We start from the raw sequence: 114628 nt of genomic DNA on the forward strand, positions 1-114628 counted from the left end.
ACCTGGGCCGCAATGACTCGCAGGTGAAGCTGCGCGGCTTCCGCATCGAGCTGGGCGAAGTCGAGGCCGCCCTCGCCTCCCACCCCTCCCTCGCACAGGCCGTCGCCCTCGTCCGCGAGGACCGCCCCGGCGACAGGCGCCTCGTCGCCTACCTCATCGCTCGGCCCGGTCAGGCGGTTCCGGCGGACGAAGCCCTGCGCGCGCATCTGAAGCAGGGGCTGCCGGAGTACATGGTGCCGCAGCACTTCGTGGCCCTGCCCGCGCTGCCGCTCACGCCGAACGGCAAGGTGGACCGCAAGGCCCTGCCGTCACCGCAGGTGGAGTCGCAGGAGGACGCCTACGTCGCGCCTCGCGACGAGACGGAGCAGAAGCTCGCGGCCATCTTCGCGGACGTGCTGGGGCTGCGCCGGGTGAGCGTCACGGCGGACTTCTTCCGCCTGGGCGGCCACTCGCTGCTCGCGTCGCAGGCCCTCACGCGCGCGAGCCGCGACCTGGACGTCAGCCTCACGCTGCGCCGGATGTTCGAGGCCCCCACCGTGGAGAAGCTGGCCCGGCTGGTGCGCGGCGCTGACGGGGCCGCGAGCCCCGCGCAGCGCATCTCGCCCCGTGCGGGCACCGCGCCCGCGCCGCTGTCCCTCATGCAGCAGCGGCTGTGGTTCCTGGAGCAGCTCAACCCGGGCACGGCCGTCTACAACCTGCCCTCCGCGTTCCGCCTCCACGGCGCGCTGGACGTGGGCGCGCTGCGCTTCAGCTTCAACAAGCTGCTGGAGCGCCAGGCGTCGCTGCGCACCTTCGTGCGGTGGGACGAGGGCACGCCGGTGCAGCACGTGGCCCCGTCCCTGACGGTGGAGCTGGAGCCGGTGGACCTGGAGCCCGTCCCCGCGCACCAGCGCGAGGAGGACCTGCTGCGCCGCCTCCAGGCGCTGGCGGACGAGTCCATCCCCATCACCGCGCCGCCGCTGTTCCGGCTGACGCTGTACCGGCTGGGCGCCGCCGAGCACGTCCTCTTCTTCATGCCCCATCACCTCATCTGGGATGGGTGGTCGTTCGACGTGTTCCTGCGCGACCTGGACATCATCTACTCCGCGCTCACGCAGGGACAGGAGCCCAAGCTCCCCACGCTGCCCATCCAGTACGCGGACTTCACCGAGTGGCACCGCAGCTGGCTCCAGGGCGAGGAGTTGGAGCGGCAGGCGCGCTACTGGAAGGAGAAGCTCTCCGGGAGCCTGCCCGCGCTGGAGCTGCCCACGGACAAGCCGCGTCCCGCGCAGATGAGCCTCAAGGGCGGCACCGAGCCCTTCGTCCTCACCGGCGCGGAGGTGGACGCCCTCACGAAGCTGGGCCGCGAGTCCAACGCCACGCTCTACATGGTGCTGCTCACGGCGTTCAAGACGCTGCTGCACCGCTACAGCGGCCAGGAGGACTTGGTCGTGGGAACCCCCATCCGGGGCCGCTCGCATCCGGAGGTCGAGGACCTGCTGGGCTTCTTCGTCAACACGCTCGTGCTGCGCACGCAGCTGTCGCCGGAGCTCACGTTCCGGCAGCTGCTGGAGCGCGTGCGCACCACGTGCATGGAGGCGTTCGGCCACCAGGACATGCCCATCGAGCTGCTGATGCAGCAGCTGGGTGTGCAGCGCGACCTGAGCCGCACGCCGCTGTTCCAGACGTTCTTCACCTTCCAGGACGTGCGCAACCGCGGCTCCAGCCTGGGGAGCCTCACCTACGGCCAGGTGCACGTGCACGCGCACGCGACGCCGCTGGACCTGAGCTTCTGGGTGAAGGAGACGGCGAACGGCATCGTCGGCGGCATGGACTACAACACCGACCTGTTCGAGCGGGACACCGTCGTCCGCATGCTCGATCAGATCCGCACCCTGCTGCGCGCCGCGGTGTCCGACGCGGAGGTGCCGGTGTCGCGCCTGCCGCTGCTGCCGGACGCGGAGAAGCAGCGCGTGCTGGTGGACTGGAATGCCACGGAGCGGCCGTTCGACCGCGAGGCCTTCGTCCACACCCTCGTGGCCGCGCAGGCCCGGGCCACCCCCGACGCGGTGGCGCTGCGCTCCGGCGCCGTGACGCTCACGTACCGTCAGCTCCTTCAGCGCAGCCACCAGGTGGCGCATGGCCTGAAGCAGCAGGGCGTCACCGCCGGCAGCCTCGTGGGCCTCTTCACCGAGCGCGGCGTGGACATGGTGGTGGGCCTGCTGGGCATCCTCGAAGCAGGCGCCGGCTACGTCCCGCTCGACCCCGGCTTCCCACCCGAGCGGCTGGCCTTCATGGTCGAGGACGCGAAGCTCTCCACCATCCTCACCCAGCGCGCGCTCCAGGGCACCCTGCCCTCCACCACGGCGAAGGCCCTCTTCGTCGAGGACACCACGTCCCAGGCGGACACGGCCCCCGAGGTCTCCGGCGTCACGCCCGAAGCCGTGGCGTACGTCATCTACACGTCGGGCTCGACGGGCAAGCCCAAGGGCGTGCGCGTGCCACACCGCGCGGTGGTGAACTTCCTCGGCTCCATGCAGGAGGCCCCGGGCCTGGGCGCCCAGGACGTCCTGCTCGCCGTCACCACGCTCTCCTTCGACATCGCCGTCCTGGAGTTGCTGCTGCCTCTCTCCACAGGCGCCCAGGTGGTGCTCGCCTCCCGCGACACCGCCTCGGACGGGGCCCTGCTCAAGGCCTCCCTCGACGCCAACGCCGTCACCGTCATGCAGGCCACTCCCTCCTCCTGGCGCCTGCTGCTGGAGGCCGGCTGGCAGCCCCGCCCAGGCTTCAAGGCCCTCTGCGGCGGCGAGGCCCTCCCTCGCGAGCTGGCCGAAGCCCTCCTCTCCCGCGTCTCCAGCCTCTGGAACATGTACGGCCCCACGGAGACCACCGTCTGGTCCACCACCTGGCGCGTCCAGCCTCCCCTCTCCTCCATCCGCATCGGCCGCCCCATCGCCAACACCCAGCTCTACCTCCTCGACTCGCACCTCGCACCCGTCCCCGTGGGCGTCGCTGGCGAGCTCTTCATCGGCGGCGACGGCGTGACGCTGGGCTACCTCCACCGCCCCGAGCTGACCCAGGAGCGCTTCCTCCCCAATCCCTTCCGCCCTGGCGAGCGCATGTACCGCACCGGCGATCTGGCCCGGTGGCTCGCCGACGGCACCGTGGAGTACCTGGGCCGCAATGACTCGCAGGTGAAGCTGCGCGGCTTCCGCATCGAGCTGGGCGAAGTCGAGGCCGCCCTCGCCTCCCACCCCTCCCTCGCACAGGCCGTCGCCCTCGTCCGCGAGGACCGCCCAGGTGACAGGCGCCTCGTCGCCTACCTCGTGACGAAGCCGGGACAGGCCTACACGGACACGGAGCTGCGCAAGCACCTGCGCTCGCAGCTGCCGCAGTACATGGTGCCGCAGCACTTCGTGGAGCTGGAGGCGCTGCCGCTGACGCCGAACGGCAAGGTGGACCGCAAGGCCCTGCCGCCTCCGGCGGGCACCTCGCGCCCGGTCGAGGACGCCTTCGTCGCGCCGCGCACGCCGACGGAGCAGCACCTGGCGCGCATCTGGCGGGAGGTGCTGGGCATCGCGCAGGTGGGCGTGCACGACAACTTCTTCAACATCGGCGGGCACTCGCTCCTGTCCTTCCAGGTGGTGATGCGCGTCAAGAAGGAGCTGAGCCAGGAGCTGCACCCGCGCACGCTCCTGCTCAACACGCTGGAGCAGGTGGCCTCGCAGCTCGCGCCCGCGGCGCCAGCGCCCACGGCCGCAGCCCCCACGGCGCAGCCCGTCACGCAACCCAAGCCTGCCACGCAGGAGACTTCTGTTCCCCTGGCGCAACGCTTGTTCAATAAGCTGAAGGGGAAACTGCCGGGGCGCTCGGACTGAGCGGCCCCTCAAGGAAGATGATCAGACCGTGACGCCTTGTTTCTTTGGCACCTCCGAGCGACAACTCTTCGGCATGCACCACCCCGCTCAGGGCTCGGAGCGGGCCACCGGAGTGGTGCTCTGCTATCCCGCCGCCCAGGAGTACATGCTGACGCACTGGGCCTTCCGGAAGCTGGCCGGGATGCTCGCGCGAGAGGGCTTCCACGTCTTCCGCTTCGACTACTACGGCACGGGAGACTCGGCGGGAGAGGTCCACGAGGGCCGCGTGGCCACGTGGGTCCAGGACATCCGCCACGCCGCCAATGAATTGCAGGACGTGACGGGCGTGCAGCGCGTGGCGCTCGTGGGCTTCCGGCTGGGCGCGGCGCTCGCGGTGCGCGCGGCCATGGAGGGACTGTCCACCGCCGCGCTCGTGCTCTGGGAGCCGCTGGTGGAGGGCGAGGCCTGGCTGCGGGAGCTGGAGCTGCTCCAGCAGCGCCGGGCCGCCCGCACCCTCTTTCCCCAGCCCGAGAGCCCGCTGGAGGTGCGTCAGGAGCTGCTCGGCTTCGCGTTCCCCCGTGCCTTGCGCGACGACATCCTCGCGCTGGACCTGGCCGCGCTGCCCGCGTGGCCCGCGACGCGCACGCACCTGGTGGCCGGCGCGCGAAAGCCCGAGTACGAGCGCCTCCAGGCGCACCTGGAGAGGACGGGCCTGCCCTTCCAGCACCACCTGGTGCCCGAGGAGGGCGCGGGCGGCCAGGAGTCCGCGCTCCTGTCCAACCGCATCCTCCAGACCATCACCACGCTCCTGAAGGAGGCCGCGTGATGCGCGAGCGCATCTGTACCTTCGGCCCCGAGCAGAGCCTCGTGGGCATCCTCACGGAACCCGACCCGGCGAAGGCCCTGCCGGAGGCGCCCGCGGTGGTGCTGTCCAACGTGGGCCTCAACCACCACGTGGGCCCGTACCGGCTGTGGGTGGAGCTGGCGCGGCAGCTGGCGGAGCGCGGCTTCAGCACGCTGCGCTTCGACCTGTCCGGCCTGGGCGACAGCCGTCCCCGCCGCGAGGGCGGTTCGGACGAGTTCCAGCGCGCCCGCGAGGAGACGCGCGCGGCGCTCGACTACCTGGAGCAGAAGAAGGGCCAGAAGCGCTTCGTGCTCATCGGCCTGTGCTCCGGCGTGGACAGCGCGCACGCGGTGACGGTGGCGGATCCGCGCGTGGTGGGCGCGGCCTTCATCGACGGGTACACGTACCGGACGGTGGGCTATCACCTGCGCTTCCACCTGCGCTACCTGAGCCCCCGCCGGTGGACGCGCTTCCTGCGCAAGCGCAAGCTGCCCCCCCAGCTGCGCGAGGCCGGCGAGGCCGACGAGGTCTACACGCGCGAGTACCCCGACCGCGAGCAGCTGACGCAGGACTACAGGCACCTGCTGGAGCGAGGGGTCAACCTGTGCTTCGTGTTCTCCGGAGGCATGGGGCTGTCCTTCAACCACGAGGGCCAGTTCTACGAGATGCTCTCGCCGCTGAAGCTGGAGGGCCGCGTCACCTACGCCTTCTATCCGCGCGCGGATCACCTCTTCTCCGTGCCCGAGGACCGCGCGGAGCTGCTGCGCAAGCTCACCGCCTGGGCCGTGGGCACGGTGCCGCCGCGCGCCCTGGCGGGCTGAAGGCCGCCTGCCCACCCCACGAGCGGGGACACGGCGCAGGGCCGGGTGTGCGCCAGGCGCTTGTTTCCCACCCGACGGTCGCCACCTTCGAAGCACCCACGTTCTTCGAAGGAGCGCCACCGATGAAGCTCCCCCTGATGGCAGCACTGGCAGCACTCGCCCTCTCCAGCCAGGCGTTCGCGCAGGGCCATGCCGACCACGAGACGCCGCCCCTGCAGGAGCCGTCCACCGACGCGCCCCAGGACAGCGCGGAGCGCTGGGACAAGGCCACGGGTGGCTCGGGCTCCGTGAATGAGGGCCTCCCGCCGGCGGACGAGGCCACGGACGACGCCGTGGCGCCGGGGCACGTCGACGAAGGCGTCGGCGGCTCCGGCTCGACCGAGCAGGGCACCCATAGCACGGACGGGAGCTCGGCCGCCGCGAAGCCGCGCGCGCCGAACTCCGGCACCCCGGGCAACAAGGGGGCGAAGATGGAGGTGACGCCGCCAGCCTGGGAGCGGAACAAGCAGATGGGCAGCTCCGCGAGCCCCACCACGGGCACGCCGCCCGTGGAAGGCAGCGCCGGCAACTGACGATGACGGCTCGCGGCCTTGAGCAGGCCTTGCATTGCCAGACGTCATCTACCCCTTGTGGGTGAGAGACCCCCGGGCCTCCCAACCGGTAAATCCTTGCACGGACCGGTTGGACGGAGGCCTGTCGGATGAATCTCACCTCGCAAGAACAGGCGCTCCTGCTCGAGTTGACCCAGGCCCTCTCCAGCTCACTGGATTTGACGGAGGTCCTGGCCCGCTCGCAGGGCATCCTCACGCAACTGCTGCCGTGTGACTACGCGGCGCTGTGCGTGTCGAGGCCGGAGCGCCCTGGGGACTATGAATGGCTGGGATTGGGGGCGCCGGGCATCCTCTTGACCCACTACCCAGAGCTGGCCGCGGTGGACTCCGGACCCGAGCAGGGAGCGCCGCCAGCGGACATACCCTTGCGCGCCTCGAACGCGCGGGCGCGCAATGAATTGAAGCGCAGCCTGCTCTACCTGCGCTGCAGGGAGATGGGGCTGCCCCTGGAGCAGGTGATGGCGGTGCTCCTGGACCTACGACAGGGCTGGCACGGCAGCCTGGCCGTGTACCGCGAGCACACCCAGCCCTTCTCCGAGCGGGAGCAGGCCCTCCTCGAGGACCTGAAGCCCTACCTGGCGAACACGGTGCGCAACTGCCGCCTGTTCGGGCACGAGGCGATGCGAGGGGACCTGCTGGATGCCCTCTTCCGCCACCAGGGCGCCGAGTACGTCGTGATGGACCCTCCGGAGCACGAGAAGCTGCGGACGCCGGGAGCGACGGAGCTCTTGCGTCGCTGGTACCCGGAGGAGCTGAAGGCGGACGACTCGCGGCTGCCCCAGGAGCTGCGCGAGCACCTGGAGCGCCTTCAGGTGCTGGGACCGAAGCGGGCCCAGGGCGTGGACACGTGGACGCGCGCGGGAGGCAAGCACGACCTGAAGGTCACGTGCGTGCAGCTGCCCGAGCACCGCGGCAGCCGGCCCTGGGTGCTGGTGTTGCAGGAGTGCTCGCGGGCCATCCCACTGCCGGAGCCGTGGCGCCAGCGGCTCTCCCAGCGCGAGGTGGAGGTGGTCCAGGGGGTCCTCAGCAACTGGACGAACGAGGCCATCGCCGAGGACCTGGGCCTGTCGCTCAACACGGTGAAGACGCACCTGCGCAACATCTTCCCCAAGCTGGGCATCGAGAGCCGCACGGACCTCCTCTACCAGGCCGCCTGGAAGCAGAAGGCGCGGTGACGGGGTCCGCGAGCCCGTCGCTCAGGGCTCCCGGAAGAACCTGGGGAACAGGATGCGCGTGGTGCGGGCGGAGTGGAGCAGCGCGGCCTGCTCCTCCGGCGACGTGACCGCGCGCAGGGCGGACTCCAGGTCGGCCACGTGGTCGCCGTCCGCGGCGCCGTGGCCCTTGAGGAAGAGGACGGCCTTGTGGATGTGGGGGATGCCGCTCTCGGCGATGAGCCGCTCCACCGAGCCCGGGGCCCGCTTCACGGAGAGGTACTCCAGCACATAGGCCGTGCCCAGGAACGCGGCGGGCACGCCCGCCTGCGTGGTGAAGCGGTTCCACTCCACGTAGGCGCGCACGGCGGGCCGGATGGGCGCGCGCTCCACCCGCTCCTGCGTCCAGCCCAGGGCCTCCAGGTCCTTGAGCAACCACTGTTCATGGCCCTGCTCCTCCCACGCCTTCTGGAACAGCAGCTCGGCGAGCGCGGGGTTGCGGCCCTCGCGGTGCATGCGCTCGCCGGACTCGGTGAAGAACTGCGTGCTCCAGCGCACGTACTGGTACGACTGGACGAGGTAGTGGACGTAGTCATCCTGGCGGATGCGCCCCTCGAAGAGGCGCCGGACGGCCGGCGTCGCATCCAGCTCATGCACGAGCATCCGCGCCTCGTGCCGCAGGGAGTCCAGCCAGTCCGTCTTCGTCTGCTCATGCTTGGGCTGCTTGCACATACACGTCTCCTGACAGGGGCCCGCGAAGGCCCGGTGGGTGCTGCGTGGCGGGTGAAGGCGCGAGGCGCGAGCCGGCCCGGGGTCAGGCGGCCTCAGCGTCCAGCGAAGCGAAGAGCCTCAAGGTGGCCGGGGGAATGGCCTCCAGCGCGGCGACGAGCGGCACGGTGAAGCGATTGAAGGTGGGGTCGAAGTGCGGCGGCGCGATGAAGCGCGCGCCCAGCTTCTCCGCGAACAGCGACACGATGCGCGGCATGCGCAGGGCCTTCAGGTGACCCTGGCGGGCCCGGGCGCGCTGCTCCGGGGTGAGGCGGGGCGCCAGGGGCTCCGCGGGCGGCGGAGGAAAGTCCCGGGTCCGTACGCGGAAGGCGTCGGTCACCCAGCCCCTGCGCGCGGCGGCCAGGTAGTACAGGTCCGCCTCCTCCTGTGAGTCCGTCTCCATGTTGGCCGCGGCGATCCAATGGGTGACGCCGCGCTCGAGGCTCGCGCGGTACAGGCCCGCCTGGAGCTTCAGCACCGCCTTGCGCGGGCTGCCCTGGATGGCGCAGTAGCGCGTGGTCTCCGCGAACACGCGGCCCGGGGCGACCAGCCGCGACAGGTCGAGCTTCTTCTCGATGTCCAGCCCCACCACCGTGTCCGCGAAGGCGGCGACCTCCGCGTTGGGCGTCAGCAGGCGGACCGTCGCCACCGGCTCCCCGGCCGCGTAGACGACGACGTGGGCGGTGGTGCGGAGCGTGTCGAAGCAGTCCGCCTCGCGCGGGGCCCGCGGCCGCTTGGGCCCCAGCATCCGCAGCTCCTCGCCGAAGACCTGGTAACGGACGCGGAGGGCGTCATCCAGCTCGCGCTGCGCAGTGGCGACGCGGCAACTCAATGAGGACATGGCGGGTCTCGCTTCCACGGTGCTGGCCAGACGGTGTGTCCGGCCCCGACCTTTCATTCGTCGCGGCTCGGCCGAGTGCGCGCATGGGTTGTCTTTTTTCGATGAGCCCGGCCCACCGCTCGCCACCCCTGGCCGCCCCACCCCGTGGCGCATGGCCCGCGTCCCCTGGCGGGACGCAAGTTGGACAGACGCTGGAGGAGGACGCCATGACCGAGCAGACGCCCGAGCCCTCGGGAATCCCTTCCGACCGTGAGCTGCGCAAGCTCAGTCCCTTCGAGCTGAAGGACGCGCTCCTCCAGGTCGCGGACGAAGCCGTGAAGACCCGCGAGGCGGTGATGCTCAACGCGGGCCGGGGCAACCCCAACTGGATCGCCGCCACGCCGCGCGAGGCGTTCTTCCTCCTGGGCCAGTTCGCGCTCGCGGAGAGCCGGCGCGCCTGGGATGTCCCCGCGGTGGGGCTCGCGGGCATGCCCCGGTCACCCGGGATTGCCCGGCGGCTGCACGACTTCCTCGACGCGAGCGACGACGAGCCCGCCGTGCGGTTGTTGCGCGGCGCGCTGACGTATGGGGAGCACACGCTCGGCTTCCATCCGGACCGGTTCGTCTGGGAGCTCGCGGACGCCGTCATCGGAGACAACTATCCGGTGCCGGACCGGATGCTCCCCCACGCCGAGCGCATCGTGCAGGAGTACCTGGCGCGAGAGCTGTTCGCGGGACGGGCGCCCTCCGGGCGCTTCGACCTCTTCGCGGTGGAGGGTGGCACCGCGGGCATCACCTATCTCTTCCAGTCGCTGAGGGCGAACGGCCTGCTGCGCAAGGGAGACACCATCGCGCTGGGCGCGCCCCTCTTCACGCCGTACCTGGAGATCCCCCATCTTGAGGAGCTCAGCCTGCGCACGGTGGACATCCTGCAGAGCGCCACCACGAAGGACGGCGACCACACCTGGCAGTACCCGGACGCGGAGCTGCGCAAGCTGGAGGACCCGCGCATCAAGGCCTTCTTCGTCGTCAACCCGTCCAACCCGGGCGCGGTGGCCATGCGCAAGGAATCCGTCCACAAGCTGGTGGAGCTGGTGCGCAAGCACCGGCCGGACCTGTTGATCATCACCGACGACGTCTACGGGACGTTCGTCAACGGCTTCCGTTCGCTGGCCGCGGAGCTGCCTCGAAACACGCTGCTGGTGTACTCGTACTCCAAGCACTTCGGCTGCACGGGCTGGCGGCTGGGCGTGGTGGCGCTCCACGAGGACAACATCCTGGACGCGCTGCTGGCGAAGCAGCCCACCTCCGAGCGCGCTCGGCTGGAGGCGCGGTATGGCGCCATCTCGTTGCATCCGGGGCGGCTGAAGTTCATCGACCGGATGGTGGCGGACAGCCGGGCCGTGGCGTTGAACCACACGGCGGGGCTGTCACCGCCGCAGCAGCTCCAGATGACGTTGTTCTCGCTGTTCACCTTGTTGGACAAGGACGACGGCTACAAGAAGGCCTGTCAGCGCATCTGCCAGGACCGGCTCCAGGACCTGTTCGAGGGCATGGGCCTCCCGCTGCGCGAGGATCCGCTGCGCACGGCCTATTACCAGACGCTCGACCTGGAGGCCTGGTGTCGCGAGCACATTGGCGAGGACTTCGTCCGCTTCGTCGAGGAGCACCACGATCCATTGGAGATCGTCTTCACGCTGGCGCGGCGCCACGGCGTGGTGCTGCTCAACGGCAGCGGCTTCGACGGACCTCCCTGGTCGGCCCGTGTGTCATTGGCGAACCTGGAGGATGACGCGTATCCACGGATTGGCCGGGATCTCCGGGATGAAGTCCGCCGAGCCATCGACGCGTGGAAGAAATCCCGAGCGGAGCCGCCTCCGCACGTGCAGTGAAACACGGGTCCTTTTCGATCCAGGGGGATCGCGAACGACTCACCGCCCTCAAAGACAGTACCACCTCCGAGGTAGAGACACCGATCCTCCTTGCCGCCAACCTCTCGGCTTGGACGGAGATGCTTCGCCGTCGAACTCTACAGGCCTGTAGCGAAAGTCCGGATGGACCGTAGCCAGCCTGAAAGTGGGCACGCATGTCAAAGAGGTGTGGGGGATGATCAGTCCATCGCAAGGACGTGACCTTCACGAACGGATCTTGAGCGGGGACAAGACTGCGTCCGTGGACGTCTTCCTGACGTTCATGGAGCCTCTGGTCCGGGCACTGAAGAGGAACCCGGGCTGCAACGAGGACGATGCCAACGACTCGGCCATCGACGCGGTGTACGCGTACCTCCATAAGCCCCAGAGGTACGACCCCCGCAAGAGCAGCCTGAGCACCTACCTGGGGCGAATTGCCCTGCGCAAGGCGCAGGATCGATACCGCGCCTCCACCTCCATGACGATCCGGAACAGGGATTTCGGGAGCGCTGTCGAAGTCTGGGCCCCAGCTCCGAACAAGGACATGGAGACCCGCGTGGAGGTGCATCTGATTCTGAAGAAGCTCGACCAGGCCGCTATTCCTGAAAAGGACCAGGCCTGTCTACGACTGATGCTCACCGGGGAGCGGTCCACGGACCGCCTGGCGGAGGTGCTGGAGTTGATGCACCTGCCCCAGCTCGAGCGCCGGCGAGAGGTGAAGCGAAACCAGGACCGCCTCAAGCAGGCGCTGAAGCGCCTCTTCGAGGAGGAACACGATGACGAATCCTGATTGGTTGAAGCGAGCGGCCGAGCGAAGCACGAGCGAGGCAGGAATGCTCGGTCAGGTGTTCAACGAGTACCGACAGATGGAGAAGCTCTCTGAGGACTCGCTGGTACAACGGCTGGGGTGTACGCCAGAAGTGCTCCAGTGGCTGTCCCTCTGCATGACACCAGAGGGGCCGGACTTCGAGGAGCAGGCCCGGGCCATCGCGGACCGTTTCGAGGTCGACCTCCAGAAGCTCGCGTACGTGCTCCGGCGCGTCCAGGTCCAACTGGCCCTGTCGAAGCCCACGCGGGTGCAGGGCGTCTCCATCCAGTTGGCGGCCCGGGACCGCGAAGACGAAGAGCTCTTCGAGGATGAATTCGAGTCATGAGCGAGCAATGGCTGGTGGAGGCCCTCGCGGCGAGCAGGCTCTCCTTCCCGCCGGGGTTCCCCCGCGACATCGCGGCGGTGGCCCCGCTGCGCCATCCGCTCGACCTCGTGGGGATGCCAGGCCTGGCGGTGGAGGGGGTGCGGCAATGGCTCATCCAACGCCACCTGCCGGCTGAGCTGAGGGGTACCGACCGCAGGCTCTATGGCTGCATGGTGGCACGGGCGGGGGCCGCAGCGCTGTTCTTCGACAGCGATGACTCCGAGGCGGAGCAGCGCTTCACCCTGGCCCACGAGGTCGCGCACTACGTGCTCGACCACCTGCTGCCCCGGGCGCGGGCCCTTGAATTCTTTGGAGAGGACATCCGGCCTGTCCTCGACGGCGAACGGGACCCGGAGCTGGACGAGTATATGGACTCGCGATTCAGCGACGTCCCCCTGGGCCTCCAGGTGCACCTGATGGACCGGGGGGCGAGGGGAGGCGCGGACTCGGGCTCGGTGATGGAGGCGGAGCAACAGGCGGACCGCTTGGCCCTGGAACTCCTCGCACCGGAAGAGATAGCGCGCGAGGAGCTGAACAAGGTGTCTGTCCTGGAAGGCCCCCGGCGACTGGAGACCCGGTTCGGGCTGCCGAAGTCGGCCTCACGGACCTACGCCCGGATGCTGCGCCAGCGCCCCCCTGCGCATGAACTCTCCCTGAGCGATTTCCTGGGTGATGAAGAAAGGTGAGCATGGCCGACGAAACACCCCCCGACGATGCCGTCTCCAACCTCCTGGGTGACAAGGAGTTCAGGTCCGCCTTCGGTGAAGACTTGGAGCAGACGCTGGACCTGGAAACGTGGCGTCCTGGCATAGACCCGAAGGAGATCATGCTCCGGTATCAACGGGAGATCTCCACCTCGGTCCAGCGGGAGGACCGCATGCGGGAGCTCATCCGCAAGGAGTTGCTCCCACAGATCGCGGGACGCAGGAATGGTCCCGCGGAGGCAGGCGTGTTCCAGACCCACCCGGAGGAATTGACCACCGTCCACGAAGGCCTGCTCTTTCCCGGGAACGTCATCGCCGTGCTCGGCACTGCGGTGTCCCATGAAAGTCTTCCCCTTAGCATCACCCAGATTGGGGTCGCGGCCGTCGGCTATCAGGGAAGCGCGGGGACCTTCTCCCAGCGCCTCTTCCGGAAGGACCTGGCGGCGAAGGACACCAATTCTTTGAAGGAAGCCGTCGACTACATCGCGAACCGCCACAATCCCAAGACCGTCAGCCACCGGGAGATCTTCTCCCGTCTCGCCCAGCGAGGCATCCGCACCTATGCTGAGCGGGCCGTCCTGGTAGACAAGGCGACGACGGAGTGGCGCATCGGGCATGGCAATCCGTTCGCGCATGAGCTGCTCACCGGATCGGGACATATCGGCCTGTTGAAGGCTTCGCTGACCCTGCTGGCTCGCCTCGTCCGGGAACAGCAGAAGTTCGTGTTCGTCTCCAGTGCGCAGATGGAGCGAGGGCTGATGACGCTGGGCCTCGCGCTCGATGCGGGCGAATACATCGTCTTCGAGAATCTGGATCGACCGAGCAGGCAGCTGTTCCAGTACTGGATGAAGACAGACCCACGCCTCCCGCTGGTGCAGAAGTTCGTCGAAATCTACTGCCCGAACGTGCTCCTGGGCGTCTTCCGGGTCTCGAGCCGCACAGCACCTCGCCTCTTCTACGCCCACCGCGAGCACGTCCACATGGCAGTCCGCGTGGCCATGGCGGACAGCATCATGCGCCTGGAGAAGAGCTACCCGCTCCTCCTGGACGTCGCGGAGCTCGCCTGCCGAAGCGTCTTCGGCGAGGACGGCTTCGAGGGGCTGGTGCAGGACGCCTACGCGCAGGCAGGAGCGCACCTCCAGTATCTGCTCGAGCGCGAATCACGTCGGTAACGGGGGAAAGACATACACTATGTCGAACAACGGCAAGACACCCAGTCCACCAAGCACCGCAGCTCTCAACGGCGCCCATCATCCCGCCCAATCCCCTGCGCCCAGGCCGCCCGGCAATGCCGTGAACCCGCAAACAGCCCGCCCGGGGACGCCGCCACCTGTCGCGAAGCCGGCAGCCTCCCCCGTCACCGCGGACGGCAGGCCCGTGCAGAAACAGGACGCGCCAAGGCCAATCATCAGCCAGACCCCCGCCAGGACGCTCAGTGAGCTGGCCGACATCAGCAACCGGGCCGGCCTGATGCCCCAACCCGACCCCGAGCTGGCGAACGCCGTGGGCTTCACGCACTTCGATACCTCGAACAGCGACGACAACATGCTCACGGTGTTGATGACCCGTGACGACCTGCACCGGTTGGCCTCCCAGACGCTCGTGCGGGTGAAGTCGCGCGCGGACAAGCGCGACTACCTGGGGGTCGTGGTCCGGGGCCCCTTCGCAGAGCCCAACGGCATCCCCGCGAACTCCACGATGGCCGTGGGGGTCATCACGCACGGCAAGAAGCTGACCTATACGTTCGAGTACCATGGCCGTGCCGAGATCGAGTTGTTGGGTCAGGAAGTGGGAGGCGTGCTGCAACCGCCTCGCTTCCGGCCCCGGCCCCAGAGCCCGGTCTTCGTGCTGAGCGAGGAGGAGAGCGCGAAGGTGCTGGGCGTGGGCGGTTTGATGAGCCTGGGCCGGGTCGTGGGGTATGAGCGCATGGAGGCGCGGCTGAATCCCCGCGACAAGGCCATCCTCCCCCGTCACACGGGCATCATCGGCACCACGGGCGGAGGCAAGTCCACGACCGTCGCGACGCTGCTCCACCGCGCCCAGCGCTCCGGCATCGCGACCATCGTCTTCGACGTGGAGGGTGAATACACCCACGTGGACCAGCCCACCGACCACGACGCGATGCGGGAGATGCTCAAGCGGCGGGGGCAGAAGGCCGAAGGCGTGGAGGACCTGCATATCCATCACCTCACGGGCCGGGACAGCCGCAATCCCAAGCATCCGCAGCGGCACGGCTTCTCGCTGAAGTTCTCCAGCCTGTCGCCCTATGCCATCTCGGAAATCCTGAGCATGTCGGACGCGCAGCATGAGCGGTTCCTGCGCGCCTTTGACGTCACCAAGCTGCTCCTGGAGGACTTCAAGATCTTCCCCAGGACCGAGGCCGAGAAGCAGCAGGTCCTGGAGGTGGACGAGCAGGACACCGGCTACCCACGGATGACCATCGACCACATCCTGGATGTCGTGAATGCCTATACATACAGCCTGGGCAGCGAGGGAAAGGCCAAGAAGGCCGCAAGCGGCGGGCGCAGGCGAGCAGCGGATCCAGAGCCGGAGGGCGAGGAGGAAGACGGCGCCGAGGAAGCATCCACCGTATCAAGGGGTCCGCCGCTCCTCAGTGAGTTCCGGGGCAAGCCGCACCTGGTGAAGGCGCGGATCATGGCACAGAAGAGCAGCAGCGAGCCGAGCTGGAGGACCCTGGGCAACAAGCTTCAGCTGCTGAAGCGACTGAAGGTCTTCGACGTCGAGAACACCGATGGCGTGGACTACGACTCCATGCTCCAGGCCGGGCGGGTGTCGGTCATCGACCTGTCGAATACGGACTCGCCGCAGCTGAACAACCTGGTCATCGCGGACATCCTGCGTGGACTCCAGGAGCACCAGGAGCAGCGCTACCAGGAGGCCGCCAAGCGGAACGCGCCCGTCACGCCGGTGCTCATCATCATCGAGGAGGCCCACGAGTTCCTATCCACCAGCCGCATCTCGCAGATGCCCGTGCTGTTCGAACAAGTGGCGCGCATCGCCAAGCGGGGCCGCAAGCGGTGGCTGGGGCTCGTCTTCGTCACGCAATTGCCGCAGCACCTCCCGCCCGAAGTGCTGGCCCTGCTCAACAACTTCATCATCCACAAAATCACGGATGGGGCCGTCATCAACCAGCTGAAGAAGAGCGTGGGCAGCATCGATGAGAGCCTGTGGAACCGGGTCTCCCGGCTCGCGCCAGGTCAAGCCCTGGTGTCCTTCAGCAATTTCACCCGGCCCCTGATGGTGGCCGTGGACCCCGCGCCCGTGAAGCGGCTGCTCGTCGACTAGCGTTGACTCAAAGTCCACGAACAGACGGAGGCAGGGGCGATATAGAGCCGGCTGTCATGCTCGGCTCCGCGCTCCTCGCCTCCGTCATCGTCGCCCAGGCTCCCGCGTCCCCCGCTTCACGTGCCGCGGAAGAACTGGGCCTGGGTCCTGTCCTCGACTCCGTCGTCCACCAGGGCGTCACCTACGCCGCGCTCGCACGGGGCGGCATCGCCGTACTCAAGCTGGAGGGCCCGGCCCCCCAGCTCGTGCGGCGCGTCGAAGAGGGCCGCCGCTTCGTGCGGCTCGTCGTCGTGGGACAGTCACTCCTCGCCATCGAGCAGCGCGAGGAGGCCCATGCGTTCTCGCTCGCCACGCCGGAGCAGCCCCAGCCGGACTCGCTCGCCGCCGCGCTGGGCTCCGCGCGCGACCTCACCGTCGTCACGCAGACGCCGCCGCCCCAGGCGCCACCGCCCGCGTCCGTCCCCTCCTCGGCCCGGGTCACCGTCACCGCCGTGCATGACGGCGACGTGATGCTCTCCAGAGGCGCGCAGGTCGGCCTGACGGAAGGCACCCGCGTCCGCGTGCGCACGCAGGACTCCCGCGAGGTGGTGCTGAAGGTCATCGAGTCGCGCGAGGACTCCGCCGTCGCCCGCCTGGGCCGCGGGGAGACCGTGCGCGTGGGGGACACCGCCGTCGTCACCGACGCCCCCGCCACCGCGCGCCTCTTCTTCCCCGAGCCCGGCGTGCCGCGCCTGCGCTACGGCTTCCACGCCCGCCCCTTCCTCGCGCTGGACGCGAGGACGCGCGCGGGCAGGTCCGCTCGCGCGGGCGGCCTGCTCCTGGATGCGTTCATCGCCTGGCGGCCGGGCGACCTGCCCCTGGTGCTGAGCGCCCAGCTGGATCCGGTGGGCTTCGGCCTGGGCACCGGCCTGCGCCATACGCCGGGCTCCGCCTATGTCGCCGTGGCCTACTCCACCGCGTTCCTGGAGGTCGGCCTCGGCGCGGGCGCGCTGTTCGGTCAGAAGGAGTGCAGCCCCCAGTTCGATTACGACCCCATCACCTACGAGCCCATCAATGCGCGGACCGTGTGTGACTCCAACGCGGGGCCGTCCTTCCAGCAGGTGCTGCGGCTCGGCGCGCTCGACGGGTTCCACCTCGCGTGGAACTCCGCCATCCTCTCGCGAGACAACCAGTTCCGCTTCGGCTCCGGGCGCGGCGAGGTCCAGGTGCCCCTCACGCCCAGCCTGTCCCTCTTCGGCGCGGGCGGCGGCTCGGCCAGCGGATGGAACTTCGGCGAGCTGGGCGTGCGCAGCTTCCTCAAGGGCACCGGCGGCTCCGGCACCACCGTGCTGTCCGCCAGCCTGGGCATCGTGTCGCTCTCCGACGGCACCGGCGAGGCCCTCACCGGCCCCTCCATCGCCATCGGCATCGAGCGCCGGCCCTGAGCGTCAGTAGCCGGAGACCGTGGACGCGGCGAACTCCTCCGGCACCATCGCGCCAGAGATGGGGAAGTCCTTCGGCGCCCGCTTCCACGCCTTCCCAGCCGCCGGGCATGCGGGCGCCCGCGAGAGCCCTCCCAGCCCCATGAACGTCAGCGACAGCAGGCCGAGCCCCACGGCCCCCGCGGCCAGCTCATCCACGAGGCCGGTCCGGCGAAGGCCGCCCACCCCCAGGAGCGGGAGCGCGGCGATGGGCGTGGCCACCCACCCCAACCACGTGCGCCAGTTCGCGCGAGCCTGTTGCCTCAGTGCGTCGATTGAAGCCATGGGGGCGTCCTTCCGAACAGGAGGGTTGTTCAGGAGGATGGGGGCGGCCCGCTGGCCGTGAAAGGCCCCCTCGCCGTGCTCGCCTGCCTCCTCACGGGCGAGGCTGGAGTGCTCGCGGGTCGCGAGCCTCCGTCGCGGCCCGAGGCCCGCTCGGGCCTCGCGTCAGGTGAAGCGGGACCGTGGCGCGCCCGGGTGTACCAGGGACACGGTCGGAGTCAGCCGCTCAGCGCCCGCACGCGCGCCGCGAGGCTCTGCGTGAAGAGCCGGTAGATGTGCAGCGAGGCCGCGTCGTGCGTGGCCAGGAAGTGCTGGAAGCTCTCGCGGGTGATGCGCAGCGCGCGCACCGCCGTCTTCGCGCGCACGTTCGCGGACACGGGGCCGTCCTGCACGAGCGAAATCTCCCCCAGGAACGAGCCCGGCCCCAGCGTGTTGAGGTGCCGCGCGTTCGGCTCGTTGCCGGAGAAGACGTCCACGGTGCCCTCCAGCAGCACGAGCAGCCCCGTGCCGGGCGCCCCCTTCTCCAGCAGCACCGTGCCCGGCGCGGCCGTCACGGGCCGCGCCAGCCGGTACAGGTCCTTCATGTCCTCCAGCGTCAGCTCGCCGAAGATGGGAATGGCCTTGAGGAAGCGGTACCCGCTGGCCTCCGGCGCGGCCGCCCCCGCGGCCAGCCGCGCGAGCAGCGCCTCCGCCTCCACGTCCAGGCCCATGCGCCGCAAGAGCCGCGCCTTCTCCGTCACCAGGATCGGATCCGCGCGCAGGTGCTCGGCGCTGCTGAGCGCGTCCGCCAGCACCGCGAGCGCCCGGTGGGTGAAGCCGCCGGCATCCAGCACCTTGCAGGTGCGCAGCACGGCCTCGACGTACCGAGGGTCCTCCGCGCGCACGCCGCCCAGGGCCTCGGCCTCCGCGTGGGCCTGGCCCAGCTCCTGGTAGAGGTCCGCGGCCTCGAAGGGGCGGCCCAGGCGGACCAGGCAGTGCGCCATGGGCTCACGGGCGCCGAGGCCCCGGTAGACCTCCAGCGCGCGCTCCAGCGCCCCACCCCGCTCGAAGGCCGCCGCGGCGCGCTCCACCTCACCCGCGCGCAGGTACGCCTCCGCGGCCGCCACGTGCTGACCGCCCTGGGCGTACAGGTCCGCCACCGACACGTCATCGCCGCTGCCATCCAGGAGCCGCGCCGCGCCCGTGAAGTCTCGCGCCCGCCGCAGCACGTCCACCAGCCAGTGGCGCTCCTTCACCGTCCCCTGCGCGGCCTCCTTGCGCAGGCGCTCGCGCTGCGCCGCGCCCAGCTCCTCGTAGAGCTGCGCCGCGCGCTCCGGCTCGCCTTGCGCCGCCAGGGACTGCACCACCTGGAGCGTCCCGCCCCGCACCGAACCGCCCCGACTGCTGCCCGCCGAATCGCCTGCCATGTCACATGTCCCTTCCAGGCCCGCCCCGTCGGGGCGGCGCGCCCGGTTCCGCCAGCGCCTGACAAACCAGGAACCCGGGCGTAAAGCCAGCCTTCACCCGCCTGCCCGTGGCCCTGGAGACACCGGGTCCGCTAGGGTCCCGGGCATGGTTGTTCCCGTCCCGGCCGGGGTGGATCCGGACCGTCTCCCCGGCCCTTCGCGCCCGCGCTCCTGGTACCTGGTGGCGCCGTCCGCGGCCTTGCGGCCCGGTCAGGCGATGGGCGTCCAGGTGGGGGGCCAGGAGGTGGTGGTCTTCCGGAGCCTGGCGGGCCGGGTCCATGCCCTGTCGGCGCACTGCCCCCACCTGGGGGCCCACCTGAAGCACGGCACCGTCCAGGGCGAGCTGCTGCGCTGCCCGCTGCACCACTGGAGCTTCGACGGCGGGGGCCGCTGCCGCGCCGTGCCCGGCCGGAGCGACGTGTCCTGCCTGCCAGGGCCCCGGGCATGGCCGGTGGAGGAGCGCTTCGGCGGCGTGCTCGTGTTCAACGGCCCCGAGGCGTTGTTTCCGCCACCCGACCTGGAGGGTGGGGACCACCGCTGGGACGTGGGACCTCCGGTGACGGTGGGCTGTCCCTGGCTGCCGCTCGCGGCGAACTCGTTCGACCTGGACCACCTGCGCACGGTGCACCACCGCGAGCTGTGGGACACGCCGGCCTGGGAGACGCCAGACCGGTACACGCTGCGGCTGCGCTACACGTCGCGCATCATCGGCACCGGCGCGAGCGACCGGCTGATGAAGGCGTTGTCGGGCAATCGCATCCGCGTGGAGCTCACGCTGCACGGGGGCACGTTGATGTCGGTGAAGAGCGACCTGGGGCGGGCGCGGGGGCTGCTGCTCGCGAGCATGACGCCGGTGGAGGAAGGGACGTCGGTGAGGCTCGCCGTCGCGGCGAGGCGCGGACGGATTCCGGGCGCGGCGGCGCTGGTGCTGGGGGTGTCGCGGTGGCTCTACACGTCGTTCCTGCGTCGGGACCTGTCCGTGCTGGACGGCATGCGCTTCAACGTCGCGACGGCGACGGCGGATCCGGTGATGCGCCAGCTGCTCGACTTCGCGGTGGGCCTGCCCGAGGACGGGGACGATGCGCGCCGGTGACGCTCCGCCGATCCCCGCCGCGCTCAACGCGGTGCTGCTCGCCGTGGCGATGGGCGCGGGCGCGCTGTGCCTGTGGACGGCGTCCCACGCGGAACACGTCTGGGTGCGGCTGGTGGCGGCGGGGGTGTTCTCCTACGTGAACAACACGGTGTTCTCGCTGCTGCACGAAGCGACGCACGGGGTGCTGCACCCGTCGCGGCGGCTCAACGACGGGTTGGGCCGCATCGCGGCGACGTTCTTCCCCACGTCGTTCACGTTGCAGCGCGCGTTCCACCTCACGCATCACCGGTACAACCGCACGGCGCGAGAGCAGTTCGACTACCTGCGTCCGGGCGACCACCGCCTCCTCAAGTATGCGCAGTGGTACGTCATCCTGACCGGCGTGTACTGGCTGTTCGTGCCGCTGGGAGCGCTGGTGTTCGCGCTCGCGCCGGGCCTGCTGAGGAGGCTGCGGGGGCCGGGCACGCGCTACGGGGAACAGACAGGCGCGGACGCGTACCTGGGGCGGTTGGAGGACGCGCCGGGGACGGCCATCCGGGCCGAGGTGCTGGGCATGATGGCGGTCCAGGCGGGGCTGGCGTACGCGCTGGACCTGACGCTCGTCGGCTGGGCGCTCTGCTACGCGGCGTTCGCGGTGAACTGGAGCTCGCTCCAGTACGCGGACCACGCGTGGTCGCCGCTGGACGTGCGCGAGGGCGCCTGGGACCTGAAGGTCGCGGCGCCGGTGCGCTGGGTGTTCCTCAACTACCACTACCACCGGGCGCACCACCGGCACCCGCAGGTGCCCTGGCTCTACCTGGGCCGCTACGTGGACGAAGCCGTGGAGCGGCCGTCCTTCCTGGGCATCTGGCTGTCGATGTGGCGAGGCCCCCGGCCGCTCCCGGAGCAGTCGAAGTGAGCATGCCCCCGGAGCAGGGAGCGCATGCCCAGGGCCCGCTCCTGGGCGTGCCCGCGCCAGGGGAGCTGAAGCGCACGGGCGCGCTGGCCTGCGGCTTCGCGCTGTTCTTCCTCGCGGCATACGGCGGCGCGAGCTGGGTGACGGGCTTCTATCCCGGTGGCCTGCGGGTGGACCTGCCCTTCGAACGGCACATCCCGTTCATGCCCGGCTGGGCCGCGGTCTACGTGAGCATGGACGTGCTGCTGCTGTTGTCCCTGTTCATCTTCCGGACGTGGAGACAGATGCTCCCGTTCGCGCTCGCGCTGTGCGCGGAGACAGCACTCGGAGCCCTCTGCTTCCTCGTCCTGCCGGTGGAGGTGGCGTGGCCGCAGCGCGCCGTCACCGGCGCCTGGGCCTCCGTCTTCCAGGCGGCGGACACGATGAACCTGGAGCGCAACTACCTGCCGTCGCTGCACGTCGCCTTCGCCTGCACGGCGGCGCTGGCCTACCGCGAGCGTTCAGGGCCGCTGGCCCGCACCGTGTTCACGGTGTGGACGCTGGCCATCGCGGCGTCCACGCTGCTCATCCACGAGCACCACCTGCTGGACGTGTTCGCGGGAGCGTTGCTCGCCTGGGGCACGTGGCGGGTCGTGGCGCCCCGGGTCCGGAGGGAGGCATTCCTCGAAGCCGTCCGAGTGGAAGCCCTCTGCGCGCGGGAGCTGTACCGCTTCGCGCGCAGGCACCCGCGGTACGGGCTCATCGCGCTCGTGCTGTATCAGCAGTCGCTGGGACGGTGGCGCAAGGCGAGAAGGGCGCGGGTGGGCTTCAGTTTCCTCCAGCTGGTGGACGACGTCCTGGATGGAGACCGCCCCGTCCAGGGAGAGCCGCTGGACGCCGTCGACGCGCTCCTGCGCACGCTGGAGACCGGAGCGCCGGTCCCCGCCACGGAGTTCCACGACACGGCCGCGGCGCTGGGGCAGACGCTGCTCACGGAGCTGACGGCCCCGGAGGTCCGCGAGCAGGTGTTCCAACTGGTGCGCACGATGCGTCGGGACCGCGAGCGGGTGCGCGACAGGCGCTGGTGGGACGCGACGGCGCTTCAGGCCCAGTTGGAGACCACCTTCCGGCTGTCCGTGGGCTTGATGCTGCACGTCGCGGACGCCCAGGTGCGCGCCGAGGACGCCCCTTCCCTGCTCGCGGCGTTGGGCTGGTGCTCCGTGATGCGCGACCTGCGCCAGGACCTGGCGCACGGCCTCTTCAACGTGCCCGAGGACATCGCCGCGGAGGTGCGCGCCCAGGGACAGGACCCCGTGGACTTCGACGCGCTGCTCGCGGCAGAGGCCGGACGGGCCTGGGTGCGCGGTGAATACCAACGGGCCCGCGCGCTGCTGGACCGCTCCGGGAAGGAGCTGGCCCAGCTGGAAGGCAGGCAGGGCGTCGCGTTGCTGCGCCTCTTCCACAGGTCGGTGGAGGCCTTCTGGGCCCGGAAGCTGCCGCGTCGCATGCCCTTCCTGCGCGAGGCGTCGGTGCTCGAAGTCTCCTGACAGCGACGCTCAGGTGGGTTGAGCGACGAGGTAGCCGCAGTGGTCAAACCACCCTGCGGCATCGCGTGGGGAGAGGGCGGAAAGTGCGAGCTCGATGCCCCGGCCGAGCGCGGTGCGTGAGCGCAGTCTCCACTTGCGCAGCAGCGCCTTCAGCTTGCTCCACGCGGGCTCGATGGGGCTGAAGGCGGGGCTGTAGGGGGGCAGGAAAACCACGCGGGCGCCGCGCGATTCGATGACGTCGATGAGGGCACGGCACCGATGCACCGCCAGGTTGTCCCAGACGACGACGTGTCCGGGTTGGAGCACGGGCACCAGACGCTCCAGGACAAACCGTCCCCAGACTTCGAGACTCGTCCCGCCTTCCACCTCCAGATGCGCGGTGATGCCTTGGAGCGTGAGCGCCCCAATGCCTGTCGTGACGCAGCCCCGATTGCGAGGGACGGCTTCGCCCACCAGGCGCTCGCCCCGGGGCGCGCGTCCATGCGTGCGCGTCATGTCCGTGCGACAGCCCGTCTCGTCCACCACGACCAGCGTGTTGGACGCCACCTGGCTCATGGCCAGCGCATACTCCCAGCGCAGCGCGTCTACGGCTTCGCTGTCGCCCTCCACGGCGTGCAGTGACTTTTTTTACGCGTCAGTCCCATGCGGTGCAGCACCCGATTCACGGTGGCGTGGCTGATGGAGCCGTCAGCCCGCTGAGAATACTGGCGGGCCAATTCTTCGTCCGTCGCGTCGGGGCGCTCCCGCACCAGGTGCCGAAGGAGCACTTCGCCCGCGGCATCCACCTTGCGCGGGGCGCCTCCCCCGTGCGGACGTGCATGCACACTCCCGCTCGCCTCGAAGCGGGCGATGTAGCGGCGCACCGTTGCGTATCCGAGCATGAAGCGGCGGGCGATGGCACTCTTGCCCTCTCCCTCCCGCCAGGCCGCGATGACGCGTTCTCGTAAGTCGAGCGAATGGGTGCCGGACATGGCAGCAGCCCTCCTCTCACCCTCAACACCCAGCGACTGCTCACTTCATTCAAGCGCCGCTGTGAGTCCTTCACCCGCGGTCATCCTCCATGCGCGTGGGGTGGGACCGCCATGGACGACGCGGCGCATGCGTTGACGTGAACCGGACGGAGGCATCTGCTGGACGCATGTCCGACTCCGCCTCTCCCCTTTCCGGCGCCCGGCCGGTGGATGTCTCCGAACGGCTGCCGCTCCTGGACGTGCTGCGCGGCTTCGCGTTGTGGGGCGTGTTCGTGTCGAACAGCTTCGCCTGGTTCAGCGGGCGGGTCCTCTTGCCGAAAGAGCAGGCCCAGGCGCTGGCGGCACCGCCCATGGAGGCGGCCGTCACGGCGCTCTACCACTTCTTCGTGAACCAGAAGTTCGTCACCCTCTTCGCCTTCCTCTTCGGGCTGGGGTTCTCCATCCAGTTGAAGCGCGCAGAGGGCCGAGGCGCCTCGGTCGTGCCGGTGTACTCACGGCGTCTGCTGGTGCTGCTGGGCATCGGGGTGCTGCATCTCACCGCGCTCTGGGCGGGAGACGTGCTCTCCACGTACGCGCTGTTGGGCTTCGCGCTGCTGCTCTTCCGGAGCTGTTCGGACCGGACGTTGCTGGTGTGGGTGGGTCTGTCGGTGGGGGTGGTGCCGCTGCTGGTGCCGGCGCTCCTGCACTTCGGTCCCATCCTGCTGCACGGCGCCCAGGCCGCGGCCGACGCCGCGAAGGCCACCGAGGCACTGGAGGCGCAGCATCGCGAGCAACTGCTGCTGGGGCTCTCGAGCGACTCGCTCTGGACGACGCAGGCCGCGAACGTGCACTTCCTCCAGTACATGCTGCCCACGCTGAAGCGGCTGCTGTGGATGATCTTCATCCTGGGCCGTTTCCTGCTGGGGCTGCTCGCGGGCCGGCACCTGTTGCTCCAGGACGTGGAGGGGCACCGCGCCTGGCACCGGAAGCTGCTGGGCTGGGGCCTGGTGTTCGGAGTGCTGGGAAATGGCTCGGGGGTGGTGGTGCAGCACCTGCGGCTCGCGGGAGTGCTGGACCCATCGAAGGCCCACTGGATGTTCACGCTGTCGGCCATCCAGGAGATGGGCTACCTGGGCCTCGCCGCGGCCTATGTGGCCGCCTTCGCCCTGCTCTTCCAACGGGAGCGCTGGCGCAGGTGGCTGGGCCTCCTGGCGCCCGTGGGGCGCATGGCGCTCACCAACTACCTGATGCAGACGGTGGTGAGCCTCTGGCTCTACGACGGTTGGGGGCTGGGGCTCATCGGCAGGTTGCCGCCATCGCGCTGCGTGGCGCTGACGCTGCTGGTGTTCGCGCTCCAGATTCCATTCAGCCAGGCGTGGCTGTCGCGCTTCCGCTTCGGTCCGGCGGAGTGGCTATGGCGCTCGCTCACCTACGGCCAGCGCCAGCCCATGCGGCATGTGCTCAAGCCGTCGCCGACCGGCGTCCCCGACGCCCGATGAAGAACCCCGCGCCCAGCGCGGCGACGGCGACGAGGGCCCCGAAGCCCAGAGCGGCGTTCTTCACCTTGGTGAGCAGGGGGTTGTCGAACACGTTGGTGGAGTAGTGGAACGCGGCGATGAGCCACTGGTCGCCCTCCTTCACCAGGGTGCAGGTCCACCGTCCATTGACGACGAGGTCCGTCCCGTCGTTGAGGATGTAGTGGTCCAGCGACGAGCCATACGCGACGCCCGTGTTGCCATACAGGCGCGTGAGCGCGTCCACATCGAACTTCGCGGTGACCTTCTTCACGACGCTGTTCGGGCCACCCAGCATCTCCGAGTAATACGCGCGAATGGCGTCCTTCCCCACGCGGACGTCGTTGTTCATGGTGGAGAACACGACGTCCGGGTGCAGGTGCGACAGCAACCGGTCCAGGTCCTGCTTGTTGAGCGCATCCTCCATGTCCTGCTTGATGGCGCGCAGCGCCTGATGCGTCGCCTCGTCGCCAGAGGCCACGGCCGCCGGAGCCACGGCGTCCTGAGCCCCCGACGTGAAGGGGACCGCGACGAACAGCAACGCCAGGAGACCAACGAACCGGGTGCGCACCATCGAAGCTCCATGAAGGAAGGAACGGCGCGCATCCTAAGCAGGTCGCCCGCGGTTCGTTAACAAACCCTGCAACCCCAAGTTCTCCATAAAGGCGCGCACAGCCCAGAGAGCAGCAACGTGAGCCGCGACGCCGCACAAGCATGGCCCCCAGTGCCACGCAAGGCCCCACCTGCCGGGCACGGTTGCCAAAAACCTGTCCGACAGTCGGACAGGTCCGAACCACACGACGCCTGAGCCCACGAACCTGTCCGACAGCCGTACCGATTTGCACCCCACGGCACCGGAGCCCGGGAACCTGTCCAACAGGCCGCCACCGCACGCCCCCCCGAACTCGCAACCTATCCGACAGCCGGACCGGTTCGCACCGCACGGCGCCCGAACCCGCGAACATGTCCAACTGTCCGCCATGTCCACACCACACGGCGCCCGAGTTCGCGAACATGTCCGACCGTCCGACAGGTTTGTGCCTCACGATGCCCGAGTTAGCAACGCGTCCGACTGTCCTACAGATCCGCGCCGCACGACGCCCGAACCCGCGAACATGTCCGACTGTCCTACAGGCCCGCGCCGCACGACGCCCGACCCCACGAACATGTCCGACTGTCCTACAGGTCCGCGCCGCACGACGCCCGAACCCACGAACATGTCCGACCGTCCAAGAGGTCCGCACCGCACGGTGCCCAAGCCCGCGAACATGTCTGACTGTCCGACAGGTCCGCGCCGCACGATGCCCAAGCCCGCGACGTGTCCGACTGTCCGGCTGGTTTGCGCCGCCCGGCGCCCGCGCCAATGAACGTGTCTGACTGTCGGACAACTTTTTCGCGGCCTGGGGCCAGGTCCGCGAACCTGGATGGCTCTTGGACAAGCCTACGCCAGACGGCCCCCTGAGCCGCGAACCGGCATGGCTGTCGGACCGCTCGGCTCCGTACGGGCGCTCAAGCTCGTGAACCGGTATGGCTGTCGGACAGGTTTTCGCAGCCTGCGTGCTGGGACCTCTGAATGTGTCCGACAGTCGGACAGGTTTTCCGAGCCCGCGCTCCGGGGCTGCGTGGGCCACGTGGGCGACACGGGTGGTGGGCAGTCTCATCCATGTCAGACCCCCGTGGTTGGATGACGATGCTGGGACGAAGAGGGGGATGGGGATGGGACGAGGTGGACTGGTGGCGTATGTGGAAGCGGAGATTGAGCGCAAGATCGCGCTGGGGCAGCTACACCCATCGGGGGAGTTCGCTTCGGAAGCGGAGCTGGCGCGCCGCTATCGGGTATGCCGGGGAACCATGCGCGAGGCGCTGCGACGGCTGGCGGCACGGGGCCTGGTGGTGCAGCGCCCCGGCCGCAGGACGCGCGCGGTGGCACTGGACGAATCCCTGACGCTGGAAAACCTGGGACTGGCGTTGCATGACGCATGCTCTCCGGACGCACGGTGGCTCCTGGAGGGCTACTTCAGCCTCCGGCGGCAGGTGCTGGTAGAGCTGCTGACCGACTGCTGCACACGGGCCTCCGAGAGGGACTTGAATCAGTTGGGGCAGCTCTGTTTCCAGCTTTGGGACGCGGCGCGCTGGGCGCCGGGAGAGCGGTGCGCCCAGGTGGAGTTCGAGTTGCTGCGGCTGGCGGCCCGGGTGGCTGAACGGCCCGGGCACGTGCTTCTGGTTCAGTCGCTGCAACGGGCCTTCCTGGGCGGCGCGACTCGGCTGCTGCCCCTCCTGGGGGGTGAAGGGCTGCGCCAGTGGGCGACCTGCGCGACCCAGGCCCTGAACGAGCGCGATGCGCAGGCGCTCCAGCACGAGCTGCCGGCGATGGTGAGGGCTTACGATGAGCGCTTGCTGAATGCCTTCGCTCCCACTTCCAGTGAGCCGGCCGCCCCTCTTCCCCAGGAGGAGCGCCTCGGTTCCCTGGCGACAGCTCCCAAGCAGGAGGGGGCCCCGGAGGAATGCCCTCGTGTGGAGGGGCGTGTCCTCGGAAGTCCGGCATCGGCCATCGACGCCGCGGAGATGACTGGGAGTGACTCATCCGCCCACGTGAATCCCTTGGCCGTAGAGCCCGGCGACACGCCTCTGATGACGTCAGCGACTCTGGGCCCCATCTCCGGTGATACCGGTGCGGAGTGCGCCAGCGGAGACGGGATGGGCGATCCCTTGGGCAACCTGTCTGACGAGCGGACACGTTGTGACTCGACCTTTCCAACGGGGCGTCCGAAGCCCGAGCCTCGACGCATCGGCGCGTGTGGACAACCGATTCGGATGGAGGAGGCCCACGACGCGCGATCCCACCCGCGTCCGTGTGAGCGGGGCTTCCACGCCAGTTCCATCCACCGGATTCTGGTGAACTGCTTGGACACCTTGCGCATTCAGCCAGCGCGTTTCATAAGGGCCAGACGCCTCCTCCAACCGCTCTCACGCGCGCTTCGACTCCGCTGAACCGCTCCCGAAGCTTCTGCCGGCTCGAGTCGTGCGCTCGCGTTCATCAACCCTATCCACCAGGCCCCGGCTCCCTCGAACGGGGTATGGACCCAGGCCCCCAGAAGGATTGGAGTTCTGGAAGCCGCCAGCCGGTCTCCACCGCTGGCCTGGCCCGGGACTCGACGCGATGCAGGGGGACACCACCGTGGACGCGAATCAATTGCTGGAGCTGGTCAAGCGCTATCAGGACTCCAGGTCCTTCATCACCAACGAAGAGACCGCCAAGCTGGCGCTGGTGGTCCCCTTCATCCGACTGCTGGGTTACGACCCCGGCCTCCCCCGGGAGGTGCGGCTCGAGTACACGGCGGACTTCGTCCAGGGGGACGGCAAGAAGCTCCCGGACCGGATGGACTTCGCCATCTTCGACCAGACGGGACAGAAGCCCCTCATCGTCATCGAGACCAAGCCCCTGGGCACCGACCTCAAGTCTCGCGCCCAGCAGCTGGCCCGCTACCTCTCCCAGCTCCCGGAGCTCCACTTCGGCATCATCACGGACGGGTGCCACTACCTGTTCTTCGGAGACCTGGAGAACCCCAACGTCATGGACCCGGAGCCCTTCTTCACGTTCTCCCTGGAGGACACGAAGTCGGACTGGGCCAAGGTCGCGAAGTTCCTGTCCAAGTTCAGCCGCGAATCCTTCAACGCCACGACGCTCATCACCGACGCGGAGAACAGCCGCTACCGCCAGGGGATGATCGACAAGCTCTCCGCCGCCCTGAGGTCCCCCGGCGACCACGAGGGCTTCCTCAAGTGGCTCACCGAGGACATCTACAAGGGGAAGCGGACGACCGCCGTCATGGAGCGCCTCGCGGAGGTCGCCAGGGAGGCCATCGAGCCCACCCTCCTCCGCGTCATGGGCGACGACTTCCTCGACAAGCTCAAGGAGCGCCTCCAGCGCCTGAACGAAGGCACCGAGGTCCCCGCCGCCGCCAAGGACGGCCCCAACGTGGTGAGGGCCGACAGCGCGAAGCCCTTCGAACCGGAGCCGCGCGCGCCGGGCGACGACAAGGGACGCGCCGTCATCGAGACCACCGAGGAGGAGCTGGCCTTCTTCGGCGTCATCCGGGACATCTGCGCCAAGAGCGGCCACGCGGCCGAGGACGTCCTCTACCGGGACACCTCGAACTACTTCAACGTGTCCTTCAAGAAGCCCACGAAGTGGTTCGCGCGGTTCTTCGGCAATGGCAAGCGCAAGTGCATCGCCACCTGGGTGCCCGTCGACGAAGCGAAGACCCTCGCCGCGGGGTTCGAGGTGGAAGCGTCCCCCTCGGCCTTCGGCGTGAGCCGCATCTACATCCAGACGGTCCCGGAGGTGTGGGCGCTCAAGGCACTCGTCGCCCGGAGCCTGGAGCTCTCCCTCACGGCCAAGGAGGAGGCGCCCACCGAGCCCCCGCGCGAGGAGGCCCGGGCCGCGCTCAAGGTGGTCGCCAGCCAGTAGCGGCCCCCCGCGCGCTCACATCGTCGGCCGGTACGGCTCCACCGAGAGCCCCTTGGACGCGAGGAACTCCGGGTTGAAGACCTTGGAGGCGTACCGGCTGCCGTGGTCGCACAGGAACGTGACGATGCGCAGGCCCTGCCCCTGGTGCCTGCGCGCCACATCCCAGGCCGCCACCACGTTCAGGGCCGAGGAGGTGCCCACCACCAGCGCGTCCTCGCGCGCCAGGTGGTAGAGCATCCGCAGCATGTCCTCGTCCTCCACGCGCATCGCTTCATCCACGCGCGCCTGCCGGAAGTTCTCCGTCAGCCGCATGATGCCAATGCCCTCCGTGATGGAGCTCCCGGCCGCCTCCAGCTTCCCCGTGCGCACCTGGCAGTAGAGCCCCGACCCCGGCGGATCCACCAACACCACGCGCAGCGCCGGGTTCTTCTCCTTCAGGTAGCGGCTCGTCCCGGACAGCGTGCCGCCGCTGCCCACCGACGCCACCAGCACGTCCACCTTCCCCTCCGCCTGCTCCCAGATCTCCGGCCCCGTCGTCTCGTAGTGGAAGTCGCCGTTCGCCGTGTTCTCGAACTGGTTCATCCACGCCCAGCCGTGCTCCTCCGCCAGCGCCCGCGCCTGGTGGAAGAAGTGCGAGGGATTGGAGAAGGGCACCGCCGGCACGCGACGCACCTGCACGCCCATCGCCTCCAGGTACTCGTACTTCTCTCGCGCCTGGTTGTCCGGCATCGTCACGACCACGCGGTAGCCCCGCTCGCGGCCCAGCAGCCCCAGCCCGATGCCCGTGTTGCCCGCGGTGCCCTCGACGATCGTGCCGCCCGGCTTCAGCTGCCCGGTGGCCTCCGCGCGCTGGATCATCCCCTTGGCGGCCCGGTCCTTGATGCTCCCGCCCGGGTTCATGAACTCCGCCTTGGCGACGATGTCACAGCCCGTCCGCCGGCTGAGCGAGCCGATGCGCAACAGCGGCGTGTCCCCCACCGCGTCCCAGAGTGAACCCATTCGTGGCGCCATGTCTGTCCCTCACCCGCTACAGCTTGCGCATCCGCACGCGGCGGACCTTGTGGTCACTGCCCTTCACCAGGATGAGCCGCGCCCGGGAGCGCGTGGGCGCGATGTTCTCCGCCAGGTTGGGCCCGTTGATCTCCGCCCACACCGACGCGGCCCGCGCGATGGCCTGCTCGCGCGTCAACTCGGAGAAGCGCCGGAAGAAGGAGCGCTCGTCGCGGAACGCCGTCTCCCACAGGCGCAGGAACCGCTCCACGTACCAGTGGCGGATGTCCGTCTCGGTCGCGTCCACGTAGATGGAGAAGTCGAAGAAGTCCGACAGGAACGTCTGCGGCAGCCGCCCGCCCTCCACCGGCCCCGTCTGCAGGACGTTGAGCCCCTCCAGGATGAGGATGTCCGGCTGCCGGACGGACTGCGCCTCCTCCGGCACGATGTCGTAGACGAGGTGCGAGTACACCGGCGCCGTCACCTCCTCGCGCCCCGCCTTCAGCTCCGCCAGGAAGCGCACCAGCGCGCGCCGGTCATAGCTCTCCGGGAAGCCCTTGCGGTTCATGATGCCCCGCTCGGTCAGCACCCGGTTGGGGTAGAGGAACCCGTCCGTCGTCACCAGCGCCACGCGCGGATGATCCGGCCAGCGCGCCAGGAGCGCCTGGAGGATGCGCGACGTGGTGCTCTTGCCCACCGCCACGCTCCCCGCGATGGCGATGATGAACGGCACCTTGCGCACCGAGTACCCCAGGAACGCCTGCTGCGCCGCCCACAGCGACTGCGCCGACGCCACCTGCAGGTGCAAGAGCCGCGACAACGGCAGGTAGACGTCCTCCACCTCCTGGAGGTCCAGCCGGTCCCCCAGGCCCCGCAGCTTCTCCACCTCGTCCGCCGTCAGCGTCAGCGGCGTGGCGGCCCGCAGCTCGCGCCACGCGGCGCGGTCCAGGTCGACGTACATCGAGGCGGCGCGGGGCTTGGTCACGGACATGCCGCCCAGCTTGAACCAGACCTCCCCATGTCCGGCAAGTGAAGGCGACAACAGGTCTTCCCCGCGATTCTTGACAGCAAGACATTCCCGTCGCCAACGTGCCCGCCTGCTTCCCGTCGCGCCCGGCGAGGCCGGGGGCACTCCGCCCTCCTGGAGTCCGTTCCCGGAGGTCCCGCGTGTCCACCGTCTCCGCCTCCGTCCTCCTCGCCGCCACGGGGCTGCTGCTCACCGCCCCTCACGCCCGGGCCCAGGCCGCCGAGCCCGCCCCGGCGCGCCCCGAGGCCGCGGAGCGCTCCGTCGTCCGGGTGTCGGAAGAAGGCTTCACGCTGTCGTCCGCGGACCAGGCCTTCGTGCTCAGGCTGCGCGGACAGCTCCAGGGCGACGGGCGCTTCTTCCTGGAGGACCCGGACCGCACGGGCACCAACACGTTCGTCATGCGCCGCGTGCGCCCCATCCTGGAGGGGACGCTCTTCGGCTTCATCGACCTGCGCCTCATGCCGGACTTCGGCGACGGCCAACCCATGCTCCAGGACGCGTTCATCGACTTCCGCCCGGGGGCATGGGTGCGCCTGCGCGCGGGCCGGTTCAAGACGCCGTTCGGCCTGGAGCTGCTCCAGTCCGACGTGGACAACCCCTTCATCGAGCGCTCGCTCACGGTGGACCTGGTCCCCAACCGCGACGAGGGCCTGGAGCTGCACGGCGAGGGCGAGGGCGGCCGGTGGCAGTACTCGCTGGCGGTGGTGAACGGCGACCCCGATGGCACGAGCGCCGACCTCAACGCCGACGACAGCTTCGACCTGGTCGCCCGCGTCTTCGCCCAGCCCTTCAAGGGCCGCGCGCCGGCCTTCCTCCAGGGGCTGGGCCTGGGCCTCGCGGTGACGCGCGGCCTCCAGTTCGGCACGGCCACCACCCCCGGGCTGGCGCCGTTCCGCAGCACCGGCCAGCAGCTCATCTTCAGCTACCTGGGCAACGCGGACACCAGGGAGACCGTCACCGCGCACGGCCAGCACCTGCGGCTCGCGCCCCAGGGCCACTTCTACCGGGGCCCCTTCGGCCTCCTCGCGGAGTACGTCCGCTCCGAACAAGTGGTGCGAAGCGGCGACGCGCGCGCGAGGCTGCGCCACCACGCCTGGCAGACGTCGGTGTCGTGGGTCTTTGGCGGAGAGGCCTCCTTCGAGGGCGCCCGGCCGACGAGGCCCTTCGACCCGAAGACGCTCGGGGGCGGCGCGCTGGAGGTGGCGGCGCGCTACCACGCGCTGGACCTGGACGCCGCCGCCTTCCCCCGCTTCGCCGACCCCGCCCGGTCCGTGAGCGCGGCGAGGGGCTTCGGCGTCGCCACCACCTTCGCCTTCAACCGGCATGTGCGCTTCGCCCTGAACTTCCACCGCACGAACTACGTGGGCGGCGCCACGGACGGCGACCGCGCCCCGGAGAACGTCCTCCTGTCCCGCTTCCAGCTCACGTTCTGAGCCCCCCGCGAGGCCGGAGCCCGCCGCTGACGCCGGGTGTCATCCGGCTTCGTCCGGGTGCGTCTTGAAGCGCCAGCGTCAGGTGCTCGACGCTCTCGCGACCCGCGACGGGTGGCCCTTGCCCGGGGGCCGCTCCCGCGGGCTCCCGCCGAGAGGACGCATGCCCGCGAACGCCTCCCCGCAGCGCCCGACGTCTGTCCGCTCCCCCTCCCTGCCGAAGGCGCTCGCGCGCGCCGCGCTGCTCGCCCTGCTGGGCCTGGGCGCGCCCGGGGCCGCGCAGCAGCCCCAGCCTCCCGTGACGGAGGAGGTGCCGCCCCCGGCGCAGCCGCCCCTGCCGGACCGCCGCGTCTTCTTCACCACGCTCAACGTCGTCCGCTACAACCCGCTGGGGCTCGAGTCGCAGAACCGGCTCGTCTACCAGAAGCGCCTCTTCGACAGCCCCTCCGTGCTCCTGCGCGACACGTACGCCAGCGCCGCCGCCAGCCTCAAGCTGAGCCCCGCCTTCTTCAAGCTGGGGCCCGTGGTGGAAGTGCAGCCCCTGGCGGTGCTCAACCTCCGCGCCGGCTACGAGTATGTCCAGTTCTTCGGGACCTTCGGCAGCATCCAGTCGTACCCGGACGCGTTCCAGCCCTACGACGACGACCTGCGCAGCGCGACCAACGACACCGCCTACGGCACCTCCGGGCACCACTTCTTCGTGGAGCCCATGCTCCAGGCGAAGGTGAAGTCCATCGCGCTGCGCACGAAGCTGGCCATCGAGTACTGGAACGTGTCGCTCCACGACGGCGGGACGCGCGGCACGTTCTACGACCCGACGCTGGACACGCTGGTGCCCGGCAAGGGCTGGGTGCTCGCCAACGACACGGACCTGCTCTGGCTGGGCGGGAAGTGGACGCTGGGCGCCCGGCTCTCCGCGGTGTGGCCCCGCTACGACGAGGACGCCACCGCGGTGGAGCCGCTGCCCGGACGCAAGCTGCCCACCAACCAGCACCTCCGCGTGGGGCCGCTGGTCGCGTATGCCTTCGACACGAGGCCCGGCGGGCTCATGAGCAAGCCCACCGTGCTGCTCATCGCCGGCTGGTACCTCAAGCACGAGAACCGCGTGAACGCCATGCCCTACCTGCTGGGCGGCTTCTCCTTCAGCACGGACCTGCTCTCCGGCCGCTGAGCCTCGCCTCGCGCGGGCCGTTCAGACTTGAACCCCGCTCCCCCGGGGGCAGTGTCCACGGGCCGGGCCCTGCCCTACCTCGTCATCGCTGTCTGGCTTTCCAGGCAGCAGGAGGACGAGGGTCCCATGCGGATGATGATGAGCGGGCAGAGGCTCCGGAGTGTCATGGCGGTGGTGGCGCTCACCGGGTGCGCTCCGTCGGAGATGACCGGGTCGCAATCGCAGACACCCACGCAGGAGGCAGGGCTCGCGGCGGGAGCCCCGCGCTGGGTGAAGTTCCCGGGCTCCAGCCGCCCCGACGCGGCCCACGCGGTGGCCTTCGACCGCGACGGCAACCTCGTGGCGCTGTTCCTCTATACGGGCAGCGTGGACCTGGGCGCGGGCCCGGTGGGCTCGGGGAACCCCGGCAGCAGCGGCTTCGCGGTGGCGAAGTACACGACGGGCGGCGCGCTGCTGTGGACCCGCGCCTACGAGGGCGTGCTCCCCCCGGGCGGACAGAACTTCGTCCACGCGGTGGCGCTCACGGTGGACCGGGGGCGCAACGTCCTCGTCGCGGGGACCTCGAATGAGTCCATCGACCTGGGCGCGGGGCTCCAGCCCCCGGGGGCCTTCCTGCTGAAGCTGCGCAAGACGGGGCAGTTCCAGTGGGCCCGGCACTTCATGGGCAACATCTCGCCCCGGGACCTGGTCACCGACTCCCAGGACGCCATCGCCATGACGGGCAGCGCCTTCGGCACGGTGGACTTCGGCCAGGGCTCCAACTCCTCGCAGGTGACGGACGTCCAGACCGCGTTCCTCACCCGGTTCAGCGCCGCCGGCGCGGCGCAGTGGACCCTTCGTGAGCAGTGGGACCTGAGCGCCGGGACCAGCGTCGCGGTGGATGAGGCGGATGCCTTCTACTTCGGCGGCATCCGCTACCCCGATCCGGAGCTGTGGAAGGTGAGCCCCACGGGCGCGGTGGAGTGGACGCGGCCGCTGGCGGGCGCGACGGGAGCCGCCCTGGGCGTCGCCGTCCACGGCAACCGCGTGGTGGCAGGCGGCCAGTTCAACGACCCCTTCACGTTCGCGGGGCAGGGCGTCCCGAATCCGTCCGCGGGCAACGGCGGCTTCCTCGTCGCGTGGACCCGCGCCGGCGAGCAGCGCTGGGCGCGGAGCTACCCGCAGGTCGTGAGCGCCGTCGCCATGGCCGAGGACGACAGCGTGGTGGTGGGCGGCCACTCCACGGCGCCCGACACGGGCCCCAGCTACACGCTGTTCACCGCGAGGCTGGAGCGCCTCCAGGGACAGCAGCAGTGGCGGAACACGTACACGTCGACCGGGCGCCCGACCTTCGCCGACGTGACCGTGAACAAGCAGGGCGAGTTCGCGGGAATCGGCTCCTTCTCCGGAGACCTGTGCCTGGGCCCGAGCTGCCACACCTCGCGAGGCTTCGACGACACCTTCCTCTTCAAGGCGTCGACGGCGCCCTGACGCTCAGCCGAAGCCCTGGGCGCGCAGCATCGCGCCCAGCGGCACGGAGCCCGCGCGGTACGCGTCGAACCACCGCGCGGCCTCCTCCGGCGTGGGCTGGGTCCAACGCCAGCCGCCGGGGCCGCCCCCCACCTCGCAGCGGATCAACGACGTGCGCACCTGCTCCGCGTTGGCGAACTCCAGCTGCTCCAGGAGCAGCGGGCTCTGGCTGGTGACGAAGGACTGCCGCGCGCCCATGTCCCGCACGCACGCTCGCACCAGGTCCGGATGCAGGCCGTCCGCCAGCTCGTCCGCGACCACGAAGCCCGGGTGCACGTCCAGGTAGTACAGGAAGGACAGGAGCCGCTTCTGGCCATGGCCCAGCTGCTCCTGCGACACCGGCGAGCCATCCGGGCGCGCGAACGCGAAGCGGAAGCCGCTGAAGCCCAGCCGGCCGCCCTGGGACAGCGGCGTCGTCTCCGTCACGTCCACCGTGAGCGTGCCGGAAGCAAACCCCGCCAGCGCCACGAAGCGCGCGAGGAAGCCCTGGGGCACCGCGTCGTGCCGGAGCAGCAGCGACGGGGGCGCGGGCTCGCGCTCCACCTGCGCTCGCAGCCAGCCCGGCATCCACGTGGGCAGCGCCATGAGGCCCAGGGGGAACAGCTCCTCTCCGCGCTGCTCCATCGCGTAGCGGATGGCGCCGATGCGCTCGAACATGCCCAGCGCCTCATCGAAGCGCGGCGGCGCCAGCAGGAACGTCTCCCGCAAGAGGTCCTTCAGCCGGTCCTTCACGCCGCGCTCCAGGTACTGCGCGGCCATGAAGAGCAGCGTCCACACGGAGCGGTCCAACACCGACCAGTGCATGCGCTTGGAGAAGCCCGCCGAGCCCGACACCTCGCACGCGAAGCCCGTGGCGCTGGCGCGCATGACGAGCCGCGCGTCCGCCGCCGCGTCCCACCGCACCGTCGCCACGATGGAGGGCATCAGCCCGTGCGCCAGCGCGCCCGGCGGGAGCGCCAACGCGTCCCCCGGCCCGCCCTCCCCCGCGGTGGCGGGCAGCGCCGCGGGCGGCTCGTTGCGCACGGCCACGTCCACCGTCAGCGCGTCGAAGCGCAGCGCGTAGTCCAGCGCGAAGGGCTCGCGCAGGAGCCCGGAGAAGTCCGAGCACAGCACCGAGGACACCAGCTCCAGCAGCGTCGTGCGCCCGCTGCCCGTCGCCCCCACCACCACGTTGAGCGCCGGGCCGAACGTCAGCGCCGTGTCCGGCGCGAGCCCGCGGTAGTGGTGGACGTGCAGGCGGGTCAGCTTCATGGCGTCCTGCCCTCCGCGGTGGACCGCGTCAGCGTAGGCCCTTGGCCAGCTGATGCGCGAGCCGGTGCAGCAGCTCCGTGTTCTCCACCTCCGCCGCCTCCAGCCTGGGGAGCTGCGCCTCCAGCGCCGCCACGTCCTTGCCCCGCGCGACGAGGTCCGCCGCGAACAGCCCCAGCCAGCGCCCCAGCTCCCGCGCCGTCAGCTCCAGGTGGAACTGGAAGCCATAGGACCGCCCCAGCCGGAAGGCCTGCTGCGTGTACCGGTCCGTGGACGCGAGCAGCGTCGCGCCGGGCACCGCCGTGTACGTGTCCCCGTGCCAGTGCGCCACCGGCGTGCGCGCCCTCGCCCCCGCCACCACCGGGTCCTTCAGCGCGTCCTGCGTCCAGCGCACCGGCCCCACGCCCACCTCGAAGCCGTTCTTCCCCGGCGACACCGTGGCCCCCGCCGCCGCGGCCAGCAGCTGCGCACCCAGGCACACGCCCACGCACGCGCGGTCGTTCGCCAGCCGCTCGCCCAGCAGGGCCCGCTCGTCGTGGAGGAACGGGTGCGCGTCCGCCTCGTACACGCCCATGCCCCCACCCATCACCACCACCAGCGGCGCGTCCACATCCTCACGCTTCACCGCCCGGAAGCGCCGCACCAGCGTGAACCCCGCCGCCTCCAGCGCGGGCCCCAGGAGGCCCGGCCCCTCGTGCTCCTCGTGCTCGACCACCACCGCGCGCATCGTCCGGCCCCCTTCCCTGTCTTCGTGGGTGTCGCAGGCAGTGCATGCCGCGCGAAGACTAACGCTCCCGGCCACGGCTGGCCGCGACGCGGCGTGAACCAGGATAACCAGCAGGAGTTTATTTCACAGTATTTCATGCCATCATCAGCGCGCCCGGTTTCCCCTATAAGCGTGCAGACCCGGGCATTCCCCCTGGGTGTTCCGTCGCGTCGTTTCCGAAAGGAAGTTCCTCGTGAGCAAGAGCCTTCGCGGTTTCAAGTGGCTGATGGGCACGGTGGTCGGCGTTTCCCTGCTGAGCGGTTGCGGCGCTCCTCCGGCGGAGGGTGAGGACACCCCGGCCGAGGCCGCCGAGCAGGCCCAGGGCGCCCTGACGGCGCAGGTGTCCGCGGGCAAGGCCTCCATGGCCGCCAGCGAGCGCGTGACGGTGGAGGTGACGCTGACGAACACCTCCTCCGCGCCGGTCAGCCTCTACAAGTGGGACGCGCCGGGAGAGGGCCTCACCGAGGGCCGCCTGTCGGTGTCGCGCGACGGCGAGCCCGTGGCGTACACCGGCCCGCACTACAAGCGCGTGATGGGCCGCGCCGAGGACCTCATCACCCTGGCCCCCGGCCAGAGCATCTCCGGCCCGGTCGTCGTGTCGGACGCGTATGACCTGTCCGTCTCCGGCACCTACACCCTCCGCTACGAGCTGGAGGCGCGCGCGGGCGTGACCGCGCTGTCCTCCAACGCGGTCAGCCTCTACATCGAGGGCCGCCGCGGCAACCTCGACGGCGCGCAGGCGATGGGCCTGGTGACGGCGCAGGGCCTGTCCTACTCCGGGGCCTGCACCAGCTCCGAGCAGACCACCATCACCAACGCGTACAACAGCGCGAAGACCTACGCCAACAACGCGTACACGTACCTGAGCGGCACGCCGTCCGCGACCAGCCGCTACACCACGTGGTTCGGCACCTACTCCAGCGCCAACTGGGGCACCATCAAGACGCACTTCAACAGCATCAAGAACGCGTTCGCGTCCGCCTCCGTCGTCGTGGACTGCAGCTGCAACGACAGCGGCACCTACGCGTACGTGTACCCGGGCTCGCCGTACAAGATCTACGTGTGCGGCGCCTTCTGGAGCGCCCCCAACACGGGCACGGACTCGCGCGCGGGCACGCTCATCCACGAGATGAGCCACTTCACCGTCGTGGCCGGCACGGACGACTGGGCCTACGGCCAGTCCGCCGCGAAGAGCCTGGCGAAGTCCAACCCCACGCGCGCACGCGACAACGCGGACAGCCACGAATACTTCGCGGAGAACAACCCCTCGCTGCCGTAAGGTGACGGCGGGCCGTTGACCAGGGGCGCGGGCCACTCGGGCTCGCGCCCCTCTTCATTTCGCCGCACGCAGACAAGGAGCGTCACGTGATGGGGCTGGGACGAAGGAACCTCGCATGGCTCGCGGCGCTGTCCGCCGCGGCCGGTGTCACCGCCTGTACCCCGAAGTCCGCGGAGCCGCCCGCGCAAGCGCAGGCCCCCGTCGCCGCGGCGCCCCCCGCCGAGGCGCCGCCTCCCGCCCCAACCCCTCCCGCCCCGGAGCCCGCCGCCGTGACGCCCCCCAAGCTGGAGTGCGCCCTCAGCGTCCCCCCGAAGGCGAGGCCCGGCGAGTCCGTGGAGGTCCACTTCAAGCTCACCAACCGCTCGGACACGCCCGTCTGGGTGCTCACGTGGCAGACGCCGCTGGAGGGCATCCTCGGCACCGTGTTCCAGGTCACCCGCGACGGCGAGGAGGTCCCGTACCAGGGCCCCATGGTGAAGCGCGCCGCCCCGTCCGCGGACAGCTACGCGGCCATCGCCCCGGGCGCGACGGTGGAGAACACCGTGGAGGTGACGCAGGCCTGGGACTTCAAGAAGCCGGGCACCTACCGCATCGCCTTCCGCGACACGCTGATGGACGTGGCCACGCACAAGGAGGACGTCCCCCGGCCCGGCGGCGAATACCGGCCCACCCCGGTGAGCTGCGCCCCCGTGGACGTGACGGTGGCCGCGCGCTGATGGGTGCCGTGAGGCCGTGGGAGGGGGCCTTCGGGATTTCCCTGGAACGCAGGGGGCGGGCAGGCACGGTCCCCCTCCTCAGCCGGGCCCGGGCGCGATACACCTGGGCCCATCATGGCGGACACCCCTTCGATGAACATCCCGACGGTCGACCTGTTGGACCTGGCGTCGGGTGAACCGGCGCGCCTCGAGCGCGCGGCGGCGGCCCTGCGCGAGGCCTTCGGCGTCTTCGGCCTCGTGTTCGTGAAGAACCACGGCGTGGACGCTCCGGCGCTGGAGCGCTTCTACGACGCGTTCTCCGCCTTCGTGGCCCGCCCGGACGCCCGGAAGCGCCCGCTGGGCCGCGCGGACCTCTGGTACCAGCGCGGCTGGACGCCGCCCAACACGGAGGTCGCCGTCGCCAGCAACGGGCAGCCGGACTTCAAGGAGTGCTACTTCGCGGCGCCCACGCCCACGGACCCGCAGTCCGCCATGGAGTTCCCGGAGCTGTACCCGGAGAACATCTGGCCGGACGACGCGCCGCCCTTCTTCCAGGAGGGCCTGCTCACGATGGGCACCGCGCTGCACGAGGCCGGCCTCAAGCTGCTGCGCGGCGCGGCCCTGGCGCTGAACCTGCCGGAGGCCACCTTCACCGGCGCGTGCGAGAAGGCCCCCCACGTCACGCGCGCGCTCCAGTACCTGCCCCTGGGCCCCACCCAGGTGAACACCGGCATCCTCTGGGGCGAGGAGCACACCGACTTCAACCTGCTCACGCTGCTGCCCGGGGGCCGGTTCCTGGACCCGGAGGGGCACCCCGCGCCGAAGCCGGATGACAAGAGCGGCCTGTACCTGCGCACGCGCGCCACGCCGGACGCGCCCAACGGCCACATGGTGCGCGGCACCGCGCCCGCGGGCTGCATCGTGGCGCAGGTGGGCCAGCAGTTGGAGATCCTCACGGGCGGCACGTTCCTCGCCACGCCGCACGTCATCACCGCGCCGGGCGTGCCGGGGTGGCAGCGCCAGTCCGCCGCGCACTTCATGCACGTGCACACCAGCCAGGTGCTCTTCCCGCTGCCCGGCTTCCGCACGCCGGAGGCGGTGGCCAACTACGCGCCGCCGGTGCTCGCGGGCACGTATGACATCAAGACGCTGGTGGACATCGGCCTCGCGCCGCCCGCCGCGCTCGACAAGCTGGGCTACCGCCACTACGACCGCCTGAACCGGATGCGCGCGACCTCATGAGCCGCGCCCGGGGCGCGCGCGCCCCTTGTCACTGGCGGAGGGGGACGGGCTGCGTTACAGCGCAGCCACCCCATGGCCATCCCCTCCACGCTCGCCACGTCCATCTTCCGTCACCGCGACTTCCGGCTGTATCAAATCGCCCGGCTGTGCGCGGTGCTCGCGGCGCAGATTGAATCGGTGGCCATCGGGTGGCAGGTCTACGAGCTCACCGGGAGCGCGCTCTCGCTGGGCTACACGGGCCTGTCCCAGGCCGCCCCCTTCCTCCTCTTCAGCCTGCTGGGTGGCCAGGTCGCGGACCGCTACGACCGACGCAGCATCCTCGCGCTGAGCCAGGGCGTGATGATGGTGTGCAGCCTGCTGCTCCTGTCCTTCACGCTGGGCCACTTCCAGGACGTCCGCTTCGTCTACGGCATCCTGGTGCTCTTCGGCACCGCGAGGGCCTTCTACGCGCCCGCCGGCTCCGCGCTCACGCCCTACCTGGTGCCGAAGGAGGAGCTGACGCGCGCCGTGGCGGTGAACTCCACCACGTGGCAGGCGGCCACCATCGCCGGCCCCGCCGTGGGCGGGACGCTCTACAGCTGGCTGGGCGGCAAGGGCGTCTACCTCACGTCCGCGTCGCTGTGCGCGCTCACCATCGTGTGGATCCTCTCGCTCAAGGTGCGCACCGGCAGCGCGTCGCGCGAGCCCATCTCCCTGAAGACGCTGGTCGCGGGCCTGCGCTTCGTGCGCCAGAAGCGGATGCTGCTCGGCAGCATCACCCTGGACCTCTTCGCGGTGCTCCTGGGCGGCGCGGTGGCGCTCTTGCCCATCTACGCGCGCGACGTGCTGCACACCGGCCCCCAGGGCCTGGGCCTCCTGCGCAGCGCTCCGGCCGCGGGCGCCGCGGTGGTGGCGGTGCTGCTCGCGTTCCGTCCGCTGGGCGGTCACGCGGGGTGGAAGATGTTCATCGCGGTGGCGGTGTTCGGCGCGGCCACGCTGGTGTTCGGCTTGAGCACCTCACTGCCCCTGTCGCTCGCGGCGCTCGCCATTGGCGGAGCAGCGGACATGGTGAGCGTGGTGGTGCGCCACACGCTGGAGCTGGTCTCCACGCCGGATGACATGCGCGGCCGCGTGAGCGCGGTGAACCTGATGTGCATCGGCGCGTCCAACGAGCTGGGCGAGTTCCGCGCGGGCTCGCTCGCCGAGGCCCTGGGCGCCGTGCACGCGGTGGTGATTGGCGCCGTGGGCACGCTCGTCGTCGTGGGCCTCTGGGCCTGGCTCTTCCCGGAGCTGCGCAACGTGGACCGGCTGGAGTCCGCCACCCACCGCCCGCCCCTGCCCGAACAGGACGCCACCGAGTCCGCGCCCTCCCTCTGAGGCCCCCCGGCCGCCGGGTGAAGACCGGGCCCCGCGCAGGGTTTGACGCCGGGTGAGGGGGCTGTTGCCTGGGCGGCCACCCGTGGCCCCGCCCTGTAGCCAGGAGGGCCACAGCCGGGGCCCGCCGGACCCCTCCGCCCGAGGGAGGTGGCCGCTGGTATGGTCCATGCTTGAACCCTCGTCCCATGGCGTACTACTTCCATGTGCTGGCACTCTGCGTGGGGGTTGCCCTGTGCTTCGTGTTGGGCCGGGCCCTCTTCGACCTGGACGAGCCCACCCCCACCCCGGCGCCCCGCTGCGCGCAAGCGGACTCCCGCCTGTCGAGGGCGGTCCGGGCGGACGCCGGCCCTCACTCCCGCAAGTAGGGCTCCACGAGGGGGGCGCCCCCGCGCGATGATGCGCGCCTGTTCGTGAGCGCGACCGGCCCCCTCCTCCTGATGCTGCTCTGGGCGGTGCTCCTCGTGGGGGTGCTGTCCATCGTCGTCTCCACGCTGCGCACCGGCGCGCCGCCCATGCCCAGCTCGCCCCGGGTGCGGCGGGCGCTGCTGGCCATGCTGCCGGAGGACACCCGGGGCACGGTGCTGGACCTGGGCTCGGGCTGGGGGGACGTGGCCTTCAACCTCGCGGACCACTGCCCCCAGGCGCGCATCGTCGCGTACGAGCTGTCCTGGCTGCCGTGGCTCTTCAGCCGGCTGCGCCAGCGGCTCTTCCCCCGCGAGAACCTCACGCTGAGACGCGGGGACTTCTTCGCCGCGTCCTTCCGGGACGCGACCTGCGTCGTCTGCTACCTGTCCCCGGGCATCATGACGCGCCTGGCGCCCCGCTTCGCGGCCGAGCTTCCGGCGGGCGCGCGCATCCTCAGCCACACGTTCGGGCTCCGGGGCTGGACGCCCGTGCGCGCCGTGCGGCTCCAGGACCTGTACCGCACGCCTGTCTACCTCTACGAAGTGCCGCCCTGCGCGCCGCCCGGTGAGTAGAGTCCGCCCGTCCACCCCTTCTCGAAGAGACCCGCCGCGATGAGTGACTTCCAGTTCCAGGACCTGCTGCCGCTTGGCAAGGACGAGACGCCCTACCGCCTCCTCACGAAGGACGGCGTCTCCACCTTCGAGGCCGCCGGCCGCACCTTCCTCCAGGTGGAGCCGGAGGCGCTCACGCGGCTCACGCGCGAGGCCATGCGGGACATCGCGCACCTGCTCCGGCCCGGTCACCTCCAGCAGCTCAACGACATCCTCAAGGACCCGGAGGCGTCGTCCAACGACCGCTTCGTGGCGCTGGAGCTGCTCAAGAACGCGAACATCGCGGCGGGCGGCGTGCTGCCCTCCTGCCAGGACACCGGCACCGCCATCGTGATGGGCAAGAAGGGCCAGTACGTCCTCACCCGCGGCGGCGACGAGGCGGCCATCTCGCGCGGCGTGTTCGACACGTACCTCACGGCCAACCTGCGCTACTCGCAGATGGCGCCGCTGGACATGTACAAGGAGGTCAACACGGGCAACAACCTGCCCGCGCAGATCGAGCTCTACGCGACCGACGGCGACGCCTACAAGTTCCTCTTCATGGCCAAGGGCGGCGGCTCCGCGAACAAGAGCTACCTCTTCCAGGAGACGAAGGCCGTCCTCAACCCGCAGAGCCTGCTCGCCTTCCTGGAGCAGAAGATCCGCTCGCTGGGCACCGCCGCGTGCCCGCCGTACCACCTGGCCATCGTGGTGGGCGGCACGTCCGCGGAGTTCGCGCTGAAGACGGCGAAGTACGCCTCCGCGCGCTACCTGGACACCCTGCCCACCAGCGGCAACGCGCTGGGCCGGGGCTTCCGCGACGTGGAGCTGGAGCAGGAGGTGCTCAAGCTCACGCAGCGCACCGGCATTGGCGCGCAGTTCGGCGGCAAGTACTTCTGCCACGACGTGCGCGTCATCCGCCTGCCGCGCCACGGCGCCTCGTGCCCGGTGGCCATCGCCGTGTCGTGCTCCGCGGACCGGCAGGCGCTGGGGAAGATCACCCGCGACGGCGTCTTCCTGGAGGCGCTGGAGACGGACCCCGCGAAGTACCTGCCGGAGACGACGGACGCGGACCTGTCCGGCGACGTGGTGAAGCTGGACCTGAACCGCCCCATGAGCGACCTGCGCGCGGAGCTGTCGCGCTACCCCATCAAGACGCGCCTGTCGCTGTCCGGCTCGCTGGTGGTGGCGCGCGACATCGCGCACGCGAAGCTCAAGGAGCGCCTGGACCGGGGCGAGGGCATGCCCCAGTACCTCAAGGACCACATGGTCTACTACGCGGGCCCGGCGAAGACGCCCGAGGGCTACGCGTCCGGCTCCTTCGGCCCCACCACCGCGGGCCGCATGGACGCGTACGTGGATCAGTTCCAGGCGGAGGGCGGCAGCTTCGTGATGCTCGCCAAGGGCAACCGCTCGCCGGCCGTCACGGAGGCCTGCAAGAAGCACGGCGGCTTCTACCTGGGCTCCATCGGCGGGCCGGCGGCGCGGCTCGCGCAGGACTGCATCAAGAAGGTGGAGGTGCTCGAGTACCCCGAGCTGGGCATGGAGGCCGTGTGGAAGATCGACGTGGTGGACTTCCCGGCCTTCATCGTCGTGGATGACAAGGGCAACGACTTCTTCGCGAACATCCACAAGCCGTCCGCGAAGAAGTAGGCCGCCGAAGCCCCCTTGCGGCGCGCGCCGTCACTCGAACTCGAGCGCGCGCTGGAAGTCCGCCGGGTTGGAGGCCGCGCTCTGCGCCGTCTCCAGGGTGATGTCGCCGGCGCGGTAGAGCTGCGTCAGGTGCTGGTCGAAGGACTGCATGCCGAACATGTCGCGGCCCTTCTCGATGACGTCCTTCAGCTCCGCGGCGCGGTCGTCGCGGATGTACTGCTCCACCGTCTTCGTCTGCACCATGATCTCCAGCGCCACCACGCGGCCCTTGCCGGTGGCCCTGGGCAGCAGGCGCTGGGAGATGGTCGCCTTGAGCGAGTCCGCCAGGCGCATGCGCACCATGGTCTGCTCCTCGGCCGGGAACACCGACACCAGGCGGTTGATGGTGCGCGACGCGTCCGTGGTGTGCACCGTGGACAGCACCAGGTGGCCCGTCTCCGACGCCTTCAGCGCGATGTCGATGGTCTCCGTGTCGCGCATCTCGCCCACCAGGATGACGTCCGGGTCCTGACGCAGCGCGGCCCTCAGCGCGATGGCGAAGTTCTGCGTGTCCGGGCCAATCTCCCGCTGGGAGATGGAGGACTTCACGTTCTTGTAGATGAACTCGATGGGGTCCTCGATGGTGAGGATGTGCAGGCTCTCCGTGTGGTTGATGTGGTTGATCATCGACGCCAGCGTGGAGCTCTTGCCGGATCCGGTGGCCCCCGTCACCAGCACCAGACCGCGCTCGTTGCCCGCGATGCTCTTGAGCACCTGCGGCAATCCCAGACCATCGATGTTGGGAATCTCATCCGGGATGATGCGCAGGATGCAGGCCAGCGAGCCGCGCTGCCGGTAGATGTTCACCCGGAAACGCGCCACGCCCGGGAGGCTGTAGGACGAGTCGCACTCCTGCACACTGTCGATCTGCGCCTTCATCAGCTGATCGTTCATCACGTGCAGGGCCACCTGCTTCGTGTGATCCGCTTGGAGCTTTTCCATCTTCAGCGGCCGCAACACGCCGTTCACCCGGTAGATGGGCGGATCCCCGGGCCGGAAGTGGATGTCCGAAGCCCCGTTCTGGACGCCGACGGTGAGCAGCTTGTTCAGGGTGTTCTGGTCCAGGTAATCCCTCTCACGTCACGAATGGAGCGGAGGATTCTAGGAGAAGCCCACCCAATCCCTCCATGTTTGCAGTATGGGAAGCATTTCCCCAGCCTCACTGTACGAACTTTACCCGCAAAACGAGTAAGGCGAGTACCCCAGGGGATGAAGGAACTGTCCTCGACTGCTCACCAGTGGCCGTCTTCCTGCCCAGGGGGCCGGGATGCCCTGCCACAAATCCGTGGCGAACATCCGGGCATGAACGCACGAACCGAGCAGGCCCCCCACCATGATGAGCTGTCTTCCGCTGACTACGCCGCGCTGGAGGTGTGGGATCCCACCCAGGTGGTCATCACCCCGCGCATGGCGGCCAGGCTGTGGCTGCAGACCAGCCTCCGGCTGACGCGCGCCCAGAAGGAGCTGCACGACGCCATCTTCGCCAACGACGCGAGCGAAGCGGCGAAGGACCGGTATGCCGAGGCGCGCGCGGAGCTGGACTCGGCGGAGGCCTGGGCCCTGCACGTGGCCCGCAACATCCCGCGCAGCCTGTAGACGGCAGGACACCGCCCCACATCCTCCCCCGGACGTGGTGCACGGGTGGCGGCGGGCCGGTGGCGGGACGGGCATCGCCCGGCCCTCCACCCCCGTCGTCACCCGTTGTCGTTGGAGGGGCCCTGCGCGCAAGGCGGGTCGTCCTTGCGCGGCGCGGAGGACTCGCTGGCCAGCAGCTGGCACAGCCCCGCCTGGAGCTTGTCCAGCAGGCGCGACAGCTCCTCGGCCTCCGGCGGCGGCAGGAACTCGCGCGCCTGGGCATCCACCCACTGCGCGGCGACCTCCAGCGCCTGGAACTCCCGGCGCCCGGCCTCGGTGATCTCCAGGCGCACGCAGCGGCGGTTCTCCCCCGCGTGCCGCTCCACCAGCCCGTCCTCCTCCAACCGGTCCACCAGCCGGCTCACGGCGGGCGCGTCGATGAGCAGCCGCTCCGCGATGAGGGCCTGGCTGTGGATGCCGCGGACCCCGATGTTCTTCAGCACGAGCAGTTGCATCAGCGGCCGATCCGTTTGCTCACCCACTTTCTGGGAGAGCAGCCGGACCACTGCGCGTCGCGTCGATGCCACTTGCTCAGCGATGGTCATGGGCGTAAGAGATGATTGCATTCAACAACGGTTGTCAATTACATCTTGACTTGACTGCGTGCAGAGCTTCGGGGTGGGGGTACCACCACTCGCTCCTGCCGGAAAGATCTGCCGCACCTGAGTATGGCCACCCCCAGCGCCCTCCTGGTTCTCCTCCTCGCCGCAGCGCCGCAGGCTCCCTCCGCGTCCCCGTCGGCTCCGGCACAGCAGCCCACGCCTGAGGCCAGCGCGGCCCCCTCCGCGCCCGGCCCCGTCCCCCTCCAGCCCAAGGTGGATGATCCCATGCTCGCCCCCGTTCCGCCCGCGGCGGAGCAGGTGAAGACCTGGGACGACGCCCTCACCCTCGTGCGCCAGCGGTCCACGGACCTGCGCAACGCGGAGGCCGGCGTGTCGCGGGCCCAGGGCCGGTGGCGCCAGTCGCTGGGCCTGCTGTTGCCCAACGCGCGCGCCACCGCGGGCGTGGGCGTGGACGTGCTCCACCCGGACGTGCCCTCCGCGGCGGGCGGCGGCGCGGTGGGCGGCACCAGCGCCAGCGGCAAGGTCCCCAGCGCGCCCCTGGGCACGCTGTCCGCGTCCCTCACCCAGTCCATCATTGATGTGGGGGCGTGGCGGGGTCTGTCGTCCGCGAAGGCGTCGGAGTCCTCGGCGGTGGCCAGCCTCCAGGACGTGCAGCGCCGGCTCACGCAGGGGCTGGCGCAGGTGCTGGTGGCCACGGTGGCCGCCGAGCGCGCCGCGGAGATCAACCGCGTGGGCCTGCGCCAGGCGCTGGAGCGGCAGGCCCTCACCCAGCGCTCGTTCGAGCTGGGCGCCGGCACGCAGCTGGACGTGGTGCGGGTGAGCCAGGACGTGGCGGTGGCCCGGCAGGCGCTGGTGGCCGGGGACGAGCAGCTGCGGCGCACCCGGGAGTCGCTGGGGCTGTCCCTGGGCGAGGACCACGGCGTGGGCGTCAACCCGGACTTCAACCTGGCCGGGCTGGTGGAGCAGACCCGCCAGCAGTGCGCCCCCCTCCAGGACCTGGCCCACCGGCCGGACCTGGTCGCCCAGCGCGCCAACGTGGACGCGGCCCGGGAGAGCCGGCGCCAGGCGTCCGCCGGCTACCTGCCCACCCTGGGGCTGAGCAGCACCCTCCTGGGCTTCACCACCGACCCCGGCTTTGGCCGCTTCGCCACCTGGAACGTGTCCGCGGTGCTCAGCGTCCCCCTCTGGGAGGGCGGTCAGCGCGGGGGCCTGGTGCGCGAGCGCGAGGGCCTTGAAGCGCAGGCCGCCCAGGCGGCGGAGGCCACCCGCCGCAATGTGGGTGTGGAGGTTTCCCGCGCGCGGCGTGGAGTGGAAGTGGCCGAAGCGTTGTTGAAGACCGCCGCCGAGTCCCTGGAGCTGGCGGACCGGACGGACCGGCTCACGCGCCGGGCCTTCGAGGTGGGACGCGGTAGCAGTTTGGAGCTGGTGCAGAGCGGAGCCGCCCTCCGCCAGGCCCAGCTCGCCTTGGTTTTGAGGGAATTCGAGCTCGTCCAGGCCCGCCTGGACGCGTTCCTGACGGAGGCCCGGTGCGACTGGTGACGAGGGTGCGCCCCCTGAAGGCGCTGATGACGAAGACGGTGTTGGGCGCGGCGCTGGTGGCAGGCGCGGCCGGGTGCTCGGGCAAGCCGGAGGCGAAGGCCGCCCCGCCGCCCCGCGAGGTCCAGGTCGTGGCCCTGGCGCCGCACGAGGTGCGGGACACCGGGGAGTACCTGGGCTCGCTCCTGTCGCGGCAGAGCGTGTCGGTGCTGCCGCAGGTGAACGGCTACATCCGGAAGATCCTGGTGAAGCCCGGCCAGAAGGTGGAGGCCGGCGCGCCGCTGATCGAGGTGGACGCCCGGCAGGAGACCGCGGCGCTGGACAGCGCCCAGGCCCAGCAGAGCTCCTCCGCGGTGGAGCTGGAGCTGGCGAAGCGCACCCTGGCGCGCACCGAGTCCCTCAACCGCGAGGGCCTGGCCAGCGTCCAGGAGCTGGAGCGCGCCCAGGCGGCGGTGAAGGCGGCGGAGGCGGCGGCGCGCGCGGCGGGCGCGAACGTGGCCCAGCGCCAGGTGCAGCTACAGTTCCACGTGGTGCGCGCGCCGTTCGCGGGCACCATGGGGGACGTGCTGGTGCGCGTGGGGGACTACGTGAGCGCCACCACGACGCTCACCTCGGTGGCCCAGGCGGACGTGCTGGAGGTCAGCGTGTCCGTGCCGGCGTTCCGCGCGCGGTCGCTCAAGCCGGACACCCAGCTGGAGCTGTTGGACCCGCAGGGCAAGGTCATCCTCACCAGCACCGTCTTCTACGTGTCGCCGCAGACGGATCCGCGCACGCAGCTGGTGGAGGTGAAGGCCGCCTTCCGCAACACGGTGGGCCTGCGCCCCAGCGAGCTCCTGCGGGCGCGGCTGGTGTACGCCACGCGGGACGCGCTGCAGCTCCCCGCGCTCGCGGTGGTGCGCCAGAGCGGCCAGCCCTTCGCCATGGTGGTGGAGAAGAAGGACGGCAAGGCGCTGGTGGAGCGCCGCCCGGTGGCCCTGGGCCAGCTGGGCGACATGAACTACGTGGTGGAGGGCGGCCTGAAGCAGGGCGACCTCGTGGCGGTGTCGTCGCTGCACATGCTCCGCGACGGCATGCCCGTCATCCCCAAGCAGGTCACGCTCAACACCGACGAGTCCCCCCAGCCGCAGGGCACCGCGCGGGCCGATGAGGTCCCGACGAATGCCCAGCTGCCCCGCACGGCGTCCGGCGCCGGCGGCACCACCGGCGGCAGCCGCTAGCAGGCGGTTCCCAAGAGAGGCGCCACACCGTGTTCGTCGACTTCTTCATCCGCAGACCTGTCTTCGCCATCGTCTGCTCCATCATCCTGACGCTGGTGGGCGTCATCGCCATCCCGACGCTGCCCATCGCGCAGTACCCGGACCTGGCGCCGCCGCAGGTCACCGTCACCAGCACCTACGTCGGCGCCAGCGCCGAGGTGGTGGAGTCCGCCGTCACCATCCCGTTGGAGCAGGAGCTCAACGGCGTGGAGGACATGCGCTACATCACCTCCACCAGCAGCAACGACGGCACCAGCACCATCACGGTCACCTTCGCCCCCACGCGCAACATCGAGGTGGCGGCGGTGGACGTGCAGAACCGCGTCAGCCGCGCCGCGGCCCGCCTGCCCGCGCAGGTGAACCAGACGGGCATCGTGGTGAACAAGGCCTCCAGCCAGATGCTGCTGACGGTGGGCCTGTCCTCCCCGGACAACCGCTACGACGCGAAGTTCCTCTCCAACTACGCGGACGTGAACCTCAAGGACGCCATCAAGCGCGTCCGGGGCGTGGGCGAGGTGCGCATCTTCGGTGAGCGCAAGTTCTCCATGCGCCTGTGGCTGGACCCCACGGAGCTGGCGCGCCGGAGCATGACGCCGCAGGACGTGGTGCGCGCGCTCCAGGAGCAGAACCTCCAGGTGGCCGCGGGCCAGGTGGGCCAGCCGCCGTCCAGCGATGAGCAGCCGTATCAGATCGCCGTGCGCGCCCGGGGCCGCCTGGTGGAGCCGGAGGAGTTCGGCGACATCGTCCTCATGCGCAACAACGACGGCCGCGCCGTCACGGTGAAGGACGTGGGCCGCGTGGAGCTGGGCGCGGAGAACTACGGCACCCTGCTGCGCTTCAACGGCCGCACCGGCGTGGGCCTGGCCATCTTCCAGCTGCCCACCGCCAACGCGCTGGACGTGCGCGACGGCGTCATCAAGGAGCTGGACCGCCTGGCGCAGGCCTTCCCGCCGGGCCTGGAGTACCGCGTCGGCACGGACACCACGCTCGCGGTGCGCGCCTCCGTCAACGAGGTCATCCACACGCTCATCGAGGCCATCGCGCTCGTCATCCTGGTCATCTTCCTGTTCCTGCACGGGTGGCGCAGCGTGCTGATTACGGCGCTCACCCTGCCGGTGTCGCTGGTGGGCACGTTCGCGTTCGTCTACCTGATGGGCTTCTCCATCAACACGCTGACGCTCTTCGGCCTCACCCTGGCCACGGGCCTCGTGGTGGACGACGCCATCGTGGTCATCGAGAACATCGAGCGCCTGATGGCGGAGCGCGGGCTCAACGCGCTCCAGGCGGCGCGCGAGGGCATGAAGGAGGTGGCCGGCGCGGTGGTGGCCATCTCCGTGGTGCTGGTGGCGGTGTTCATCCCGGTGGCCCTCTTCCCGGGCACCACGGGCTCCATCTACCGGCAGTTCGCGCTCACCATCGCCGCGTCGGTGGCCCTGTCCACCTTCTGCGCGCTGACGCTCACGCCCGCGCTGTCCGCGCGGCTGCTCAAGCACCACCACGGCCCCAAGTGGGTGTTCTTCCGCAAGGTGGACCAGGTGCTGGACTGGACGCGCGACCTCTACGGCAGGGGCCTGCGCAAGCTGCTCGTGCACCCGCTCATCGTGCTGGTGGCCTTCCTCGCCTGCATCGGCGTCACCGTGCTGCTCTTCCGCTCGGCGCCCACGGGCTTCATCCCGGACGAGGACCAGGGCTACGTCATCATCTCCGTGCAGGGGCCGGAGGGCATGGCCCTCAGCCAGACGGAGAAGGTGCTCCAGGAGGTGGAGGCGGTGCTCAAGGCCCAGCCGGAGGTGAACGTGATGTTCGCCATCGGTGGCTTCTCCCCCAACGGCAACGGCTCCAACTACGCCACCGTCTTCACGGCCTTGAAGCCGTGGGAGGAGCGCACGGGCAAGGACCAGTCCGTGGCCGCGCTGGTGGAGCGGCTGCGCGGGCCGCTGGGCAGGATTGGCAGCGCGCGCGTCATCCCCTTCCAGCCCCCGGCCATCCGCGGCGTGGGCAGCGTGGGCGGCTTCCAGTTCATCGTGGAGGACGTCGCCGGCAGCCACTCGCTGGAGGACCTGGCCAACGCCACGCAGGAGATGGTGCAGAAGGGCAACGAGGAGGGCCGCCTGCGCGGCGTCTTCACCCCCTTCAACGCCAACACGCCCATCCTGGACGTGGAGGTGGACCGCCAGAAGGCCAAGGCCCTGGGCGTGCCCATCGAGCAGATCTTCGGCGTGATGCAGCTCTACATGGGCAGCCAGTACGTCAACGACTTCAACTACGCCAGCCGCACCTACCGCGTGTACGTCCAGGCCGAGCAGCAGTTCCGCGACAGCCCCCAGGACATCGGCTCCTTCTACGCGCGCACGGACAGCGGGGACATGATCCCGCTGGAGTCGCTGGTGAAGGTGACGCCCATCGTCTCCGCGCAGGTCATCAAGCACTACAACCTGTTCCGCTCCGTGGAGATCAACGGCCAGGGCGCGCCGGGCGTGTCCTCCGGTCAGGCGCTGGACGCCATGGAGAGCGTGGCCCAGCAGGTGCTGCCGCAGGGCATGGCGTCGGAGTGGACGGGCATCAGCCTGGAGCAGAAGGAGTCCGGCGGCCAGACGCTGATCATCTTCGCGCTGGGCATCCTCTTCGTGTTCCTGGTGCTGGCGGCGCAGTACGAGTCCTTCAGCCTCCCGTTCGTCATCATCCTGTCCGTGCCGCTGGCCATCATGGGCGCGCTCGGGCTGCAGGTGGCGCGCGGCTACGCGAACGACGTGTTCTGCCAGGTGGGGCTGGTGATGCTCGTGGGCCTCGCGTCCAAGAACGCCATCCTCATCGTGGAGTTCGCGGAGCAGCTGCGCGAGCAGGGCAAGAACGCGCTGGACGCGGTGGTGACCGCGGCCGAGGTCCGCCTCCGCCCCATCCTGATGACCTCCATCGCGTTCCTCCTGGGCGTGGTGCCGCTGATGACGGCGTCCGGCGCGGGCGCGGCGGCGCGCAACTCGCTGGGCACCGCGGTGTTCGGCGGCATGCTGGTGTCCACCATCGTCAACCTCATCTTCATCCCGGGCCTCTACATCCTCATGCAGAAGGTGCGCGGGGACGCGAAGCGGTCCAGCGGTGAGGAGCAGGCGCCCCCGTCCCACGAGCCGGCCCCGGCCCACGCGCCGTGAGCTGACGCCCCCGGGCCCAGCGCCTCGGGAACAGACCGCCCTCCCCTTCGGGTGCGCGAAGAGGAGGGCGGGGCGGCCTGGCCCGGCGTCCTAGAAGCTGGCGGTGGCGGTGGTGCTGCCGCCGGCGGCCGGGGTGGTGAGGGTGTTGTTGCCACCGCCCTGCCAGACGACGTTGCCGCTGCCGTCGCGCTTGAGGCACTTCCACTGCACGGCGGTGTTCGCGGGCAGCGCGTAGATGCCGCGCCAGGTGGGGTACGCGGTGGGGCTGAGGAGCTTGCTGGTGGTGGGGCTCCAGGAGTCCAGCTCCGCGATGCTGCCGGTGACGTAGACGTTCTGGCCCATCACGGTCGTGCCGTTGTTGCACACGAACTCCACGTTGGCGGTGGTGCCGGTGGGGGGCGGTGTGCTGGTGGTCCACACGGTGTAGTCCGTGCCGGAGGCGGCCTGCGTCCAGCCGGTGCCGGGGCTCCAGGAGCCGCTGCCCAGCTTCACCGCCACCTTGCCGCCGATGATGGCCGCGTACAGGCCGCTCTCCGCGCGCTGGATGCTGACGGTGGACTCGGAGGTGAGGCCCGCGCTCTTGCGGATGTCCATCAGCGCCTGGATGGAGCTGCCCAGGCCCCAGTTGAAGTAGTGCGCCCAGTAGACGGTGGGGATGCCCGGGTGGGTGAGGACGTAGGCGTAGCCCTGCATCACCTTGGCGCAGGGCACCGGCCAGTGGTTCTGCCCGTTGCCGCACGCCTCGCTGGGGCCGGTGTCGTGGTTGTCCACGAAGGTGACGTGGCGGCTGGGCCACCAGCCGATGCCGCCCGCGGGCTTGCCGTCGGACGCCTTCAGGCGCGTGTAGTTGTTGTTGGTGAGCGCATCGTTGAGCAGGCCCTTGGTGGCGAAGTCGAAGGCGGCGCAGGTGCCCGTGGTCGCGTCCACCCAGTTGACGATCTGCTGCTTCCAGTCGTTGGGGTTGTTCACGTCGAAGTAGTTCGTCGGCCAGAACTCGCCGACGCAGAACCACGGGTCCGTGGCGGTGACGTACTCCTTCACGTAGCTGCCCGCGAAGCCCTTCACGAAGTCGAACCGCCAGCCCGCGAAGCCCACGCCCTTCAGGCGGCTGTTCATCCACGTCTTCAGGTCCGCGCGCACGTTCGCCTGCGAGTGGTCCAGGTCGCGCGCCGCGGCGTAGCCCTCGCCGCTGTCGGCGTTGCCGCAGGCGCTCGTCCACTCGTCGCCCGCGACCACCGCGCTGCAGCCGGGCCAGGTGGGGTTGGTGAAGTCCGCCCAGTTGGTGGTGCCCACGCGGTGGTTCACCACGAGGTCCGCGATGGGCTTGATGCCCTGCGCGTTGAGCGCGGCCAGCGCCTGGGTGAGCTCCGCCTCCGTGCCGTAGCTGGAGTCGAGCACGTTGAGCTGCCGGGGCAGGTAGCCCTGCGTGGACGCCGCGTCGGAGGGCGGCGGCAGCCAGATCATCGTGAAGCCCGCGTCCTTCAGCGCGGCGGCGCTGTTCTTCACCGTCGTCCACCACCCGCCCGCGCTGGCGGAGTTCCAGTGGAAGCCCTGGATCATCACGTCGGTGCTCGCGCCATCGAGCGGCCTGGCCACGGCGGGCGCGGCGGCGAACAGGCCGGCCGTGGAGACGACCAGCAGTCGGGTCTTCAGCGTCATCAGGGGACCTCGGGGTTGTGGGGGAAGGCGCGGGCAAGCTAGTCCTGCCATCCCCCACGGACCAGGACTCCCCGTCGAAGGGGCCCCTCCCACCCCGTGCTTCCGAGGAGACGGCGCGGTGCGTTGCGCTGTGCAGGAGGCCGGAGGTGTCTAGAATCCCACCCTCCCCTGTCCCCACCTGTAGGTGTCGCCCTTGATTGAACAAGAGACCGCGCTTCCGGCCACCGCCACCGCCGAGGAGCCGCGCTGGGCCTGGCCCCCGCTGTTCGGCCTGTTGGAGGTGCAGTTCGGCGCCGCCGTGGGCTACCTCCAGACGGCGGTGCCGTACTGGCTGGCGAAGGACGGGATGCCGCTGGCGGAGATTGGCGTGCTGTCCGGCACGGCCTTCTCGCCGCACGCGTGGAAGCTGCTGTGGGTGCCGCTCATCGACCTGGGGCCGTGGCGCCGCGTCTGGTACGGCGTGAGCACGCTGCTCACCGCGCTGCTCATCCTGGCGTGCGCGATGTTCCCGGAGCCCGCGCAGCACCTGGGGCTCTTCACGCTGCTGCTCACCGCCTTGCAGGCGGCGGCGACGACGGCGCACGCGGCGCTCAACGGGCTGATGGCCACGACGTCCAAGCCGTCCGACAAGGGGCGCACGGGCGGCTGGCAGATGGCGGGCAACGTGGGCTCCACCGCGCTGATGGGCGCGCTGGCCATCTTCCTGGCCACCCAGTTCTCCCGGCAGGTGGCGGGCATCGTGCTGGCCACGCTGGTGCTGGCGAGCGGCGCGGGCATCTTCTGGATCACCGAGCGGCATGACCCCACCACCGCGGCGACCGGGCCGCTGTTCAAGGCGGCGGTGGACCGGGTGAGGAGCATCGTGCTGGATCTGGTGAAGACGGCGTTCAGCCGCGACGGGCTCATCATGCTGGTGCTCTGCCTGGCGCCGGTGAGCTGCGGCGCGCTCACCAACCTCTTCAGCGCGATGGCGGGCGCGTACCAGGCGCCGGAGCACACGGTGGAGATGGTGAACGGCCCGGGCATGGCCGTCACCGGCGCGGTGGGCTCGCTGCTGGGCGGCTGGCTGTCGGACCGGGTGAACCGCAAGCTCGCGTACGCGCTGATGGGCGGGGCCACCGCGCTGTGCGCGTTCGCCATGGCGGCCGGGCCCATGACCACGAACACGTACATCTGGGGTTCGCTCGCGTACAGCCTGGCCAACGGCGCGGGCTTCGCGGCCTTCGCCGGCATGGTGCTGGAGATGGTGAGCGACGGCGCGGCGGTGACGACGAAGTACTCGCTCTTCGTCGCGGCCTCGAACTTCGCCATCAGCTACACGACGGCGCTGGACGGGCACGCGTCGGAGTTCCGGGGCATCGGCACGCGCGCCACCATCGCGGCGGACGGGCTCATCACCCTGGTGGGCATCAGCATCGTGGCGCTCATCTTCGTGCTCTTCCTGCGCAAGAAGCCCGCCGCGGCGGCCGCCACCGCGTGAGCGCCATGGCCCCTGCCTCCGTCGAGGTCGTCCCCTATCGGCCGGACCTGCGCGAGCACTTCGAGCGGCTCAACCGGCAGTGGATCGAGAAGGACTTCCGCGTCGAGGGCTCGGACGAGGCCTCGTTCGCGGATCCGCACGGGATGTTCGTGGCGGCGGGGGGCGAGGTGTTCTTCGCGCTCGTGGACGGGCAGGTGCTGGGCACCTGCGCGCTCAGGCGCGAGGACGCGGACACGTTCGAGTTGTGCAAGATGGCGGTGGCCCCGGAGGCGAGGGGCCGCGACCTGGGCGACGCGCTGATGAGGGCCGCGCTGGCCACGGCCCGTGAGCGCGGCGCGAAGCGGATGTACCTCGTCACCAACAGCGCGCTGGGGCCCGCGCTGGGCCTGTACCGCAAGCACGGCTTCGTCACCACGCGCACCGGCCCGGAGGTATCGCGAGAGACGGGCTACTCGCGCGCGGACGTGGAGATGGTGGCCACGCTCTGACGGCGGCCCCCCGTCCCTCGCACGGGCGATTGCCGCCCCCGCGAGGCGTGGGAGCGCGGGCGCGCAGCCCTCCCGGCACGAAGCAGCGCCGCGTCCCTTTCGGGCCGCGGCGCTGGGGGTGTGGGGCTCCGGCGGGGGCCTACTTCGTGTGCACCGTCACGTCCGCGGAGAGGCCGGCGCGCAGGGCCAGGCCCTCCGGCGGGTGCACCCAGCTGATGCGCACGGGCACGCGCTGCACCACCTTCACGAAGTTGCCGGAAGCGTTGTCGGGCGGGAGCAGGGAGAAGCGCGAGCCCGTTCCACCGGAGAGGCTCTCCACCCGGCCCTCCAGCTTCTCACCGGAGAAGGCGTCCAGCTCCACCTCCACGCGCTGCCCGGGCTTCATGTGGCCCACCTGCGTCTCCTTGAAGTTGGCCACCACGTAGGTCGTCGTGGGCACCAGCTCCGCCACGGACTGGCCGGGGGTGAGCAGCTGGCCCGCGTGCACGGACAGCTTGGACACCTGGCCGTCCGCCGGGGCGACGATGCGCGTGTCCTCCAGTTGGAGCTTCGCCTGATCGAGCGCGGCCTCCGCGCCCTTCACCCGGGCGTGCGCCAGCGCCGCGTTGGCCTGGGCGGCGGCGATCTTCTCGTCGATGGGCGCGCTCACGTCGAGCTGGCCCTTCGCCTCCGCCACCTTGCTCTCCGCGGAGCGCCGGCCCTCCTCGGCCATCGCGAGCTGCGCGCGGGCGCCCTCGAGCGCGGCCTGCGCCGTGTCGTAGCCCGTCTGCGCGTCATCCAGCGCGCTCTGCGCCACCACGTTCTGCTGGCGCAGGCTCCGCGCCCGCTCCAGGTCCAGCGTGGCCTTGCGGGCCTGGGCCTCCGCGCGCGTCAGGGCCGCGCGGGCCGCCGCCACCTGCGCCTCGGCGCTGCTCACCGCGGACGTGCTCGTGGACACGAGCGCCTTCGCGCTGGACAGGCCGCCCTTCGCGCCGGCCGCCGCCACCGTGGCCTGGGCGTCCGCCGCGGCCGCCTGGGCGCGCGCGGACTCCAGCTCGGCCTCCGCCTGCTTCACGCGCGCTTCATAGGGGCGCGGGTCGATCTGGAGCAGCACGTCGCCCGCGTGCACGGTGGCGTTGTCCACCACCGCCACCTTCACCACGGGGCCGGACACGCGCGCGGCCAGGGGCACCACGTCCGCCTCCACCTGCGCGTCGTCGGTGGACTCCTGCCCGGCCGTGAGGACCTTGAAGCCGCCGATGCCCAGCACGAGGGCGGCCACGACACCCCCGAGGATGAGGAAGCCCCGCTTGCCGCGCTTCGCCTGTGCCGCGGCGGCGGGCGCGGGCGCCGCTTCGGGGACCAGTTGGGGAGCCGTCGTTGTCGTTGCCATGTCTTAAATCTCCACGTCGATGTGCGGTTTCTCGTGGGAGCCCCCGACGCTCGTGGGGTCCTTGAGGAAGTAGATGAGCGGCAGCACCACCACGAACATCAGCGCCGCCAATACGAAGAGCTTGTCGAACGCGAGCACCATGGCCTGCCGCGACACGTTGCCCACCATCATCTGGAGGCTGGCCATGCTGGCGCTCGCGGCGTCCAGGCCGTGCTGCATGAGCCCCTTCTGGGTGGCGGCCATGCGGCTGGCCACCTCCCACCGCTCCGGGTTCAGGTGCGCCGCGATGGAGGCCTTGGACAGCACGGTGTAGCGCGACAGGAGCGTGGTGAAGATGGCCAGGCCCACGGACCCGCCAATCTGACGCAGCAGGGAGTTGAGGCCCGTCGCGTCCGCCATGCGCTCGCGCGGGATGCTGCCGAGCGCCGTGGCGCTGAGGGGCACGAACATCAGGCTGAAGCCCACGCCCTGCAGCGCGATGGCCGCGATGATGTTGTTGGAGCCCGTCGCGAGCGAGAAGTGGCTCATCTCATACGCGCCGAAGCCCGCGAACACGATGCCCGCCCCCACCAGGACGCGCGCCGGCACCTTGCCGTACAGCCGCCCCACGATGGGCATCATCAACATCATCACCAGCGTGCGCGGCATCAGCGAGAAGCCGGACTGCGTCGCGGTGAAGCCCAGCAGCTCCTGCATGAACACCGGCAGCAGGAACATGCTGGCCATGAGCACCGCGAACACCAGCGCGCCCAGCAGCGTGCCGGACGCGAACACCGGGTCCTTGAACAGCCGCAGGTTCACCGCGGGCGCCTCCGCGGTCAGCTCGCGGATGATGAAGGCGATGAGGCACGTGGCGGAGATGAGCGCGCAGATGACGATGACGGGGGACTCGAACCAGTCATCCGCCTGTCCCTCCTCCAGGAAGTACTGGAGCGTGGCCAGGCCCATGCAGAGCAGCGTGATGCCGGCCCAGTCCATGTGCTTGCGCTGCTTCTCGGCCTCCTGGCGCGCGGTGGCGCGCAGCTGCTCGTCCTCCTGGACGAAGCGGGCCACCATGAAGAAGCCCAGGATGCCCACCGGCACGTTGATGAAGAAGATCCAGGACCAGTGCCAGTTGTCCACGATGTAGCCGCCCAGCGTGGGGCCAATGGCCGGGCCCACCATCACGGCCATGCCGAAGATGGCCATCGCGGTGCCCTGCTCCTTCGGGGGGAACGTCTGGCGGAGGATGGCCTGCTCGGTGGGTTGGAGCGCGCCGGCGCCCAGGCCCTGGAGGAAGCGGAAGAGCACCAGCGTGGGCAGGTTCCACGCGAGCCCGCACAGGAACGAGCCCGCGACGAAGAGCACCAGGCACGCCAGGTACACGCGCTTCTGACCGAACATGCGGCCCAGGAAGCCCGTGAGCGGCATCACCATCACCGTGGCGATGACGAAGCCGGTGGTGGCCCAGGTGATCTCCTGCACCGTGGCGCCGACCGCGCCGCGGATCTGCGGCAGCGCCACGTTCACGATGGACGAGTCGATGGCGCCCATCAGCGTGCCGAACGTCACGGAGAGCGTGACGAGCCATTTGTTGACGGGGGCCCTGGGCGCCGCTGGCGCCAGGACCTCCGGTGTTGCGACCGCTGTCGCCATGTCAGTGGACCTCGATGCCCTTCAAGAAGACGCGGAGGATCTCCTCCGCCCAGGCGGTCGCCGGAGGGTTCGCGGCGGCGTCCTCGCGCAGGCGGTCCAGCGCGCCGCGCACCATTCCCATCAGGAGGGTCGGATAGAGCGCGCGCCCCTCCGCGCGGAGCTCCCCGGCCTGGATGCCCCGGTCGACGATGACCGTCACGCGCCGGCCCAGCTCCGCCAGGATGCGGCTCTTGCGCGCGGGATCCTCCGGCAGCTGCACCAGCACGCGCACGAACGCGTCGCGCTCGGCGATATGGGCGAACAGCGCCGTCACGAAGGCGCGGAGCTGCTCACGCGCGGGCCGCTCCGCGACGGGGGCGAGGGCCGCGTCCAGCCGGTCCAGCATCACCTGCCGGCGCTTCGCGCGCAGCGCGTCCAGCAGGGCCGCGCGGTCGGTGAAGTGGTTGTAGAGCGTCCCCACCGACACGCCTGCCTGCTCGGCGATGGACTCCATCTTCGCCGCGTGCAGGCCGTCGCGGGCGAACACCTCCGCGGCCGCCGACAGGATGGCGTCAGCGGTGGCTTCCTTCAGGCGCGAGCGCAGCCGTTTGACGGGCGCCTCAGATTTTGAATCCCGATTCATTTCCTGAAGGGAGATTTCACCATCTCCCCACAGGAGTCAAATGGACCGGGGTCTGAAGCGGGAGAGCGGGCGAACGAAGGGCAGTAAGGCTGGTCTCCACACGGGGGGCCCACGGGCGCCCTCCCGGCGGACGTCCAGAAGCATGCAATGCCTTGCAGGGCAGGACGGCCTGCGAAGGCAAGGCCTCTAGGATTGCGTCCCGTCAATTCCTCTCAGGAGTGCCCATGCCCCGAGGCGTTTCCAGCCGGCCCAACGCAGGCGGCGGTCCCATCCGGACGCCGTCCACCACCTCCACTCAGCGCCACAACCCTCTCGAAGGGCAGCGCACGCGGTCCTCCAGACAGACAGCCCTCGCGGAGCCACCTCCCCCGGGCTTCAAGCGCACGGAGAGCGGCAAGTACCAGCTCAGCGATGGCGCCCCCATGAAGGTCCTCGTCCGCGAGGCGAAGGGGACGGAGCGGGCCTCGACGCCGCCGCCCGCGGCCTTCGCGGAGAGGACGGGCAAGCGCTACCAGGACGGCGGCGACACCTTCGAGGAGTACCGGGCGAAGCCCGGGAGCACCACGCGGGACTGCCTGAACACCGCCGAGGAGGTCATGCACCAGAAGCAGCTCAAGCCCTTCGAGGAGGACTACAGCCGGGAGAAGGTCACGGGGGATGCCTTTGGAGGCTCGGCTCGGGACAACATCGCCGCCGTGAAGAAGGCCCGCGGGCAGGCAGCGGGGGCCGTCGATGACAACGCCGCGCCGGGCAAGGGCGAGGCCTTCGTCATCGTGCGGGAGAAGGAGGTGGACAGCGGGGCCCGCCACCACGCGGAGGGGGTCTGGGGCTCGGACGGCAATGACCGCCTCACCATGCACGTGTGGTCCGACGGCAGCGCCAAGGCGGAGAAGCGGCAGCACACGCCTGACTTCAAGAAGTACAGCACCAACCCCGCCGCCGACGACACCTTCCACAAGTCGTGGAAGGACGCGTTCGGCGGGGACCCGGTCACCACCACGGTCCTGGAGAAGAAGGACTAGGAGCGCTGGCGGCTCCCCGCGCGTGGGAGCCGCCCCGCCCCCGCCCGTCAGGGAGTGGCCATGCCCAGCTTGGGGGCGGGCAGGTCCACGGACAGCTCCTGGGTGAGGTGCTCGGTGGCGTGGAAGCCCTTGGCGCTCACCTCGCCGGCGCGGAACAGGGCCCAGCTCTGGAGGCCGCGCTGGAACGAGCGCGTCATGTGCCACAGCTCCAGGCCGCTGTTGGCGACGAAGAGGTACAGCGTCCGCTTCGGGTTCCAGGGGTTGGGCAGCGCCAGCGCCAGGCCGTCATCCGAGCGGCCATACGTCCTGCCCTGCCAGCGGAAGAAGCGCCGGCCCAGCTCCACCGGCAGCTTCTTCTCCGCCTGGAGGCGCGCCAGCAGCCCGTTGTCCTCCAGGCCGCCGAAGACGACCAGGTCGCGGTCCGCCAGCTCGGCGTCCGTCACCTCCGCGTCCGGCTTGAGCGGGGCCAGCCGCTCCGGGGACGCGTCCGCCAGCTGCTCGCGGTAGTTCGTCGCCAGCGTGCGCATGGACTCCACCTGGCGCGCGGAGCCGTACACGAAGAGCAGCTTGTCCCAGTCATCCAGCGTGTTGGCCAGGGTCTGGTAGCGCTCGCGGGCCACGGGGATGTCGTTGCCCACGTTGAACACCACGCGCACCGGCCGGTCCGCGACCTTCACGGTGAAGGTGTCGCTCCCGCCCTTCACCTCCACGCGCTCCAGCACGGCGCCCTTCTCCGTCTGCACCTCCACCAGCGTGGCGAAGCGCCAGGGCGCGCCGGACTGGTCCACCTTGAGCGTCACCTCGTAGCCCTCCCTGGCCTTCTGGGCGCGCGAGGTGAGGCGCGGCGCGGGCAGCCCCCCGCGCTCCACCCACTGCTTCACCAGCGGCCCCACGTCCTGGCCCGAGGCCTCCGACGCGGCGCGGATGAAGTCCTGGGTGGTCAGCTTCTTGTTCGCGAACTTCGTGTGCACCGCGTCCATCACCTTGGCGAACCTCGCGTTGCCCAGGATGAGCCGCAGCTGGTGCAGCAGGTACGTGCCCTTGATGCGAGGCACCGCGTACGTGCCGTAGCGGCCGTAGTCCGTGCGCGCGGCGGTGGGCACCACGTCGCCCTCGCGGGCCGTGACGTACAGGTAGCGGGCGTTGAGCTCCGCGAGCGCGTCGCGCTGGGCGTCGAAGGCCTTGGAGAGGTCCTCCCCTTCCGGCAGCTCCTTGAGCTGGCGCCAGTACGCGGCCGACCCGCTGCCGAACCAGTTGTCCCCGTCCGTCGCGGGGAACACCGTGTTGGACCAGAGCCTCTTCTCGTCGAAGGTGAGCGCGTCCTTTACCCGGGCGAAGTCGCGCTTCGGCGTGTCCACCTTGGGCTCCGGCTTCTGCTTCGCCTTCGCGGCCTTCAGTTGTTCGGCCACGTAGATGGGGCTGAAGGCCGTATAGCCCAGGGACAGGTGCGGCGTGGCGCCGGGCAGGTCGGGAATCCAGCGGCCGCCCACCATCTTCTCGCGCAGCGTCGTCTTGCCGTAGTGGGCCAGGAACATCAGCTTCTCGGTCATCTCCGAGGTGGTGATCTTCCCGTCGCACGCGTGGGGGCGGTTGATGGGGCTGGAGGCCATCATCCGCGTGGCGCTGTCCACGTCGAAGCCGCCCTTGCCGTACCTGGCGTAGGCCTCCTGGAAGGCGATGTCGCGGTTCCAGGTGCTGAAGGCCAGGTCCACGGGGGCGTTGCTCGCGTTGGGCACGGACTCCTTGCGGACCTCCGGGTCGCGGTTGTTGTTGTTGGCCCAGATGAAGTCCTTGAGGTTTCCGGGCGTGTCCGCGGCCTTGCCCTTGCTGCCGGTGCGCCACAGGCGCGTCTTCGCGGTGCCCAGCAGCAGGCACGCGCCCTCATCCGTCTTGGTGTCCGCGAGCGTCCAGTCGTTGGTGTAGAGGCCGTTGTTGCGGTCCTTGAGGATGCGCTCCACGTCGTCGATGGAGCTCGCGTACTGCACGGCCTTGCGGATGCGGTTGCTCTGCGGGGTGCCGTCGATGTTGAAGGGCGTCTGGCCCACCGTCGTCTCGCCGATGACGATGCCCGCGTCGTTGAGCATCCAGTCGGAGCCGCTGTGGATGCCGCCGGGGAAGGTCTGCATCACGAAGCGGTGGCCCCTGGTGGGCTGCACGTCCAGCACCACGTCCCAGTGGACGCCGGTGTAGCCGTTCCACATGAAGATCTGCCCCATGACGACGCGGCCGTCCCGGGTCGCGGACTTCGTGGCCACGAAGGACGAGCAGTGGTCACCCTCCCCCGCCCTGCCGTTCTCGTCCTCCCCCTTGAGGAAGGTGCGGCCGGTGAGCGGGGACGCGGTGACGCGGTTGGCCTCGTCCAACTGGCCCAGGTCCACGGCGGAGTTGATGGCGACGACGTCCAGCACGTCCAGGTCGCGCGCCTTGCCGTCCGGGCCCTTGAGCTTCGCGCCGCCCGCGTTGGCGCCGTCGGCGATGCCCTTCATCTCCTCCAGGTACTCGGGGTCGAAGCGGCGCAGGAACAGCGAGTCCGCGAGCAGGCGCACCTGCGCCCAGCCCTTCGCCGTGTCCGCCTTGTCCTTCTGGATGCCGAGCTTCTCGATGTAGCGGACGATCTCCTGCGACACGAGCTCGCCGTACTGGCGGCCGCGCTCGTAGGGCTCGCCCTCGATGTGCACGTACACCCAGCCGCCGTCGTCGTAACGGAAGCCCTTGCCGGCCCAGCGCACGCTCTCCATGGGGATGTACGCGGTGATGTCGTCCACCTCCTCCAGCTTGACGTCGTCGAACCACGCGGTGCCGGTGGCCTTGCCGTTGTGGCCCAGGTGCGCGCGCACGCGGTCATGGGACTGGGTGGCGAAGAACAGCACCTGCACGCGGCCGCTCTGGTCCGCGCCCTGCGGCGGCGAGCAGTTGGTGAAGGGGAAGCTCTGCATGGACAGACACGCGCCCAGCGCCGTGGGGTAGCGGGCCTGCGCGTCCGCCTGCACGCCCTGGGTGCGCACCCAGGCGGAGAGCCGGTAGAGGCGGCCCACCTGGAGCTTCACGGGCTCGGACACGACGGTGGTCTCCGCGCCGCCCTGGGGGCTCTCGATGACGAGGCTGCGGCTGCCCTCGGCCTTCGCGTCGGTGCGGGCGGACACCTTGCCCTGCCCGGAGGCCGTCCACCCCTGGGGCAGGCCGTCGGGCGCGGCGGACTCGAAGCCGGCGTTGGGGACGGCGATGCGCGCGGGGGCCGCCCATGCGGAGGCCGAGGCACACGCGACCAGCGTGGGCCAGAGCAGACGGGAGCGCTTCCACATCAGACGCAGGTGGGGCATGGCTTGCTCAGGGAGAGGAGAAAGGGTGCGGCATCCTGTCACGTCGTGCGCGGGCGTGCCGCCATGCATTGCGCGCACACGGCGAGCGGTTCACTCCTGGCGAGAGGTGAGCGCTTCACGCCATGACGCCCTGCTCCATGGCCCATGCGAATTCGACCGCAAGGCGCGGAGTGCTGGCCTGAAAATCGGAGGTTAGGTTTTCGCTCGTGGTCATGGGGACCGCACTCGAAGGGAGGCAGGGCATGACGACGAAGACGGAGGCCCTCGCGGCGGCGACCGTGGGCGACCCGCGCTGGGCGGCGGTCGTCGCTCGGGATGCGGCGGCGGATGGGCGCTTCTTCTACTCCGTGCGGACGACGGGCGTTTACTGCCGTCCGACGTGCGGTGCCCGGACGCCGCGCCCGGAGAACGTGGGGTTCCACGCGACGGTGGAGGCGGCGGAGCAGGCGGGCTTCCGCGCGTGCAGGCGCTGCAAGCCGGGAGAGCCCTCGCTCGCCGTGAAGCACGCGGACCGGGTGGCCGAGCTGTGCCGCTTCATCCAGGCCTCCGAGGAGCCGCCGAGCCTGGAGGAGCTGGCGGAGCGCGCGGGGCTGTCGCCCTACCATCTGCACCGCGTGTTCAAGGCCGTCACGGGGCTGACGCCGAAGGGCTACGCGGCGGCGCAGCGGGCGGAGCGGATCCGCGCGGGGCTGGCGAAGCGCCGCTCCGTCACCGAGGCCATCTACGACGCCGGGTTCAACTCCAGCGGTCGCTTCTACGAAACCTCCCGCCAGGTCCTGGGCATGACACCGACGAGCTTCCGCGCCGGGGGCGCGAACACGGAGATCCGCTTCGCGGTCGCGGAGTGCTCGCTGGGGCCCCTCCTGGTGGCCGCGAGCGACCGCGGCGTGTGCGCCATCCTGATGGGGGATGATCCGGACGCGCTGGCCAGGGACCTCCAGGACCGCTTCCCGCGGGCGACGCTGGTGGGCGGGGACGCGACGTTCGAGCAGCTGGTGGCGAAGGTCGTGGGCTTCGTGGAGGCGCCGCGCGTGGGGCTGGACCTGCCCCTGGACGTGCGAGGCACGGCGTTCCAGCAGCGCGTGTGGCAGGCGCTGCGGGAGATCCCGGCTGGGGAGACGGCGAGCTACACGGACATCGCGGAGCGGATTGGTTCACCGAAGTCGGTGCGGGCCGTGGCGCAGGCGTGCGGCGCGAACGCGCTGGCGGTGGCGATTCCGTGCCACCGGGTGGTGCGGAATGACGGCGCGCTGTCTGGCTACCGGTGGGGCGTGGAGCGCAAGCGCGCGCTGCTCGAGCGGGAGGCGCAGCAGTGAGGAGACGGGGTCGCGCGGTGGACTGGGAGCGCGTGGGTCGGGCGCTGGATGCCCGTGGGTGCGCGGTGCTGGAGCAACTGCTCACTCCCGACGAGTGCGAGGCATTGGCGCTGCTCTACGACGTGGAGGATGCCTTTCGCAGCCGGGTGGTGATGGCGCGGCACGGGTTCGGCCGGGGTGAATACAAATACTTCGACCACCCGCTGCCGGAGATCGTGACGGAGCTGCGCGGGGCGCTGTACCCGTGCCTGGCCCCCATCGCGAACCGCTGGAACACGGCGATGGGAATCGACGTGCGGTATCCGGACGCGCACGCGGACTTCCTGACGCGCTGCCATGAAGCCGGGCAGGTTCGGCCCACGCCGCTGCTCTTGCGCTACGGCGTGGACGACTACAACTGCTTGCACCAGGACCTGTATGGCGAGCAGGTCTTCCCGCTCCAGGTGGCCATCCTCCTCTCCGAGCCCGGACAAGACTTCACGGGCGGCGAGTTCCTCATGACCGAGCAGCGTCCCCGGATGCAGTCGCGAGCGGAGGTCGTCCCCCTGCGCAAGGGAGACGCGGTCGTCTTCGCGGTGCATCACCGCCCCGTCCAGGGCACGCGGGGCACGTACCGCGTCAACCTCCGGCACGGCGTCAGCCGCGTGCGCGCCGGCATGCGCCACGCAGTGGGCATCATCTTCCACGATGCGGCGTAGCCCCGGCCGCTGGGTTCGGGCACAGCCCCGCCCGGGTCCTCGCGACGGTGCCGCGAGTGTCGAGCCCACGCCATGGCCAAGCCGCTGCCCCAGGAGTGTCTGGGGTGCGGGGCCGACCTTCCAACTCCACGACGCGAGCTAGGCGCTCCGCGCGCGCACGTCCTGAGATGACGGGGCTGCTCGCTCGACCAGCCTCCCGGTGACGCCCTTGGGCAGCACCACGCCGAAGAAGAAGCCCTCCTCGAAGGGCTCCGTCGAGTCGAGGTGGACCTTCACCCGGGAGGCCATCGTCGCGAGCGCCGTCTTCAGGTACGTCATCGCGAAGTCCGCGCCCACGCACGCGCGCGGACCCCGGCCAAACGGGAAGAAGTGACCGCTCCCCAGCGGGTCCCGCGTCGTTCCTCCGTCCAGCCAGCGCTCCGGCTTGAACGTGTCCGGGTCCGGCCAGTGCGCCGGGTCGCGGTGCAGGTGCTGGTTCGAGATCATGATCATCGAACCCGCCGGCAAGGTGACGCCGGCCAGCTGCGCATCCTTCGAAGGCGTGCGCGTCATCACCCGGACCGCCGGCAGGATGCGCAGCGCCTCATACGCCACCGCCTCCACCCACCTCGCGCCCTCCAGCCTCTGGGACGTCAGCGGTCCGTCCGCCACCAGGGCAGCAGCCTCGGCGGCGAGCCGCGCGTCCGCGTCGGGGGATTTGTTGAGCTGGTGGAACGCGCCCACCAACGTGACGCTGGAGGAGAACGCCCCGCCGAAGTAGGTGCCCCCCAGCATGTGCGCCAGCACCTGCTCATCGATGCCCGGCGCCTCCCGCAGATAGCGGGACATGACGTCCACCGCGCGGGGGTCCTGCCGCTTGCGAGCCTCGCGGATCCGGTCCACGAAGTGTCCGTAGAAGCGCGCCTTCACCGCCTCGAAGTCCTTGGGAGGCTTCACGAACCTCAGCGGCAGCTTCGACTGGATGCGCGCGTCCGCCGCCCTCGCGAGCAGCATGAAGTCCTCGAACACCTGCTCCGGCAGCTTCTCCCCCACCGAGGCCACCGAGAACGCGTCGAACGTCAGCCGCCGCAGCGCGGGCGTGAAGTCGATGCGGTCCTGCTTCAGCAGCGCGTCCACGGACTCGGAGATGGCCGCCTGCATGGGCCCCACCTGCTCCGCCAGCCACTCCGGGGCCCAGGGCTGCGCGCCGGGCTCCAGGGCGCGCTTCTGGACCCAGGCTCCGCGCAGCTCCGCCGTGAAGGCCGTGTCGTCCGTCGTGGACGGGCGGATCTGCTCGCTGATGTTCCCCTTCTCGAACTCCACCCGGCGCGGGGACTCGTACACCTCCGCGATGAGCGCCGGGTCGTTGAGCACCAGCCCGGGGTTGGGTCCCATCCAGATGAGGGTGACGCCGCCGTACTCGCGGCCATAGCGGGCGCAGACGTCCCAGGGCGAAGCCCCCAGGAAGTCCCCGGCGGTGCCGAGGAGCCCCGGCGGGGGACCGGGCAGCGACGCGAACGGTCTGCGCTTCGCGCCGAAGAACAGGTTGAAGAGGCCGCGAGAGAGGGCGTTGGGCACGGGAGGAGTCTCCGGACGGCGCTAGACGGTGATGCCGCAGGGGATGCGGTCGGCCTGGAGCACGGTGTAGGGCACCGCGCTCTCCGCGTTGCGCGCCTTCACGGCCTCGCTCTGCGCGCGCAGCCGGGAGTGGAAGCGGTCGCGGATGGCGATGAGCTGCGGCTCCTGGAAGTAGTCCTCGCGCCAGCCGCTCTCGTGGAGCAGGTACTCCTCGTCGTCCCCGAAGCTGGACAGCGCGCGGCCCACGGCCACCTGCCAGAGCATCTGCGTCTTGGACGGAATCATCGCCTCGATGTCCTTCTCCCCCAGGACGCCCTTCTGGCGCGGCGGAGGCTGGCGCATGCACAGCGGCGCGTTGGGCACGAAGGCGTAGTGCTCGTACTGGAGGTAGTTCACCGCCGCGTGCTGGACGCTCACCGTGAAGAGGACGGTGGTGAGGATGTCCGTGAGGTCGGACACGCGCTTCAGCTCCGCGCAGGGCAGCTTCTCCACGGGCAGGCCGTGCGCGGTGAGGTCCTCCCACCACCGCTGCATGTCGGTGTCGCGCACCAGGTCCTCGTCGGACGGGTAGAAGTGCCCCAGCACGCCGCCCACGTACTCCTCCAGGGCGTCCCACAGCAGCAGCGCGTCATCCCGGTACGGGTAGTGCGGGAGCACCGCGGGGTCGAGCACGCCACGCCGCTCGAGGTCCGGGCGCAGCCGGTTGTCCGCGAGCTTCCAGGCCTTGTACCCCTTCCTGCCCAGGAACAGGTGTCCCTGGTCGGGGCCGCCCGTGGCGATGAGGTCGTCGAACACGCCGCCCTCCGCGAGCAGGCCCTTCCGCGCGCCCTCGTTGATGGCCAGCGTGTAGCGGAAGTGGCGGCGCAGCAGCTTGTAGACGGGGTGCGGATCCGGGAGGTTGCGCATCGTCGCGACGACGAACGGCTCCGCCACGAAGTGGGTCCGCAGCGCGTGGCCCACCATCTGGTGCGTGTTGCCCTCGCTGCACCGCAGGTAGATCTTCGCGGCCAGCCAGTCGTGCGGGCTGTCGTTGGGCGTGAACACGGGGTCCAGCGCCGGGTCCCGGCCCAACTGGATGGCGAGGGGCCGCAGCTGCTGCGCGTCATCCAGGAACAGCAGACACCGGGAGGGCGGCGCCCACCGGCGCTCCTCGACGCCCGCCTTGTCGGTCTTCTTGAACATGGGCACGTCCCCCAGGATCCCGAAGTCGAGGAGGAACACGCGCTTGCCGGCCAGCGCCTGCGCGAGCGTCATGCCCGGAGACAGCAGCCCCTTCACGGTGTCGTCCGTCACGGGCATGCCGTCCGGCAGCGCGGTGATGGACTGGATGTGGACGGGGCTGATGCCCTGGATGGCCTGGCGCGCGAACTCCAGGTCGTCCTGCCAGCGCTGGGCGAGCTTGGGCAGCTCAAGCCCCTTGAAGAAGTCGAAGATGTCCACCAGGCCGTTCCACGCCTTGCTCAGCACGGGCATGTGCAGCTTGATGGCCGCCAGCGTCTTCGCGATGACGACCTCGTAGCTGCCCTCCACCAGCCCCCGGTAGAGCTCGTCCTTGGGGAGCGGCCGCGCCTCCGTGATGTCGAGCGCGCCGGGCAGGCCCGCCGTCGCCTCGGCGGGGCGCCACGGGTACATGCGCTGACGGGCCTGGAGCAGCTCATGCCGCGCGGCCTCCTCCCGCTCATGCTGGACCTGCTGGGGCAGCCGGGCGGTGCCCTCCAGGACGTCCGCGGTCGTCTTCGCCAGCACCCAGCGGTAGTACGGGAAGAACCAGTGCTTCCCCGTCGCGGTGACCGTCACCGAGTCCAGCAACCAATCTCCCCCCACGCCGCCGCCCGCGTTGGAGAAGCGCAGCAGCAGCAGGTCGCCCAGGTCCTCGGTCCTGACGGTATAGGCATCCACCGCCCCGGCCTCGAAGTCGTTGTGGAAGCGCTTGTCCAACAGGTGCGGCTGACTCTCTCCCTGGGTGCCCACCAGCACCACGGAGATGGCCGCGTTCGTTCCCGCCCCCAGCTTCGAGCTCGTGCGAATCGTCAGCGTATATTCGACGGTCATGGATTCCCCACTAGCACGCCAAATCCAAGGTATGCCGCTGAAGACGCGGCGGACAAGCCACGACTCGCGGGGCACAGGTGATCGCACGCGCGTTCCCTGGAGCCAATAGTGGATCGCCCTGAGGACCGCAGGCGCGGGCGGGAACCAGTACAGGGCGGTCCTCCAGGAGGCCGTGGTACCTTCCGGCGCGATGAGGCGCGCTCCCGGTCGTCCCCTGTGGGTGGGTGGTTCCAGCAAGGCCCCGCTCGGGTCGTCCCCGACCACGACTGCGATTGAGGCCCAGCGCTGATGCGGACCGCGTGGCGCCGCCTGTTGACCTCGCTGGGGTTCGCCTCGAAGGCCGAGGAACCGCCGCTCCTGGAGCCGGAGGAGCTGGCCCGCTGGTACGCGGGGCTGGGGTTGAAGGAGCGGCTCGCGGTCAGCCGCAACCTGGTCCGGCGCGTGCGCGCGCCGCGTGCGTCGCGGGATCCGTTGACCCTCCCGGCCGTCGTCACGGGTCGGCTGATGTTCGAGCAGGACGGGCCGCAAGGCCCCATCCCCTTGCATCACATCAAGGTGGAGCTGTGGGACCGGGACCTCGGCACGCCGGACGACTTCCTGGGCGAGACCTTCACGGGCGCCGACGGTGCGTTCGCGATCCACTACGACCCGGCGGACGCGGGTGAAGGGGACCTGCCAGACCTGGAGCTGCGCTTCTTCGAACCCCAGCACACCTTCCGGCAGGACGGCCGCGTGGTGGAGACGTGGAGGCGCATCGGCTCCGAGCGGGGGCCGGAGGACCACGCCGGCCTGGAGTACGACTTCGGAACGCTGCGGCTGCCGTACTGGGAATACGATCCGTCGACGCCGTTGGCGCGGCTGCTCGTGGTGGAGGAGGGCACGCCCCCCACGGCGTACGCGCCAGGGCGCGCGCTGGCGATGCTCAAGGCCGTCGCGCCCATCGAGCTGGTGAAGCGGCGACACCAGCTCCAGATCCGGCTGGGGCAGGCGCCGAGCCTGGCGAGGATCCAGGCCGACTATCCGGAGGCGATGACGGTCCGGATGGAGCGGGAGTCACCGGGCTCCTCGCGGAGCGATGCGTGGTTCGGGGAGCGGCTGCTCAACGGGATGTTCTCCACCGTCCTGGACCGGGACCCCGAGGCGCCCGGGGATGCGCGGGCCTTCCGGCTGTATCTGCCCTGGAACGCCTATGAGCAGGACGGCGTGCACTGCCTGCCGGACGTGGACCTCCGGCTGCGGCTGGTGGACGGCAGGCTGATGCCCCAGCGGATCATCCTGGGGATACGGGAGCCCGGGGCGACGGCGCCCGGCTCGCCGGTGACTCGCCGGACCTACACGCCAGCGGACGGCGCGGCCTGGGAGGCGGCGAAGCGGATGGCGCGCGTGAGCGCGACGCTGGACGTGGAGCTGGGCAACCACCTGGGGCAGTGCCACTTCAACGTGGAGCAGTACGCCATCGCCGCGCACCGGAACCTGCGGCGCAACCCCTTGCGCTGGCTGCTCATGCCGCACCTGCGCGAGGTGGTGCTGATCAACCACGCCGCCACCGGGTTCCTGGTGGGGCCCACGGGGTACATCACGCGGGCCAGCGCGCTGACGGACGCAGGCCTCCGCCAGCGGCTGGAGCACCTGATGGGCAGCTATGACTGGAGGGGCTTCGCGCCCGCGCCGCCGGTCAGCGAGGGCCACCGCTACGCGCGGGCGGGGCAGCTGTTCTGGAAGCTGCTCGGGGAGCACATCGACGCGTTCTTCGCGGAGCACGGCGCGGCGGTGGAGGCGCAGTGGCACGAGGTGCGCCGGTTCTCGGACGACCTGGTCGCGCACTCCGCGCCGGCGTTCGTGTGCCGCTACCTGCGCGCCAAGGTGCCGGGGAGGGACGCGCCGTGGTTCGTGCGCTCGGAGCGCATGGACCTGGGAGCGAAGGTCGCGGAGCCCGCGGCGAAGGCCGTGAGCGCCGTGACCCGGACGGATGCGCCCCAGCCGGGTGAGGTCGAGGCGCTGAAGCAGCTCTGCCGCTACGTCCTCTTCTTCGCGACGTTCCGCCACGCCTGGGCGAACAACCTCCAGTGGGACGACGCGGGAGAGGTCCTGTACACGTGTCTGGGGCTGCGCTGGGGCAAGGGCGGCGCGCTGTCCACCGAGGAGGACCTGGACGTCGCGCCGACGCCTGACGAGGCGACGGAGATGCTGTGGATCTCCTGGATGCTGTCCAAGACGAACTACGGCTTCATCCTGTCCAACGAAGAGGAGGACGTGCATCCCCGCCTGCTGGAGCTGCTCCGGGCCCACGCCGCGGAGTTCGCGGCCCTGGGGCTGGACGTCCGGACGGTCAGCTCCCGCATCAACATCTGAGCGGCCTCAGTACGTCCAGGGGAACCGCTTGAAGTCGCGCTTGCGCTTCTGCACGAACGCGTCCCGGCCCTCCTGCGCCTCCTCCGTGCCGTAGCCCAGGCGCGTGGCCTCCCCCGCGAAGAGCTGCTGGCCCACGAGCCCGTCGTCCGGGAGGTTGAAGGCGTACTTCAGCATCTTGATGGCCGTGGGGCTCTTGGTGTTGATCTCCGCCGCCCACTCCAGCGCCACCTTCTCCAGGTCCTTGTGCGGCACGGCCTTGTTGATGGCGTTCATCTGGAACGCCTCGTCCGCCGTGTAGGCCTGGCCCAGGAAGAAGATCTCCCGCGCCCGCTTCTGCCCCACCTGCCGCGCCAGCAGCGCGCTGCCGTAGCCCGCGTCGTAGCTGGCCACGTCCGCGTCCGTCTGCTTGAACATCCCGTGCTCCTTGCTCGCGATGGTCATGTCGCAGACCACGTGCAGGCTGTGCCCGCCGCCCGCCGTCCAGCCCGGCACCACCGCGATGACCACCTTCGGCAGGAAGCGGATCTGCCGCTGCACCTCCAGGATGTGCAGCCGCCCCAGCCGCGCCGGATCCGCCGCGTCCTCCCCGGGCTCGTACTTGTAGCCGTCCTTGCCGCGGATGCGCTGGTCGCCGCCCGAGCAGAACGCCCAGCCGCCGTCCTTCGGCGACGGCCCGTTGCCCGTCAGCAGCACCACGCCCACGTCCGTCATGAAGCGCGTGGCCTCCAGCGCCCGGGCCAGCTCGTCCACCGTCCTCGGACGGAACGCGTTGCGCACCTCCGGCCGGTTGAACGCGATGCGCACCGTGCCCTGGTCCACCGCGCGGTGGAACGTGATGTCCTTGAACTTGTGGCCTTCCACCGGCTGCCAGCGGGACGCGTCGAAGAGCTCCGAGACCATGCGCTGTCTGCTCCGAATCTGGGGAGAGTGAACGGCCCGGAACCCTAGCGGTTTCCGCTCGGAGACGCCCGCGCTACCGTGCGCGCCATGCCCACGAGCCTGCTCGTCGTCCATGTCCACGTGCGCGTGCTGCCCGAGCACGTCGACGCCTTCCTCCAGGCCACCCTCGCCAACGCCCGGGAGAGCGTGAAGGAGCCCGGCATCGCGCGCTTCGACGTCTGCCAGGACACCGAGGACCCCACCCGCTTCGTCCTCGTGGAGGCCTACCGCACCGCGGACGCGCCCGCGGCGCACAAGGAGACCGCCCACTACCTCACCTGGCGTGACACCGTCGCCTCCATGATGGCCGAGCCCCGCGCCGCCCGCCGCTACGCCAACCGCTTCCCCGACGACGCGGGCTGGTGACATGTCCACCGCCCCCTTCGAGTTCGCCACCGCCACGCGCGTCCTCTTCGGCCCGGGCCGCGTCCAGGAGGTCCCCGACCTCGTGCGAGGCCTCGGCGGCCGGAAGGTCCTGCTCGTCACCGGCGCCAGCCCCGCTCGCGCCGACCCCGTCCGCGCCGGGCTCGAACGGCTGGGCATCCCTTGCGCCGCCTTCCGCGTCCCGGGCGAGCCCACCGTCGACCTCGCGCGCGAAGGCACCGCCGCCGCCGTGGACTCCGGCTGTGACGCCGTCGTCGCGCTCGGTGGGGGCAGCGCGCTCGACGCGGGCAAGGCCGTCGCCGCGCTCGCCGCCAACGGGGGAGACCCGCTGGACTACCTGGAGGTCATCGGCCGGGGCCAGGCCCTGACGAAGCCGTCGCTGCCGTTCGTGGCCGTGCCCACCACGGCGGGCACCGGCTCGGAGGTGACGCGCAACGCGGTGCTGGGCTCGAAGGAGGCCGGCGTGAAGGCCAGCCTGCGCAGCCCGATGATGCTCCCCCGCGTGGCCCTGGTGGACCCGGACCTGCTGGAGCACGCGCCCGCGGACGTGCTCGCGGCCGGCGGCCTGGACGCGCTGTCACAGCTCATCGAGCCGTTCCTGTCCATCCGCGCCCAGCCGCTCACGGACGCGCTCGCTCGCGAAGGCATGCGGCGCTCGGCGCGCGCCCTGCGCAGGGCCGTGCTCCACGGCCCCGGCCCGGCGGAGCGCGAGGACCTGGCCCTCGCCAGCCTCTTCGGCGGCCTGTGCCTGGCCAACGCGGGCCTGGGCGCGGTGCATGGCTTCGCGGCGCCGCTGGGCGGGATGCTCGGCGCGGCCCATGGGGCGCTGTGCGCCGCGCTGCTCGGGGCCGCGCTGGAGGTGAACCTGGAGGCGCTGCGCTCGCGCGCTCCGGACCACCCCGCCCTGCCCCGCTTCCAGGAGCTGGCGGTGCTGCTCACCGGCCAGCCCCACGCCCGCGCCGAGGACGGCATCGCCTGGGTGAAGGACCTGGTCCACGCCGTGCGCCTGCGGGGCCTGCGCGACCTGGGCCTCACCGACGCGGCCGTGCCCGGACTCGTCGTCAAGGCCCGCGCCGCCAGCAGCATGAAGGGCAACCCGCTGCCGCTCACGGACGCGGAGTTGACGGCGCTCGTCGAACGGTCGATGTGAGGACCCTGCCATGAAACCCGCCGCCCTCGTCCCCGTCGTGCTCGAACGCCTGCGCGAGAAGTATCCCGACGCGAAGTACGAGCTGAACTGGAGCACCCCCTTCGAGCTGCTGGTGGCCACCATCCTCGCCGCGCAGTGCACGGACGAGCGCGTCAACCGCGTCACCGCCGAGCTGTGGAAGAAGTACGACGGGCCCCAGGCGCTCGCGGACGCGGACACCGCGGAGCTGGAGGAGGACCTCAAGCCCACCGGCTTCTTCAAGCAGAAGACCAGGACGGTGCAGGCCATGAGCCGCGCGCTGCTGGACGCCCACCAGGGCCAGGTGCCGCCGCGCATGGAGGACCTGGTGGCGCTGCCCGGCGTGGCGCGCAAGACGGCCAACGTCGTGCTCAACACCGCGTTCCAGCAGGCCTCCGGCATCATCGTGGACACGCACGTGGCCCGCGTCAGCCAGCGCCTCGGACTGACGAAGCAGGAGAAGCCCGAGGCCATCGAGGCGGACCTGATGAAGCTGGTGCCCCGGGACGACTGGACCTTCTTCGGCCCCGCCGTCGTCCTGCACGGCCGCTACACCTGCGTGGCCAAGAAGCCCAGGTGCGCGGAGTGCCTCCTCGACGACGTGTGCCCCAAGCTGGGCGTGGCCTGAGCCGTCACAGGTGCCCGAGCACCACCAGCGTCAGCACCCAGTCCAGCCCGGCTTCGAGGAAGTAGTAGGTGGAGCCGTCCAGGGAGGTGCCGAACCCGGTGCCCAGGTGGCCGATGGGGCCCGCGAAGACCTTCATGCCCACCTCGGCGCCCAGGTTGATGGGGTTGCGCCGCGAGTTCTCCACGTCCAGGTACGGGCCCACCAGCGCCCGGGCATAGGGCGCGAACCAGTTCGTCACGAAGTGCTGATAGCCCACGGTGGCGTTGAGCGACGCCCGCTTCGGGTCCGCGCTCACGTTGAGGCCCAGCGTCAGCCGCCGCGCCTTGAGCCCCATGGGCTGCACGTTCACGTCCAGCGCCAGGCCCATGCCGCCGTCGAACGGGACGCGCCAGCCGAGCGCGAACTCCGTCGTCGACTTGTCGATGGCCAGCGCCTCGTAGCGGAAGTGCGCCGCGCCGGCCGCGTCCCCGCGCGCGTCCTGGAGGTCCGCGAGCGCCAGCGTGGCCTCCTCCGACTCCTCGTCATACGCCCTGCGCAGGGGCGGCTCCGCGCCGTCCAGGTCTCCGCGCGACAGCCGGTCCCGGCCCTGCTTCAGGCAGGCGGACGTGGAGCCCAGCGAGCACGCGCGCCCGAAGGCCCGGTCCGCCTCCTCCGTGCGGTGCTCCATCGCGAGCTGCTGCCCCCAGGTCTCGCAGGAGGAGGCGCTCCCGCCTTCGCACTTGTCCTCCAGCGTGAGGGCGCGCGTCGCCTCCCCCGTCGTCACGCACGCCGCCGTCAGCAGGCATGGCAACAGGCACGACACACGGAGCAGCGACGGCCGAGGACCCTGGAGGGATGGAGCCACACCCATGGTCCACATTCAAACACACCGGCGGGCCAGGGCGGGCCAGGACCGGGCCGTCTTTCAGCGCTCCTGGGTGGGCGCGCCGCCATCGGGAGCGGCCGGGTGTTCCTGGGAAGTCGAGCTGCCCGAGCCGCCCACGCCCTCCCGGAAGCCCTGGGCGGCCTCGTGGCCGGACTCGCGGACGCGCTGCGCGGCCCGGCTGGCGCCGTGCTGGACGTCCCTGGCCGCCTCGCCTACCTCCTGCCCGGCCTGCCGGGCGTTCTCGTTGACGGCCTGCTGCTGACGTTCATTGCACCCCGTGGTGAAGCCCACCGTCCCAATCACCCCCAGCACGACGAGCCCGTTGAAGTGGCGTGTCCCCATGGTCGTCTCCCCGAGGGTCCCGGCCCTCTGGGATGAAACGTAGGCATGCCCGCTTCCGGACGAAGTCCCGCCTCTCCGCACGGAAGGCCCCGGGGTGAAGCTCGCCTGTCAGCCCCCGCCCCCGGGCCTCGTGGGAGGCGGCCGGCTCCGCGTGGCGCCGCGAAGTGCGGGGTGGAGCGCGCAGCTCCCGCGCTCAAAGCCAGCGCCGCACGGCCTCCCGGAGGGTGTCCGTGGCCTCCGCCCGCTTCGCCTCGCCGTCGGGCACGAACGCCTCCCGGGTGTTCCCCTTCGACCGATAGCGGGCCTTCTCCTCCATCCGCGCCCGCTGCGACGCATCCGCCTCCAGACCGAAGTGGGACAGGATGTGACGGGACACCCCGCCGGGCAGCTGCGCGTAGTCCACCCACAAGCCCTGGGGGCCCACGTGCCGCCGCGCCGCCTGCGCGTAGCGCGCCAGACACCACGCGAAGAAGGACTCCGGCGCGCCCCGGGCCTCACCGGCCCAATCCGGGAAGCACGCCTTGAACCTCGGGTCGCCGCTCCGGTACCACCGCAGGGGCGCGGACGGTTCGCGGAAGTTGGAGGCCATCACCTCCGTCGCGTCACGCGTCAGGAACACCCAGGGCACGTCCGGCAGCGCGCCCCGGATCCAGTCCAGGAACAGCAGGTTCCATGACGAGAACTTGATGACGTAGCGCCCGCTCCCACGCCCCAGGGCCTTGATCAGCCGGCGGAACACATCCGCGTCGAAGGCCCAGGCGCCCTGCGCGCAATGCAGCAGGTAGCACGACAGCACCTCGGGCTCGCTCACCGCCCGCAGCCGGGGGAGCGTCCCCAGCATCTGGGTCACCAGCGTGCTCCCGCACCGCGACACGTGGAAGATGAGCCCCGCCGGCAACGCCCCCTCCTCCGGCAGCTCCTTCACCGGCGACGCCCGGTAGCCAAGACCCGCCCCTCCGGCCTCCAGCGCGTGCCGGACCCCGTCGATCATGAAGGGCGCCTCATAGACGGCGGGAGACAGCTCCGCCGTCTGGAGCATGACCTGACCTCCTTGGAGGTACACCCGGGTGGGGACGGGGACGCGCTCCATGTCACCCGCCCCCCGCGGCGACCGCGCGGAGCCGCGGCCGCGCCTGCTCCGCGAAGGACCGCGCCAGCCTGTCGATTCCGGCGGAGGCGCTGCCTCCCGCCTGCCGGCCCAGGTACTCCTCCACGAGCGCGTCCAGCTTCGAGTCCAGGCCCGCCATCACCGCGGCCTTCAGCCCGTCCTTGAACGCCGCCAGCTCCCGCTGCTGCCACACCGCCAGCGGGACGGTGGCGCGCATGAAGTCCTCCTTCTCCAGTTGCTCCACGACCCGCCGGAACAGCGCCTGCCAGGGGGTGGTCAGCAGCCCCACCGTCATGTGCAGCGAATGCACGTCCGTGGCGCTCACGTCATGGAAGTGCCCCCGGGGCACGTACAGGAGGTCTCCCTTGCGCAGCACCTCGTCGAACACGCAGGTCAGCGAGGGCCGGTGCTGCTCCGGGTTCTGCATCGGCTCGCCGTCGAAGGGCAGGTGGATGGGCCTGTCATACAGCCGCCAGCGCTTCTCCCCCTCCAGTTGCAGGATGAAGGCATCGTGCGTGTCGTAGTGGAGCGTGAAGCCCTGGGCGCCCACGGGCGTCATGTACAGGTTCGCCTGCACCCGCACCCGCCACTCCTGCTCCAGCGCGTCGCAGAACCGCCGGATGGGGTCCAGCGCCGTCTGCGACTGATAGACAATCACCGAGTGTCCCTGCTCCAGGAACAAGCGCGAGACGCGCTCCCGGTTGATGACATGGTTGAAGTTGATCCGGGACTCCTTGAACGACATGGAGGACGAGAACTCGTTGTACGACGTCTCGCGGCCGTCCTTCACCATCCGCACGTGGGGGTAGGCGTTGTTCTCCTTCTGGAGGAACGCCACCATCTCCTCGATGCCGAAGAGGCCTGAATAGTACTCCGCGTCTCCCCGGCGGATCAGCAGCCGCTCCTTCTCGAAGTAGGTCCGCAGGAACGCGTCCGGAGAGACAGGCTTCAGCAGGTGCTCGGTCGTGTATTTCATGGCGGTCGTCTCAAGGGGGACGCGGCGGGGCGGCGCATGGGTGCCTGCGCCGCCCCGGGGTCTCTCCACGTCAGTCGTTCAAGTCATTCAGCTCTTCGTTGGAGATGGTCTGCGTGTACGGCGTGACGCCGTCCTTGTTGATGAGGATGCCCGCGACCTGGCTGCGCAGGATCTTGTCGGGGATGAGGTTGATGACGGGCTCCAGCGTGAGGGTGTTGATGATGTGCCAGCTCACGTAGTTGCCGTTCAGGGAGGCCGCCCAGGCGGGGTACTTGCCGACGAGCGACCCGTTGCCACCAATCACGGTGATGGTGACGTTGTTGTCCGCCTCCACGGAGCTGTCGTTGGAGGAGGAGCCATGCCCGTGACCGTTGCCGCCGCCTCCGGCGATGGGCACGTCCTCCAGCTCCAGCTTGGCCTCGAAGCCCGTGGACACGCTGTCCGCGAAGCTCTGGCCCTGGCTCAGGCTGGTCACCTTCTTGGTGTCCGAGCCGAACAGGAGCCCGCCCAGGTCCAGCTTCTTCACGTAGTAGTGGCCCCAGTCGTTCAGCACGCTCACGATCCGGCCGTAGGAGCGCGCATCGTCGACGCCGAGCTTCGAGGCCTCCCGCAGCGCGCTGACGAAGTCATCCGTCAGCGTCATCGCCCCGTCGCTGAAGCCGATCTCCAGCTTGGGGACGCGGTACATGCTGGTGACGTAGTAGTCCGTCTCCGAGAACGACTGGTCCTTCGTGTACTCGTGGTCGTGCTCATGCTTCACGCTGAAGATGCCGGGGACACCGATGTTCGCCTTCGTCACGTCGTACCCCTGCTCGTGGTACGTGTGCTCCGTCTGGGAGAAGGTCTCCACCGTGTGGATCTGGGCGGTGAGGTTCGGGATGAGCCACTGGAACGTGGGGTTGTTCCCGGGCTGGGTCGGATCCGGGAGGACCAGGGTCGGCGACGTGAGCTGCAATGCCTGGCGGATGCTGAACACGTTGGAGGGGTTCTCCTCCTCGGTGATGATCATGGCATGGAAGAGGCCGCGGTCCGCGAACAGGTGGAGCCAGTCCTGGGCGGTGAAGTCATACGGATCGCTGGGGAGATCATCGGAGCTCTTGAGCTTCTGCAGGGTCATTTTCGTTGTTTCCTTCGCGAATGTGTCTATTCAGGAGGAGGTCATCACCCCAGCAGCGCTAGTCGTTCAGCCCGTCACCGCCATTCGGCGACGAGTAGAACTGGTAGGTCTGCGTGTTGTAGTACTTCTGATTGACCACGAAGACGTCGAACACCATCGAGACCGCCAGGTCGTCGGCCGTCTCGTAGCCATTGCACCCGCCGTACTTCTCGCCGGAGGTGCCGCCACCGGTGATCGTGCCAGGATGCACGTTGATGTCGCCCCCGCTGTCCGCGCTCAGGCTGCCGGTCAGGTGTGGCGGGTTCGAGGGGACATCCAGGCTCAGCCGGGTCGCGGAGTACTTGCGATTGCTGCTGTCCGTCCAGGACTTCAGCGGGGTGCAGGTGATGCGGATCTGGTAGGAGTTGGCCGCGATCTGCTCGTCCAGCGGGTGGTTGCCGAAGGCGTCGTCGTAGACGTAGATCGTGTCCCCGTTGTATGCGTTGTTCGAGAAGAACGCGTACTGGGTGGCGGTCAGCCATTCATTGGAGGACGGCACGGACGAGCGGGGCAGGATGAGGGAGTTGTTGCCCACGATGGTGACGGCGCTCGGGAGGATCTCGATGCCAAAGCCGAAGCCCACCTGGCAGCCAAAGCCAATCTGGAAGCCGATATAGGTGTCGGGCGGGATGATGACGCCCTTGCCGTTGTCGACCAGCTGGCTGTTCTTGGTGTTGATGACGTTCTCCACCATCAACGGGGTGGTGAGATCCGGCACGCCTGGAAGGTTCGAGTAGGCCTTGATCTGCTTCTCATTGGCCTCCTTCGCGGCGGCGTCCGCCATGTTGTAGCAGACCTTGACGGTCATGATGCCCTGCTGGAAGAGCTGGTTCTGCGGATTGCAACTCACGAGCGACATGCTGGCATCCCTGGCTGGGGTTGGGTGTGCAGCCCTCTCATCGCAAGGCCAATGCCAACCGTCTTTCTTTGCAAGGAACTGGATTCACTGCAAAGACGAAATGCATTGAGATTCCCTACATGGCACGCTGACGCGTCAGGGCGCGGCCATGACACGTCAGCGCTCCGTCAACGGACCGTCAGCCGCGCGCGAGCACGGCGGCGCCGTCCCGCGAGGAGGTCGTGTCCCGCGGCAGGTCCCAGCACCTGCACGGCATGCGGACACTCTTCAACGCCCTGCTAGACGGGAATGGCCTCCCACGCCTTCGTGGGGTGTCGGGCGCGGAAGGCCTCGATGCGGGCCCCCACCTCCCAGCTCGTGTTGGTGTCCCGCAGCAGGTCCAGGTAGAGACACCGCTTGGCGACCGCGTCCAGATCGAAGGCCCAGTACATGCTCATCAGCGGGTTGATCCACAGCTTGCTGCCCTGCGTGCGCGACGTGCGGTGCTGGTCGCCGTAGTCGCCATCGATGGCGCCCACCACGGACAAGGACACGATGCTCGGCCGGCGGGCCAGCTCCTCGGACGAATACAGGACTGCCTCACGGTAGGCGCCCACCTCCGGCATGCTCGGCAGCAGCGCGGTGACGCCCAGGTAGGCCCCGCGCCGGCTCAGGTCCGCGACGGCCTCCAGGAACTGCGCGTGACAGACGCCGTGGAACGCATCCACGCCGAAGCCCAGACAGACGATCAGCTTGTCCCGCAGCGTCAACGAATCCACCGCCGCCAGGCTCGAGATGTCCTCCTCCGGTGTGCCCAGCCCGGCTTCGTCCCCGCGCATGAGGATGTCCGTGCCACCATCCACCAGCACCACCGTGTCGAAGCCGAGCTCCGTCTGCAAGGCAGCCCAGGCCGCGCTCAGCGGCGCGACCCCGACCTTGTCGAAGCAGTAGATGGAGACAGCCTCGCCTCGAGCCTGGAACCACCGGGCGAGCACGCCCTCCGGAAAGTAGTGCGTGGGCCCCTGCGTCTCCGCGCGGACCTCCACCAGTCCAGGAGCCACGACGCGCCCGTCCACGCGGTCCAGCACCGTGAAGCTCAGGTTCGCCAACGACACGCGCTTGCCTATCGCGCGCAGCCGGAAATACAGCGGAAGGCCGCAGTAGATGTCGAAGCCGCCTCCCGCGCCAGCCAGGAGCACGTGGTCCGCGCGCTGGAGCCGCTCGAACAGCGGGGATGTGGTCAGGTCCACGGAAACGCCCCTCTTCAGTCCGCCGGTTCTTCCAAACCACCGCCGGAGTCATGGCCCCTTGGCGGCGCCGTCATCGCCTCGATACGCGGCGGTCGGTGGACAGCACCACCGCCCGGCCCTGCTTCCAGTCCACATCCACCCGAACACCAACGCCTCGAACGCACCCGTCGCCGCGCCAGCGCTCCGTTGGGGGTTTCATATGGGACACCGCCACGACGCGGCAAGGTGGCCTCCCGTCGCGCGTGCTTGACGCCGCAGGCTCGGAGCGTTCGGATGCGCGGCACCTATGCCCACTCCCAAGCTGCTCACCCGCGCGGAAGCCACCGACTATCAGGAAACGTCCCGCAGCGCCGACGTGGTCGCCTTCGTCGACGCCCTCTGCGCCCAGACCCGGCTCGCCAAGCGCGTGGACTTCGGCCAGAGCGGTGAAGGCCAGCCGCTCATGTCGCTCATCCTGAGCGACCGCAACTGCTTCACGCCGGAGCTGGCGAAGAAGCAGAAGAAGCTCATCGTGATGGTGGAGGCCAACATCCACGCCGGTGAGGTGGAGGGCAAGGAGACCCTCCAGGCGCTCGCGCGCGACCTGACGCTCACGTCCCTGGGCAAGAAGCTGTTGGACCGGCTGGTCCTCGTCTTCATCCCCAACTTCAACCCGGACGGCAACGACCGCATCAGCAAGGGCAACCGCGCGCTCGACCTGATGAACCTCGAGGGCCAGGTGAACCCGCCCGGCGGCGTGGGCACGCGCTACACGGGCGAGGGCTGGAACCTCAACCGCGACAACATGAAGCAGGAGGCGCCGGAGACGCGCGCCCTGGCCAGGCTGTACCAGGCGTGGTGGCCCCACCTCTTCGTGGACTGCCACACCACCGACGGCAGCATCCACGGCTTCGATCTCACCTTCGACATCCCGCACGGCAACGCGGACCTCCTCCACACCTCGCGCGACGCCAACCGCGAGCTGGCCGAGCGCGTGGCCGCCGCCGTGAAGAAGAAGCACGGCTTCGACAGCTTCTGGTACGGCAACTTCCTGAAGGAAGGCGACCCGACCTCCGGCTGGCACACCTACCCCGCGCTGCCCCGCTTCGGCAGCCACTACCGGGGCCTGCTGGGCCGGCTGGACGTGCTGCTGGAGACCTACAGCTACATCGACTTCCCCCGCCGCTGCGCCGTCATCCGCGCGTGGGTGCTGGAGCTCATCCGCGACGCCGCCCGCTACGCCAGGGACTACCGCTTCGCCACCGAGTTCGAGGAGGCCGCCATCATCGCGCGCGGCAAGTCCCCCGACGCCAGGGAATGGGTGGGCATCAACTTCGGCGTCGCCCAGCGCGACGCGGAAGGGGCCCTGGTATTCGACTACCCGGCCTATGTGCAGGGCAAGGACACCGCCGTCATCCACTCCTTCGACGAGGCCAGCATCCAGGCGCGCCGCTACCCGGGCAAGCGCCGCAAGGTCTACAAGACGCCGCACTACCGCACCTTCGTGCCCACGCAGTCGGTGAGCACGCCGTCCGCGTACCTGGTGCCCGCGTCGCTCGCGTCCCGGCTGGAGGGCCACGGCATCCGCTTCGAGAAGCTCGCCAAGGCGCAGCGCTTCCAGGTGGACAGCTACCGCATCGCCCGCAAGGAGGAGACCTTCAGCCCGGACGTCGCCGCCAACGTGCCGCCGCCCGGGCAGGACGAGGTCCCCTTGAGCCAGAAGCCCAAGCCCGTGCGCTTCGAGACCATCCTCACCGTGGCCCCCGAGCGCTCCGAGCGCGAGTTCCCCGCCGGCACCCTCAAGGTCCCCACCGACCAGCGCACCGGCACGCTCATCACCTACCTGCTGGAGCCGCACTCGGACGACGGCTTCTGCCGCTGGCAGTTCCTGGACGACAGCCTCACCGTGGGCGAGCTGTACCCCATCCACCGCGTCGTGGAGGCCACGCGCCCCCCCTTGAAGGTGGAGTAGGCGTCAGGCCTCCGGACACCGCCTCGCCCCCGGGTCTGTCATGCCCTGGGGCATTGGCCCTAGACTGGAGCCCGCAGGACCCGCGGAGAGTGTGCGGGGGCACGCGGGAGGCCCCGGATGGCTGGCAGGCAGCACTCGCCCCAAGGCACGCGCCTTCCGGGGCGCACAGGCGTGACGCGCGTGGGAGGGCTCGTGGCCCTCGCGCTCTGCATGGCCCTGGGCTTCATCGCCATGCGCGCCTGGAGCCAGCGCGACGCCGGGCCGGAGACGCCAGCGCTGTGGCTCGCCGACGCGCCGCACCGTCCCCTCGAGGTGCGGCTGAGCCTCCCGGCCGCGGACGTGTACCGGCCCCACGCGCCGCCGCGAGGCGAGGACGCGCTGCCCCCGCCCGTGCCCCTGGGCGCGCTGTCCCGCCTGGACGATCGCGGCGACGCACACGGCGTGGGCGTCAGCTACCTGCTGCACGGAGACACGGAGCAGGCGCTCGCGTACCTGAGGCGCGCGGCGCCCTCGCTGGACCGCGACAGCGACCTGGCCGCCGTCGCCATCCTGCGCGGCCACCCCGACGAGGCCCTCACGCTGCTGGACGCCACGCTGGAGGCCATGCCCGAGCACCCGCAGGCGCGCTGGAACCGCGCCGTCGTGGCGCGCGACCTGGGGCTGACGCTCCTGGCGGCCACGGCGTTCGAGGCGGTGGCCGCGAAGGGCGAGCCCGGCTGGAGTGACGAGGCGCGCGAACAGGCCCGGACGCTGCGCGCCCGGTTCCAGGCGCGGGCGGAGGCCTGGAAGACCACGCGCGAGGCGCTCCTCGCCCGGCTGCGCTCCCCCCAGGCGCCGCTGCCGACGGAGGGCGCGGCGCGCTTCCCGGGCCTGGCGCGCGAGTCCTTCTACGAGCTGCTGGCGGTCGCGGAGAGCGCCGCGCAGGTGGAGGCGCTGCTGCCGCTCGCCCGGGCGCTGGACCACGCCGCCGGCGGGGGCCACGTCCTGGAGGACACCGTGCGGCGGGTGGCGGCGCTGGACTTCGCGCGCCGGGCGCCGCTCGCGCGCGAGTACGCGAAGCTGCTTCAGGACACGCACCCCGCCCCCGCGGGCCTCATCGAGCGGCTGCGCCAGGAGCCCACCGCGAAGGACCTGCTGCTGGGCGCGCTGCTGCGCACGCCGGGCGTGGCGCGCACACACGAGGAGCTGCACGCCCTGACGGCGGGAGAGACGGACCCGTGGATCCTCTCGCGCGTGGAGCAGGAGGGCGCGCGGCTGGACGACCTGGCGGGCCAGGGGACGCAGGCCGGGGACCGGCTGCGGGAGGCCCTGGGGCAATGCCGCCAGAACAAGCTGCCCCTGCGCTGCGTGGACCTGCTCCTGCGGTTGAGCAGCCGCGCCACCGCGTCCAACCGGATGCTGGAGGCGGAGGAGACCGCGAGGGCCGCGTGGCAGGAGGCCGCCGCCCTGGGCGAGTGGGAGCGCGAGGGCGCGGCGCTGGTGATGCTGGCCAACGCGACGCGCTTCCAGGTGCGGGTGGCGCTCTCGCGCGCCTATCTCATGGAGTCCCTGGCCCGTCAGCCCGACGACTGCATGGCGCGCACGCAGGCGCACCGCAACCTGGCCTCGCTGGCGCTGATGCGCTTCCGTCCGCAGGAGGCGCGGCTGGAGCTGGAGGCGTCGCTCGCGTGCGGCCAGACGCCCGGGCTCCAGGGCGCGTGGATCCTCGCGGACCTGGCGCGGCTGGATCCGCGCCCCTCCGACGAGGCGCTGCTGAGGGCGGAGCTGGACCGGGTGACGCCGCTCAAGGAGAACGCGGGCCGGCGCGTGCTGGCCACGCTCATCCGCGGGCGGTTCGAGGTGGACCGCGACTGGCGCGGGGGCCAGCAGGTGCTGCGGCAGACCATCGCGGAGGCGGAGCCGCTCCTGCGGGTGAACGCGGACGCGCGCGACGCGCGGGCGGTGGCCTTCCAGACGCTCGCCGTGAGCGCGGGCCACGCCGGGGCCTTCCGCGAGGCGATGGACGTGGTGGCCGAGAGCCTCCAGGTGCCCGTGCCGGAGGGCTGCGTGCTGGCGGCGGCGGTGGAGGCGGAGCGCACCGTGACGGTGGCGCGCGGGCCGCAGGGCCAGGTGCAGGGCCACTATGACGCCTCGCGCACGCTGCCCCTGCGCGACGACCTGACGGGGCTGGTGCCCGCGGACCTGGTGGACATGCTCCGCGACTGCCCGCGCGTGGCGGTGCTGGCCGCGCCGCCCCTGGACAGCCGCGCGGGCATCCTGCCGGCGGACCTGGCCTGGAGCTACCGGGTCGGCACGGGCGCGCACGCGACGTCCCCCGCGAAGCCGCCCCTGCACGTCGTGGTGTCGGACGTGGAGCCGCCCGCGACGCTGAAGCTGGCGCGGCTGCCCTCGGTGGCGGACGCGGACCTGTCGGGCGCGCAGCGGCTCTTGCGGCTCAAGGGCGCGCAGGCCACGCCCGAGCGCGTGCTGGAGGCGATGGAGCAGGCCACGGACATCGACATCCACGCGCACGGCGTGGTGGACCGCGCGCTGTCGGACGCCACGGTCATCGCGCTGTCGCCGCAGCAGGACGGCCGCTATGCCCTCACCGCGGAGGAGCTGCGCCGCCGGCACCTGCAAGGCGCCCCCCTGGTGGTGCTGGGCGCCTGCAGCGCGGCCCGCCTCGCGCCCATCCTGCATGAGACGTCGTCGCTGCCGCAGGCCTTCGTCGCCTCGGGAGCCCGGGCGGTCTTCGCCGCCACGGCGGAGATCCCCAACGACGCGGGCGCCTTCTTCCGCGACGTGCGGGAGCGCATCCAGTCCGGAGAGGAGCCCTCCCAGGCCCTGCGCGCCGAGCGCCTCGACTGGCACCGGAAGCAGCCCCACATGCGCTGGGTGGACAAGGTGCTGCTGTATCAGTAGCGCCCTGCCCCTTCAGTCTCGCGGGGGCAGCGGCGAGGGCTGGGGCTCCGCGTCGGCGTCCCAGGTCACGTTCGGCTCCGGCAGCGCGAAGGCCTCGAACGAGACGGCGACGCCGCCTCCGGGCGCGCTGAAGCCGTACCACCACCCCACCGGCAGCAGCACCAGGTCCCCGGGCGACAGCGACACGTCCAGGCGCACCGGCGCGTCCTGGGACTCGGAGGAGGCCAGGGTCACGCGCCGCAGCTCGAAGGCGGGAACGAGCTGGAGCCGCCGCTCGCCGTGGACCTGCGCCAGCAGCACGTTGCGCCGCGCCGCGCGCAGGGGGGCCTCCGCCCCGGGCGGCTCCCACCACAGGCGAGGCTCACAGGCGCGCGCGTCCTCCGCCGTGAGTCCAGGGAGCGTCGTCAGCCCCCGCGTCAGGGGCTCCAGCCGCGCGTCCTCGAACAGCGGCACGCAGCACGCGTGCCTCGCCCCGCGCTCGCCCAGGAGCGCGGCCACGTTGGCGGGGCTCCAGGCCTCCGGCGCCAGCGACGCGCTCCACCCGGCCCGCAGCACCACGGGCAGGTTGTCGAAGTAGTAGCGGTCGAAGAACGCCTCGGGCGCCAGCGCTTCGTGCCGGTCCACGCGCGGCGGGCCCTCCGTCTGCTGGAACAGCTCCGCGTACACGTCCAGCAGCCCCTCCAGCTTGCGCTGCATGCCCACCGCGCGCAGCGCTCCCGCGACGAAGGGCTCCCGTTGCTCCACCTCCACCGCCCGCCGCGCCTGCGCCGCGTCCACCCCCGACCTCTCCAGCGACGCCACCAGCTCCTTCGGCGGCACGCCGCGCACCAGGTTCTCCACCAGCCACCGCCGCCACTCGGGCGTCAGCGGCGAGGTCTCCGCGTCCACGTCACGCGATGCGCTCATCGGTGCTCCTCCGAGGGCATGGCCCCCAGCCAGCCCTCCCGCCAGCAGGTGTTCATCCCAGGCGTCTGCTCGAAGCTCACGAACGTCACCGACAGGCTCGGGTCCAGCGCCCGCAGCGCATGCCACCACCCCACCGGGATGAAGAGCGTGTCCCCCGGCCCCACCTCCACCGCGTGCAGCGCCACGCGGGCGAAGTCCGGGAAGCGCTCCAGGTCCGGCGCCAGCACGTCCACCGCGCTGTAGAAGCCGCGCACGTTGGACATCCACGGCGTCTCCCATGACGGCGCCAGCCACACCTGCTTGCGTCCCCACACCTGGCAGAACAGGACGTTGAGGTGATCATGGTGCAGGTTGGACAGCGTCCCCGCCGGGCCCAGCCACAGGTGCACGCGGTCGGGCCCGTGCAGGTCCGGCTGGATGTAGCCCTCCGGCGCGCGCAGGTCCTCCAGCAGCGGCCGGAACGCCTCCCGCAGGAGCAGGCTGTTTCGAGCCACCAGATACATGTCGTTCGCGGGCGCACCGTCGAACCGGGCCAGCAGCTCCCGCAACGGCACCTCCCGGCGCAGGCGGTCCGCGTGGAGATCCGGCAATGCCTGTGCATCCCGCCCCGCCATCACCTCCACCGTCTCGTCACCGAACCGCTCCGCCATCCACGCGGGCGTCCACCGCGTCCGCGCCGGCCAGTCCTCCAGCAGCCCTGCAATGACAACCGGCCGGTTTCGCCGGTAGTAATCAGTGAAAAACTCCGCTGGCGACAGCCGGACGCGCCGCTCCACGCGCGGCGCGGGCAATGCCTGTCGCCTCACCGCCGACCGCGTTTCGAGCAATGATTCCAGCAATCCCAGACGTGCCGTGAATTCACGGGCCCGCGCCACCGCGGGATGTGTCTCGGCGGCGCGAATCGTTTCCCAGACAACCTCCGGCGCGATGCCCGCCGCCTCCAATCGGGCCCCGAGGCGCTCGGACGCAACCCCACGCGCAAGGTTCTCCGCGAGCCACGTTCTCCATCCAGGGGGGAGGGAAGACGTCATCGCCGTCCCCCTTGAGTCGGGCTGAACCCTTTGGGCAGTGCACCTCCACCCCGAGCAGACACCATGACGCCTCCCGAGAACTCATACAAAATCGTCCCGAACCCCAACCCCCCGTGCGACCCCGCGCAGGAGGACTCCAGCCGGAAGCGGCTCCCGGAAGTGCCCGAGCCCACGCCGCCGCCGCGCATGCCCCCCCTTCCTGAAACGCCGAGGGACGAAAACCTCAACGGCTGACGTCAGGCCCCCGCGCGTGGCCCACCTCAACCGAAGGTGCGCCACCGCGCGTTGCCGCCCGGCACGTCGAGCGACTGGAACGTCACCGACACGCTCACGTCCAGCGCGTGCACCTGGTGCCACCAACCCACGGGGATGAAGAGCATCTCGCCCGGGCCCACCACCACCTCGTGCACGTGCGCGCGAGCGAAGTCCGGGAAGCGCGCCAGGTCCGGCGCCCCGGCGTCCACCGCGCTCCACACGAACTCGCGGTTGTAGACGTGCGGCGTCTCGAAGGACGGGACCAACCAGAAGCGCTTGCGCCCGTGGACCTGGCAGAACAGCACCGAGTCCACGTCATGGTGCAGCGCCGTGCGCGTGCCCGCGGGCCCCACCCACAGCTTGGTGCTCCCGGGCTGCCGAGACGGGAACACGAAGCCCGGGGCCGGCCGCAGGTCCTCCAGCAGCCCCCGCAGCTCCGGCCGCTCCAGCGCGAAGTTGCGCGCCGTGAGGTACAGGTCGTTGGTGGGCCCGCCGCCCTCCAGCCGGCGGAGGAACTCCGCCAGCCGCATCACCGTGCGGCACGCGTCGGGGGACACGTCGTGGTCCGCGCGGGCTTCACGGCCCGCCATGACCTCCACCTCCACGTCTCCGTAGTCCCGCGCCAGCGCCTCCGGCCGCCAGCGCTCCAGGAGCGGCCAGCCCGCCAGGAAGTCCTCCAGGACGACGGGCCGGTGCGCGCGGTAGTAGCGGGCCTGGAACTCCTCCGCGGACACGCCCCGCCGCCGCTCCACCGTCCGGCGCGACTGCGCGTGCAGCGCCGCGCGCGCGTCCAGGAGCGACACCACCTCCGCTCCGAGCGTTGGGCGCGAACCTCCAGCCTCCACCGCCGGGTGCCGCCGCCCGCGCGCCACCTCCGCGCGAGCCTCCCCGGAAGCCACCCCTGCCTCGGTCAGCGCCCGGATCAGCGACGCCTCCGGAACGCCGCGCAGCAGGTTCTCCGACAGCCACGCATCCCACGAGGGTGACAGGGCCATGGCCCCACTCTAGGCCACCCGCGAAGCCGCACGGAAAGGGGGGCCTCTCCCCACATCGGCCCTACAGGGTCAACGCGCCCTTGAGGCCCAGCACGATGATGTTGCGCGCGGCCTCGTCGCCGCCGGGGCGGATGTATTGGAAGTTGGGCCGCAGCACGAGCCACGGCGTCGCGTGGAGGCTGTAGTACAGCTCGCCCAGGTACTCCGTGCGGGGCACCGCCGTGTCCGGGGCCTGCGCCTGCTTCAGCCGCTGCGCGGTGACGTAGCGCCCGTTGGAGTGCGTGGCGCCCAGCGCGAAGCCCACGTCGTCATCCGCCCGGCCGAAGATGCCCGTGTACCCCAGGCCCAGCGTGTACTGGCCGTCCTGCGCGGAGGTGTCCAGGTCCGTGTGCGCCAGGCGCACGAACACGTTGAGCCCCTGCGCCTCGTTCTCCACGCCCCGCACGTGCGTGAGCTGCTGGCGCGCGACGAAGTACACGCCGTAGCGCCCCTCCCGCTCCACGTCGGACAGCAGCACGTCCGGCGCGTTGGACGTGTCGTACCAGACGCCGACCTTGTAGAGCCCCTCCAGCAGGTCGCCCCGGAACTTCGGGTTCCACCCCAGCTCCAGGGGCAGCATCACGCCCGTCGCCCCGTTGAAGCGGCCCAGGTAGAAGGCCTCCTCCAGGTTGCGGGGGTTCACCTCGTACGCGGCCAGCTGCACGTAGGCCACCTTCTTCAGGTCCACGCGCAGCCGCGTGCCCCACTGGCTCACCGGCCAGTTGAACCAGTAGTTGCCCACGATGTTGCCGGGCTGCGCGCCGCAGAAGGACAGGTTCTGGAAGTCGCAGGGGAAGTCCGCCGTGTCCTCGCCCACCGTGACGCGGCCCAGCTTCAGGTGCACCCGCTCGTCCCAGAAGAGCTGGTCCCACCAGAGCTGCGTGAGGCGCCCGATGTTGCCGCGCCCGTACACCTCCTGCACCAGCTGGAGGTTGCCCAGCGCCATGTCCACGTTCAGGTTGTTGCCGTTGCGGTGCGTGAACGTGAACTGGAAGGTGCCGCCCTTCAGCCCCGCCAGCTTCTCCATGTCCAGGCCCAGCCCCACGTTGAGCTGGCCCGCCTGCCGCAGCGCATGCCCCTTGCCGCCGCGCGCGTTGAAGGCGAGCTCCGTCACGTAGCGGACCTGGAGCGCCACGCCCATTTCGTAGAGGAACCCGCGCAGCCCGCCCCAGCCACCGGTGAGGCCCGGGGGCATCTTCGTCGTCTTGGACTCCGCCGCGAAGACCGGCCCCGCGCACAGCAGGACCCACGCCATCACCCACGCCCCCCAAGCCCTTCCCCGCATCGCGCCCTCCTCCTCGCACGTCACGGGTCCTCAATGGCCACGGCCGCGAGGATGTCCACCCGTGCAGGAGGGCCGCCCGTCACCTTCGAGCCACTCCCCCGGGCCCCTGGGGAGGCCCGGAGTGCGGCGAGGAACGAAGCGGCGCGCCGGGAGTGTCCACCCGCCGGCGCGAGGCGCTTCCGGCTCCCGGCTACTTCTGCGGCAGCGGCACCGTGCGCACGTGCAGGTCGCGCAGCTGCTTCTCGTCCACGTCGCCGGGGGCGCCCGTCATCGTGTCCGTGCCCGTCTTCGTCTTGGGGAACGGGATCACGTCGCGCAGGGACTCCGCGCCCGTCAGCAGCATCACCAGGCGGTCCATGCCCAGCGCGATGCCGCCGTGCGGGGGCGCGCCGAACTTGAGCGCGTCCAGCAGGAAGCCGAACTTCACGCGCGCCTCCTCCTCCTGGATGCCCAGCGCCTTGAAGACCTCGGCCTGCACCTTCGGGTCATGCAGGCGGATGGAGCCGCCGCCAATCTCGAAGCCGTTGAGCACCACGTCGTAGCGGTGGCACTTCACGCGGCCCGGGTCCGTCCCCAGGTACTGCACGTCCTCGTCGTGCGGACGGGTGAAGGCGTGGTGCGCCGCCGCCCAGGTGTTCGTCTCCTCGTCGAACTCGAAGAGGGGCGGGTTCACCACCCAGAGGAACCGCCACTGGCCGCCGCTGCCGTACTCGGGGATGAGGCCCAGCTTCTTCGCCACGTGCACGCGCAGGTTCGCCATCACCGTGTGCACCAGCGACTCCTTCCCGAACTGGAACAGGATGAGGTCGCCCGGCTTCGCGCTCACGGCCTGGTTGATGGCCTGCCGCAGCGCCGGGGTGATCGTCTTGGACAGCGGGGACTGGGTCCACTCACCGCCCTCGCCCACCTTCGCGCGCGCCAGGCCCTTGGCGCCCGCCTGCTTCGCGAAGTCCTCCAGCTTGTCGCTCTCCGCGCGGGACAGCGGCTTCTCCGCCGGGACGACCATCGCCTTGACGATGCCCTTGTCCTGCACCGCCTCCCACATCATGGGCACGCCGCCCGCCGCGCCGTGCTCGCGGATGACGTCCGTGAGCACCACGTGCTCCAGCCCGAAGCGCAGGTCCGGCTTGTCGTTGCCGTACTTCGCCATGGACTCGTAGAAGTCCATGCGCATGAAGGGCGTCGGGATGTCGATGCCCAGCACCTCGCCCCACAGCTTCTTCAGCAGCCCCTCGATGATGGTGAAGATGTCGTCCTGGGTGACGAAGCTCATCTCCACGTCGATCTGCGTGAACTCCGGCTGCCGGTCCAGGCGCAGGTCCTCGTCGCGGAAGCACTTCACGATCTGGAAGTACCGGTCGAAGCCCGCCACCATGAACAGCTGCTTGTAGAGCTGCGGGCTCTCCGCCAGCGCGTAGAACTTGCCCGGGTTCAGGCGGCTGGGGACCAGGAAGTTGCGCGCGCCGCCCGGCGTGTACTTGCCCATGAAGGGCGTCTCCAGCTCCAGGAAGCCGTTGCCCGCCAGGTACGAGCGCGCCAGCGTGTTCATCTTCGAGCGCGTCATCAGCGTCCGCTGGAGCGGCGCGCGGCGCAGGTCCAGGTAGCGGTGCGCCAGGCGCTTCTCCTCGGACGTCTCCACGTTGTCCTCGATGAGGAACGGCGTGGGCTCCGAGCGGTTGAAGATGGTCAGGTCCGAGGCCTTCACCTCGATCTCCCCCGTCTTCATCTTCGGGTTCACGTTCTTGCCGCGCGACAGCACCTTGCCCTTGATGCCGATGCAGTACTCCAGGCGCAGGTGCCCGGCCAGCGCATGGGCCTCCTGGCTGTCCGGCTCGAACACCACCTGGGTGAGCCCCTCGCGGTCCCGCAGGTCGATGAACACCGCGCCGCCGTGGTCGCGGCGGTTGTGCACCCAGCCGAAGAGGACCACTTCTTCGCCAACGTTCGCGGCCGTGAGCTGACCGCAGGTGTGGGTACGCTTGACCTCGGAGATGAACGGGACCGCCATGGAGACCGCCTGCGTTTGGTTCGGGAAGGAAGGCCGGGCACCATAGCGGATCGTGGAAACGACGCGTCAAGGAATCCATGGCCCGGACACCGCCGTGTTTTCACGCCCTTCTCCCTCGGAAGACAGGCGCTGGAGCAGGCGGGCGCGCACGCCCCCGCAACCCGGAGCCGGCTCCCGGGTTGGAGCCTTCATGCAGGGGGACCAGGAAACCCGCCGTCGGGCCGGGGGCGCGCACGCGCGCGCCGGCTGGGTGCTGCTGGCGCTCCTCGGGAGCCTGGGGGCGCGCACGGCCCGGGCGGAGGCCGCGGACAGCGCCATCACGCTCGAGGCGAGCGGCGGCCACGGCCATGCCCTCTGGAGCCTGCTGGGGGACGTGGGCGTGGGCGAGACGACCTACCTCTCGCTGGGCTACACCGGCGCGCGGCCGGGGTCTGGCACCGCGGCCCTCCACCAGCTCTCCGTGGGCGTGGACCACCTGGCGGGCAGCCACTGGCTCGTGTCCGGCGCCGTGAGCCTGGGCCTGTCCAGGGCCTCCGACACGGAGCTCAGCCCGGAGCGCCCCCGCCTCGCCGTCCCCGGCCTCACCGCCCGGACAGGCCAGGGCAGCCAGGCGGCGCAGCTAGGGGCGGCCTGGGACTCGGCGGGCCTCGGCACCTGGGAGTACGGCCTGGACGCGGGCGTGGGCCTCAGCCGCCACCCGCTGCGCCGCCAGTTCCTCACCGTCTCCGACGGCGCCCCCACGGAGCGCTACACGCGGGAGGACGTCCTCTGGTCGGCCCGGCCCACGCTGGGCGCGCGGCTCACCTGGAACGGCCGCTGGGAGCTGGGGCTGCGCGGCGCTTTCGCCCTCTACAGCGAGGATCCGCGCACCGCGGGCCAGTTCACCGACGCGGAGGCGGACCAGTTGGAGGCCCGGCTCGAGGACCGGGTGGCCGCCCGGAGGGCCCTGGCGGGCCTGCGCCGCCGCCAGCTGCGGGACCTGGGCACGGCCGTGACGCGCCGCCTGGGGGAGGTCAACGCCGGCACCGGCTTCCCCTCCGCCCCGGTCCGCTGGGACGTGAAGCCCGCCCTCACCTGGCGCATCACCCCGGCCCTGCGGGGGCAGCTGTCCTACGCCTTCACCCGATACGTGCCCGGCCAGGGCGTGGCCCACGTCGTGGCCACCCGGTGGACGGTGCGCCTGGGCGACGCGGTGCGCGTGTGGGCCTCCGTGGCCCTCCAGCGGGACGCGCCGGAGGACCTCCCCGCGGAGGACTCGGGCCTGCTCACACTCGGAGGGGAATACACGTTCTGAGCGGTCCGGAGTAAAAAGGGCGTCATGCTCCGAACAGTCACCACCGCCGCCGTCGGGCTGGGCCTCCTGGCCTCGGGCTGCGCGCCGGACAGCGAAGCCCCCGTGAAGGTCTCCGTGCTGTCCCGCTCCAGCAATGGCCAGTACGTGCCCACCCAGGTCGAGCTCACCACCATCGAGGACATCGTCGGCCTGAAGGGCACCGTCGGCGACCTCCAGGGTGGCGCGCGCATCGTCATCGACCCGAACGACCCCGCGCTCCAGAACGCCACGACGGACACCGTCGCCGACGTGCTGCTCAAGAACAAGGGCCACGACGTGAAGGCCAGCTACATCAGCCAGAAGGACGAGAGGACGGGCGAGGACGTCCTCTGGCCCGCGGACTTCCACTCCTGGAACATGGTGACCTCGTATTACAACCTCGAGCGCGCCAACGAGTACTTCCGCACCGTCGCCGACGTGAAGGTGGCCTCGTTCGAGCCGTCGCCGACGCTCTACTACTTCCCGGACTTCATCCAGGCGCAGCTGGGCAAGGAGCCCCTGCGCGACAACGCCCTCTTCTACCCGGTGCTCCAGTCCTTCCTGGTGCTGCCGTTCGATCAGATCCAGCGCGCGCCGCTGCCCCTCAACGCCGGGGTGATGGCGCACGAGTACTCGCACCTGGTCTTCAACCGGCTGGCGTACGCCACGCAGGCGCTGCCCGTGTCGCTGACCGTCTGGTCCTCGGAGAGCCCCAGCCAGGGCGCCAACGTGCTCAAGGCCTTCGACGAGGGCCTGGCGGACTACCACGCCTACGGCGCCACCTGCCGCAGCGTCAGCGGGTGTGACCCCCGCTTCATGGCGCCCTCCTTCGACGGCGGCCCCTTCTCCGCGGTGACGGACGCGCGCGACCTGTCGCGCGGGGACCGCTGCATGAGCGCGCTCCTCTACACCCGCGTGCAGCAGCAGGACGTGGGCACCTTCACCGCCGACGGCGCCGAGTACCAGGTGGGCACCATCCTGGCGAGCGCGCTCTACCAGGCGGGCCGCTCCACCGGCCAGGAGGCGCAGCTCCAGCGCGACATCGTCTCCGCGTACTACGACACGGACCCCGCGAAGCCGGGCATCTACCAGTACACCCAGATGGTCCTGGGGGATCAATCCCAGTTCTCGCTGGCCGTCCCCGCCGCCGCCATCATCTCCCACATCTCCGACCTGGAGCTGCGCAAGGCCGTCTGCAACGAGCTGATGGACCACCTGCAGATCCCGCGCGAGCTCCTCCTCGGCGACAACCTCTGCCCGGCCAGCGCGGCGGGCGGCACCACCTGCCCCAGCATCTTCCAGTGAGGCCCGCTCCCTTGAACACCTGGCTCAAGGCCTGCCTCGCCGGCAGCCTGCTGCTCACCCCCACCGCCTTCGCCCAGAGCGCGGACGACGACGACCCCTACGCCTACCCGGAGGAGGAAGCCGACCGCGCCCAGCAGAAGGCCCAGAAGGAAGACGACGACGCCTACGAGCGCCGCCGCAAGCTGGTGGACGAAACGGACGAGTTCCGCGAGGCCGCGGAAGCCACCAACGACGAGGGCTTCCGCGGCATGTCCCGCCTGGACGACCCCAACCTGGGCGTCGCGGTGGAGCTGGTGGGCGGCCTGCTGATGATCGACAGCGCCCGCGGCGACTTCTCCGACAACAAGCCCGGCCTGGGCGTGCGCGCCACCTGGGAGTTCGGCCGCACGTTCTTCACGGAGAACGAGACCCTGCGCGAGGCCCTCTTCGCGGACCTGCGCTGGCTCTACGGCAGCCTCAGTGACGGCACGGATTTCATCAGGGGGGACACGCGGCTTCACTACTTCACGCTCGCGCCGGCCTGGCTGTTCCGCTTCGGCGACTCGCCCTTCGGTCTGTTCCTTCAGGCCGGTGGTGGACTCGCCTACCAGAACACCGGCATCACCGTGGGCGAGGACGAGACGAAGGTGAACGGCCTCAAGCCCGTCATCCAGTACGGCCTGGGCATCCGCGGCCGGCCCGCCCTGTCGCGCAACCTGCACCTCACCTTCCGCATCGAGGCCATGGGCCTGCGCCGCGGCTACGCCAACGACATCTTCCTGGGGGGCAGCGCCGGCATCGGCTTCTGAAGCCCGAACCCCCGGTCCGCCCCTTCGGCCCCCGCGCCCTTCCCCGTTTCGGGAAGCGGTGGCGGGGGCTGAACTTTTTCCCCGCCTTCCCCACCCCGAGCGTCTCCGCTTGCTTGGCATTCCAAGGAGATGGACCCCTGGCACGCGCCCTGCTTACATTCGCGGCAGGTCGGGCAGTAGGGGGCGGCGTCGGGCAGGAGGTGGAAGATGAAGGGCGGACACAAACAGGGCAGCGGCAGGCACTGGGATCCGGTGTGCGGCAGGCACCTGGAGGCCCCGGAGGGCCACCCCTCGTCGGAGTACAAGAAGCGCCGGTACTTCTTCTGCTCGGAGGGCTGCCGCACCGCCTTCGAGCGGCAGGCGGAGCGCTTCCGCCTCAACGAGCTGGCGCGAGCCGGCGCGCTGATGTCGCCGGGCCGGGTGCGCTGGGGGCTCGCGTAGCGACGAAGCGCCCGGCGCGCGTCAGGCGGCCTGGCGCAGGTCCTTGAGGCGCAGGGACAGCTTGCGCTGGCCCCGGAAGGTGTCGAAGCCGGCCTGGAAGGCCAGGTCCACCGGCCCCTCCACCAGCGACACGCGGTCCGCCATCCCGAAGCCAATGGCATCCAGCTCCGGCGCGTCCACGAGCGCGAGCTTGAGGTGCCCCGCGCCCGGGGCCCCGGACTTCGCGGGCAGCACGCGCGGCCGGGCCTGCTGGCCGCGCAGCACCAGCACCGGCTCCGGGTTGCCCTGGCCGAAGGGCCCCAGCTTCTGGAGCGACTCCACGGCCGTGGCGTCCAGCTCGTGCGGGTTCACCACCGCGTCCACGCGGCAGCGCGGGATCATGTCCTCCGGCGTCAGGCGCTGCTGGGCGATCCGCGCGAACGCCTCGCGGAAGGCGGGCAGCTGCTTCGCGTCGATGGTGAGCCCCGCGGCGTGCTTGTGCCCGCCGTAGCGCATGAGCAGGTCCGCGCAGCCGGTGAGCGCGTCGTACAGGTGGAACGCCTCGATGCTGCGCGCCGAGCCCTTCCCCACCCCGTCCTTCACGCCCACCATCACCGTGGGCCGGTGGAAGCGCTCCACCACGCGCGACGCCACGATGCCGATGACGCCCGGGTGCCAGCCCTCGTCGTAGAGCACCAGCCCGCGCGCGTCCTGGTGCTCCTCCGCCTGCGCCAGCGCCTGCGTGAGGATGCTGCTCTCGATGCCCTGCCGCTCCGCGTTCGCCCGATCCAGCACCTGCGCCAGCGCGCGCGCCGTCTCCACGGAGTCCGCGCACAAGAGCTGGAGGCCCAGCGACGCGTCGTGCAGGCGGCCCGCGGCGTTGATGCGGGGCCCCAGGCGGAAGCCCACCTGTCCGGCGGTGACGGTGGCGTCCGGCTCCAGGCCGGCCACCTCCTTCAGCGCGCGGATGCCGGGGCGGCGGCCCTGGGACAGCTCCTGGAGGCCATGCGCCACCAGGATGCGGTTGGCGCCGGTGAGCGGCACCACGTCCGCCACGGTGGCCAGCGCCACCAGGTCCATCAGCGCCTTGAGGTTGGGCTCCTTGCGCGTGGCGAAGAAGCCGTCGTCGCGCAGCCGCTTGCGCAGGCCCATGCAGAGGTTGAAGGCCACGCCGGCGGCGCACAGCACCTTGGTGGGGTACTCGCAGCCGGGCTGGTGCGGGTTGAGCACCGCGGTGGCGGGCGGCAGCGTGGGCGGCACCGTGTGGTGGTCCACCACCACGACGTCCAGGCCCATCTCCTTCGCGCGGGCGATCTCCGCCACGGAGGTGATGCCGCAGTCCAGCGTCACCAGCAGGCGCGTGCCGTCCTGCGCGATGCGCTCCACCGCGCCCACGTTGAGGCCGTAGCCCTCGTCCAGCCGGTGCGGGATGTACGTGGCGGGCGCCACGCCCAGCTCCTTGAGGAACAGGTACATGAGCGACGTGGAGGACACGCCGTCCACGTCGTAGTCCCCGTACAGCGTCACCTTCTCCTTGAGCCGCACCGCGCGCAGCACCCGCTCCACCGCGGCGCCCATCCCCTTCATCCGGAACGGGTCCGGCAGGTCCGCCAGCCGGTCCGACAGGAAGGCCGACGCCGCCTCCGGCGTGCGGTAGCCCCGGTGGAGCAACACCCTCGCCGCCAACGGGTGAAGCGACAGCTCACCCGCCAGCGAACCGACCTCCTGCTCGACGACATCTGGAAGCAACCACCGCATGAAAGAGGACAGTACCTCAGACGTCCGACCAAGGCAGTCCAACCCTCCCACTCACATCGACCTCCTGCACGCCCGTTCAGACGCGAGCTCGGCTGCCTCCCTGCCCTCGACCTGCACGGCGGGTGTGCAGTGTCCGGCTCGGGCGCGCACTCGCAGACAGGGAGCCCGCATGCTTCGCGGCTTTCTCCGGGGCGGTGACCTGATGGCCGGCGAGGGGGCCGCGCAGCCCGCGCTCGCGCTGAAGAAACCGGAGGCGCCATCTTCAGGCCGTCCGCGAGCTTCGTGAACGGTTGCAGTGGGCGGAGCCTTCGAGCGGCGTGCCGACGAGCGGATGCAGCGCGCGGACGACGGCCCCGCGCCCATCACGCGCTGGGCGGCGCGGAGAGGCGGGCGTTGCGCGCTGCGATCGCCTCCCAGGTTGCGGGGCAGATCAAGTCGCCGCCGGGAAGCGCGATGGCCTGCGCGCGCTCGACATAGGGGCGCTGCCGCTGCTCGTATTCGGCGAGGGCCGCTTCGAGATCGCGTCCGTGGCGGCGCAGCGCTTCAGCCAGCATGCAGGTCCCGGTGATGGCGAGGGACGTTCCGCGGCCGGAGAGCCCGGTCGCGCACGCCGCGGCGTCGCCCACGAGAACGACCCGGCCGCGATGCCACGTCGGCATGTGAATCTGGCTCACCGAATCGAAATAGAGCGCGGGATCGCGCAGAGCGGCGGCGACGATCTCGGGCACCTTCCACTCGTCGTGGCCGGCGAAAGCCTTCGCCAGGATCGCCTTCTGGGCGGCGAGGTCGTGGTAGTCGTAGTCGATCCAGGGCGAGCGAAAATTGAAGACGCCGAGCGCGCGGTGACGATACCGGGCGATCCCGATCATCCGGCCGGGGAAGTTGAACATCGGATTGACCCGGCCGGCGCTGACCTCCTCGGGGAGGTCTGTCAGCGCGATGTAGAACCCCAGGTGTTTGAGGTAGTCCTTCTCCGGGCCGAAGATGAGGCGCCGCGTCGCGGAATGCACCCCGTCCGCACCAACGACGAGGTCGTAGCGCTCGCGCAGTCCCGACTTGAACGTCACGTCGACCCCGTCTCCATCGTCGTGCAAGGCCTCGATCCAGTCGCCAAAACGGATCGCGTTGCCCGCGGGCTGCGCGCGATAGAGCACGTCCCCCAAGTCCTCGCGCGGGATCTCGATGTCCTCTTCGGAGTCGTTGATCTCCTGCCGCGGAATGGCGGCGATCGTCTTGCCGTCGCGATCAACGAAGACGACCTCCTCGCTCATCGTCACGCGGCGCGCGCGAATCGCCTCGAGCACCCCCAGCTCCTGCGCCATGCGCACGGCATCACCGCGGATGTCGATGGGTGAGCCATTCACGCGCAGGTGCTTCGCGCGCTCGAGCAGCGTGACGGAGAACCCGCTCTGGCCGAGCGCGATCCCCGCGCTGAGGCCGGCCATGCCTGCTCCCGAGACCAAGACCTTCATGGGCTGCCTCCTCCGGCTCCAACCGGCCACCTCGTTAAGATACACACTGTCTCTTAACAGCTGGCGGAGCGCTCCGCAACGCGTGGCCAAACCGCCCCGGAAGAACCAACATGGCGCGCATGGAACAGACCGGGGTGCGGACGCGGCGCCGTGGCGCAACACTCGAGGACGCGCTGCTCGCCGCCGCTTGGGCCGAGCTCGCCAAGACCGGCTACACGAACTTCACGTTCGACGCCGTGGCGAAGCGCGCGAACACCAGCCGGGCGGTGCTCTACCGGCGATGGTCGAGCAAGCCCAAGCTGGTCGGCGCGGCGATCGCCCGGGAGATTCAAAAGGACGAGGTGGTCACGCCGGACACAGGCTCGCTGCGCGGCGACGTCATCGCGCTGCTGACGCAAGCCAACGGACGGCGCGTCCGCCTGGCGATCACGCTCCTCGCCCACCTCGGCGACTACTACCGCGCCACGGGGACGAGCATCGCGACACTGCGAAAGTCCCTCTACGGGGATCGCGAGTCGACCATGGAAACCATCATCGAACGCGCGGTGGCGCGCGGCGAAGTGAAGCCCGGCGTGATCAGCGATCGCATCATGCGCCTCCCGCTGGACCTCTTTCGGCAGCAGCTGGCCATGACCTACGCGCCGGTGCCGGCCGAGGAGATCGCCGGCATCGTCGATACGGTCTTCCTTCCGCTGCTGAAGGCCCACGGCGCGCTCTGAACAACGTCACCGCCACGGACGGCAACGGCGGCGGGCGGCTGGACGCGTCGCTCACGCGGGGCGCGAGCTCCTGAGAAAGCGAAGGGCCCTGCCTCCCCAGGTGGGAAGGAGGGCCCTCGTCGCTTCAGACCGTCGGACGGCTCAGGCCGCCTTCGGCTCCTGCTTCGCGCCGGGGTGCCCCTCGCGGGCGTGCGCGCGCTCGTCCAGCCAGATGACCAGCGGGCTGGCGATGTAGACGGACGAGTACGTGCCCACGAGGATGCCCACCAGCATCGCCATGGCGAAGTCGAAGATCTCGCCCACGCCGAAGATGAGCAGACCGATGAGCGACAGCGCCGTCACGCCGGAGGTGAGGATGGTGCGGCCCAGCGTGTCGTTGACCGCGATGTTGATGACCTCCGGCAGCGGCTTGCCCTTGTACTTCACCATGTCCTCGCGGATGCGGTCGTAGATGACGATGGTGTCGTTCACCGAGTAGCCCACGATGGTGAGCAGCGCCGCGATGGACGTGAGGTTGAACTCGCGCCGGCTCACCAGGTAGTAGCCCGCCACCATGATGACGTCGTGAACCATGGCGAGCAGCGCGCCCGGGCCGAACTTGAAGTCGAAGCGGAACGCCACGTAGATGAGGATGGCGATCATCGAGTACAGCAGCGCCATGATGCCGCGGTTGCGCAGCTGCTTGCCCACCTGCGGCCCCACGTAGTCCACGCGGCGCTGCTCGAAGCCGGGCTTGTCGGAGCCCGCGCTCAGCGCGGCGAACACCTTGTCCGCCATGCCGCTCGCGACGACCTGGTAGTCGTAGCCGGTGCCGCCCTGGTTCGCGCCCAGGTCGCGCACCTCCTGCACGCCGATGCCCGCCGCCTCCACGGCCTTCTTCACCGCCTCCGCGGACATGGGCTGCGCGGAGCGGAAGTTCACGATGCCGTTGGCCATGTCGGCGTAGACGTTGCGCGTCTCGCCCAGGGCCTGGATGGCGGCCTTCGCGTGCTCGGCGTTCTCCTCGGTGAGCTGCGTGACGCCGCCCATGCGCAGGAGGAAGGAGTTCTCCTCGGCCGCGCCCACGCCCTGGACGCTGACGTCGTGCAGCCCGCCGGCCTGGGCCTTCTCACGGACCTGCTCCGCGGTGGTGGGCGTGTTGTACTTCAGCTCCACCACCGTGCCGCCGGCGAAGTCCACGCCGAAGTTGAACCCCACCGCGGCGATGCCGACGATGATGGCCAGGTTGGCGAGCGTGGAGATGAAGAGCGCCGGCTTGCGCTTTCCAATGAAGTCGATGTGCGTCTTGTGCTTGAGAATCTGCATGGCGGCTTTCCCGAAGGCGCTGGAGGCCCGTTAGACGGACACCGACTGCGCGTTGCGGCCGTGGACGAAGTAGGTCGTGATGACGCGCGTCACCACGATGGACGTGAACAGCGACGCGAGCAGGCCCACGATGAGCGTGGTGGCGAAGCCGCGGATGGGGCCCGTTCCGGTGAAGAACAGGATGAAGCCCGCGATGAGCGTCGTCACGTGCGCGTCGAAGATGGTCCAGAAGGCGCGGTCGTAGCCCTGGTCCACCGCCGCGCGCGCGGACTTGCCGTGGGCCAGCTCCTCGCGGATGCGCTCGTTGATGAGCACGTTCGCGTCCACCGCGATGCCCAGCGTGAGCACGAAGCCCGCGATGCCCGGCAGCGTCAGCGTGGCGTTGAAGAACGCCAGCCCCGCCAGGATGAGCAGGCCGTTGAGCAGGAGCGCCACGTCCGCGATGAGGCCGGACTTGCGGTAGTACACCGCCATGAACACCACGACGAGCGCCAGGCCCACCAGCGCGGCCATGCTGCCCTTCTTGATGAGCTCGTCACCCAGCGTCGCGCCCACCTGACGGATCTCGCCCACCGTCACCGGCGCCGGCAGCGCGCCCGCCTTGAGCACCAGCGCCAGCGTCTGCGCCTCGCCCAGCCACTCCTCGAAGCTGCGCCCGCTGGCGCGGCCCATGGTGATGCGCGCGCGGCCGCCGCCGATCTTCTCGTTGATGCGCGGCGCGGTGTGCACGTTGTCGTCCAGCACGATGGCCATGCGGCGGCCCACGGCGGCCTCGGTGAGCTTCTCGAACTCGCGCGCGCCGGCCGGGTCGAAGGCGATGTTCACCTCCGGCTCGTTCATCTGGCTGACGGACGCGTCCGCGCCCGCCAGGCTCTCACCCGTGAGCGGCACGTTCTTGTCCAGCAGGTAGCTGCGGTACGCGCTGCACTCGTTCTTCTTCACCGCGCTCGCCACGCACTCGGTGACCACGTCGCGGCCCGGCGGCGTCTTGTCCTTCGCGTACGCCAGCAGCGCCTCGCGGTTGGGCGAGGACAGCTGCGGGAAGCCCTCGTCCTCCACCAGGGTGATGTGGCTCTCGGGCGGGGGCGGGTGCTGCTGGTACATCTGCGCGAACACCTGCGGGTTGGTGTCGTCCACCATCCGGAACTCCAGCTGCGCGGTGGTGCCCACCAGCTCCTTGGCCTGCTCCGGGTTGCTGCGGCCGGGCAGCGAGATCTGGATGGAGTCCGTGCCCAGCTTGCGCACGTCCACCTCCGCCACGCCCCACTTGTCGATGCGGCGGCGGATGACGAGCATGGCCTGGTCCACGGCCTCGTCGCGGAAGCGGTTCACCTGGCCCTCGTCCGGCTTGAGCACCAGCGTGCCGCCGTTGCGGGAGTCCAGCGTGAAGTCGGTGAAGGTAGCCAGGACCTCCTTCTGGATGGCGTCCATGGTCGCCGGGTCCTTCGCGGTCAGCACCAGCTGCAGCCGCTCCGGATCCGTGTCCGCCGTCACCTCACCCAGCTTCTTGTCGTTGACGTAGGTGGAGATCTGCTGCCCGCGGCGCTCGGTGCGCTTCTGCAGGGCCGTCTTGGTGTCCACCCGCATCACCATGTGGATGCCGCCCTGCAGGTCCAGCCCCAGGTTGAGGCGGTACTTCGCGGGGGGCGCCCACTTGGGCAGGCGCTGCTCCAGCACGGCGATGTTGTTGCGCTCGCTGCGATCCAGGACCACCAGCGAGTAGTACGTCGGGACGAGGAACCAGATCGTCCCCAGCGTCACCGCGACGATCATTCCGAACTTCCACCACCAGCCGCGGTCCATCACTTCTCCTCCTTCTTCTCAGCGGGGGCCGCCGCCGGGGCGCCCGCCACCGGAACGGTTCCCTTCGCACTGACGGCCGTCTTGAGCACGCGCACGCGCACCCCGCTGGCCACTTCCAGCGTCACGGTGGTGTCGTCCACCTGGTGGATGCGCCCGAGGATGCCGCCGGACGTCACGACGTCATCGCCCTTCTTCAGCCCCGCGAGCAGGTTGCGGTGCTCCTTGAGCTGCTTCTGCTGGGGGCGGATCATCACGAAGTACATGATGGCCACCAGCACGGCGAGGAAGCCGAAGGTCCCCAGGGGGGAACCGGCCCCGGCCTGCGCGAGAATCAGGAAACTGTCAGCCACGTACTGCCTCGTCGTTTGGGAGGAAGGATTCGGGTAAGCGGCCCCGACCCGGCATACAGGTGGGGGCAAAACATCCGAAAGGGTGGCCTCTTAGCAAGGGCGCCCCATGTGAGCAAGTGAACGCCGGAAGCGTGGCAAACCCTTCGCCCGCTCACCGACCGCCTTTGCGTTCGGCCTCCTGCGCCTGGGCCCTGGCCCGGAAGTCCCGGGCGAACGCGGCGAACCGGTCCTCCGCGATGGCGCGGCGCACCTGCGCCATCAGGTCCAGGAAGTAGTGCAGGTTGTGCAGGGTGTTGAGCCGCATCGCCAGGATTTCTCCCGCCGCGAAGAGGTGCCGCAGGTAGGACCGGCTGAACGTGCGGCAGGTGTAGCAGGAGCACGCCGGGTCCACCGGCCGGGGGTCCCTGGCGTAGGCCGCGTTGCGGATGACCAGCTTGCCCTCCGAGGTGAAGAGCAGGCCGTTGCGAGCGCACCGCGTGGGCAGCACGCAGTCGAACATGTCCACGCCGTGCTCCACGCACGTCACCAGGTCCAGCGGCGTGCCCACGCCCATGAGGTAGCGGGGCTTGTCCCGGGGCAGCAGCGGCGCGGAGTACGCCACGCCCGCGTGCATGGCCTCGGGGGCCTCGCCCACGGAGTAGCCGCCCAGCGCGTAGCCCGGCAGGTCCACCGAGCACACCTCCTCCGCGTGGCGCTTGCGCAGGTCATCGTGCAGGCCGCCCTGCACGATGCCGAAGAGCGACGAGCGCTCGCGGCTCCACGCCTTCACGCACCGGTGCAGCCAGCGCGTGGTGCGCGCCAGGGACCTCTCCAGGTAGGCGCGGTCCTCCGTGGACGGCGGGCACTCGTCGAACGCCATGATGACGTCCGCGCCCAGCGTCTCCTGGATCTCGATGGAGCGCTCCGGCGACAGGAAGTGCCGCGACCCGTCCAGGTGCGACTGGAAGGCGGCGCCCTCCTCGGTGATCTTGCGCTTCTCCGACAGGCTGAACACCTGGAAGCCGCCGCTGTCGGTGAGCATGGGCCGGTCCCAGGAGATGAAGCGGTGCAGCCCGCCCATCTCCCCGATGAGCGCCTCTCCGGGCCGGAGCATCAGGTGGTAGGTGTTGCCCAGGATGATCTGCGCGTCCAGGTTCTTCAGGTCGTCCGGGCCCACGCCCTTGACGCTGCCCACCGTGCCCACGGGCATGAAGATGGGCGTCTCAATCGGGCCATGCGGCGTGTGCAGCCGGCCGCGGCGCGCCTGGGTGCCGCTGGCGTCCTCGTGCAACAGCTCGAAGCGCACCAGCCCCGGGGGCACGCGGGTATCGCCCTTCTCCTTGCGCTGCTCGTCGACCACGGCACTCACTCCTTCACCAACATGGCATCGCCGTAACTGAAGAACCGGTAGCCCGCGCGCACGGCCTCCTGGTACGCGGCGAGCGTCCGCTCCCGGCCCAGGAGCGCGCTCACCAGCATCACCAGCGTGGAGCGCGGCAGGTGGAAGTTCGTGAGGAGCACGTCCACCTGGCGGAAGGCGAAGCCGGGCCGGATGAACATCGTCGTCTCTCCCGGGCCGCCGCGCAGCCTACCCGTGTCCGGGTCGGTGGCGGACTCCAGCGTGCGCACCACGGTGGTGCCCACCGCGACCACGCGGCGCCCCTCCGCCTTCGCGGCGTTCACGGCGGCGGCGGTGGCCTCCGGCACGGTGAAGCGCTCCGGGTGCATGTGGTGCTTGTCCAGCGCCTCCTCGCGCACGGGGAGGAAGGTGCCGGGCCCCACGTCGAGCGTCACCTCCACACGCTGGACCCCCTTCGCGGCGAGCCTCGCGAAGACGTCCTCGGTGAAGTGCAGGCCGGCGGTGGGCGCGGCCACGGCGCCGGACGCGCGCGCGTACACGGTCTGGTAGCGCTCGGCGTCCGCGGCCTCGGGCTCGCGGGTGATGTACGGCGGCAGGGGCAGGCGGCCCGCCGCGTCCAGGAGGCTGGCGAGCGAGGTGCCCGGCGCCGCATGGAAGCGCACGCGGTACTCCCCTCCGCCCAGGGCCTCCAGGACTTCAGCGGACAGGCCCCCGGCGAAGGTGACGGACTGGCCGGGCTTGAGGCCCTTGGAGGCCTGGCCCAGGCAGACCCACTCGAGCGACTCCGGCGCGCCACCGAGCGCCGCCGAGGTGAGCGTGGCCGCGGCGGCGGGACGCACCACCAGCAGCTCCACGCGGCCGCCGGTGCCGCGCTTCTGGCCCAGGAGGCGCGCGGGGATGACGCGCGCGTCGTTGAGGACGAGCAGGTCGCCCGCGCGCAGCAGGTCCACGAGGTCGGTGAAGCGCTGGTGGCTCCAGGCGCCGGTGGCGCGGCTGACGACCATCAGGCGCGACGCGTCCCGGTGGGGCAGCGGGGCCTGGGCGATCTGCGCCTCGGGGAGCTCGAAATCGTAGTCGGAGAGGAGGGACGACACGGGGTTGGCGCTTGTAGCAGCCCCCGCGCCCTCGCGGAACCGGAGAGGCCGTCAGTAGAGCTGTTGGAACTCGGCGCCCGGGTAGTAGTGGGAGAGGATCTCCCGGTACGTCTTGCCCTGGTCGGCGAAGGCCTTGGCGCCCCACTGGCACAGCCCCGCCCCGTGGCCGTAGCCACGCCCGGTGAACACGTAGTTCTTTCCGGAGGCTTCCACGTCGAAGTCCAGGCTCTTGAGGCGCGTGTAGCCCAGCTTGCGGCGGAACTGCACGCCGTCCACCACGGTGCCATCCGACAGCGTCACGCGCGTGACCCGGTGCGTGGGCGTGCGGCCGGTGACCCGCATGCCCCCCGGCGGGGCCTTCAGCGCGCCGCGCAGCTCCGCCTCGGAGAGGGTCGCGGACCAGCGGCTGGCGGGCAGCTTGCCGCAGGGGCAGTCGACGGGCTTCAGGTACGGCAGGTTCCGCTGGAGGGCGTCCTGGCCGGACTCGGTGTGCCCCCCGCACGAGGCGTGGAAGTACGCCTCGATGGGGGCCAGGTCGTACGTGAGCACCTCGCCGCGGGTCGCGTCCACGGCGGCGCGGGTCTTGGCGTCCTCGCGATTCACCCCGCCGTACACCTGGTGGAGCACGCTGCTGCCCATGTGGAACGCGGCGCCGTAGGCCTCCAGCTTCTTCTGGAGCGCGTAGGTCCGGGCGGCCACGGCCTGGGCCTTGAGGGCCTCCAGCGGGAAGGACACGGGCATCTCGCTGCCGAGCACCGCCGCCAGGTAGTCCTCCAGGGGAATGACGTTGATGAGCTGGAGGCCGTTCTTGAAGAGGCGCACGACGACGTCGCCGCGAACCTGCGCGGTGCCCGCCTTGAGGGGCTCGTCGCCGGGGCCGCCCGCGTCGGAGGACTCCAGGCCCCCCCGGAAGCGGATGGCGTCCCCCACCACCGGCGCGCCGTTGACCTCCAGCTTGCCGTTGCGGCGGCGCACGGTGGCCTGCCCCGAGGCAACGGCGACATAGCGCCCGTCCTCGGCGTCGGGGCCGAAGCCCAGGCCCCGGCCGCTCACGCGGACCTCGTCGCCGGGGTCGTCCATGGCAATGCGCATCGTCTCCACGGCGAACGCCCGCGACGACGCGAGCAGGAGCAGCAGCAGTGCCACACGTTGCAACATGGTCCAACAGTCTAGGGGCCGGGCGATCCGCCTCAAGAAATCGGCCGGGCGGCCGACCAGCTCCCCTGGGACCGCGCGCGAAAACCCCGGGCGGATGCCGCAGAATGGAGCCCAGTGACCGCCTCAGCTCCCGACGCCGCCCGCCTGTCCCCCGACGCCCTCGCCGAGGCCCTCCGCGCGCTGGAGCCCCGCACGGCCGCCGTGCTGATCCGCCGGCTCGTGGAGCGCCGCCCCCTGGCGGAGGCCGCGGCCTGGTACGGGATCTCAAGCGACGCCTTCTCGGTGCTCCTGCTCCGCTCGGCGGTGGCCCTGGCGCGGCGGCTGGGCCAGCCCGCGAGGCCGCCCGAGAGCGCGGAGGAGGCCAGCGCCTGGGAGCGGATGCTGGCCCTGGCCGTGGAGAAGGACACCGCGCCCGTGCCGGTGGCGCTCGCGCCCCTGGCCTGGCTGTGCCGGCGGGTGCGGGAGGTGGGGCCGGAGGTGGAGGCCGCGCTGGACCGGGCCGCGCAGGCCGACGCGGACTCACCCACGCAGGCGCGGGAGGAGTGGCTGCGGAGGCTGGCGGTGGCCGCGCTCCTGGCCCTGACGGCCTGGCTCTACTGGAGCCGCCCCCCGGAGCCGGAGCCCCGCCCCGAGCGCCGCATGCGCTCCCCCGAACGCCGCTGACTGGACGCGGCCACGAGCGGGCGCGTATGGGTAGGCCCATGCGAGCGACCTGGTCCTGGCTGGCCCTCCTCACCGCGGCAGTCACCCTGACGGCCTGCGCGAAGCACGTGGACACCCGGGTGGCCGGGGACGACGACGCGGCCATCGACGGCCTCGAGGCCCGCCTCGACGAGCTGCGCGCTCGCGAGCAGGGCGACGACCTGACGTGCGCGGAGCAATGCGACGTCTCCGCGAGGACGTGCGCCACGGCGGAGGAGCTCTGCGGGCTCGTGGAGAAGCAGGCGGACCGGGACGACCTCCCGCCGCGCTGCGCCAGGGCCCGCGAGCAGTGCGCGGGCGCGGGCGACGGCTGCGCGCGGTGTCAGGCGCCCTGAAGAACGAGCCATGCGCGGGCCCGGACTCCGTGCCTATGATGGGTCGGATCGAGGAGCCTCCCCATGACCACCCGACTCTCATTGATGCTCGCTGCTTCGTCGCTCGTGCTGGCGACCCCTGCCCTCGCGGAGGAGGAGGGCCTGACGCCGGAGAAGGTGGCGGCCATCCAGCGCGATGAGGCCGCGGCCGAGGCCAAGGTGAACGCCGAGCACGGCAACCGCAAGCCGTCGGAGATGAGCAACGCCGAGCGGGGCCAGGCCATCCGCGACCAGCAGAAGGAAGCCGCCAAGGTCATGGAGAAGCACGGCGTCTCCGCGAAGGAGTTCGCCACCTTCACGGCCCGGATGACGCCCGAGGACAACCAGCGCGTCGCCAACGAGGCCAAGCGGCTCGACGACAAGGAGAAGGCGGAGAAGGAAGCCGAGGCGAAGAAGCGCAAGGGCGACGGCGAGGTCCACATCCAGCAGGGCTTCAGCGACGCGGACCCCGTGGAGCTGGAGTCCACGGAGGACGCGGAGCCGTCCGTCGACGTCGACAGCAACCTGGACAGCATGACGGGGGCCCCGGTCGTGGAGATTGGCGACAACGCCGGCACGCCGAAGCGGTCCATCAGCCGCAAGTCGTCCAAGTCCTCGCGCCGCGGCAGGTAACCCCGCCGCGACACCGGACGACCTCCGGGGCCATCAGCGGCCCCGGATGCCAAGCTCCCGCGACCGCGCCTGCCACACCTCGTCGTAGGGGCAGGAGCAGTCGGTCTCCTCCGGCTCCGGATACGCGTAGGTCTCGCCCTTGTAGTTGCGGAACAGCGTCTCGCGCGCGCCCCGCTCGACGACGTAGTCGGGCTGGAGGGTGACCTTCCCTCCCCCTCCCGGCAGGTCCACCGCGAGGTGCGGCACCGCGAGCCCGCTGGTGTGCCCGCGGAGCTGCTCGAGGATCTCCAGCCCCTTGGCGATGGGCGTGCGCAGGTGCTCGCAGCCCTCCGCGACATCCATCTGGTGCAGGTAGTACGGCCGCACGCGGCTGCGCAGGAGCACGTGCGACAGCTCCTTGATGATGCGCGCGTCCGAGTTGAGCTGCCGCATCAGCACCGCCTGGTTCTCCACCGGCACGCCGTGGTCCACCAGCCGCTCGCACGCCTCGCGCGCCTCGGGCGTCACTTCCTTCGGGTGGTTGAAGTGGGTGATGACGTAGACGGGCGCGTAGCGGCGCAGCAGGCGCGCCAGCGAGTCCGTGACGCGCATGGGCAGCACCACCGGCACCCGCGTCCCGATGCGGATCATCTCCACGTGGGGAATCTCGCTCAGCGGCGCGAGCAGCGACTCCAGCCGCTCCTCGCTCAAGAGGAACGGGTCGCCTCCGGAGATGAGCACGTCGCGCACCTCGGGGTGGCTGCGCACGTAGTCGATGCCCCGGCGCATCTGGTCCTTGGTGAGCTCCGCCTCGCCGCCCTTGGTGATGCGCCGCCGCGTGCAGTGGCGGCAGTAGACCGAGCACGTATCGATGGCCAGGAACAGCACCCGGTCCGGATACTTGTGGACGATGCACTCCTCCGGGCGCGTCTTGTCCTCGCCGAGCGGATCCGCCAGCTCCCCGGGTCGCACCCGGGCCTCCGCGCGCACCGGGATGGACTGCATGCGCACCGGACACGCCGCGTGCTCCGGGTCGATGAGGGACAGGTAGTACGGACTGATGCCGATGCGGAACAGCGAGGACGTCTCCTGCACCCCGGCGCGCTCCTCCGGGGTCAGGCGCACGTAGCGCTCCAGCTGCTCCAGGTTGCGCACCGAGTGACGCTGCTGCCAGCGCCAGTCCGCCCACTCCGCGTCGGTCGCGGAGGGGAACAACCGGGCCCGCCCCTCCGCGCTGAGCGAGGGACGAGGGGACGACAGGGGCGCCATGGCGCCCGCGGAGGAATCCATCACGCCGCCTTGGGCTGATCCCGCCACCACGCCTGGCCGGACTCCGGCAGCGTGTCGATGGGATCGAAGTACTCGTACTTCCGATCAAGTGCGCCGGCGTCGTTCGCTTCCACGCTCGTGCGGTAGTTCTTGGTCCAGTAGGAGATGCCGCGCTCGCGGTCGTACTCCGCCACCTGGTGCACCCAGCGCTTCCCCACGAACGGCACGTCACAGACGATGCGCGGCGTGGCGAAGCCCGGCATGTAGCCCATGATGTCGTGCTGGAGCTTCTGGGCCTGCGCCACCGACAGCCGCCAGTGCTCGCTGTTGGGGATCATGTCGCACATGTAGAAGTAGTACGGCAGGATCTTCGCGTGGTCGAGCAGCGTGAAGCACAGGTCCAGCAGCGCCTTCGGGCTGTCGTTCACGCCGCGCAGGAGCACGCCCTGGTTGCGCACGTCGCGGAAGCCCATGTCGAGCAGCTTGCGCACCGCCTTGCCCACCAGCGGCGTGAGCTGCTGCGCGTGGTTGACGTGCGTGTGCATCGCCAGGTCCACCCCGCGCTCCACGGCCTTCTTCGCCAGCCGGTCCAACCCCGCCAGCACGTTGTCCTGGAGGAAGTGCTGCGGCAGCGCCATCAGCCCCTTGGACGCCAGGCGGATGTCGCGGATGTTCGGGATGTCCATCAGCGCGCTGACGAACGGCTCCAGCGCCTGGATGGGCAGGTTCGCGATGTCGCCGCCGGACACCACCACGTCGCGCACGGTGGGCGTGCGGCGCAGGTAATCCAGCATCTGCTCGTAGCGTTCCTTCTGCCCCGTCGCGAACTTGTGCTTGGACACCTGCGGGACGTCGTTGCCCACCAGGTCCATGCGCGTGCAGTGGCCGCAGTACTGCGGGCACGTGGGCAGCATCTCCGCCAGCACCTTCGTCGGATAGCGGTGCGTCAGGCCCTCGACGACCCACATGTCCGCCTCGTGGAGGCTGTCACGGCTGGCGCGAGGGTGGTTGGGCCAGTCCGTGCGGCGGTCGGCGATCGCCGGCAGCATGTACCTGCGGACCGGGTCGCTCCACAGGTCCTCCAGGTTCATGGTGTTGAGCATCTGGGGCGGGACGAGGATGGACATCGTCGCCCGGTCCTTCTGATCCAGCTCCATGCTCGCGGCCAGGTCGTCCGGCAGCAGCGGCCCGAGCGCGGCCTTCAGCTCGCGCAGGTTCTTCACGGTGTGCTTGCGCTGCCACACCGAGCTCTCCCACTCCGCCGCGGTGACGTCCTTGTAGCCCGGGATGCGCCGCCAGTCGGGCTCCACGAACTCCTTGCGAAGGGGATAGGTGAAAGGCTGCTGCGCGGGGCCAGCGTCCGGCTTGCCTCGAGTGGACATCGTGCTCATGGACACATCACCTCAACGTAAGGAGCGTCGTGGGCGAGGCGTCATAGCTTGCCCCCCGACATCCCTGCTCAACAATCGCCAGGGGCGCAAGATGCCCCATGGCGCAGTGCGTTCGTTCACTCCACCTTGACGTTGATGAGCTTGGCCACGCCTTCCGCCTCGACCACCACGACCTGGGGCTTGGTCGACTTCCCGTTGAGCTTGAAGACGACCTTGCGCTTGCCCACCGGCAGCGACAACGGATTGCCGAGCGGGACGGGGGTCACGCGGTTGGTGTTCTTTCCATCCACCCAGATTTGAGCGCCCGCTGGCGCGGTGCTGCAGGCGAACTTGCCCATCGCGGCGGGGGCCTTCGGCTTCGGCTCCGGAGCCGGCCTCGGGGTCTGCGCCACGGGCTTGGGCTTCGGCTCCGGAGCGGGCTTCGGCGTCTGCGCCACGGGCTTGGGTTCCGGCGGCGTGGGCTTCGGCTCCGGCGGCGGAGCCTCGGCCACCATGTCCACGGCGACACGCACCTCGGTGTCACCGTTGGACGTGAAGTCGCCGGAGTACGGCTTGAAGCCCGCACGCTTCGCCGTGAAGGTGTACTTCTTGCCAATCTCCAGGTCGCCGAGCTTCGCGCCGGGCAGCTTGCCCAGGGACTTGCCGTCGACGGAGATCTCCGCGCCCTCCTGGCCCTCGAACAGAGCGGTGAACGTCTTCGGCGCGGGCGGCTCGGTGGGCGTCTCCGTCGTCGTGGGCGGAGGCGTGTTGTCCACCACCGGCGGCGTGGGCGGAGGCTCCTGGGTCTCTGGAGGCTTGGGCTCCGGGGGCTTCGCGTCCGCCTTCAGGCTGAGGAGGATGGGGGCCGCCGCCTGGCCGGCGGTGACCTCGATCTGCTGCGTCACGGGCTGATGGCCCGGCGCCGAGGCCGTCACGTTGTGGATGCCCGCGGACAGCTCGATGACCTGGTTGGCGTTCACCGGCTCACCGTCCACGAGGACGGTGGCGCCCACCGGCGCGACGAAGTTCACGGAGCCCGAGGACGAACCGCGGACCACGAAGATCACGGCGATGAGGAGCAGCAGGGCCCCGCCCGCGGCCATGCCGATGATGGCGGGCTTGGGCAGCGGCTTCCTCGGACCGGCGGGCGCCTTGGGCTTCTCCACCTTGGCCTTGGCCGCCGGGACCGGCTTCGCCGTCTTGGCGGCCCTCTGCGGGAGGGTCGCCGGGCCGTCGGCCTCGTCGTCGTAGGGCGGCTCTTCGCCCTCCTGCCCTTCGTCGCCGTAGTCCTCCGGGTCCTGCCCGTCGCCGTCGTACTCGTCGCCCTGGTCGTCGTAGGCGCCGTCCGGGTCCTCCTCTTCGGCCACCTGCGCGCGCAGGCCGTTGTGGCGCGAGCCCACCGGGACGGTGATGTTGCCCGTCGTCTCCTCCTCTTCCTCGGGCGCCAGCACCGGAGCCGCCGAGCCACCTCGGGAGCGCGAGGGAGGTGCCGTCGGCGCGGGACCAATCATGGTCGCGCCCGCGTAGGCCTCGCCGCCCTCGTCGCCGATGATGACCTGGGACTTGGGGCCGCTCCGGCCCTTGCCGCGAGGCGCCTCGTCCTGGGCGTAGGGGGAGGCGCTGGTGTGGTGTCCGGCCCGGTCGATGGGGTTCTCCGAGCGACCGGTGACGCTGTCGTCCACGACGACGCTGCTGTCCGCGACCCGGGTCTCCGGGCTGCGGAACGTGTGCGTGGAGTCAACGATCTGCGTCTTGTCCGCGG

General features: G+C 70.5%; 95 protein-coding genes (1 of these 95 cut by a window edge). 51 read left to right on the forward strand and 44 right to left on the reverse strand.

The window, feature by feature from the left end; translation table 11 throughout:
• From U8525_RS25470 to U8525_RS25490, 5 genes are all read left to right on the forward strand, one after another.
• A partial coding sequence (locus U8525_RS25470) for an amino acid adenylation domain-containing protein (RefSeq protein WP_374268921.1) occupies positions 1 to 3857 on the forward strand: 3857 nt, incomplete at its 5' end.
• A gap of 73 nt (positions 3858 to 3930) precedes the next feature.
• Entirely contained in the window at positions 3931 to 4662 is a 732-nt protein-coding gene (locus U8525_RS25475; RefSeq protein ID WP_374268923.1) for an alpha/beta fold hydrolase, read from the forward strand.
• Positions 4662 to 5501, forward strand: coding sequence for an alpha/beta fold hydrolase (locus tag U8525_RS25480; protein WP_374268925.1), 840 nt, complete (start codon positions 4662 to 4664; stop codon positions 5499 to 5501). The genes U8525_RS25475 and U8525_RS25480 overlap by 1 nt, the downstream gene beginning before the upstream one ends.
• 122 nt (positions 5502 to 5623) lie before the next feature.
• The gene (locus U8525_RS25485) at positions 5624 to 6073 is read left to right on the forward strand and encodes a hypothetical protein (protein WP_374268927.1); all 450 of its coding nucleotides are present in this window, start codon (positions 5624 to 5626) and stop codon (positions 6071 to 6073) included.
• A gap of 128 nt (positions 6074 to 6201) precedes the next feature.
• Positions 6202 to 7287, forward strand: coding sequence for a LuxR C-terminal-related transcriptional regulator (locus U8525_RS25490; protein ID WP_374268929.1), 1086 nt, complete (start codon positions 6202 to 6204; stop codon positions 7285 to 7287).
• Positions 7288 to 7308: 21 nt separating this feature from the next.
• Here U8525_RS25490 and U8525_RS25495 read toward each other — a convergent pair whose 3' ends face one another.
• Both U8525_RS25495 and U8525_RS25500 read right to left on the reverse strand, forming a co-directional pair.
• Positions 7309 to 7995: an iron-containing redox enzyme family protein gene (locus tag U8525_RS25495; RefSeq protein ID WP_374268931.1), complete on the reverse strand. Its 687-nt coding sequence runs from the start codon at positions 7993 to 7995 to the stop codon at positions 7309 to 7311.
• Between the two features lie 82 nt (positions 7996 to 8077).
• Positions 8078 to 8872 (reverse strand): GNAT family N-acetyltransferase, encoded by a 795-nt coding sequence (locus U8525_RS25500; protein WP_374268932.1) that lies wholly within the window; start codon positions 8870 to 8872, stop codon positions 8078 to 8080.
• 206 nt (positions 8873 to 9078) lie between these two features.
• Between U8525_RS25500 and aspD the strand changes: the two genes are divergently transcribed.
• The 7 genes from aspD to U8525_RS25535 all read left to right on the forward strand — a co-directional run bounded on the left by aspD (position 9079) and on the right by U8525_RS25535 (position 17388).
• Positions 9079 to 10743: an aspartate 4-decarboxylase gene (aspD, locus tag U8525_RS25505; protein WP_374268935.1), complete on the forward strand. Its 1665-nt coding sequence runs from the start codon at positions 9079 to 9081 to the stop codon at positions 10741 to 10743.
• A 280-nt stretch (positions 10744 to 11023) separates the two neighbouring features.
• Positions 11024 to 11551 carry an RNA polymerase sigma factor gene (locus tag U8525_RS25510; RefSeq protein WP_374268937.1) on the forward strand — a complete coding sequence of 176 codons (528 nt, stop codon included), beginning with the start codon at positions 11024 to 11026 and terminating at the stop codon, positions 11549 to 11551.
• Positions 11552 to 11594: 43 nt separating this feature from the next.
• Complete coding sequence (locus tag U8525_RS25515) at positions 11595 to 11915, forward strand: hypothetical protein (protein WP_374268939.1); 321 nt, start codon at positions 11595 to 11597, stop codon at positions 11913 to 11915.
• The gene (locus U8525_RS25520) at positions 11912 to 12640 is read left to right on the forward strand and encodes an ImmA/IrrE family metallo-endopeptidase (RefSeq protein WP_374268940.1); all 729 of its coding nucleotides are present in this window, start codon (positions 11912 to 11914) and stop codon (positions 12638 to 12640) included. The genes U8525_RS25515 and U8525_RS25520 overlap by 4 nt, the downstream gene beginning before the upstream one ends.
• A 2-nt stretch (positions 12641 to 12642) precedes the next feature.
• Positions 12643 to 13830: a hypothetical protein gene (locus U8525_RS25525; RefSeq protein ID WP_374268942.1), complete on the forward strand. Its 1188-nt coding sequence runs from the start codon at positions 12643 to 12645 to the stop codon at positions 13828 to 13830.
• 298 nt (positions 13831 to 14128) lie between these two features.
• Positions 14129 to 15964 carry an ATP-binding protein gene (locus U8525_RS25530; protein WP_374268944.1) on the forward strand — a complete coding sequence of 612 codons (1836 nt, stop codon included), beginning with the start codon at positions 14129 to 14131 and terminating at the stop codon, positions 15962 to 15964.
• Positions 15965 to 16020: 56 nt separating this feature from the next.
• Positions 16021 to 17388 carry a hypothetical protein gene (locus tag U8525_RS25535; RefSeq protein ID WP_374268946.1) on the forward strand — a complete coding sequence of 456 codons (1368 nt, stop codon included), beginning with the start codon at positions 16021 to 16023 and terminating at the stop codon, positions 17386 to 17388.
• 3 nt (positions 17389 to 17391) lie between these two features.
• On the opposite strand, the gene U8525_RS25540 is transcribed toward U8525_RS25535, so the two are convergent.
• Positions 17392 to 17709, reverse strand: a complete 318-nt coding sequence (locus tag U8525_RS25540; RefSeq protein WP_374268947.1) for a hypothetical protein — start codon at positions 17707 to 17709, stop codon at positions 17392 to 17394.
• A gap of 215 nt (positions 17710 to 17924) precedes the next feature.
• On the reverse strand, positions 17925 to 19112 hold the full coding sequence (locus U8525_RS25545) for a cyclic nucleotide-binding domain-containing protein (protein ID WP_374268949.1): 1188 nt from the start codon (positions 19110 to 19112) through the stop codon (positions 17925 to 17927).
• Between the two features lie 145 nt (positions 19113 to 19257).
• On the opposite strand from U8525_RS25545, the gene U8525_RS25550 reads away from it, so the two are divergent.
• The 3 genes from U8525_RS25550 to U8525_RS25560 are packed head-to-tail and all read left to right on the forward strand — an operon-like array spanning position 19258 to position 22665.
• Positions 19258 to 20244, forward strand: a complete 987-nt coding sequence (locus U8525_RS25550) for a Rieske 2Fe-2S domain-containing protein (protein WP_374268951.1) — start codon at positions 19258 to 19260, stop codon at positions 20242 to 20244.
• Positions 20231 to 21142, forward strand: coding sequence for a fatty acid desaturase (locus U8525_RS25555; protein ID WP_374268953.1), 912 nt, complete (start codon positions 20231 to 20233; stop codon positions 21140 to 21142). The genes U8525_RS25550 and U8525_RS25555 overlap by 14 nt, the downstream gene beginning before the upstream one ends.
• Before the next feature lie 2 nt (positions 21143 to 21144).
• Positions 21145 to 22665 (forward strand): phosphatase PAP2 family protein, encoded by a 1521-nt coding sequence (locus U8525_RS25560; RefSeq protein WP_374269078.1) that lies wholly within the window; start codon positions 21145 to 21147, stop codon positions 22663 to 22665.
• 9 nt (positions 22666 to 22674) lie between these two features.
• Here U8525_RS25560 and U8525_RS25565 read toward each other — a convergent pair whose 3' ends face one another.
• Both U8525_RS25565 and U8525_RS25570 read right to left on the reverse strand, forming a co-directional pair.
• Entirely contained in the window at positions 22675 to 23274 is a 600-nt protein-coding gene (locus U8525_RS25565; protein WP_374268955.1) for a transposase, read from the reverse strand.
• Entirely contained in the window at positions 23250 to 23636 is a 387-nt protein-coding gene (locus U8525_RS25570) for a helix-turn-helix domain-containing protein (RefSeq protein ID WP_374268958.1), read from the reverse strand. The genes U8525_RS25565 and U8525_RS25570 overlap by 25 nt, the downstream gene beginning before the upstream one ends.
• Before the next feature lie 167 nt (positions 23637 to 23803).
• Here U8525_RS25570 and U8525_RS25575 point away from each other — a divergent pair, with 167 nt between their 5' ends.
• Complete coding sequence (locus tag U8525_RS25575; RefSeq protein ID WP_374268959.1) at positions 23804 to 25114, forward strand: DUF418 domain-containing protein; 1311 nt, start codon at positions 23804 to 23806, stop codon at positions 25112 to 25114.
• Here the strand turns inward: U8525_RS25575 and U8525_RS25580 are convergent.
• On the reverse strand, positions 25077 to 25703 hold the full coding sequence (locus U8525_RS25580) for an SgcJ/EcaC family oxidoreductase (RefSeq protein ID WP_374268961.1): 627 nt from the start codon (positions 25701 to 25703) through the stop codon (positions 25077 to 25079). The two genes, U8525_RS25575 and U8525_RS25580, sit on opposite strands and share 38 nt — an antisense overlap.
• 1136 nt (positions 25704 to 26839) lie before the next feature.
• On the opposite strand from U8525_RS25580, the gene U8525_RS25585 reads away from it, so the two are divergent.
• Positions 26840 to 28120, forward strand: a complete 1281-nt coding sequence (locus tag U8525_RS25585) for a FadR/GntR family transcriptional regulator (protein ID WP_374268962.1) — start codon at positions 26840 to 26842, stop codon at positions 28118 to 28120.
• 187 nt (positions 28121 to 28307) lie between these two features.
• Positions 28308 to 29600, forward strand: coding sequence for a type I restriction enzyme HsdR N-terminal domain-containing protein (locus U8525_RS25590; RefSeq protein ID WP_374269080.1), 1293 nt, complete (start codon positions 28308 to 28310; stop codon positions 29598 to 29600).
• Positions 29601 to 29615: 15 nt separating this feature from the next.
• On the opposite strand, the gene U8525_RS25595 is transcribed toward U8525_RS25590, so the two are convergent.
• A complete protein-coding gene (locus U8525_RS25595; RefSeq protein ID WP_374268964.1) occupies positions 29616 to 30611 on the reverse strand; it encodes a cysteine synthase A in 996 nt (331 codons plus the stop codon).
• Positions 30612 to 30627: 16 nt separating this feature from the next.
• Complete coding sequence (coaA, locus tag U8525_RS25600; protein WP_374268966.1) at positions 30628 to 31581, reverse strand: type I pantothenate kinase; 954 nt, start codon at positions 31579 to 31581, stop codon at positions 30628 to 30630.
• 176 nt (positions 31582 to 31757) lie between these two features.
• On the opposite strand from coaA, the gene U8525_RS25605 reads away from it, so the two are divergent.
• From U8525_RS25605 to U8525_RS25615, 3 genes are all read left to right on the forward strand, one after another.
• Positions 31758 to 33050 (forward strand): OprO/OprP family phosphate-selective porin, encoded by a 1293-nt coding sequence (locus tag U8525_RS25605; RefSeq protein ID WP_374268968.1) that lies wholly within the window; start codon positions 31758 to 31760, stop codon positions 33048 to 33050.
• Positions 33051 to 33210: 160 nt separating this feature from the next.
• Positions 33211 to 34218, forward strand: coding sequence for a hypothetical protein (locus U8525_RS25610; RefSeq protein ID WP_374268970.1), 1008 nt, complete (start codon positions 33211 to 33213; stop codon positions 34216 to 34218).
• A 126-nt stretch (positions 34219 to 34344) separates the two neighbouring features.
• Positions 34345 to 35688, forward strand: a complete 1344-nt coding sequence (locus U8525_RS25615) for a hypothetical protein (RefSeq protein WP_374268972.1) — start codon at positions 34345 to 34347, stop codon at positions 35686 to 35688.
• Positions 35689 to 35691: 3 nt separating this feature from the next.
• On the opposite strand, the gene U8525_RS25620 is transcribed toward U8525_RS25615, so the two are convergent.
• Together U8525_RS25620 and U8525_RS25625 are read right to left on the reverse strand one after the other, a co-directional pair.
• Positions 35692 to 36978, reverse strand: a complete 1287-nt coding sequence (locus U8525_RS25620) for an ATP-binding protein (protein WP_374268974.1) — start codon at positions 36976 to 36978, stop codon at positions 35692 to 35694.
• A gap of 28 nt (positions 36979 to 37006) precedes the next feature.
• Entirely contained in the window at positions 37007 to 37702 is a 696-nt protein-coding gene (locus U8525_RS25625) for a glutamine amidotransferase (RefSeq protein WP_374268975.1), read from the reverse strand.
• 232 nt (positions 37703 to 37934) lie between these two features.
• On the opposite strand from U8525_RS25625, the gene U8525_RS25630 reads away from it, so the two are divergent.
• The 7 genes from U8525_RS25630 (at position 37935) to U8525_RS25660 (ending at position 44961) form a co-directional block, all read left to right on the forward strand.
• Positions 37935 to 39020 (forward strand): M35 family metallo-endopeptidase, encoded by a 1086-nt coding sequence (locus U8525_RS25630; RefSeq protein ID WP_374268977.1) that lies wholly within the window; start codon positions 37935 to 37937, stop codon positions 39018 to 39020.
• 89 nt (positions 39021 to 39109) lie between these two features.
• Positions 39110 to 39736 carry a protease gene (locus U8525_RS25635; protein ID WP_374268979.1) on the forward strand — a complete coding sequence of 209 codons (627 nt, stop codon included), beginning with the start codon at positions 39110 to 39112 and terminating at the stop codon, positions 39734 to 39736.
• 114 nt (positions 39737 to 39850) lie between these two features.
• A complete protein-coding gene (locus tag U8525_RS25640; RefSeq protein WP_374268981.1) occupies positions 39851 to 40957 on the forward strand; it encodes an isopenicillin N synthase family dioxygenase in 1107 nt (368 codons plus the stop codon).
• A gap of 72 nt (positions 40958 to 41029) precedes the next feature.
• Complete coding sequence (locus U8525_RS25645) at positions 41030 to 42313, forward strand: MFS transporter (protein WP_374268983.1); 1284 nt, start codon at positions 41030 to 41032, stop codon at positions 42311 to 42313.
• A 170-nt stretch (positions 42314 to 42483) separates the two neighbouring features.
• On the forward strand, positions 42484 to 42678 hold the full coding sequence (locus tag U8525_RS25650) for a hypothetical protein (RefSeq protein WP_374268985.1): 195 nt from the start codon (positions 42484 to 42486) through the stop codon (positions 42676 to 42678).
• A 45-nt stretch (positions 42679 to 42723) separates the two neighbouring features.
• Positions 42724 to 43290, forward strand: a complete 567-nt coding sequence (locus tag U8525_RS25655) for a class I SAM-dependent methyltransferase (protein ID WP_374268987.1) — start codon at positions 42724 to 42726, stop codon at positions 43288 to 43290.
• Between the two features lie 39 nt (positions 43291 to 43329).
• The gene (locus U8525_RS25660; RefSeq protein ID WP_374268989.1) at positions 43330 to 44961 is read left to right on the forward strand and encodes a fumarate hydratase; all 1632 of its coding nucleotides are present in this window, start codon (positions 43330 to 43332) and stop codon (positions 44959 to 44961) included.
• 30 nt (positions 44962 to 44991) lie between these two features.
• Here the strand turns inward: U8525_RS25660 and U8525_RS25665 are convergent, their stop codons facing one another.
• Positions 44992 to 46065 (reverse strand): type IV pilus twitching motility protein PilT, encoded by a 1074-nt coding sequence (locus tag U8525_RS25665; RefSeq protein ID WP_374269082.1) that lies wholly within the window; start codon positions 46063 to 46065, stop codon positions 44992 to 44994.
• A 237-nt stretch (positions 46066 to 46302) separates the two neighbouring features.
• On the opposite strand from U8525_RS25665, the gene U8525_RS25670 reads away from it, so the two are divergent.
• A complete protein-coding gene (locus U8525_RS25670) occupies positions 46303 to 46596 on the forward strand; it encodes a FruA-associating protein, FapA (protein WP_374268990.1) in 294 nt (97 codons plus the stop codon).
• A 98-nt stretch (positions 46597 to 46694) separates the two neighbouring features.
• On the opposite strand, the gene U8525_RS25675 is transcribed toward U8525_RS25670, so the two are convergent.
• Positions 46695 to 47090, reverse strand: coding sequence for a MarR family winged helix-turn-helix transcriptional regulator (locus U8525_RS25675; protein ID WP_374268992.1), 396 nt, complete (start codon positions 47088 to 47090; stop codon positions 46695 to 46697).
• Positions 47091 to 47303: 213 nt separating this feature from the next.
• On the opposite strand from U8525_RS25675, the gene U8525_RS25680 reads away from it, so the two are divergent.
• The 3 genes from U8525_RS25680 to U8525_RS25690 are packed head-to-tail and all read left to right on the forward strand — an operon-like array spanning position 47304 to position 53139.
• Positions 47304 to 48737: a TolC family protein gene (locus U8525_RS25680; RefSeq protein WP_374268994.1), complete on the forward strand. Its 1434-nt coding sequence runs from the start codon at positions 47304 to 47306 to the stop codon at positions 48735 to 48737.
• Between the two features lie 26 nt (positions 48738 to 48763).
• Positions 48764 to 49951, forward strand: a complete 1188-nt coding sequence (locus tag U8525_RS25685) for an efflux RND transporter periplasmic adaptor subunit (protein ID WP_374269084.1) — start codon at positions 48764 to 48766, stop codon at positions 49949 to 49951.
• Positions 49952 to 49980: 29 nt separating this feature from the next.
• A complete protein-coding gene (locus tag U8525_RS25690) occupies positions 49981 to 53139 on the forward strand; it encodes an efflux RND transporter permease subunit (protein ID WP_374268996.1) in 3159 nt (1052 codons plus the stop codon).
• A gap of 90 nt (positions 53140 to 53229) precedes the next feature.
• Here U8525_RS25690 and U8525_RS25695 read toward each other — a convergent pair whose 3' ends face one another.
• Positions 53230 to 54798: a glucan 1,4-alpha-maltotetraohydrolase domain-containing protein gene (locus U8525_RS25695; RefSeq protein ID WP_374268998.1), complete on the reverse strand. Its 1569-nt coding sequence runs from the start codon at positions 54796 to 54798 to the stop codon at positions 53230 to 53232.
• Between the two features lie 184 nt (positions 54799 to 54982).
• Here U8525_RS25695 and U8525_RS25700 point away from each other — a divergent pair, with 184 nt between their 5' ends.
• Positions 54983 to 56278, forward strand: coding sequence for an MFS transporter (locus U8525_RS25700; protein WP_374269000.1), 1296 nt, complete (start codon positions 54983 to 54985; stop codon positions 56276 to 56278).
• Positions 56279 to 56283: 5 nt separating this feature from the next.
• On the forward strand, positions 56284 to 56766 hold the full coding sequence (locus tag U8525_RS25705; RefSeq protein ID WP_374269002.1) for a GNAT family N-acetyltransferase: 483 nt from the start codon (positions 56284 to 56286) through the stop codon (positions 56764 to 56766).
• 139 nt (positions 56767 to 56905) lie between these two features.
• Here U8525_RS25705 and U8525_RS25710 read toward each other — a convergent pair whose 3' ends face one another.
• Genes U8525_RS25710 through U8525_RS25720 form a run of 3 tightly spaced genes read right to left on the reverse strand, consistent with a single transcriptional unit; the run spans position 56906 to position 60395 of the window.
• Positions 56906 to 58138, reverse strand: coding sequence for an HlyD family secretion protein (locus U8525_RS25710; protein WP_374269004.1), 1233 nt, complete (start codon positions 58136 to 58138; stop codon positions 56906 to 56908).
• A gap of 3 nt (positions 58139 to 58141) precedes the next feature.
• Positions 58142 to 59773 carry a DHA2 family efflux MFS transporter permease subunit gene (locus U8525_RS25715; RefSeq protein WP_374269006.1) on the reverse strand — a complete coding sequence of 544 codons (1632 nt, stop codon included), beginning with the start codon at positions 59771 to 59773 and terminating at the stop codon, positions 58142 to 58144.
• 1 nt (position 59774) lies between these two features.
• On the reverse strand, positions 59775 to 60395 hold the full coding sequence (locus U8525_RS25720; RefSeq protein ID WP_374269008.1) for a TetR/AcrR family transcriptional regulator: 621 nt from the start codon (positions 60393 to 60395) through the stop codon (positions 59775 to 59777).
• A gap of 224 nt (positions 60396 to 60619) precedes the next feature.
• Here U8525_RS25720 and U8525_RS25725 point away from each other — a divergent pair, with 224 nt between their 5' ends.
• Positions 60620 to 61417: a hypothetical protein gene (locus U8525_RS25725; protein ID WP_374269009.1), complete on the forward strand. Its 798-nt coding sequence runs from the start codon at positions 60620 to 60622 to the stop codon at positions 61415 to 61417.
• A gap of 47 nt (positions 61418 to 61464) precedes the next feature.
• Here the strand turns inward: U8525_RS25725 and U8525_RS25730 are convergent, their stop codons facing one another.
• Entirely contained in the window at positions 61465 to 64737 is a 3273-nt protein-coding gene (locus U8525_RS25730; protein WP_374269011.1) for a C45 family autoproteolytic acyltransferase/hydolase, read from the reverse strand.
• Positions 64738 to 64979: 242 nt separating this feature from the next.
• Between U8525_RS25730 and ada the strand changes: the two genes are divergently transcribed.
• Together ada and U8525_RS25740 are read left to right on the forward strand one after the other, a co-directional pair.
• On the forward strand, positions 64980 to 66053 hold the full coding sequence (gene ada, locus U8525_RS25735; RefSeq protein ID WP_374269013.1) for a bifunctional DNA-binding transcriptional regulator/O6-methylguanine-DNA methyltransferase Ada: 1074 nt from the start codon (positions 64980 to 64982) through the stop codon (positions 66051 to 66053).
• On the forward strand, positions 66050 to 66751 hold the full coding sequence (locus U8525_RS25740; RefSeq protein ID WP_374269015.1) for a 2OG-Fe(II) oxygenase: 702 nt from the start codon (positions 66050 to 66052) through the stop codon (positions 66749 to 66751). Before ada ends, U8525_RS25740 begins: the two co-directional genes overlap by 4 nt.
• A 138-nt stretch (positions 66752 to 66889) precedes the next feature.
• Here the strand turns inward: U8525_RS25740 and U8525_RS25745 are convergent, their stop codons facing one another.
• Positions 66890 to 68308 (reverse strand): cytochrome P450, encoded by a 1419-nt coding sequence (locus U8525_RS25745; protein ID WP_374269017.1) that lies wholly within the window; start codon positions 68306 to 68308, stop codon positions 66890 to 66892.
• 21 nt (positions 68309 to 68329) lie between these two features.
• Positions 68330 to 70360 carry a lipoxygenase family protein gene (locus U8525_RS25750; protein ID WP_374269019.1) on the reverse strand — a complete coding sequence of 677 codons (2031 nt, stop codon included), beginning with the start codon at positions 70358 to 70360 and terminating at the stop codon, positions 68330 to 68332.
• 288 nt (positions 70361 to 70648) lie between these two features.
• Here U8525_RS25750 and U8525_RS25755 point away from each other — a divergent pair, with 288 nt between their 5' ends.
• Positions 70649 to 72712, forward strand: a complete 2064-nt coding sequence (locus U8525_RS25755; RefSeq protein ID WP_374269021.1) for a lipoxygenase family protein — start codon at positions 70649 to 70651, stop codon at positions 72710 to 72712.
• A gap of 6 nt (positions 72713 to 72718) precedes the next feature.
• On the opposite strand, the gene U8525_RS25760 is transcribed toward U8525_RS25755, so the two are convergent.
• Positions 72719 to 73612 (reverse strand): 1,4-dihydroxy-2-naphthoyl-CoA synthase, encoded by an 894-nt coding sequence (locus U8525_RS25760; protein ID WP_374269022.1) that lies wholly within the window; start codon positions 73610 to 73612, stop codon positions 72719 to 72721.
• Positions 73613 to 73699: 87 nt separating this feature from the next.
• Between U8525_RS25760 and U8525_RS25765 the strand changes: the two genes are divergently transcribed.
• The 3 genes from U8525_RS25765 to nth are packed head-to-tail and all read left to right on the forward strand — an operon-like array spanning position 73700 to position 75831.
• On the forward strand, positions 73700 to 74017 hold the full coding sequence (locus U8525_RS25765) for a putative quinol monooxygenase (RefSeq protein ID WP_374269086.1): 318 nt from the start codon (positions 73700 to 73702) through the stop codon (positions 74015 to 74017).
• Between the two features lies 1 nt (position 74018).
• Entirely contained in the window at positions 74019 to 75185 is a 1167-nt protein-coding gene (locus U8525_RS25770; protein ID WP_374269024.1) for an iron-containing alcohol dehydrogenase, read from the forward strand.
• A 10-nt stretch (positions 75186 to 75195) separates the two neighbouring features.
• Complete coding sequence (gene nth, locus U8525_RS25775; protein ID WP_374269026.1) at positions 75196 to 75831, forward strand: endonuclease III; 636 nt, start codon at positions 75196 to 75198, stop codon at positions 75829 to 75831.
• A gap of 4 nt (positions 75832 to 75835) precedes the next feature.
• On the opposite strand, the gene U8525_RS25780 is transcribed toward nth, so the two are convergent.
• The 7 genes from U8525_RS25780 to U8525_RS25810 all read right to left on the reverse strand — a co-directional run bounded on the left by U8525_RS25780 (position 75836) and on the right by U8525_RS25810 (position 82366).
• On the reverse strand, positions 75836 to 76681 hold the full coding sequence (locus tag U8525_RS25780; RefSeq protein ID WP_374269028.1) for a hypothetical protein: 846 nt from the start codon (positions 76679 to 76681) through the stop codon (positions 75836 to 75838).
• Between the two features lie 54 nt (positions 76682 to 76735).
• Entirely contained in the window at positions 76736 to 77038 is a 303-nt protein-coding gene (locus U8525_RS25785; protein WP_374269030.1) for a hypothetical protein, read from the reverse strand.
• Between the two features lie 193 nt (positions 77039 to 77231).
• Entirely contained in the window at positions 77232 to 78077 is an 846-nt protein-coding gene (locus U8525_RS25790; protein ID WP_374269031.1) for a hypothetical protein, read from the reverse strand.
• A 52-nt stretch (positions 78078 to 78129) separates the two neighbouring features.
• On the reverse strand, positions 78130 to 79122 hold the full coding sequence (locus U8525_RS25795; RefSeq protein WP_374269033.1) for a cupin domain-containing protein: 993 nt from the start codon (positions 79120 to 79122) through the stop codon (positions 78130 to 78132).
• Positions 79123 to 79192: 70 nt separating this feature from the next.
• Positions 79193 to 80239, reverse strand: coding sequence for an MAC/perforin domain-containing protein (locus tag U8525_RS25800; RefSeq protein ID WP_374269035.1), 1047 nt, complete (start codon positions 80237 to 80239; stop codon positions 79193 to 79195).
• A 58-nt stretch (positions 80240 to 80297) separates the two neighbouring features.
• Positions 80298 to 81137 (reverse strand): hypothetical protein, encoded by an 840-nt coding sequence (locus tag U8525_RS25805; protein WP_374269037.1) that lies wholly within the window; start codon positions 81135 to 81137, stop codon positions 80298 to 80300.
• Positions 81138 to 81415: 278 nt separating this feature from the next.
• Positions 81416 to 82366, reverse strand: a complete 951-nt coding sequence (locus U8525_RS25810; protein WP_374269038.1) for a DUF1152 domain-containing protein — start codon at positions 82364 to 82366, stop codon at positions 81416 to 81418.
• A gap of 286 nt (positions 82367 to 82652) precedes the next feature.
• Between U8525_RS25810 and U8525_RS25815 the strand changes: the two genes are divergently transcribed.
• Both U8525_RS25815 and U8525_RS25820 read left to right on the forward strand, forming a co-directional pair.
• A complete protein-coding gene (locus U8525_RS25815; protein ID WP_374269040.1) occupies positions 82653 to 84317 on the forward strand; it encodes a M14 family metallopeptidase in 1665 nt (554 codons plus the stop codon).
• 192 nt (positions 84318 to 84509) lie between these two features.
• Positions 84510 to 87218 (forward strand): CHAT domain-containing protein, encoded by a 2709-nt coding sequence (locus U8525_RS25820; RefSeq protein WP_374269042.1) that lies wholly within the window; start codon positions 84510 to 84512, stop codon positions 87216 to 87218.
• Between the two features lie 12 nt (positions 87219 to 87230).
• Here the strand turns inward: U8525_RS25820 and U8525_RS25825 are convergent, their stop codons facing one another.
• The 5 genes from U8525_RS25825 to aspS form a co-directional block, all read right to left on the reverse strand.
• Complete coding sequence (locus U8525_RS25825; protein WP_374269043.1) at positions 87231 to 88124, reverse strand: hypothetical protein; 894 nt, start codon at positions 88122 to 88124, stop codon at positions 87231 to 87233.
• On the reverse strand, positions 88121 to 88930 hold the full coding sequence (locus U8525_RS25830) for a cupin-like domain-containing protein (protein ID WP_374269044.1): 810 nt from the start codon (positions 88928 to 88930) through the stop codon (positions 88121 to 88123). The genes U8525_RS25825 and U8525_RS25830 overlap by 4 nt, the downstream gene beginning before the upstream one ends.
• A 485-nt stretch (positions 88931 to 89415) precedes the next feature.
• Positions 89416 to 90405: a cupin-like domain-containing protein gene (locus U8525_RS25835; protein WP_374269046.1), complete on the reverse strand. Its 990-nt coding sequence runs from the start codon at positions 90403 to 90405 to the stop codon at positions 89416 to 89418.
• 61 nt (positions 90406 to 90466) lie between these two features.
• The gene (locus U8525_RS25840; protein ID WP_374269048.1) at positions 90467 to 91699 is read right to left on the reverse strand and encodes a carbohydrate porin; all 1233 of its coding nucleotides are present in this window, start codon (positions 91697 to 91699) and stop codon (positions 90467 to 90469) included.
• 220 nt (positions 91700 to 91919) lie between these two features.
• A complete protein-coding gene (gene aspS, locus U8525_RS25845; RefSeq protein WP_374269050.1) occupies positions 91920 to 93737 on the reverse strand; it encodes an aspartate--tRNA ligase in 1818 nt (605 codons plus the stop codon).
• Between the two features lie 190 nt (positions 93738 to 93927).
• Here aspS and U8525_RS25850 point away from each other — a divergent pair, with 190 nt between their 5' ends.
• From U8525_RS25850 to U8525_RS25865, 4 genes are all read left to right on the forward strand, one after another.
• A complete protein-coding gene (locus tag U8525_RS25850; RefSeq protein WP_374269051.1) occupies positions 93928 to 95031 on the forward strand; it encodes a hypothetical protein in 1104 nt (367 codons plus the stop codon).
• Between the two features lie 24 nt (positions 95032 to 95055).
• The gene (locus U8525_RS25855; protein WP_374269052.1) at positions 95056 to 96354 is read left to right on the forward strand and encodes a hypothetical protein; all 1299 of its coding nucleotides are present in this window, start codon (positions 95056 to 95058) and stop codon (positions 96352 to 96354) included.
• A gap of 11 nt (positions 96355 to 96365) precedes the next feature.
• Positions 96366 to 97142: a hypothetical protein gene (locus U8525_RS25860; protein ID WP_374269054.1), complete on the forward strand. Its 777-nt coding sequence runs from the start codon at positions 96366 to 96368 to the stop codon at positions 97140 to 97142.
• Positions 97143 to 97349: 207 nt separating this feature from the next.
• Positions 97350 to 97583 carry a YHS domain-containing protein gene (locus U8525_RS25865; protein WP_374269056.1) on the forward strand — a complete coding sequence of 78 codons (234 nt, stop codon included), beginning with the start codon at positions 97350 to 97352 and terminating at the stop codon, positions 97581 to 97583.
• Positions 97584 to 97604: 21 nt separating this feature from the next.
• Here the strand turns inward: U8525_RS25865 and recJ are convergent, their stop codons facing one another.
• Entirely contained in the window at positions 97605 to 99320 is a 1716-nt protein-coding gene (gene recJ / locus U8525_RS25870) for a single-stranded-DNA-specific exonuclease RecJ (protein WP_374269058.1), read from the reverse strand.
• A gap of 362 nt (positions 99321 to 99682) precedes the next feature.
• Positions 99683 to 100792, reverse strand: a complete 1110-nt coding sequence (locus U8525_RS25875) for an FAD-dependent monooxygenase (protein ID WP_374269060.1) — start codon at positions 100790 to 100792, stop codon at positions 99683 to 99685.
• A gap of 110 nt (positions 100793 to 100902) precedes the next feature.
• Between U8525_RS25875 and U8525_RS25880 the strand changes: the two genes are divergently transcribed.
• Positions 100903 to 101511 (forward strand): TetR/AcrR family transcriptional regulator, encoded by a 609-nt coding sequence (locus U8525_RS25880; protein WP_374269061.1) that lies wholly within the window; start codon positions 100903 to 100905, stop codon positions 101509 to 101511.
• A gap of 141 nt (positions 101512 to 101652) precedes the next feature.
• Here the strand turns inward: U8525_RS25880 and secF are convergent, their stop codons facing one another.
• From secF to U8525_RS25910, 6 genes are all read right to left on the reverse strand, one after another.
• Positions 101653 to 102816 (reverse strand): protein translocase subunit SecF, encoded by a 1164-nt coding sequence (secF, locus tag U8525_RS25885; protein ID WP_374269062.1) that lies wholly within the window; start codon positions 102814 to 102816, stop codon positions 101653 to 101655.
• Positions 102817 to 102846: 30 nt separating this feature from the next.
• Complete coding sequence (gene secD, locus U8525_RS25890; protein WP_374269063.1) at positions 102847 to 104619, reverse strand: protein translocase subunit SecD; 1773 nt, start codon at positions 104617 to 104619, stop codon at positions 102847 to 102849.
• Complete coding sequence (gene yajC, locus U8525_RS25895) at positions 104619 to 104969, reverse strand: preprotein translocase subunit YajC (protein WP_374269065.1); 351 nt, start codon at positions 104967 to 104969, stop codon at positions 104619 to 104621. The genes secD and yajC overlap by 1 nt, the downstream gene beginning before the upstream one ends.
• 151 nt (positions 104970 to 105120) lie before the next feature.
• Entirely contained in the window at positions 105121 to 106257 is a 1137-nt protein-coding gene (gene tgt, locus U8525_RS25900) for a tRNA guanosine(34) transglycosylase Tgt (RefSeq protein ID WP_374269087.1), read from the reverse strand.
• 56 nt (positions 106258 to 106313) lie between these two features.
• Entirely contained in the window at positions 106314 to 107402 is a 1089-nt protein-coding gene (gene queA / locus U8525_RS25905; RefSeq protein WP_374269066.1) for a tRNA preQ1(34) S-adenosylmethionine ribosyltransferase-isomerase QueA, read from the reverse strand.
• A 51-nt stretch (positions 107403 to 107453) separates the two neighbouring features.
• Complete coding sequence (locus U8525_RS25910) at positions 107454 to 108560, reverse strand: SpoIID/LytB domain-containing protein (RefSeq protein WP_374269068.1); 1107 nt, start codon at positions 108558 to 108560, stop codon at positions 107454 to 107456.
• A gap of 114 nt (positions 108561 to 108674) precedes the next feature.
• Between U8525_RS25910 and U8525_RS25915 the strand changes: the two genes are divergently transcribed.
• From U8525_RS25915 to U8525_RS25925, 3 genes are all read left to right on the forward strand, one after another.
• Positions 108675 to 109223, forward strand: a complete 549-nt coding sequence (locus U8525_RS25915; RefSeq protein ID WP_374269069.1) for a hypothetical protein — start codon at positions 108675 to 108677, stop codon at positions 109221 to 109223.
• 38 nt (positions 109224 to 109261) lie between these two features.
• Positions 109262 to 109597: a hypothetical protein gene (locus U8525_RS25920; protein ID WP_374269070.1), complete on the forward strand. Its 336-nt coding sequence runs from the start codon at positions 109262 to 109264 to the stop codon at positions 109595 to 109597.
• Between the two features lie 63 nt (positions 109598 to 109660).
• Positions 109661 to 110248 (forward strand): hypothetical protein, encoded by a 588-nt coding sequence (locus tag U8525_RS25925; protein WP_374269072.1) that lies wholly within the window; start codon positions 109661 to 109663, stop codon positions 110246 to 110248.
• A gap of 33 nt (positions 110249 to 110281) precedes the next feature.
• Here U8525_RS25925 and U8525_RS25930 read toward each other — a convergent pair whose 3' ends face one another.
• From U8525_RS25930 to U8525_RS25940, 3 genes are all read right to left on the reverse strand, one after another.
• Positions 110282 to 111517, reverse strand: coding sequence for a KamA family radical SAM protein (locus tag U8525_RS25930; RefSeq protein ID WP_374269073.1), 1236 nt, complete (start codon positions 111515 to 111517; stop codon positions 110282 to 110284).
• On the reverse strand, positions 111517 to 112887 hold the full coding sequence (locus U8525_RS25935; RefSeq protein WP_374269075.1) for a KamA family radical SAM protein: 1371 nt from the start codon (positions 112885 to 112887) through the stop codon (positions 111517 to 111519). The genes U8525_RS25930 and U8525_RS25935 overlap by 1 nt, the downstream gene beginning before the upstream one ends.
• A 116-nt stretch (positions 112888 to 113003) precedes the next feature.
• On the reverse strand, positions 113004 to 114628 hold the 3' portion of the coding sequence (locus U8525_RS25940) for a protein kinase (RefSeq protein ID WP_374269077.1). The gene runs 1165 nt beyond the window's last position; only the last 1625 of its 2790 coding nucleotides appear in the window; its start codon lies beyond the right edge, outside the window; its stop codon occupies positions 113004 to 113006.

The sequence above is a fragment of the Corallococcus sp. RDP092CA genome (assembly GCF_041903675.1).
Classification (GTDB): domain Bacteria; phylum Myxococcota; class Myxococcia; order Myxococcales; family Myxococcaceae; genus Corallococcus.

What these genes read in the sequence shown, in the direction of transcription:
- U8525_RS25850 (WP_374269051.1), top strand. Translation starts at nt 93,928, where the DNA reads ATGCAGGGGGACCAGGAAACCCGCCGTCGGGCCGGGGGCGCGCACGCG.
- U8525_RS25750 (WP_374269019.1), bottom strand. Translation starts at nt 70,360, where the DNA reads ATGACCGTCGAATATACGCTGACGATTCGCACGAGCTCGAAGCTGGGG.
- U8525_RS25540 (WP_374268947.1), bottom strand. Translation starts at nt 17,709, where the DNA reads ATGGCTTCAATCGACGCACTGAGGCAACAGGCTCGCGCGAACTGGCGC.
- U8525_RS25560 (WP_374269078.1), top strand. Translation starts at nt 21,145, where the DNA reads ATGCCCCCGGAGCAGGGAGCGCATGCCCAGGGCCCGCTCCTGGGCGTG.
- U8525_RS25720 (WP_374269008.1), bottom strand. Translation starts at nt 60,395, where the DNA reads ATGAATCGGGATTCAAAATCTGAGGCGCCCGTCAAACGGCTGCGCTCG.
- U8525_RS25535 (WP_374268946.1), top strand. Translation starts at nt 16,021, where the DNA reads ATGCTCGGCTCCGCGCTCCTCGCCTCCGTCATCGTCGCCCAGGCTCCC.
- U8525_RS25580 (WP_374268961.1), bottom strand. Translation starts at nt 25,703, where the DNA reads ATGGTGCGCACCCGGTTCGTTGGTCTCCTGGCGTTGCTGTTCGTCGCG.
- U8525_RS25595 (WP_374268964.1), bottom strand. Translation starts at nt 30,611, where the DNA reads ATGGCGCCACGAATGGGTTCACTCTGGGACGCGGTGGGGGACACGCCG.
- U8525_RS25880 (WP_374269061.1), top strand. Translation starts at nt 100,903, where the DNA reads ATGGCGCGCATGGAACAGACCGGGGTGCGGACGCGGCGCCGTGGCGCA.
- U8525_RS25480 (WP_374268925.1), top strand. Translation starts at nt 4,662, where the DNA reads ATGCGCGAGCGCATCTGTACCTTCGGCCCCGAGCAGAGCCTCGTGGGC.
- U8525_RS25760 (WP_374269022.1), bottom strand. Translation starts at nt 73,612, where the DNA reads ATGGTCTCGGAGCTCTTCGACGCGTCCCGCTGGCAGCCGGTGGAAGGC.
- U8525_RS25475 (WP_374268923.1), top strand. Translation starts at nt 3,931, where the DNA reads ATGCACCACCCCGCTCAGGGCTCGGAGCGGGCCACCGGAGTGGTGCTC.
- U8525_RS25770 (WP_374269024.1), top strand. Translation starts at nt 74,019, where the DNA reads ATGTCCACCGCCCCCTTCGAGTTCGCCACCGCCACGCGCGTCCTCTTC.
- U8525_RS25785 (WP_374269030.1), bottom strand. Translation starts at nt 77,038, where the DNA reads ATGGGGACACGCCACTTCAACGGGCTCGTCGTGCTGGGGGTGATTGGG.
- U8525_RS25570 (WP_374268958.1), bottom strand. Translation starts at nt 23,636, where the DNA reads ATGTCCGGCACCCATTCGCTCGACTTACGAGAACGCGTCATCGCGGCC.
- U8525_RS25835 (WP_374269046.1), bottom strand. Translation starts at nt 90,405, where the DNA reads ATGGCCCTGTCACCCTCGTGGGATGCGTGGCTGTCGGAGAACCTGCTG.
- U8525_RS25500 (WP_374268932.1), bottom strand. Translation starts at nt 8,872, where the DNA reads ATGTCCTCATTGAGTTGCCGCGTCGCCACTGCGCAGCGCGAGCTGGAT.
- U8525_RS25625 (WP_374268975.1), bottom strand. Translation starts at nt 37,702, where the DNA reads ATGCGCGCGGTGGTGGTCGAGCACGAGGAGCACGAGGGGCCGGGCCTC.
- ada (WP_374269013.1), top strand. Translation starts at nt 64,980, where the DNA reads ATGACGACGAAGACGGAGGCCCTCGCGGCGGCGACCGTGGGCGACCCG.
- U8525_RS25490 (WP_374268929.1), top strand. Translation starts at nt 6,202, where the DNA reads ATGAATCTCACCTCGCAAGAACAGGCGCTCCTGCTCGAGTTGACCCAG.
- U8525_RS25575 (WP_374268959.1), top strand. Translation starts at nt 23,804, where the DNA reads ATGTCCGACTCCGCCTCTCCCCTTTCCGGCGCCCGGCCGGTGGATGTC.
- U8525_RS25815 (WP_374269040.1), top strand. Translation starts at nt 82,653, where the DNA reads ATGCCCACTCCCAAGCTGCTCACCCGCGCGGAAGCCACCGACTATCAG.
- secF (WP_374269062.1), bottom strand. Translation starts at nt 102,816, where the DNA reads ATGCAGATTCTCAAGCACAAGACGCACATCGACTTCATTGGAAAGCGC.
- U8525_RS25755 (WP_374269021.1), top strand. Translation starts at nt 70,649, where the DNA reads ATGCGGACCGCGTGGCGCCGCCTGTTGACCTCGCTGGGGTTCGCCTCG.
- U8525_RS25920 (WP_374269070.1), top strand. Translation starts at nt 109,262, where the DNA reads ATGCGAGCGACCTGGTCCTGGCTGGCCCTCCTCACCGCGGCAGTCACC.
- secD (WP_374269063.1), bottom strand. Translation starts at nt 104,619, where the DNA reads ATGGACCGCGGCTGGTGGTGGAAGTTCGGAATGATCGTCGCGGTGACG.
- U8525_RS25795 (WP_374269033.1), bottom strand. Translation starts at nt 79,122, where the DNA reads ATGAAATACACGACCGAGCACCTGCTGAAGCCTGTCTCTCCGGACGCG.
- U8525_RS25875 (WP_374269060.1), bottom strand. Translation starts at nt 100,792, where the DNA reads ATGAAGGTCTTGGTCTCGGGAGCAGGCATGGCCGGCCTCAGCGCGGGG.
- U8525_RS25660 (WP_374268989.1), top strand. Translation starts at nt 43,330, where the DNA reads ATGAGTGACTTCCAGTTCCAGGACCTGCTGCCGCTTGGCAAGGACGAG.
- U8525_RS25715 (WP_374269006.1), bottom strand. Translation starts at nt 59,773, where the DNA reads ATGGCGACAGCGGTCGCAACACCGGAGGTCCTGGCGCCAGCGGCGCCC.
- U8525_RS25730 (WP_374269011.1), bottom strand. Translation starts at nt 64,737, where the DNA reads ATGCCCCACCTGCGTCTGATGTGGAAGCGCTCCCGTCTGCTCTGGCCC.
- U8525_RS25550 (WP_374268951.1), top strand. Translation starts at nt 19,258, where the DNA reads ATGGTTGTTCCCGTCCCGGCCGGGGTGGATCCGGACCGTCTCCCCGGC.
- U8525_RS25765 (WP_374269086.1), top strand. Translation starts at nt 73,700, where the DNA reads ATGCCCACGAGCCTGCTCGTCGTCCATGTCCACGTGCGCGTGCTGCCC.
- U8525_RS25525 (WP_374268942.1), top strand. Translation starts at nt 12,643, where the DNA reads ATGGCCGACGAAACACCCCCCGACGATGCCGTCTCCAACCTCCTGGGT.
- U8525_RS25935 (WP_374269075.1), bottom strand. Translation starts at nt 112,887, where the DNA reads ATGAGCACGATGTCCACTCGAGGCAAGCCGGACGCTGGCCCCGCGCAG.
- U8525_RS25825 (WP_374269043.1), bottom strand. Translation starts at nt 88,124, where the DNA reads ATGAGCGCATCGCGTGACGTGGACGCGGAGACCTCGCCGCTGACGCCC.
- U8525_RS25930 (WP_374269073.1), bottom strand. Translation starts at nt 111,517, where the DNA reads ATGGATTCCTCCGCGGGCGCCATGGCGCCCCTGTCGTCCCCTCGTCCC.
- U8525_RS25485 (WP_374268927.1), top strand. Translation starts at nt 5,624, where the DNA reads ATGAAGCTCCCCCTGATGGCAGCACTGGCAGCACTCGCCCTCTCCAGC.
- coaA (WP_374268966.1), bottom strand. Translation starts at nt 31,581, where the DNA reads ATGTCCGTGACCAAGCCCCGCGCCGCCTCGATGTACGTCGACCTGGAC.
- U8525_RS25725 (WP_374269009.1), top strand. Translation starts at nt 60,620, where the DNA reads ATGCCCCGAGGCGTTTCCAGCCGGCCCAACGCAGGCGGCGGTCCCATC.
- U8525_RS25840 (WP_374269048.1), bottom strand. Translation starts at nt 91,699, where the DNA reads ATGGCGTGGGTCCTGCTGTGCGCGGGGCCGGTCTTCGCGGCGGAGTCC.
- aspS (WP_374269050.1), bottom strand. Translation starts at nt 93,737, where the DNA reads ATGGCGGTCCCGTTCATCTCCGAGGTCAAGCGTACCCACACCTGCGGT.
- nth (WP_374269026.1), top strand. Translation starts at nt 75,196, where the DNA reads ATGAAACCCGCCGCCCTCGTCCCCGTCGTGCTCGAACGCCTGCGCGAG.
- U8525_RS25635 (WP_374268979.1), top strand. Translation starts at nt 39,110, where the DNA reads ATGGGGCTGGGACGAAGGAACCTCGCATGGCTCGCGGCGCTGTCCGCC.
- U8525_RS25675 (WP_374268992.1), bottom strand. Translation starts at nt 47,090, where the DNA reads ATGCAACTGCTCGTGCTGAAGAACATCGGGGTCCGCGGCATCCACAGC.
- recJ (WP_374269058.1), bottom strand. Translation starts at nt 99,320, where the DNA reads ATGCGGTGGTTGCTTCCAGATGTCGTCGAGCAGGAGGTCGGTTCGCTG.
- U8525_RS25695 (WP_374268998.1), bottom strand. Translation starts at nt 54,798, where the DNA reads ATGACGCTGAAGACCCGACTGCTGGTCGTCTCCACGGCCGGCCTGTTC.
- U8525_RS25515 (WP_374268939.1), top strand. Translation starts at nt 11,595, where the DNA reads ATGCTCGGTCAGGTGTTCAACGAGTACCGACAGATGGAGAAGCTCTCT.
- U8525_RS25610 (WP_374268970.1), top strand. Translation starts at nt 33,211, where the DNA reads ATGCCCGCGAACGCCTCCCCGCAGCGCCCGACGTCTGTCCGCTCCCCC.
- aspD (WP_374268935.1), top strand. Translation starts at nt 9,079, where the DNA reads ATGACCGAGCAGACGCCCGAGCCCTCGGGAATCCCTTCCGACCGTGAG.
- U8525_RS25585 (WP_374268962.1), top strand. Translation starts at nt 26,840, where the DNA reads ATGGGGATGGGACGAGGTGGACTGGTGGCGTATGTGGAAGCGGAGATT.
- U8525_RS25780 (WP_374269028.1), bottom strand. Translation starts at nt 76,681, where the DNA reads ATGGGTGTGGCTCCATCCCTCCAGGGTCCTCGGCCGTCGCTGCTCCGT.
- U8525_RS25645 (WP_374268983.1), top strand. Translation starts at nt 41,030, where the DNA reads ATGGCCATCCCCTCCACGCTCGCCACGTCCATCTTCCGTCACCGCGAC.
- U8525_RS25680 (WP_374268994.1), top strand. Translation starts at nt 47,304, where the DNA reads ATGGCCACCCCCAGCGCCCTCCTGGTTCTCCTCCTCGCCGCAGCGCCG.
- U8525_RS25910 (WP_374269068.1), bottom strand. Translation starts at nt 108,560, where the DNA reads ATGTTGCAACGTGTGGCACTGCTGCTGCTCCTGCTCGCGTCGTCGCGG.
- U8525_RS25865 (WP_374269056.1), top strand. Translation starts at nt 97,350, where the DNA reads ATGAAGGGCGGACACAAACAGGGCAGCGGCAGGCACTGGGATCCGGTG.
- U8525_RS25925 (WP_374269072.1), top strand. Translation starts at nt 109,661, where the DNA reads ATGACCACCCGACTCTCATTGATGCTCGCTGCTTCGTCGCTCGTGCTG.
- U8525_RS25685 (WP_374269084.1), top strand. Translation starts at nt 48,764, where the DNA reads ATGACGAAGACGGTGTTGGGCGCGGCGCTGGTGGCAGGCGCGGCCGGG.
- U8525_RS25620 (WP_374268974.1), bottom strand. Translation starts at nt 36,978, where the DNA reads ATGAAGCTGACCCGCCTGCACGTCCACCACTACCGCGGGCTCGCGCCG.
- U8525_RS25805 (WP_374269037.1), bottom strand. Translation starts at nt 81,137, where the DNA reads ATGTCGCTCGTGAGTTGCAATCCGCAGAACCAGCTCTTCCAGCAGGGC.
- U8525_RS25710 (WP_374269004.1), bottom strand. Translation starts at nt 58,138, where the DNA reads ATGGCAACGACAACGACGGCTCCCCAACTGGTCCCCGAAGCGGCGCCC.
- U8525_RS25855 (WP_374269052.1), top strand. Translation starts at nt 95,056, where the DNA reads ATGCTCCGAACAGTCACCACCGCCGCCGTCGGGCTGGGCCTCCTGGCC.
- U8525_RS25790 (WP_374269031.1), bottom strand. Translation starts at nt 78,077, where the DNA reads ATGCTCCAGACGGCGGAGCTGTCTCCCGCCGTCTATGAGGCGCCCTTC.
- U8525_RS25545 (WP_374268949.1), bottom strand. Translation starts at nt 19,112, where the DNA reads ATGGCAGGCGATTCGGCGGGCAGCAGTCGGGGCGGTTCGGTGCGGGGC.
- U8525_RS25705 (WP_374269002.1), top strand. Translation starts at nt 56,284, where the DNA reads ATGGCCCCTGCCTCCGTCGAGGTCGTCCCCTATCGGCCGGACCTGCGC.
- U8525_RS25495 (WP_374268931.1), bottom strand. Translation starts at nt 7,995, where the DNA reads ATGTGCAAGCAGCCCAAGCATGAGCAGACGAAGACGGACTGGCTGGAC.
- U8525_RS25555 (WP_374268953.1), top strand. Translation starts at nt 20,231, where the DNA reads ATGCGCGCCGGTGACGCTCCGCCGATCCCCGCCGCGCTCAACGCGGTG.
- U8525_RS25520 (WP_374268940.1), top strand. Translation starts at nt 11,912, where the DNA reads ATGAGCGAGCAATGGCTGGTGGAGGCCCTCGCGGCGAGCAGGCTCTCC.
- U8525_RS25800 (WP_374269035.1), bottom strand. Translation starts at nt 80,239, where the DNA reads ATGACCCTGCAGAAGCTCAAGAGCTCCGATGATCTCCCCAGCGATCCG.
- U8525_RS25640 (WP_374268981.1), top strand. Translation starts at nt 39,851, where the DNA reads ATGGCGGACACCCCTTCGATGAACATCCCGACGGTCGACCTGTTGGAC.
- U8525_RS25670 (WP_374268990.1), top strand. Translation starts at nt 46,303, where the DNA reads ATGAACGCACGAACCGAGCAGGCCCCCCACCATGATGAGCTGTCTTCC.
- U8525_RS25615 (WP_374268972.1), top strand. Translation starts at nt 34,345, where the DNA reads ATGCGGATGATGATGAGCGGGCAGAGGCTCCGGAGTGTCATGGCGGTG.
- U8525_RS25530 (WP_374268944.1), top strand. Translation starts at nt 14,129, where the DNA reads ATGCCCCAACCCGACCCCGAGCTGGCGAACGCCGTGGGCTTCACGCAC.